101 protein-coding genes, 1 pseudogene and 3 riboswitches (2 of these 105 only partly in view) are annotated in these 113,662 nt (G+C 66.0%); of the genes and pseudogenes, 49 read left to right on the top strand and 53 right to left on the bottom strand.

The features are described 5' to 3' along the window. Positions 1–659, bottom strand: the 5' portion of a protein-coding gene (map, locus tag L1F06_RS24785) for a type I methionyl aminopeptidase (RefSeq protein WP_129483749.1). It extends 121 nt beyond the left edge of the window; only the first 659 of its 780 coding nucleotides appear in the window; it begins with the start codon at positions 657–659; its stop codon lies off the left edge, out of view. Next, positions 656–868, bottom strand: coding sequence for a ParD-like family protein (locus L1F06_RS24780; protein ID WP_129483748.1), 213 nt, complete (start codon positions 866–868; stop codon positions 656–658). The genes map and L1F06_RS24780 overlap by 4 nt, the downstream gene beginning before the upstream one ends. A gap of 160 nt (positions 869–1,028) precedes the next feature. On the opposite strand from L1F06_RS24780, the gene L1F06_RS24775 reads away from it, so the two are divergent. Next, complete coding sequence (locus tag L1F06_RS24775; RefSeq protein ID WP_129483747.1) at positions 1,029–1,259, top strand: hypothetical protein; 231 nt, start codon at positions 1,029–1,031, stop codon at positions 1,257–1,259. A 221-nt stretch (positions 1,260–1,480) separates the two neighbouring features. Here the strand turns inward: L1F06_RS24775 and cobM are convergent, their stop codons facing one another. Beyond that, positions 1,481–2,236 (bottom strand): precorrin-4 C(11)-methyltransferase, encoded by a 756-nt coding sequence (gene cobM, locus L1F06_RS24770; RefSeq protein WP_129483746.1) that lies wholly within the window; start codon positions 2,234–2,236, stop codon positions 1,481–1,483. Then, complete coding sequence (locus L1F06_RS24765) at positions 2,233–2,670, bottom strand: cobalamin biosynthesis protein (RefSeq protein WP_129483745.1); 438 nt, start codon at positions 2,668–2,670, stop codon at positions 2,233–2,235. The genes cobM and L1F06_RS24765 overlap by 4 nt, the downstream gene beginning before the upstream one ends. An 86-nt stretch (positions 2,671–2,756) precedes the next feature. Next, a riboswitch (cobalamin riboswitch) is annotated at positions 2,757–2,952 on the top strand. A gap of 94 nt (positions 2,953–3,046) precedes the next feature. Between L1F06_RS24765 and cobW the strand changes: the two genes are divergently transcribed. The 5 genes from cobW to cobF all read left to right on the top strand — a co-directional run bounded on the left by cobW (position 3,047) and on the right by cobF (position 10,517). Continuing rightward, entirely contained in the window at positions 3,047–4,096 is a 1,050-nt protein-coding gene (cobW, locus tag L1F06_RS24760; protein ID WP_129483744.1) for a cobalamin biosynthesis protein CobW, read from the top strand. 76 nt (positions 4,097–4,172) lie between these two features. Further along, a complete protein-coding gene (gene cobN / locus L1F06_RS24755; RefSeq protein WP_129483743.1) occupies positions 4,173–7,919 on the top strand; it encodes a cobaltochelatase subunit CobN in 3,747 nt (1,248 codons plus the stop codon). A 140-nt stretch (positions 7,920–8,059) separates the two neighbouring features. Next, positions 8,060–9,061 carry a magnesium chelatase ATPase subunit I gene (locus L1F06_RS24750; protein WP_129483742.1) on the top strand — a complete coding sequence of 334 codons (1,002 nt, stop codon included), beginning with the start codon at positions 8,060–8,062 and terminating at the stop codon, positions 9,059–9,061. Beyond that, complete coding sequence (locus L1F06_RS24745; protein WP_129483741.1) at positions 9,043–9,753, top strand: vWA domain-containing protein; 711 nt, start codon at positions 9,043–9,045, stop codon at positions 9,751–9,753. The genes L1F06_RS24750 and L1F06_RS24745 overlap by 19 nt, the downstream gene beginning before the upstream one ends. Further along, positions 9,750–10,517, top strand: coding sequence for a precorrin-6A synthase (deacetylating) (cobF, locus tag L1F06_RS24740; RefSeq protein WP_129483740.1), 768 nt, complete (start codon positions 9,750–9,752; stop codon positions 10,515–10,517). Before L1F06_RS24745 ends, cobF begins: the two co-directional genes overlap by 4 nt. Positions 10,518–10,614: 97 nt before the next feature. Here the strand turns inward: cobF and L1F06_RS24735 are convergent, their stop codons facing one another. From L1F06_RS24735 to L1F06_RS24725, 3 genes are all read right to left on the bottom strand, one after another. After that, positions 10,615–11,232 (bottom strand): FMN-dependent NADH-azoreductase, encoded by a 618-nt coding sequence (locus L1F06_RS24735; RefSeq protein WP_129483739.1) that lies wholly within the window; start codon positions 11,230–11,232, stop codon positions 10,615–10,617. A gap of 21 nt (positions 11,233–11,253) precedes the next feature. Continuing rightward, positions 11,254–11,742: a carboxymuconolactone decarboxylase family protein gene (locus L1F06_RS24730; RefSeq protein WP_129483738.1), complete on the bottom strand. Its 489-nt coding sequence runs from the start codon at positions 11,740–11,742 to the stop codon at positions 11,254–11,256. Positions 11,743–12,139: 397 nt separating this feature from the next. Beyond that, positions 12,140–13,051, bottom strand: coding sequence for a LysR family transcriptional regulator (locus L1F06_RS24725; RefSeq protein WP_129483737.1), 912 nt, complete (start codon positions 13,049–13,051; stop codon positions 12,140–12,142). A 140-nt stretch (positions 13,052–13,191) separates the two neighbouring features. Between L1F06_RS24725 and L1F06_RS24720 the strand changes: the two genes are divergently transcribed. Together L1F06_RS24720 and L1F06_RS24715 are read left to right on the top strand one after the other, a co-directional pair. Beyond that, positions 13,192–13,935, top strand: a complete 744-nt coding sequence (locus L1F06_RS24720) for an SDR family oxidoreductase (RefSeq protein WP_129483736.1) — start codon at positions 13,192–13,194, stop codon at positions 13,933–13,935. An 84-nt stretch (positions 13,936–14,019) separates the two neighbouring features. Next, entirely contained in the window at positions 14,020–14,589 is a 570-nt protein-coding gene (locus L1F06_RS24715) for a flavin reductase family protein (protein WP_129483735.1), read from the top strand. Between the two features lie 12 nt (positions 14,590–14,601). Here the strand turns inward: L1F06_RS24715 and L1F06_RS24710 are convergent, their stop codons facing one another. Continuing rightward, positions 14,602–15,213 carry a LysE family translocator gene (locus L1F06_RS24710; RefSeq protein ID WP_129483734.1) on the bottom strand — a complete coding sequence of 204 codons (612 nt, stop codon included), beginning with the start codon at positions 15,211–15,213 and terminating at the stop codon, positions 14,602–14,604. Between the two features lie 93 nt (positions 15,214–15,306). Here L1F06_RS24710 and L1F06_RS24705 point away from each other — a divergent pair, with 93 nt between their 5' ends. Beyond that, positions 15,307–16,302, top strand: coding sequence for a GlxA family transcriptional regulator (locus tag L1F06_RS24705; protein WP_129483733.1), 996 nt, complete (start codon positions 15,307–15,309; stop codon positions 16,300–16,302). Between the two features lie 71 nt (positions 16,303–16,373). Here the strand turns inward: L1F06_RS24705 and cobJ are convergent, their stop codons facing one another. The 4 genes from cobJ to cobG all read right to left on the bottom strand — a co-directional run bounded on the left by cobJ (position 16,374) and on the right by cobG (position 20,851). Further along, a complete protein-coding gene (cobJ, locus tag L1F06_RS24700; RefSeq protein WP_129483732.1) occupies positions 16,374–18,023 on the bottom strand; it encodes a precorrin-3B C(17)-methyltransferase in 1,650 nt (549 codons plus the stop codon). A 155-nt stretch (positions 18,024–18,178) separates the two neighbouring features. Continuing rightward, positions 18,179–18,919 (bottom strand): precorrin-2 C(20)-methyltransferase, encoded by a 741-nt coding sequence (locus L1F06_RS24695; RefSeq protein WP_129483731.1) that lies wholly within the window; start codon positions 18,917–18,919, stop codon positions 18,179–18,181. Beyond that, positions 18,919–19,545, bottom strand: coding sequence for a precorrin-8X methylmutase (locus L1F06_RS24690; RefSeq protein WP_129483730.1), 627 nt, complete (start codon positions 19,543–19,545; stop codon positions 18,919–18,921). The genes L1F06_RS24695 and L1F06_RS24690 overlap by 1 nt, the downstream gene beginning before the upstream one ends. After that, the gene (cobG, locus tag L1F06_RS24685; RefSeq protein WP_129483729.1) at positions 19,538–20,851 is read right to left on the bottom strand and encodes a precorrin-3B synthase; all 1,314 of its coding nucleotides are present in this window, start codon (positions 20,849–20,851) and stop codon (positions 19,538–19,540) included. Before cobG ends, L1F06_RS24690 begins: the two co-directional genes overlap by 8 nt. Positions 20,852–20,948: 97 nt before the next feature. Then, positions 20,949–21,272: riboswitch (cobalamin riboswitch) on the bottom strand. A 56-nt stretch (positions 21,273–21,328) separates the two neighbouring features. Here cobG and cbiE point away from each other — a divergent pair. The 16 genes from cbiE to L1F06_RS24605 all read left to right on the top strand — a co-directional run bounded on the left by cbiE (position 21,329) and on the right by L1F06_RS24605 (position 42,553). After that, entirely contained in the window at positions 21,329–22,531 is a 1,203-nt protein-coding gene (cbiE, locus tag L1F06_RS24680; RefSeq protein WP_129483728.1) for a precorrin-6y C5,15-methyltransferase (decarboxylating) subunit CbiE, read from the top strand. Beyond that, complete coding sequence (locus tag L1F06_RS24675; protein ID WP_129483727.1) at positions 22,528–23,247, top strand: cobalt-precorrin-6A reductase; 720 nt, start codon at positions 22,528–22,530, stop codon at positions 23,245–23,247. Before cbiE ends, L1F06_RS24675 begins: the two co-directional genes overlap by 4 nt. Positions 23,248–23,417: 170 nt before the next feature. Continuing rightward, entirely contained in the window at positions 23,418–24,143 is a 726-nt protein-coding gene (locus L1F06_RS24670) for a (2Fe-2S) ferredoxin domain-containing protein (RefSeq protein WP_129483726.1), read from the top strand. A gap of 35 nt (positions 24,144–24,178) precedes the next feature. Continuing rightward, a riboswitch (cobalamin riboswitch) is annotated at positions 24,179–24,372 on the top strand. 391 nt (positions 24,373–24,763) lie between these two features. After that, a complete protein-coding gene (locus tag L1F06_RS24665; protein WP_252576801.1) occupies positions 24,764–26,812 on the top strand; it encodes a TonB-dependent receptor in 2,049 nt (682 codons plus the stop codon). Positions 26,813–26,939: 127 nt separating this feature from the next. Next, the gene (locus L1F06_RS24660) at positions 26,940–27,698 is read left to right on the top strand and encodes an ABC transporter ATP-binding protein (protein WP_435301322.1); all 759 of its coding nucleotides are present in this window, start codon (positions 26,940–26,942) and stop codon (positions 27,696–27,698) included. Next, on the top strand, positions 27,698–28,726 hold the full coding sequence (locus tag L1F06_RS24655) for an ABC transporter substrate-binding protein (RefSeq protein WP_129483724.1): 1,029 nt from the start codon (positions 27,698–27,700) through the stop codon (positions 28,724–28,726). Before L1F06_RS24660 ends, L1F06_RS24655 begins: the two co-directional genes overlap by 1 nt. Then, positions 28,723–29,730 (top strand): FecCD family ABC transporter permease, encoded by a 1,008-nt coding sequence (locus tag L1F06_RS24650; RefSeq protein ID WP_129483723.1) that lies wholly within the window; start codon positions 28,723–28,725, stop codon positions 29,728–29,730. The genes L1F06_RS24655 and L1F06_RS24650 overlap by 4 nt, the downstream gene beginning before the upstream one ends. 75 nt (positions 29,731–29,805) lie before the next feature. Then, entirely contained in the window at positions 29,806–30,990 is a 1,185-nt protein-coding gene (gene cfaB, locus L1F06_RS24645) for a C17 cyclopropane fatty acid synthase CfaB (RefSeq protein ID WP_129483722.1), read from the top strand. A 9-nt stretch (positions 30,991–30,999) separates the two neighbouring features. Continuing rightward, positions 31,000–32,775 carry a sensor histidine kinase gene (locus L1F06_RS24640; protein ID WP_129483721.1) on the top strand — a complete coding sequence of 592 codons (1,776 nt, stop codon included), beginning with the start codon at positions 31,000–31,002 and terminating at the stop codon, positions 32,773–32,775. A 161-nt stretch (positions 32,776–32,936) separates the two neighbouring features. Next, entirely contained in the window at positions 32,937–34,277 is a 1,341-nt protein-coding gene (locus L1F06_RS24635; RefSeq protein ID WP_129483720.1) for a sigma-54-dependent transcriptional regulator, read from the top strand. 477 nt (positions 34,278–34,754) lie between these two features. Next, the gene (locus L1F06_RS24630; protein WP_129483719.1) at positions 34,755–35,708 is read left to right on the top strand and encodes a TAXI family TRAP transporter solute-binding subunit; all 954 of its coding nucleotides are present in this window, start codon (positions 34,755–34,757) and stop codon (positions 35,706–35,708) included. Between the two features lie 238 nt (positions 35,709–35,946). Then, on the top strand, positions 35,947–37,974 hold the full coding sequence (locus L1F06_RS24625; protein ID WP_003241304.1) for a TRAP transporter permease: 2,028 nt from the start codon (positions 35,947–35,949) through the stop codon (positions 37,972–37,974). Further along, complete coding sequence (locus L1F06_RS24620; protein WP_129483718.1) at positions 37,971–38,378, top strand: DUF1850 domain-containing protein; 408 nt, start codon at positions 37,971–37,973, stop codon at positions 38,376–38,378. Before L1F06_RS24625 ends, L1F06_RS24620 begins: the two co-directional genes overlap by 4 nt. A gap of 142 nt (positions 38,379–38,520) precedes the next feature. Further along, on the top strand, positions 38,521–39,036 hold the full coding sequence (locus L1F06_RS24615) for a DUF3617 domain-containing protein (protein ID WP_129483717.1): 516 nt from the start codon (positions 38,521–38,523) through the stop codon (positions 39,034–39,036). Positions 39,037–39,200: 164 nt separating this feature from the next. Continuing rightward, positions 39,201–41,291 (top strand): TonB-dependent siderophore receptor, encoded by a 2,091-nt coding sequence (locus tag L1F06_RS24610; RefSeq protein ID WP_129483716.1) that lies wholly within the window; start codon positions 39,201–39,203, stop codon positions 41,289–41,291. Positions 41,292–41,341: 50 nt separating this feature from the next. After that, a complete protein-coding gene (locus L1F06_RS24605) occupies positions 41,342–42,553 on the top strand; it encodes a PepSY-associated TM helix domain-containing protein (protein ID WP_129483715.1) in 1,212 nt (403 codons plus the stop codon). On the opposite strand, the gene L1F06_RS24600 is transcribed toward L1F06_RS24605, so the two are convergent. Further along, entirely contained in the window at positions 42,536–43,267 is a 732-nt protein-coding gene (locus tag L1F06_RS24600) for a substrate-binding periplasmic protein (RefSeq protein ID WP_129483714.1), read from the bottom strand. The genes L1F06_RS24605 and L1F06_RS24600 overlap by 18 nt on opposite strands. A gap of 118 nt (positions 43,268–43,385) precedes the next feature. Continuing rightward, positions 43,386–44,831: a cardiolipin synthase gene (gene cls, locus L1F06_RS24595; RefSeq protein WP_129483713.1), complete on the bottom strand. Its 1,446-nt coding sequence runs from the start codon at positions 44,829–44,831 to the stop codon at positions 43,386–43,388. Positions 44,832–45,113: 282 nt separating this feature from the next. Between cls and L1F06_RS24590 the strand changes: the two genes are divergently transcribed. Together L1F06_RS24590 and L1F06_RS24585 are read left to right on the top strand one after the other, a co-directional pair. After that, positions 45,114–46,781 carry a BCCT family transporter gene (locus L1F06_RS24590; protein ID WP_129483712.1) on the top strand — a complete coding sequence of 556 codons (1,668 nt, stop codon included), beginning with the start codon at positions 45,114–45,116 and terminating at the stop codon, positions 46,779–46,781. 236 nt (positions 46,782–47,017) lie between these two features. Next, entirely contained in the window at positions 47,018–48,673 is a 1,656-nt protein-coding gene (locus L1F06_RS24585; RefSeq protein WP_012020276.1) for a BCCT family transporter, read from the top strand. Between the two features lie 331 nt (positions 48,674–49,004). On the opposite strand, the gene L1F06_RS24580 is transcribed toward L1F06_RS24585, so the two are convergent. Continuing rightward, a complete protein-coding gene (locus tag L1F06_RS24580) occupies positions 49,005–50,393 on the bottom strand; it encodes an L-serine ammonia-lyase (RefSeq protein WP_003241279.1) in 1,389 nt (462 codons plus the stop codon). A 144-nt stretch (positions 50,394–50,537) separates the two neighbouring features. Between L1F06_RS24580 and L1F06_RS24575 the strand changes: the two genes are divergently transcribed. Next, complete coding sequence (locus L1F06_RS24575; protein ID WP_003241276.1) at positions 50,538–51,440, top strand: LysR family transcriptional regulator; 903 nt, start codon at positions 50,538–50,540, stop codon at positions 51,438–51,440. Between the two features lie 133 nt (positions 51,441–51,573). Here L1F06_RS24575 and L1F06_RS24570 read toward each other — a convergent pair whose 3' ends face one another. The 8 genes from L1F06_RS24570 to folE2 all read right to left on the bottom strand — a co-directional run bounded on the left by L1F06_RS24570 (position 51,574) and on the right by folE2 (position 59,529). Continuing rightward, on the bottom strand, positions 51,574–51,813 hold the full coding sequence (locus tag L1F06_RS24570; protein ID WP_012020274.1) for a hypothetical protein: 240 nt from the start codon (positions 51,811–51,813) through the stop codon (positions 51,574–51,576). A 32-nt stretch (positions 51,814–51,845) separates the two neighbouring features. Further along, complete coding sequence (locus tag L1F06_RS24565; RefSeq protein ID WP_129483711.1) at positions 51,846–52,553, bottom strand: 3'-5' exonuclease; 708 nt, start codon at positions 52,551–52,553, stop codon at positions 51,846–51,848. Continuing rightward, positions 52,550–54,469: a DUF294 nucleotidyltransferase-like domain-containing protein gene (locus tag L1F06_RS24560; protein ID WP_003241271.1), complete on the bottom strand. Its 1,920-nt coding sequence runs from the start codon at positions 54,467–54,469 to the stop codon at positions 52,550–52,552. The genes L1F06_RS24565 and L1F06_RS24560 overlap by 4 nt, the downstream gene beginning before the upstream one ends. Before the next feature lie 161 nt (positions 54,470–54,630). After that, on the bottom strand, positions 54,631–56,553 hold the full coding sequence (gene thrS / locus L1F06_RS24555) for a threonine--tRNA ligase (RefSeq protein WP_129483710.1): 1,923 nt from the start codon (positions 56,551–56,553) through the stop codon (positions 54,631–54,633). 87 nt (positions 56,554–56,640) lie between these two features. Then, positions 56,641–57,981, bottom strand: coding sequence for a dihydroorotase (locus L1F06_RS24550; protein ID WP_129483709.1), 1,341 nt, complete (start codon positions 57,979–57,981; stop codon positions 56,641–56,643). Beyond that, positions 57,974–58,219, bottom strand: coding sequence for a membrane protein insertion efficiency factor YidD (gene yidD / locus L1F06_RS24545; protein WP_129483708.1), 246 nt, complete (start codon positions 58,217–58,219; stop codon positions 57,974–57,976). Before yidD ends, L1F06_RS24550 begins: the two co-directional genes overlap by 8 nt. Next, entirely contained in the window at positions 58,216–58,635 is a 420-nt protein-coding gene (gene hisI, locus L1F06_RS24540) for a phosphoribosyl-AMP cyclohydrolase (RefSeq protein WP_129483707.1), read from the bottom strand. Before hisI ends, yidD begins: the two co-directional genes overlap by 4 nt. A 3-nt stretch (positions 58,636–58,638) precedes the next feature. After that, positions 58,639–59,529, bottom strand: a complete 891-nt coding sequence (folE2, locus tag L1F06_RS24535; protein ID WP_012020267.1) for a GTP cyclohydrolase FolE2 — start codon at positions 59,527–59,529, stop codon at positions 58,639–58,641. Positions 59,530–59,600: 71 nt separating this feature from the next. Here folE2 and dksA point away from each other — a divergent pair, with 71 nt between their 5' ends. From dksA to L1F06_RS24520, 3 genes are read left to right on the top strand one after another with little or no spacing between them, the layout of a single operon-like run. Continuing rightward, the gene (gene dksA / locus L1F06_RS24530; RefSeq protein WP_012020266.1) at positions 59,601–60,023 is read left to right on the top strand and encodes an RNA polymerase-binding protein DksA; all 423 of its coding nucleotides are present in this window, start codon (positions 59,601–59,603) and stop codon (positions 60,021–60,023) included. Positions 60,024–60,038: 15 nt separating this feature from the next. Then, the gene (gene zigA / locus L1F06_RS24525; protein WP_003241261.1) at positions 60,039–61,244 is read left to right on the top strand and encodes a zinc metallochaperone GTPase ZigA; all 1,206 of its coding nucleotides are present in this window, start codon (positions 60,039–60,041) and stop codon (positions 61,242–61,244) included. After that, on the top strand, positions 61,244–61,888 hold the full coding sequence (locus L1F06_RS24520; protein ID WP_129483706.1) for a DUF1826 domain-containing protein: 645 nt from the start codon (positions 61,244–61,246) through the stop codon (positions 61,886–61,888). The genes zigA and L1F06_RS24520 overlap by 1 nt, the downstream gene beginning before the upstream one ends. Before the next feature lie 204 nt (positions 61,889–62,092). On the opposite strand, the gene L1F06_RS24515 is transcribed toward L1F06_RS24520, so the two are convergent. Beyond that, positions 62,093–62,443, bottom strand: a complete 351-nt coding sequence (locus L1F06_RS24515; RefSeq protein WP_003241258.1) for a hypothetical protein — start codon at positions 62,441–62,443, stop codon at positions 62,093–62,095. Between the two features lie 95 nt (positions 62,444–62,538). On the opposite strand from L1F06_RS24515, the gene L1F06_RS24510 reads away from it, so the two are divergent. Then, complete coding sequence (locus tag L1F06_RS24510; RefSeq protein ID WP_129483705.1) at positions 62,539–63,504, top strand: CobW family GTP-binding protein; 966 nt, start codon at positions 62,539–62,541, stop codon at positions 63,502–63,504. A 29-nt stretch (positions 63,505–63,533) separates the two neighbouring features. Here the strand turns inward: L1F06_RS24510 and L1F06_RS24505 are convergent, their stop codons facing one another. Further along, complete coding sequence (locus tag L1F06_RS24505) at positions 63,534–64,370, bottom strand: extracellular medium-chain-length polyhydroxyalkanoate depolymerase (RefSeq protein ID WP_129483704.1); 837 nt, start codon at positions 64,368–64,370, stop codon at positions 63,534–63,536. A 233-nt stretch (positions 64,371–64,603) separates the two neighbouring features. On the opposite strand from L1F06_RS24505, the gene L1F06_RS24500 reads away from it, so the two are divergent. Next, positions 64,604–66,364, top strand: coding sequence for a DUF1302 domain-containing protein (locus L1F06_RS24500; RefSeq protein ID WP_177491272.1), 1,761 nt, complete (start codon positions 64,604–64,606; stop codon positions 66,362–66,364). Positions 66,365–66,378: 14 nt separating this feature from the next. After that, a complete protein-coding gene (locus tag L1F06_RS24495) occupies positions 66,379–67,725 on the top strand; it encodes a DUF1329 domain-containing protein (protein ID WP_129483702.1) in 1,347 nt (448 codons plus the stop codon). Here L1F06_RS24495 and L1F06_RS24490 read toward each other — a convergent pair. Next, complete coding sequence (locus L1F06_RS24490; RefSeq protein WP_003241246.1) at positions 67,722–68,342, bottom strand: TetR/AcrR family transcriptional regulator; 621 nt, start codon at positions 68,340–68,342, stop codon at positions 67,722–67,724. The two genes, L1F06_RS24495 and L1F06_RS24490, sit on opposite strands and share 4 nt — an antisense overlap. Positions 68,343–68,521: 179 nt before the next feature. On the opposite strand from L1F06_RS24490, the gene L1F06_RS24485 reads away from it, so the two are divergent. The 3 genes and pseudogenes from L1F06_RS24485 to L1F06_RS25055 all read left to right on the top strand — a co-directional run bounded on the left by L1F06_RS24485 (position 68,522) and on the right by L1F06_RS25055 (position 70,620). Next, a complete protein-coding gene (locus L1F06_RS24485) occupies positions 68,522–69,322 on the top strand; it encodes an alpha/beta fold hydrolase (RefSeq protein WP_129483701.1) in 801 nt (266 codons plus the stop codon). A 56-nt stretch (positions 69,323–69,378) separates the two neighbouring features. Then, a complete protein-coding gene (locus L1F06_RS24480; protein WP_129483700.1) occupies positions 69,379–70,257 on the top strand; it encodes an alpha/beta fold hydrolase in 879 nt (292 codons plus the stop codon). A gap of 3 nt (positions 70,258–70,260) precedes the next feature. Next, positions 70,261–70,620: pseudogene (locus tag L1F06_RS25055) on the top strand (DUF7079 family protein). 4 nt (positions 70,621–70,624) lie between these two features. Here the strand turns inward: L1F06_RS25055 and L1F06_RS24465 are convergent. Then, on the bottom strand, positions 70,625–71,020 hold the full coding sequence (locus L1F06_RS24465; RefSeq protein ID WP_003241240.1) for a DUF3301 domain-containing protein: 396 nt from the start codon (positions 71,018–71,020) through the stop codon (positions 70,625–70,627). A gap of 122 nt (positions 71,021–71,142) precedes the next feature. On the opposite strand from L1F06_RS24465, the gene L1F06_RS24460 reads away from it, so the two are divergent. After that, a complete protein-coding gene (locus tag L1F06_RS24460; protein WP_096825138.1) occupies positions 71,143–71,676 on the top strand; it encodes a TFIIB-type zinc ribbon-containing protein in 534 nt (177 codons plus the stop codon). A gap of 76 nt (positions 71,677–71,752) precedes the next feature. Here the strand turns inward: L1F06_RS24460 and L1F06_RS24455 are convergent, their stop codons facing one another. Continuing rightward, complete coding sequence (locus tag L1F06_RS24455) at positions 71,753–72,238, bottom strand: acyl-CoA thioesterase (protein WP_003241237.1); 486 nt, start codon at positions 72,236–72,238, stop codon at positions 71,753–71,755. A gap of 105 nt (positions 72,239–72,343) precedes the next feature. On the opposite strand from L1F06_RS24455, the gene L1F06_RS24450 reads away from it, so the two are divergent. Then, positions 72,344–73,060 carry a tetratricopeptide repeat protein gene (locus L1F06_RS24450; RefSeq protein ID WP_129483699.1) on the top strand — a complete coding sequence of 239 codons (717 nt, stop codon included), beginning with the start codon at positions 72,344–72,346 and terminating at the stop codon, positions 73,058–73,060. Then, complete coding sequence (locus tag L1F06_RS24445) at positions 73,057–74,313, top strand: hypothetical protein (RefSeq protein ID WP_129483698.1); 1,257 nt, start codon at positions 73,057–73,059, stop codon at positions 74,311–74,313. The genes L1F06_RS24450 and L1F06_RS24445 overlap by 4 nt, the downstream gene beginning before the upstream one ends. 7 nt (positions 74,314–74,320) lie before the next feature. Here the strand turns inward: L1F06_RS24445 and L1F06_RS24440 are convergent, their stop codons facing one another. After that, positions 74,321–75,688 carry a glutamine synthetase family protein gene (locus tag L1F06_RS24440; RefSeq protein WP_129483697.1) on the bottom strand — a complete coding sequence of 456 codons (1,368 nt, stop codon included), beginning with the start codon at positions 75,686–75,688 and terminating at the stop codon, positions 74,321–74,323. A 73-nt stretch (positions 75,689–75,761) separates the two neighbouring features. Further along, entirely contained in the window at positions 75,762–77,153 is a 1,392-nt protein-coding gene (locus L1F06_RS24435; protein ID WP_129483696.1) for an aspartate aminotransferase family protein, read from the bottom strand. 204 nt (positions 77,154–77,357) lie between these two features. Here L1F06_RS24435 and L1F06_RS24430 point away from each other — a divergent pair, with 204 nt between their 5' ends. Then, on the top strand, positions 77,358–78,011 hold the full coding sequence (locus L1F06_RS24430; RefSeq protein WP_003241228.1) for a GntR family transcriptional regulator: 654 nt from the start codon (positions 77,358–77,360) through the stop codon (positions 78,009–78,011). Between the two features lie 184 nt (positions 78,012–78,195). Here L1F06_RS24430 and L1F06_RS24425 read toward each other — a convergent pair whose 3' ends face one another. Then, positions 78,196–78,603 carry an SMI1/KNR4 family protein gene (locus L1F06_RS24425; protein ID WP_003241226.1) on the bottom strand — a complete coding sequence of 136 codons (408 nt, stop codon included), beginning with the start codon at positions 78,601–78,603 and terminating at the stop codon, positions 78,196–78,198. Positions 78,604–78,708: 105 nt separating this feature from the next. Between L1F06_RS24425 and L1F06_RS24420 the strand changes: the two genes are divergently transcribed. Continuing rightward, a complete protein-coding gene (locus tag L1F06_RS24420) occupies positions 78,709–79,164 on the top strand; it encodes a GNAT family N-acetyltransferase (RefSeq protein WP_129483695.1) in 456 nt (151 codons plus the stop codon). Positions 79,165–79,230: 66 nt separating this feature from the next. Here the strand turns inward: L1F06_RS24420 and L1F06_RS24415 are convergent, their stop codons facing one another. From L1F06_RS24415 to uvrD, 5 genes are all read right to left on the bottom strand, one after another. Next, entirely contained in the window at positions 79,231–80,085 is an 855-nt protein-coding gene (locus tag L1F06_RS24415; protein ID WP_129483694.1) for a Tim44 domain-containing protein, read from the bottom strand. Positions 80,086–80,268: 183 nt separating this feature from the next. After that, positions 80,269–80,850, bottom strand: coding sequence for a TetR/AcrR family transcriptional regulator (locus L1F06_RS24410; protein ID WP_129483693.1), 582 nt, complete (start codon positions 80,848–80,850; stop codon positions 80,269–80,271). 145 nt (positions 80,851–80,995) lie between these two features. Further along, complete coding sequence (locus tag L1F06_RS24405; RefSeq protein WP_129483692.1) at positions 80,996–82,078, bottom strand: TRAP transporter substrate-binding protein; 1,083 nt, start codon at positions 82,076–82,078, stop codon at positions 80,996–80,998. Between the two features lie 50 nt (positions 82,079–82,128). Beyond that, positions 82,129–83,223 (bottom strand): TRAP transporter substrate-binding protein, encoded by a 1,095-nt coding sequence (locus L1F06_RS24400; protein WP_012020248.1) that lies wholly within the window; start codon positions 83,221–83,223, stop codon positions 82,129–82,131. Positions 83,224–83,246: 23 nt separating this feature from the next. Next, the gene (uvrD, locus tag L1F06_RS24395) at positions 83,247–85,430 is read right to left on the bottom strand and encodes a DNA helicase II (protein WP_252576705.1); all 2,184 of its coding nucleotides are present in this window, start codon (positions 85,428–85,430) and stop codon (positions 83,247–83,249) included. 304 nt (positions 85,431–85,734) lie between these two features. Between uvrD and L1F06_RS24390 the strand changes: the two genes are divergently transcribed. Next, on the top strand, positions 85,735–88,617 hold the full coding sequence (locus L1F06_RS24390; RefSeq protein ID WP_252576704.1) for an EAL domain-containing protein: 2,883 nt from the start codon (positions 85,735–85,737) through the stop codon (positions 88,615–88,617). A gap of 121 nt (positions 88,618–88,738) precedes the next feature. Beyond that, a complete protein-coding gene (locus L1F06_RS24385; protein ID WP_129483812.1) occupies positions 88,739–89,401 on the top strand; it encodes a hypothetical protein in 663 nt (220 codons plus the stop codon). A 57-nt stretch (positions 89,402–89,458) separates the two neighbouring features. Here the strand turns inward: L1F06_RS24385 and L1F06_RS24380 are convergent, their stop codons facing one another. From L1F06_RS24380 to L1F06_RS24370, 3 genes are all read right to left on the bottom strand, one after another. Then, on the bottom strand, positions 89,459–92,062 hold the full coding sequence (locus tag L1F06_RS24380; protein ID WP_129483811.1) for a TonB-dependent receptor: 2,604 nt from the start codon (positions 92,060–92,062) through the stop codon (positions 89,459–89,461). 105 nt (positions 92,063–92,167) lie between these two features. Next, positions 92,168–93,148 (bottom strand): FecR family protein, encoded by a 981-nt coding sequence (locus tag L1F06_RS24375; protein ID WP_252576703.1) that lies wholly within the window; start codon positions 93,146–93,148, stop codon positions 92,168–92,170. Between the two features lie 32 nt (positions 93,149–93,180). Continuing rightward, complete coding sequence (locus tag L1F06_RS24370) at positions 93,181–93,702, bottom strand: RNA polymerase sigma factor (RefSeq protein WP_129483809.1); 522 nt, start codon at positions 93,700–93,702, stop codon at positions 93,181–93,183. Between the two features lie 238 nt (positions 93,703–93,940). Here L1F06_RS24370 and L1F06_RS24365 point away from each other — a divergent pair, with 238 nt between their 5' ends. Continuing rightward, positions 93,941–94,531 carry a biliverdin-producing heme oxygenase gene (locus L1F06_RS24365; protein WP_129483808.1) on the top strand — a complete coding sequence of 197 codons (591 nt, stop codon included), beginning with the start codon at positions 93,941–93,943 and terminating at the stop codon, positions 94,529–94,531. Next, positions 94,524–94,922: a YbaN family protein gene (locus L1F06_RS24360; RefSeq protein ID WP_129483807.1), complete on the top strand. Its 399-nt coding sequence runs from the start codon at positions 94,524–94,526 to the stop codon at positions 94,920–94,922. Before L1F06_RS24365 ends, L1F06_RS24360 begins: the two co-directional genes overlap by 8 nt. A gap of 336 nt (positions 94,923–95,258) precedes the next feature. Here L1F06_RS24360 and L1F06_RS24355 read toward each other — a convergent pair whose 3' ends face one another. The 7 genes from L1F06_RS24355 to zur all read right to left on the bottom strand — a co-directional run bounded on the left by L1F06_RS24355 (position 95,259) and on the right by zur (position 101,033). Then, positions 95,259–96,029, bottom strand: coding sequence for a MetQ/NlpA family ABC transporter substrate-binding protein (locus tag L1F06_RS24355; RefSeq protein ID WP_129483806.1), 771 nt, complete (start codon positions 96,027–96,029; stop codon positions 95,259–95,261). Positions 96,030–96,086: 57 nt separating this feature from the next. Next, positions 96,087–96,755: a methionine ABC transporter permease gene (locus L1F06_RS24350; RefSeq protein ID WP_003241206.1), complete on the bottom strand. Its 669-nt coding sequence runs from the start codon at positions 96,753–96,755 to the stop codon at positions 96,087–96,089. Next, entirely contained in the window at positions 96,755–97,762 is a 1,008-nt protein-coding gene (locus tag L1F06_RS24345; protein WP_129483805.1) for a methionine ABC transporter ATP-binding protein, read from the bottom strand. The genes L1F06_RS24350 and L1F06_RS24345 overlap by 1 nt, the downstream gene beginning before the upstream one ends. A gap of 182 nt (positions 97,763–97,944) precedes the next feature. Continuing rightward, complete coding sequence (locus L1F06_RS24340) at positions 97,945–98,784, bottom strand: PA5502 family lipoprotein (protein ID WP_129483804.1); 840 nt, start codon at positions 98,782–98,784, stop codon at positions 97,945–97,947. A gap of 190 nt (positions 98,785–98,974) precedes the next feature. Beyond that, positions 98,975–99,763, bottom strand: a complete 789-nt coding sequence (gene znuB, locus L1F06_RS24335; RefSeq protein WP_003241201.1) for a zinc ABC transporter permease subunit ZnuB — start codon at positions 99,761–99,763, stop codon at positions 98,975–98,977. Next, complete coding sequence (gene znuC / locus L1F06_RS24330; RefSeq protein WP_003241199.1) at positions 99,763–100,551, bottom strand: zinc ABC transporter ATP-binding protein ZnuC; 789 nt, start codon at positions 100,549–100,551, stop codon at positions 99,763–99,765. Before znuC ends, znuB begins: the two co-directional genes overlap by 1 nt. Further along, entirely contained in the window at positions 100,548–101,033 is a 486-nt protein-coding gene (gene zur / locus L1F06_RS24325) for a zinc uptake transcriptional repressor Zur (protein WP_003241198.1), read from the bottom strand. The genes znuC and zur overlap by 4 nt, the downstream gene beginning before the upstream one ends. Positions 101,034–101,099: 66 nt before the next feature. Between zur and znuA the strand changes: the two genes are divergently transcribed. The 3 genes from znuA to L1F06_RS24310 all read left to right on the top strand — a co-directional run bounded on the left by znuA (position 101,100) and on the right by L1F06_RS24310 (position 104,587). Further along, positions 101,100–102,080, top strand: a complete 981-nt coding sequence (gene znuA, locus L1F06_RS24320; RefSeq protein ID WP_129483803.1) for a zinc ABC transporter substrate-binding protein ZnuA — start codon at positions 101,100–101,102, stop codon at positions 102,078–102,080. A gap of 146 nt (positions 102,081–102,226) precedes the next feature. Then, positions 102,227–103,474, top strand: coding sequence for an MFS transporter (locus tag L1F06_RS24315; RefSeq protein ID WP_129483802.1), 1,248 nt, complete (start codon positions 102,227–102,229; stop codon positions 103,472–103,474). A 120-nt stretch (positions 103,475–103,594) separates the two neighbouring features. Beyond that, a complete protein-coding gene (locus L1F06_RS24310; protein ID WP_129483801.1) occupies positions 103,595–104,587 on the top strand; it encodes a formylglycine-generating enzyme family protein in 993 nt (330 codons plus the stop codon). Here the strand turns inward: L1F06_RS24310 and L1F06_RS24305 are convergent. From L1F06_RS24305 to L1F06_RS24275, 7 genes are all read right to left on the bottom strand, one after another. Beyond that, entirely contained in the window at positions 104,584–105,288 is a 705-nt protein-coding gene (locus tag L1F06_RS24305; RefSeq protein WP_252576702.1) for a hypothetical protein, read from the bottom strand. The genes L1F06_RS24310 and L1F06_RS24305 overlap by 4 nt on opposite strands. A gap of 67 nt (positions 105,289–105,355) precedes the next feature. Then, entirely contained in the window at positions 105,356–105,646 is a 291-nt protein-coding gene (locus L1F06_RS24300) for a hypothetical protein (RefSeq protein ID WP_129483800.1), read from the bottom strand. Positions 105,647–105,967: 321 nt separating this feature from the next. Then, positions 105,968–106,717: a hypothetical protein gene (locus L1F06_RS24295; RefSeq protein WP_129483799.1), complete on the bottom strand. Its 750-nt coding sequence runs from the start codon at positions 106,715–106,717 to the stop codon at positions 105,968–105,970. A 1-nt stretch (position 106,718) separates the two neighbouring features. Continuing rightward, positions 106,719–110,141: a T6SS effector BTH_I2691 family protein gene (locus L1F06_RS24290; protein ID WP_129483798.1), complete on the bottom strand. Its 3,423-nt coding sequence runs from the start codon at positions 110,139–110,141 to the stop codon at positions 106,719–106,721. Between the two features lie 18 nt (positions 110,142–110,159). Beyond that, the gene (locus tag L1F06_RS24285; RefSeq protein ID WP_129483797.1) at positions 110,160–110,993 is read right to left on the bottom strand and encodes a DUF4123 domain-containing protein; all 834 of its coding nucleotides are present in this window, start codon (positions 110,991–110,993) and stop codon (positions 110,160–110,162) included. Then, complete coding sequence (locus L1F06_RS24280; protein WP_129483796.1) at positions 110,993–113,071, bottom strand: type VI secretion system Vgr family protein; 2,079 nt, start codon at positions 113,069–113,071, stop codon at positions 110,993–110,995. The genes L1F06_RS24285 and L1F06_RS24280 overlap by 1 nt, the downstream gene beginning before the upstream one ends. Positions 113,072–113,259: 188 nt before the next feature. Further along, positions 113,260–113,662, bottom strand: partial view of an Hcp family type VI secretion system effector gene (locus L1F06_RS24275; RefSeq protein ID WP_003241180.1) — the 3' portion only. 116 nt of this gene lie beyond the right edge of the window; the window shows 403 of its 519 coding nt (coding positions 117–519); its start codon lies beyond the right edge, outside the window; the stop codon is at positions 113,260–113,262.

The following is a 113,662-nucleotide window of genomic DNA, read 5'->3' as shown; positions in this document are numbered from 1 at the left end:
ACCGTCCAGCCGTCGCGCAGGGTACGGACATCCGCCTTGCCCTGGTTGAGCATGGGCTCGATGGTGAAGGTCATGCCTTCGCGCAGCGTCAGGCCGGTGCCAGCTTTGCCCCAGTGCAGCACTTCCGGTGGTTCGTGCATTTCCCGGCCAATACCGTGGCCGCAGTAATCGCGAACCACCGAATAGCCGTGGGCGCGAGCGTGCCGTTCGATGGCATGGCCGATATCGCCGAGGCGGGCGCCCGGCCTCACGGCTGCGATGCCCTTGCACATCGCTTCATAGGTCACTCGGGCGAGCTGACGAGCCTGGTCCGTTACCTCGCCGATCAGGTAGGTCTTGCTCGAATCGGCGATGTAGCCGTTCTTTTCCAGGGTGATATCGAAATTCACCAGATCGCCATCGCACAGAATCTCGTTTGCGCTGGGTACGCCATGGCACACCACTTCGTTGCGCGACGTGTTCATGGCGTAGGCGAAACCATACTGCCCCTTGCTCGCCGGACGCGCCTTAAGTTCCTCCACGATGTACTTATCCACAAGGTCGTTGACTTGCAGAGTGGACATGCCGAGCAAATCCAGGCGATCCAGATAGCCGAACACGGACGCGAGCAATCTTCCGGACTCCGCCATCAGGGCGATCTGTTCGGGCGTCTTGCTCATGACGCGTCCGCCATACGCGGCGGTACCACCACACCGGCCGCGCGCATCTCGGCGGCCATCACCTCATTGAAGCTCAGCGTCGGGTTCATCTCGCAGAGCATGCCGATGCGAATCCAGAAGCCTGCCTGGGCATTGATGGAGCGGCCCGAGACGCTACTCGCACGGCGAATCTGGTCATGCAGCTCGTCATCGATATTGACGATACCCATACTGGTTTCCTTTATATGTTTCGTATATGAAGCATATATAAGCATGAATCTGTTCAGTTCACCAGCTGGGCAAGTAGGGCCACCTCATCCCTTACACTGTCCGCCCGCCTGCCAGGCTTTTCGGCAGGCGCACCCCTGACAGGCTGGAACAGGAGAGCGGATGAAGCGCGCGGATGTAAAACGCGGAACGGCCGAGGGCGTTCTGTTCGACACCCAGATCATGGTCAACCCGGCCAATACCACGCAGTGGATCGTGTTGTTCGAGAAGGAAGCGGGCCGCAGCTTCTTTCTGGTGGATGAAGACGAGCAGGTGCAGACCTTTGCCAGCCTGGATGCACTAATGCCGGAACTGCGGGCTCTGGGTATCAAGCGGGTCGAGGTGCAGCTGTGAGCAGTTGCTCACAGTAGGCGTGGATCATCCTGTGGATATCCTTGTGATACCTGGCTAAGGCTTTGATAGTCAGGGCCTTTCAGCGACTTGTACAGAAACTGTTCGCCTGCCTGTTCGCTATCCACAGAGCATCTGGATAACAGGCTTTCTATCCTGTTGATAAGACTCTGCAAGCCATAAATGGCGGGGCCTTCAGCGCTTTGTACGGTTTCTCGCCAGGCTCAATCGTTGCCGGGACGGTAAAGGTGACGATGCCCGGCGTCATATAGCGCCGACTCGGCAAAGGAGCCCGGATCGAGCACCCGCCCTACGAGGATCAATGCCGTGCGGCGGAACTCCTTGGTGGCGACCTTTGCCTCGATATCGGCCAGGGTGCCCAGTACCCAGTCCTGATCCGGCCAACTGGCCCTGTGGATAACGGCAATGGGGCAGTCGGCGCCATAGTGCGGCAGCAGTTCGCTGACGATAGCCGGCAGTTGGCGCACACCAAGGTGGATGGCCATGGTTGCGCGGTGCCTGGCCAGGTCATGCAGCTGTTCGTCCTCGGGCATTGGCGAGGTGGTGCCATAGCGGGTAAGGATCACCGTCTGGGCGATACCCGGCAGGGTCAGCTCGCTTTCCAGTAGCGCCGCGCAGGCGGCGGTGGCGGTGACGCCTGGGACGATCTCGAACGGAATGCCCAGAGCACGCAGTTCGCGAATCTGCTCGCCGATGGCGCCATACAGCGAAGGGTCACCCGAATGCACCCGGGCCACGTCCTGGCCGCGCCTATGGGCCTGATGCAGCAGGGTGACGATTTCCCCAAGATTCAGCTCGGCCGTGTTCACCACCTGTTCGGCGCTATGGCCCTGCAGCACCGCTTCGGGCACCAATGAGCCGGCATAGAGGATCACCGGGCACGCACGGATCAGGCGCTGGCCCTTGACGGTGATCAGCTCGGGGTCGCCGGGGCCGGCGCCGATAAAGTAGACGGTCATTCGGGTTCTCTGTCGAATATGGCTAGCGCGCAGGTGGCGCTGGCGCTGCGGGTTTTCTCGCCGAGCCGGCGCGGCGCTGTGCCCATGTTTGCCGCCAGCGCCAGGGCACAAGGCTCGGCTACGGCGGGGCTGCCGGTGGTGGCTTGGCTAAGGGCGCTGGCGCCTGTCGGCGTCTGATAGCCAGCCAGTTGCTCGGGCGAAAAGAACACCAGCTCCAGGCCCAGATGTTCGGCCAGGTCATGCAGGCCGGCTTCGTCGCGCTTGTGGGCGATGCTGGCCAGGCCGGCCAGATTGTTCACCGTCAGCTCATGCCGAGCCAGGCTGTGGATAAGCAGTTCGAGCAGCTCGTCCCGGCTGCAGCCGCGACGACAACCCAGCCCGGCGACGACCTGTGTCGGTGAGGCGGATGGGGGGGCGGAGGCAGTCGGCAACATGAGTGGCATTCGGGCTGAGCGGTGGCGTAGCTCAACATGGCACCTGCCAGCGGTCAACCGCGATTGACCGGCCGCCGCGGCCTGCGTAGCCTTCTTGCTTTCGAGGTTCTTCGCCGCCGAAGCGCGGCGAAGCTAAGAGGGAACAGGGTCGATGCCCTGGCTGCCCCCGCAACTGTGAACGGTTATGCCCTTCGTTAGACCACTGCCAACCGGCGGGAAGGTGAAGGGACGCGCGCCGCGCAAGCCGTGAGCCAGGAGACCTGCCTCGATTGACCAGCCACTTGCTCGGACGGGGTGATCCGATGCGGCCAGCATGCCTCTGCGTGCCTGTCTGCCCGTACCCGTCCGCCGAATTGACCGACGCCACGGGGCCACCATGAAAACCCTCGCCAAACTGCCTGTCACCATCGTCACCGGTTTTCTCGGTGCCGGCAAAACCACCTTGCTGCGCCACCTGCTGGCCCATGCCGAAGGACGCCGTATCGCGGTGATCGTCAACGAGTTCGGCGAGCTGGGTATCGATGGCGAGATCCTCAAGCAGTGTTCCATCGGCTGCAGTGAGGAAGAGGCCAACGGTCGGGTCTTCGAGCTGGCCAACGGCTGCCTGTGCTGCACCGTGCAGGAAGAGTTCTTCCCGGTGATGCGCGAACTGGTGGCGCGCCGGGGTGACCTCGACCACATCCTGATCGAGACCAGTGGTCTGGCCCTGCCCAAGCCGCTGGTGCAGGCCTTCAACTGGCCGGAAATCCGCAACGCCTGCACGGTCGACGCGGTGATCACCGTGGTCGACAGCCCGGCAGTGCTCGCCGGCACCTTCGCCGCCTTCCCCGATCAGGTGGACGAGCAGCGCAAGCTCGACCCCAACCTCGACCACGAGTCGCCGCTGCATGAACTCTTCGCCGATCAGCTGGCCAGCGCCGACCTGGTGATTCTCAACAAGGCCGACCTGCTCGATGCCGAGGCACTGGCCGCGGTGCGCGCCGAGGTGGCCGAGGAACTGCCGCCAGCGGTGAAGGTGATCGAGGCGCACGGCGGCGAGCTGCCGCTGGACGTGCTGCTGGGCCTGAACAGCGAAACCGAGCTGCATATCGACAGCCGCCGTACCCATCACGACGACGAAGATGAAGACCATGATCACGAGGAATTCGACTCGTTCCACGTGGAACTACCCGAAGCCGAGGAGGCGCGCCTGCTCGCTGCGCTGAAGGCGGCGGTGTCCCAGTACGGCATCCTGCGGGTAAAAGGCTTCGCGGCAATCCCTGGCAAACCTATGCGCCTGCTGGTGCAGGGCGTCGGCCAGCGCTTCGACCGCCATTTCGACCGCGCCTGGCAGGCCGACGAGCCGCGTGTGAGCCGCCTGGTGCTGATCGGCCAGCAGCTCGACCGCGCGGCTATTGAAGCCGAGCTGAAGGCGGCGCTGGCTTGATAATGATCGCCCGCAAGCGGGCTCCTACACACACCCTGTAGGAGCCCGCTTGCGGGCGATGTCCTTGGATTCGTAGATGCACTTACTGCGTACCCAACCCGGTGCTCAACTGCCGGCCGACAGCATCGCCGACCTCGGCCAGACCCCGGCCGAGCTGGTGATCCTGTGCACGGGTGATTCGCACCTGTCGTTGCTGGCCGAAGCGGCGCGGCAACTGCCGGACGACTACCCCAGCCTGCGCCTGGCCAGCCCGGCGCAGCTGAGCAACCACGCCTCGGTGGATTACTACGTCGAGCAGGTGCTGCAGCATGCCAAGGTCATCCTGATCTCGGTGCATGGCGGGGTGAGCTACTGGCACTATGGCGTCGAGCGCCTGGTTGAGCTGGGTGCGCGCGGCGCCACAGTGATCATGGTGCCGGGTGACGACAAGCCCGACCCGGAGCTGAGCGCGCTCGGCAACGTCGGGGAAGAAGACAGCCAGCGCCTGTGGCAATACCTGCGTCAGGGCGGGCTGGACAATGCCCGCCAGCTGTTTCGCTGCATCGGCAGCCGCTGGCTGGGGCGCGACGATGCCTGGCAGGAGCCGCAAGCGCTGCCGCGTGTCGGCCTCTATCACCCGCAGCACAGTCCGGCCACGCTGGCCGACTGGCATGCGCAGTGGCAGCCTGACGCGCCTGTGGTGGCGCTGCTGTTCTACCGCAACCATGTGCAGTCGGCGAACACTGCCTTCGTCGATACCTTCTGCCAGCACCTATTCGGCCAGGGCCTTAACCCGCTGCCGATTGCGGTGGCCAGCCTCAAGGAGCCGGCCTGTCTGGGCCAGGTGCAGGACTGGCTGGACGAAACGAACGCCGCGCTGATCATCAATACCACCGGCTTTGCCCTGTCCAACCCTGAGGCGCCACAGGCGCGGGTGTTCCGCCGCGATATCCCGGTGCTGCAGGCCATCTGCTCGCTGGATAACCAGGCGCAGTGGCAGGCCAGCGCCCAGGGCCTGGGCTCGCGTGACCTGGCCATGCATGTGGTACTGCCCGAGCTGGATGGCCGGCTGATCGGCACCGCCATCAGCTTCAAGGGTCTGGCCTGGCGCAGCGAGCGCAGCCAGAGCGATGTGGTGTGCTACCAGGCACACGAATCGGGTATGGCCTTCGTCGCTGAACTGGCGCGTAACTGGTGTCAGTTGGCGCTTAAAAGCAACGATCAGAAGCGAATCGCGCTGATTCTTGCCAACTACCCGACCCGCGATGGCCGTATCGGCAATGGCGTGGGTCTGGATACGCCGGCCGCCGCGCTGAATATCCTCCACGCGCTGCAGACCCAGGGCTATCCGGTGGATAACCTGCCCGATAGCGGCACCGCACTTGTCCACAGCCTGCTCGGCGGCGTCACCAACGATCTGGATGGCCTGGATACGCGCCCCTGTGCGCAGAGCCTGGCGCTGGACGACTACCTGACGTTTTTCCACAGCCTGCCTGAGCAGAATCAGCAGGCAGTACGCGAGCGTTGGGGCGAGCCGCAGGATGATCCCATGTTCCGCTGCGGGCGGATGATGGTGGCCGGGCTGCGCTTCGGTCTGTGCTTCGTCGGCATCCAGCCGGCGCGCGGCTACCAGCTCGACCCGGCGGCGGTGTACCACGACCCGGATCTGGTGCCGCCGCACGGCTATATCGCCTTCTACGCCTGGCTGCGCAAGGTCTTCGCCGCCGATGCGCTGATCCACGTCGGCAAGCATGGCAATCTGGAATGGCTGCCGGGCAAGAGCGTCGGCCTGTCCGAGGGCTGCTGGCCGCAGGCGCTGATCGGCCCGCTGCCGAATATCTATCCCTTTATCGTCAACGACCCGGGCGAGGGCGCGCAGGCCAAGCGCCGCACCCAGGCGGTGATCATCGACCATCTGATGCCGCCGCTGACTCGCGCCGAAAGCTATGGCCCGCTGCGTGATTTGGAGCGCCTGGCCGACGAGTACTACGACGCCAGCCAGCTCGACCAGCGCCGCGCCGTGGAGCTACGCGGTGAGATCCTGGCCAAGGTGCGCGAGGCCAGCCTCGACCGCGAGCTGGGCCTGCAACTCAACGACGATGCCGACAGCTGGCTGCCGCAGCTCGATGCCTACCTCTGCGACCTCAAGGAATCGCAGATCCGCGATGGCCTGCATGTGTTCGGCGAGTCGCCGACTGGCCAGCTGCGCCGCGACACCCTGCTGGCCTTGCTGCGCATCCCACGTGGCGATGGCCAGGGCGCCAATGCCAGCCTGCTGCGCGCACTGGCGCGCGGCCTGGAGCTGGGCCTAGATCCGCTGGACTGCGATATGGGCCAGGCCTGGGCGGGGCCCCGTCCACAAGTGCTGATGGCTGTGGATAACAGCCTGTGGCGCACCGTCGGCGATACCCGCGAGCGCCTGGAGCTGCTGGCGCTGAGGCTGATCGAACAGCGCCTGGCAGGGGAGTGCAGCGAAGCCTTTGGCGCCGAGGTGGCGCTGATTCTCGACGGCCTGGCCGAGCATATCGCGCCGTTGCTGGATGCCTGCGGCGACGCCGAAATGGGCGGTCTGCTGGCCGCGCTGGAGGGGCGTTTCGTGCCTGCCGGGCCGAGTGGCGCGCCGAGTCGCGGACGCTTGGACGTGCTGCCCACTGGGCGCAACTTCTTCACCGTCGACGTGCGCCACTTGCCCACGCCCACTGCCTGGCGCCTCGGCGTGCAGGCGGCGGATCGCCTGCTGGAGCGCCACCTGCAGGACGAGGGCGACCACCTGCGCCAGCTCGGCCTGTCGGTATGGGGCACGGCGACCATGCGTACCGGCGGCGACGATATCGCCCAGGCGCTGGCGCTGATGGGCGTGCGCCCGGTATGGCAGCCGGGTAGCCAGCGCGTCGAGCGTTTCGATGTGTTGCCGCTGGAGCAGTTGGGCCGCCCCCGGGTGGATGTCACCCTGCGCGTGTCGGGCTTCTTCCGCGATGCCTTCAGCAACCTGATCCGCCTGTTCGACGAGGCCGTGCAGGCGGTGATCGAGCTGGACGAGCCGGAAGACATGAACCCGCTGTCGGCGCGGGTCTGGCGCGAGTCGCTGGCGCTCAAGGATGGTGGCCTGGATGAAGCCGAGGCGCGGCGTCAGGCCGGCTGGCGGGTGTTCGGCGCCAAGCCGGGGGCCTATGGCGCCGGGGTGCAGAACGCCATCGAGGAGCGCCTGTGGCAGAGCCGCGCGGATCTGGCCGAGGTGTATCTGAACTGGGGCGGCTACGCCTACGGCAGCGGCGCCGAGGGCGCACCCGCGCGGCAGCGCTTCGTCGAGCGCCTGGAGCAGATGCAGGCGGTGCTGCACAACCAGGACAACCGCGAGCACGACATCCTCGATTCCAACGACTACTACCAGTTTCAGGGCGGCATGCTGGCGGCGGTGGAAACCCTGCGCGGGCTTAAGGTGGCCAGCTACTTTGGCGACAACAGCCAGCCGGATACGCCGCGCATCCGCAGCCTCAAGGAAGAACTCAACCGTGTGGTGCGTGCCCGTGCTGCCAATCCCAAGTGGATCGAGGGCATGAAGCGCCACGGCTACAAGGGCGCCTTCGAGCTGGCGGCGACCATCGACTACCTGTTCGCCTTCGACGCCACCAGCGAGCTGGTGGACGACCACCAGTACGCGCTGCTCACCGATGCCTACCTGCTCGACAAGGACACCCGCGATTTTATCCAACAGCACAACCCGGGGGCGCTCAACGATATCCTCGAACGCCTGCTGGAAGCCCAGCAGCGCGGCCTGTGGGAGAATCCCGGCGAGTACCGCGAAGCGCTGGAAAACCTGCTGCTCGATAGCGAGGAAAGCTGATGCGAGCGCTTTTCTCGCCTCTCCCGTTGATGGCAGAGGGAATATTTCGTAGCCCGGATGCAATCCGGGGCGGTCTGAGTCATCACTCCCGGATTTCATTCGGGCTACAGTCGCAACGCATTTATCCACAGGCCTGAGCCATGACCGAATACCACTTCCCCCTCGCCGCCGTGGTCGGTGCCGATTCGCTGAAGCTGGCGCTGTGCCTGGCGGCCATCGACTCGGCCATCGGCGGCGTGCTGATCGAAGGCCCGCGCGGCATGGCCAAGTCCACCCTGGCCCGAGGCCTGGCCGATCTGCTGGAGGGCGGGCGCTTCGTCACCCTGCCGCTGGGGGCGAGCGAGGAGCGCATCGTCGGCACCCTGGATCTGGACGCGGCGCTGGGCGAAGGTCGGGCGCAGTTCTCTCCCGGGCTGCTGGCGCGCGCCAACGGCGGCGTGCTCTATGTCGATGAGGTCAACCTGCTGCCGGATCATCTGGTCGATCTGCTGCTCGATGCCGCCGCCAGCGGGGTCAACCATGTCGAGCGTGACGGCATCTCCCATCGGCATGCCGCGCGCTTCGTGCTGATCGGCACCATGAACGCCGAGGAGGGTGAGCTGCGTCCGCAACTGCTCGATCGCTTCGGCCTCAACCTGGCCCTCGATGGCCAGCCGCAACCGGCCGAACGCGCCGAGATCGTCCGTCGCCGGCTGGCCTTCGATGCCGATCCTGCTGCTTTCCTGCAACGCTGGCAGGGCGAGCAGGATGCCCTCGCTGCCCGTTGCCAGAACGCCCGCCAGCGCCTGGTCGATATCCCGCTGGATGACGCCGCCTTGAGCGAGATCAGCCAGCGCTGCTTCGCTGCCGGCGTCGATGGTCTGCGCGCCGATCTGGTCTGGCTGCGCGCCGCTCGCGCCCATGCCGCCTGGCGCGGCGCGGCGGCTATCGAGCCTGTGGATATCGACGCAGTGGAGGACTTCGTCCTGCGCCATCGCCGTCGCCAGCAACAGCCGCCGGCTGCCACGCCGCCCGAGCAGAACCAGGCGCCGCAGCAGGCGCGGCAGCAGAGCCAGGGCGAAGGTCAGTGGGGTGAGCTGCCGGCGCAGCCACAGGCCATGGGCGAGCGGCGCGTACCGCCGCGCTGGGCAAAAAAGCCCTGAGCATCCGCCCGCCCACAGCCACAGGCGCGGATGCCCGTAACCGGCCCGGACGACTCGGCGGCGGCCTGCGTGGCGCCGCACGAGCTGGCGCGGGCGGGCGAATCGACTGGGCGGCGACCCTGCGCCAGGGCCGGCCGCAACGCCGCGAAGAACTGGTGCTGCGCCCGCGCAGCCAGCAGGCCGACGAGTTGTGGCTGGTGCTGGTGGATGCCTCCGCCTCGACCCGCCGACACGGCGCGCTAAGCCTGGCCAAGGGCGTGCTCGCCGAAGTCTTCGACAGCGCCTACCGCCAGCGCGTGCGGCTGGCCGTGTTGCAGGCCGGCGGCCGCGAAGCGCAATGGCTGTGGCAGGGGCGCAAGGCCAGCGCCGAGCTGCACCGCTGGTTGCAGGAGCTGGGCGCCGGTGGCGGCACGCCGCTGCTCGATGCGCTGCAGCAGGCCGGCGGCTGGCTGCTGCGCCGTCAGCGCCTGAAACCGCACGAACGCCAGCGCCTGCTGATTCTCACCGATGGCCGTCTGCGTGACCTGCCAGCGTTGGCGCCGCTGCCATGCCCGACCCTGCTGCTCGATACCGAGCGCGCGCCTATCCGCCTGGGCCGCGCCCGCCAGTTGGCGCAGGCCCTACAGGCCGACTACCACCATATCGACGACCTGTCGCCCGGCGTGCCAGGGCGCACCTGGAGAACCCCATGAAAACCCTGCTGCTGGTCGGCATCGGTGCCGGCGACCCGGACTACATCACCTACCAGGCGATCAAGGCGCTGCGCCGCAGTGACGTGATCTTCCTGATGGACAAGGGCGCGGCCAAGCACAAGCTCAACGCCCTGCGCCGCGAGATCTGCGCGCGCTTTCTCGACGGCCACGCGCCGCGCTTCGCCGAAGGCCTGCAACCGGAGCGCGAGCGTGACGCCGCCGACTACCGCGCCAGCGTCGACGAACTCAACCGCGACAAGCAGGCGGTGTTCGAGCAACTGATCGACGAGCAGATGGCCGATGGCGAGACGGCGGCCTTTATGGTCTGGGGCGACCCCTCGCTGTACGACAGCAGCATCCGCATCATCGAGGCCATCGCCGCGCGCCGTAGCGATTTCGTCTATGACGTGATCCCCGGCATCACCAGCCTGCAGGCGCTGACCGCGCGCCATCGCATCCCGCTCAACAGCATCGGCCGCGCCGTGGAAATCACCACCGGCCGCCTGCTCGCCGAAGGCTGGCCGCAGGGCGTGGACAGCGTGGCGGTGATGCTCGACGCCAAGGACAGCTACCGCCGCTTCGTCGGTCAGGGGCTGCATATCTACTGGGGCGCCTATGTCGGCACTGCCGATGAAATCCTGATCGCCGGCCCGCTGGACGAGGTGGCCGAACGCATCGCCATGACCCGTGCCGAGGCACGGGAGCGTAATGGCTGGATCATGGATAGTTATCTGTTACGCAGGGAGCATGAGGCAGAAGCGTGACTGGTAAACGTTAAACATGCTCCGGCCGTGAATCTTCGCAGTCCACCATTGATGATCGTCGCTCTCGGCTGACGGACTGGATTGCAGCCAGCCGCCCTCAGCCTGGACCAAAGAAGGCCGCTATCCGGGCCTGCGCGACTGCGCGGGCCTGTTCCAGCGCCGAACCACCTCTGGCGGTGCCTTCCACGCAGAAGAAGTGCATGTCCCTCAGGCCAACCGTCGCCAGCGCGGCCTGCAGATAAGGACGCAGGAAGTCCGGTTGGCGCGCCTGCTCGCCACTGATCAGGCCACCCGAGGCGATGGCCACGTAAACCGGTCGATCCCGCAGGAGGCCGACCTTGCCCTGTGCTGTGCCGTTGAAGGTCACGCCGATGCGCATGATATGGTCGACCCAGGCCTTGAGCGCCGAAGGCAGCGTGTAGTTGTGCATCGGCGTGGCGATCAGCAGAACATCGGTGTCGTCGAGCTGGCGGATCAGCGCCGCAGAACGTTGCTGAGTGTCGCCTGGCTCGGCGTGCATGGCGGCAGCCGGCGAGGCCAGTGCCAGGGCGTAGCGGGCGTCCACATGCGGCAGGTCATTGACGTCGAGGTCCTGCACGGCGAGCGGCTGGCTGGCGGCCAGGGCCTCGATTACCCGCTGCGACAGGCGCAGGCTCTCCGAATCGGCGCCGCGCGGGCTGCCGATCAGGCGCAGCACACGGAGGGGAGCGGTCATGGCGATGCCTCCTCGGTGGCTTCAGGCCAGGCCGGCCTTGTCCAGACCGAACTGCGCATCGGCGGAACCCGGCACGGTGCGAAACGCCACGTTGAGGCGGTTCCAGCCGTTGATGGCGACCACCAGGAAGGTCAGATCGGACAGTTCCTGTTCGGAGAACTGCTCGCGCACGCTGGCGTAGATGGCATCGGAGACACCGTGCGGCGCCAGCTGGGTCAGCGCTTCCGTCCATTCCAATGCGGCGCGCTCCTGCTCCGAGAACAGGGGCGATTCGCGCCACACGGCGACATGGTGCAGACGCAGCTCGCGATCACCGTGGATCTTGGCTTCCTTCACATGCATGTCGACGCAGAAGGCGCAGCCGTTGAGTTGCGACGCCCGCAGCATCACCAGATGGGCCAGCGGCGCGAGAAAAGGGCTGCGGGTCAGCAGCATGGAAAATTCGGCGTACTTGCCGGAGGCCTTGGGAGAGAGGGCGAAATAGTCGAGGCGCTGGCTCATGGTTTTCATCCATATGCGAGTTGAGAAGAAACCGATGCCCCTCTGCAACTGGCAGTACCACTGCGGCCCGGTGAGGAAGAATGTACGCACCAGTGGCCTAGCCACATAGATCCATTTCCGCGGATTTTTATTGATCCACTTTGCACAACTGCCCCATTTGCTGTCTGGCCAGCGCCTGCCGAGTGGCGGGAGATAGGCTGCGTCCTACGCGCCGCAGCCTTGCGTTATGTGTGGCGATGCAGCAGGCCGATCACCTGGTGCAAGGTGGCCAGGCTGACCTGCCGGCCTGTGTTGATAGCATTCATGCGACGCTCCTGATCCCTGGTTTAGACGGCTTCAGGCAGGTTGCGGAGCGATAGCCGCGGCGGGCGCTTCGCAGGCGACAACGGCGTTGCCGTGAGCGACCTCAGCCCTGGGGAAACTGCGCCGGATCGGAGAAGCAGGCGCGCAGGTGATCGAACACCAGGCGCACCCTTGGCGGCACCGGGCCCTGCTGTGGGCGGTAGATGAACAGCTGCCAGGGATCGGGCGCCTGCTCCGTCAGCACCGCCTGCAGGTGGCCGCTTTGCAGATAGGGCTGCGCCAGGTAGGCGGGCAACTGGCCGTAGGCCAGGCCGGCGAGTACGGCCTCCAGCTCGGCTTCGGGGTCGTCGCACACCAGCGCTGGTGTGGGCGGATGCAGGCTGGGACCATGGGCGAATGTCCACGGCCAGGGGCGGCCATTCTTGCGGTCGATCAGCACCGACAGCGGCCGCTGCTGCAACTCGTCGAGGTCACGCGGTGCGCCGCTGGCAGCGATCAGTTCCGGCGTGGCCACCACCTGCAACGGCACCGGTGCCATGGCACGGGCGACATAGCGGCTGTCACGCAGGAAGCCGACACGGATGCCGATGTCGATCTGCGCCTCCACCGCGTCGGTGATCTCGTCCTCCAGGCGCAGGTTCAGCACCAGTTGCGGGTGCTGCTTGAGCAAGGGCTGCAGGAACGCAACCAGAAAGCGCTTGCCGATGGCCTGCGGCGCGGTGATGCCGATGCGCCCGGCGATGGCCGATTCGGCCTCGGCGCGGTGGCCGCGAAACAGCGCGTCGAAATCCTCCAGCATCTGCCGGGCGCGCACCGCGTAAGCCTCGCCGAAGGCGGTGATATGCACCTGGCGGGTGTTGCGGTGGAAGAGAATCTCGCCGAGCTCCTCCTCCAGCGCCTTGATCGCGCGGGTCACCGCCTGCGGGGAAACCCCCAGGCGAGTGGCTGCTTCGCGGAAATTGCTGCAGTCGGCCGCGCTGCAGAAGATGCGGATCATCTCCATGCGGTTGAGCATGTCGGGGCGCCTTTGTATTCCAGAATATGGAATAGCCTAATCCAAACTCTTCCATTCATTGAAACGGAAATCGCCCCTAACCTGAGCCCATGTCCGGCGTATGGCACGGACACTCCAACGAATCGAGAGAGGGCTTACCCATGAGCAACAACATTTCCGGCAAGGTCGTGGTCATCACCGGCGCCAGCAGCGGCCTGGGTGAGGCCACCGCGCGTCATCTCAGCCAACTGGGCGCCAAGGTGGTGCTGGCTGCGCGGCGCAAGGAGCGTCTCGAGCAGCTTGTCGGTGAGCTGATCGCCGCTGGCGGCGAGGCCGTGGCCTACCAGACTGACGTGACCCGCGCCGATGAGGTCAAGGCGCTGATCCAGGGCGCACTGGACACCTTCGGCCGCGTCGATGTGCTGGTCAACAACGCCGGGCTGATGGCCATCGCACCGCTGAGCGACGTGCGCGTCGAGGAGTGGGAGCGCATGATCGACATCAACATCAAGGGCGTGCTGTACGGCATCGCCGCGGCGCTGCCGGTGTTCCAGCAGCAGAACGCCGGGCACTTCATCAACATCGCCTCGGTGGCCGGGATCAAGGTGTTCAGCCCGGGCGGTACCGTCTACAGCGGCACCAAGTTCGCCGTGCGCGCCATCTCCGAAGGCCTGCGCCATGAGGTGGGCGGCAGCATCCGTACCACCACCATCGAGCCGGGTGCGGTGGACTCCGAGCTGAAGTTCGGCAGCTCCCACCAGCAGAGCCGCGACTTCGTCGTCGATTTCTACAAGCAGGCGATTCCGGCTGAGTCGGTGGCGCGCGCCATCGCCTACGCCATCGAGCAGCCGGCCGACGTCGACATCAACGAGATCGTCCTGCGCCCGACCGTACAGGAGTTCTGATCCACAGCCGCTACGGCAGGCGCTTGCGATGCAGGCCTTCACGGGCCAGCATGCGAGCGCCTTTTTTTGTTTCGAGGAGTCTGCATGAGCGCGCACATCCGTCCCGTCGACCTGGCCAAGGCCTACCGTCTGCTCAACCACGGCCCCACCGTGCTGGTGTCGGCTCGTCATCAGGCTGTGGATAACGTCATGGCGGCAGCCTGGTGCTGCGCCCTGGATTTCGAGCCGCCGAAGCTCACCGTGGTATTAGACAAGGCCACCCGCACCCGCGCGCTGATCGAGGGCAGCGGCTTGTTCGCCATCCAGGTGCCGACGGTGGCGCAGCTGCAACTGACCCAGGCGGTGGGCAATGCCAGCCTGGCGGATGACCCGGCGAAGCTGGTCCATGCCGGGGTCGAGCTGTTCACGATGGAAGATCACGACCTGCCGCTGGTGGCGGGCTGTTCGGCCTGGCTGGTCTGCCGGCTGATCGACGAGCCGCACAACCAGCAGGCCTACGACCTGTTTATCGGCGAGGTGATCGCAGCCTGGGCCGATGAGCGCGTGTTCCGCGATGGCCGCTGGCATTTCGAAACGGCCGACCCGAGCCTGCGCAGCCTGCATCACGTGGCCGGTGGGCATTACTACGCGATTGGCGAGGCGATCAAGGCCTGATCACGGACTTGCTCAGCGTGCCAGCGGCAACGCCACGCCGATCAGTACGAAGAGCACGCCGCAGCTGCGGTTGAAGGCACGGCCGCCGCGCTGCAGCCAGGGCCGCACGCGGAAGGCCAGCAGCGCCAGCAGCAGCTCGACGAGGAATTCGACCACGGCGAAGGTGGCGGCCATCACCACGAACTGCACGGCCAGGCCGCGCTGCGGGTCGACGAACTGCGGCAGGAAGGCGCCATAGAACAGGATCACCTTGGGATTCGACAGCGCCGACAGCAGGCCCTGGCGAAACAGGATGAAAACCTTCGGGCGTGCGCTGTCCAGTGCCAGACCGGGCAGCAGCGCCGGAGTGCGCCACAGCTGCACGCCGAGCCAGATCAGGTAGGCGCCGCCGATCCACTTCAGCGCCAGCAACGTGTTGGGCGCGGTCTTGAGCAGGGCACTGAGGCCGAACATGGCCAGGGCGATTAGCGTGCTGAAGCCGACCACGCCGCCGAGGATGGTGGCCAGCGCCATGCGTGCGCCGTACAGCCCGCCGTGGGTCAGCGCCAGCAGGCTGTTGGGGCCGGGCGTCAGCGCCAGGCCGAGGGTGGCGACGAAATAGACGAGCCAGAGTTCGAGGGCCATGCAGGTCTCCTGTGAGGGCGCGGCCAGTCTAGTCAGCGACAGTGTCGTGATTGAGGTAGATTCTGGTCATTTAAAGGTTGATTCTGGACTGACATGGCCGAATGCCCCGATCTGCGTTTTCTCCTGCTGCCCCTGCCGGAGTTCGCCTTGCTGCCGTTCGGTGGCTTTCTCGACAAGCTGCGCTTCAGCGCCGACGACGAGGACTACAGCCGCCAGCGCTACTGCGCCTGGACCATCCTCGGCCTGCAGCCGGGGCATGTGCTGTCCAGCAGTGGCGCGGCGCTGCGCATCGAGGCCACGCCAGAGGAACTCGATCTGGCCGACTACGACTACCTGGTGCTGTTCGGTGGGCGCAACGCGCAGGCCACCGCGGCGCTGGCGCCGGCTTACCAGCCGCTGCTGCGCCGCGCCGCGCGCGCCGGGGTCAAGCTGGTGGCGATCGACAATGCCAGCTTCCTGCTGGCCGCCTGCGGCCTGCTCGACGGGCACAGGGTTGCGGTGCACTGGCGGCATGAGGCGGAGTTCCGCGCCAGCTTTGCGCATGTGCGCCTCGCCCGCGAACGCCTGTATTGCCTCGATGGCGAGCGAATCTCCTGCGCCGGCGGCGCGGCGGCCATCGACCTGGCGGTGGAACTGCTGGCCCAGGGCAGTGGTCGGGCCCGCGCGCTCAAGGGCCTGGCCGATATGCTGGTGGACGAGACGCGCAGCGGCCAGCACGCGCTGCGTTCACTGCAGGTGGCGCCGAGCGGCGAACGTCATGTCGATCGCGCCATCGCCCTGATGCGTCATGGCCTGGCCAGCGCCGACGGCATCGAGCAACTGGCGGCCAGCGTCGGCATCAGCCGGCGTCAGCTCGACCGCCTGTTCCATGCCAGCCAGGGCATGAGTGCGCGCGAATACTGGAACGAGCTGCGCCTGCAGCATGTGCGCTGGCGCCTGCTCAATTCCAGCCACAGCCTGGCGCAGCTTGCCGACGAGATCGGCGTCAGTGATGCCAGCCATCTGGGCAAGCTGTTTCGTCAGCGCTTCGGCGTGGCGCCGGGGGCCTTTCGGCGGCAGCGTGGTATGCAGGGGGTCGACGCCGGATAGATCTGGTGCGCACAGCGCACCCTACGGGTCGGCGCAGGGTGTCGCAGGGCCGCCTAGGCCGTGCGCACCCATCAATCCTGTGGATAACTGCGCGGCGTATACACCCACTCGCCACCATCGGCGCGGGGGAAGCGGCGGGTCTGGCTGGAGCCGATGATCACCAGGGTGCGCATATCGACCAGCTCCGGGGTCAGCTCGCCGAGGGTGAGGGTGCGCAGGGCTTCGGCCGGGCGGCCGATATCGCGCCCCAGCACCACCAGGGTCTGCGGTTCGCGATGCTGGCGCAGCAGCTCCAGGGCGCGGCCGAGTTGCCAGGGGCGGGCCTTGGAGATCGGGTTGTAGAAGGCCATGGCCAGATCGGCGATGGCGGCATGCTGCAGGCGTTTTTCGATAACCGCCCAGGGCTTGAGGTTGTCGGACAGGGAGATCAGGCAGAAGTCGTGGCCCAGCGGCGCGCCGGCCTTGGCGGCGGTGGCCAGGGCGGCGGAGACGCCCGGCAGCACCTCCAGTTCGACGCCGTGCCAGGCCTCGCTCTGCGGGCTTTCCAGCGCTTCCATCACGGCAGCAGCCATGGCGAATACGCCGGGGTCGCCGGAGGAGATCATCACCACGCGGCGGCCCGTGGCGGCCAGTTCGAAGGCATGGGCGGCGCGCTGCAGTTCCTCGCGGTTGTCGCTGGGGTGCACGCATTGATCGGCGCGCAGCGGGCCGGCCATCTTCACGTAGGTGTCGTAGCCGAGCAGATCTTCGGCCTCGTCCAGGGCACGGCGCACGGCCGGGGTCATATGCTCGGCTGCGCCGGGGCCGAGGCCGACCACGCTAAGACGGCCGCGGCGCTGACCGAAGCGCTCGATATCCAGTGGTTGTTCGCCCAGCAGCAGGCGCAGGCCGTCGCCCCGGTGGCATTCGGCAGGCAGCTGGGAGGCGCTGTGGATAAAACGCAGCGGTAGCCTGAGCTCCCTTGCGGCCGCGTGCAGCTCGGCATTGGCCATCCAGCCTTTGTCCGCAAGCAGGCAGGCCAGTGCCTGCGGCGCCAGCTTGGCGGCGCTCAGCGCCTGCTGCAGGCGGGTGGCCAGGTCGGCGCCGGGGCGTTCGATCAGCGCGGCAGCGACGCGCGGGTGGATCAGCAGTTCGTCGGCCCTCGGTGGGCGTTGCTCGGCGGTGATATGGATCACCCGCGACGCGGTCTGATCCACCGGCAGCTGCGCCGCCTCCAGCCAGGGCGCCTGGCCCTCGATGCGCACGCTCTCGCCGCCGAGCAGATCGCTGACGAAGCGCTTGCCCTGCTGCAGGTCAGCCAGCGCATAGCCGGCCGGCGGCTCCAGCAGGCAGGTGCCGAAGCGTAGTTCGCCGCTGGTGGTGATGGCCGGCGCCACGCCCAGGTGCGGGGCGATCTCGCGGGCCAGACGATTGACCCCGGCCAGGCCGCCGAGCAGCGGCACCACGGCGCTGCCGTCCTCGGCCAGGGCCAGCACCGGCGGCTCGGTGCCCTTTTCCGCCAGTAGCGCGGCCAGGCTGCGGATGACGATGCCGGCGGCGCATAGCGCCAGCAGCGGCTGGCCGGCGCGATACAGGGCGCGCAGGTGGTCACCGAAGTCGTCGTAATGGCGCTCTGCGACATCGACACGGCCGCGCAGGCCATGGATCACGGCCTGTGGATAAAGCGCCTTGAGGCGTTGTGCAGTGGCCAGCGCGCTGGCGCCGAGGATGACGATGTTCATGCGGTAAATCCTGTAGCCCGGATGCAAGCCGGGGAATGGGTTTCCCGGATTGCATCCGGGCTACGCGCTTCGAGGTATTTTTCGTAGGCGCCCGCTTGCGGGCGATGCGCCTGCAATGGATCGCCGGCAAGCCGGCTCCTACAGCGTTGGCGGTGTTATCCCCGCCACTTCTGCCCGGGCACCAGAATCATCGAGAAGTACGGCGAATCCATCGGCTCCACCTCGTCCAGCGGCACGATCTTCTGACTGGCCATGGTGGCGCGCTCGACGTAATGGGCGCGGCCATCTAGGCCCAGCTTGCGCAGCACGCGGCGTACCTTGTCGAAGTTGCGCCCGAGCTTCATCACCACGGCGGCCTCGGCGTCGCGCAGGCGCTGTTCCAGCTCGTCTTCCGCCAGCACGCCGGAGAGCACGCTCAAGCTCTGGTTGCGGTACACCAGCGGTGTACCGAGCACCGAGGCGCAGCCGAGCATGGAGCACACGCCGGGTACCACCTCCACCTCGTAGCGGTCGGCCAGGCGATCGTGCAGGTACATGTAGGAGCCGTAGAAGAACGGGTCGCCCTCGCAGATCACCGCCACGTCCTGGCCCGCGTCCAGCAGCCGGGCGATCTGCTCGGCGCAGGTGTCGTAGAAGTCGGCGATCACATCCTCGTAGGACAGCGGCGGGGCGAGCTTCTCGGTGGTCACCGGGTAGACCAGCGGCAGGCGCTGTTGGGCGGCGTCCAGGTGCTTTTCGATGATGCCGAAGGCATTCCCGCCGTGGCCGGCATTGTGCTTGGCCTTGGCCACGAAGTAGGCCACCACCGGCGCCGACTGGAGCAGACGCAGGGCCTTGAGGGTAAGCAGCTCGGGGTCGCCGGGGCCGACGCCGAGGCCGAGCAGACGACCAGCCATCATTCCACCTCCGAGGCCAGGGCGTTGACCGCGGCCACCGCCATGGCGCTGCCGCCACGGCGGCCACGGATGATCACGTAGGGCACGCCGCGGCTGTCTGCGGCCAGGGCATCCTTGGATTCCGCCGCGCCGATAAAGCCCACCGGCATGCCGATGATCAGCGCCGGCTTGGGCGCGCCGGCGTCGAGCATTTCCAGCAGGTAGAACAGCGCGGTGGGGGCATTGCCGATCACCACCACGCTGCCCTCCAGGTGCTCGCGCCAGTGCTCCAGGGCCACCGCCGAGCGGGTGTTGCCGACTTCGCGGGCCAGCTCCGGCACACCGGCGTCATGCAGGGTGCAGATCACGTGGTTGTTCGCCGGCAGGCGCGGGCGGGTGATGCCCTCGGCGACCATGCGCGCATCGCAGAGAATCGGCGCGCCAGCTAGCAGCGCCGCACGACCGGCCGCGCCGGCACCGGCGGAGAAGCGCAGATCCTCCACCACGTCGACCATGCCGCAGGCGTGGATCACCCGTACGGCGAGTTTCTCCAGGTCGGCGGGGATGCCGTCGAGGTTGGCCTCGGCGCGGATGGTGGCGAAGGAGCGGCGGTAGATTTCCTGGCCGTCGCGGATGTAATCAAGCATCGGGTTTTCCTGCGGGGTGTTGGCGGGCGAACCAGGCGCCGGCCTCGTCGATGGTCATGGCCGGCGCCAGCAGACGGCCGAAACCGGGTGCCTCGGGCGTGCGTTGGTAGAGCTGGTAGTGATCGGGCGTGCTGGCCAGCAGGGTATAGGGCTGCACGCGGGCGCTGGCGCAACTGCGCGGGCAGGCGCTGAGGTGCACCTGAGGGCGGGCGCGGCTTGCGCGCAGCAGCTCGGCCAGGTGCAGGGCGTGGTGCTTGCTGTCGGCCAAGCCGCGGGCGCAGGCGGCCGAACCGGTGCAGGCGACCAGGCCGAGCAGCGGCTCGTCGGCCTGGGTCAGCAGGCCCAGCTGGTCCAGCTCAGCCAGCAGTTCGCGGGCGCGGGCTTCGGGGACGTTGCCCAGCAGCAGACCCTGCCAGGGCGTCAGGCGCAGCTCGCCATCGCCATGGCGCTCGCTCAGCTCGGCCAGCGTGGTCAGTTGTTCGGCGTGCAACCGGCCCAGCTGGGCGCCAGCGGCGACCATGCACAGGCCGCTCTGCGCCTGTGGATAAATCCCCGCCGGCGCGCGCTCGATGGTGGCGGCGGGCTGCCAGGTGGCCGGGGCCGGCTGCAGGGCAGAATCCAGGCGCGCCTGCAGGCGTTGCAGCAGTTCGTTGGCCGGGATCTGCGTCAGCAACTGGCGCATGCGCGACTGCTCGGGCGTGGCCAGTTCGAGGAACAGCAGCAGCAGCTGGCGAACCAGCTCGAGCGCCTGGCTCGCTTCGACGCGTGCGACGGGCGCATCGCCAGGGCAGCCGGCCAGGCCCAGCAGCAAGTGGTGTTCGTCGTCGGCCGCCAGCCACAGGTCGTGGGGGTGTTCGCGCATGGCCAAGGCTTCGCCGCCATCGAGTTGCAGGGCGAACTTGGGCGACAGGGCATGCAGCGCCGGGGTGTCCTGCAGCAGGTCGAGCAACTGGCCGGCCAGTGGGCGCACGTCCATCCGCATGTGCGGGTCGAGGCCGGCGGCGGGGCTGAGCAGCAGGTTGCGCACATCGTCGGCGGCGGCCACGCGCGGGCCTAGGCCGGCGCTCAGCAGCGCGTCGATCAGCGCGTTTTCCTGGCCGGGCAGCACGCCGCGGATCTGCAGGTTGCTGCGGTTGGTCAGCTCCAGCACGCCGCTTGCGCCATGCCGCGCCGCCTCGGCAATCGCGCGCGCCTGGGCGCTGCGCAGCACGCCGCCGGGCAGCTTGATACGGCAGATGCCACCGTCCAGCGCGGGGACGATGCGCAGCAGGCCGGGACAGGCGGAAGGGCGAATGGAGGTGTGCAAGCGGTCACCTGTGGCTAACGACGCGGCGACCGAACCAGCGAAATCCGCCCACAGGGGGATTCCATGGCATCGGTACACCCCGCCCGATGTTGGCACTCGCGACCAGCGTTCGTCGGCAGGTCTCCTGGCTGACAGGTCATGATCCGCTGCGCCTTCCCGGTTAACAGGCCGTTGAAAAACTACCTACGTTGGCAATACGGCGTTAAAAACGGCCTCAAAATGCTCATTTACAACACGTAAACTGCGCTTTTTCGGCCGTTTTTGCCTTGTCTTGCCTACCTCGCCTACGTTTTTCAACGGCCTTTCACCCAGTGGCCGATTGCATTGGACTCGCTGTTTACAGTTGCGGGGGCAGCCACGGTTTTACCGTGTTCCCTCTTAGGCCCGTTTTATAAGGGGCACCGACGAAGGCTGTATTATGCCCGCTTTGCCCGGCGTCGCGACACGCGCCCTGTCGGCTACTTGCGAGGAAGGTAGATGAAACCCTGGTTGACCCTGGTCGGCATCGGTGAAGACGGCTACCCCGGCCTGGGCAAGGCCGCGCGCCGCGCGCTGCTGGCGGCTACACGCATCGTCGGTGCGCCGCGTCAGCTGGCCTTGCTGCCGCCCTGCATCGGTGGCGAGCGGGAAACCTGGCCCAGCCCCTTCAACCTTGAACCGCTGCTGGCGCGGCGTGGCGAGGCGGTGTGCGTGCTGGCCAGCGGCGACCCGATGTTCTACGGCGTCGGCGCCAGCCTGGCGCGCCAGCTGCCGGCCGATGAGCTGCAGGTACTGCCGTCGCCGTCCTCGGTGTCGCTGGCGGCTGCGCGTCTGGGCTGGCCGCTGCAGGAGATTGATGTGGTCTCCTTGGTCGGCCGGCCGCTCGCCACGCTCAACGCCCGGCTGTTTCCCGGCATGCGCCTGCTGGTGTTGAGCGCCGATGGTGACACGCCCGCGCAGGTCGCCGAAGCCCTGTGCGCACGCGGTTTTGGCGCCAGTCGCCTGACCCTGCTGGAACACCTTGGCGGGCCGGATGAGCGCCGCATCGAGGGCCTGGCCGCGAGCTGGGACTTGCCGCGCGGCGCCGACCTCAACCTGCTGGCCGTGGAATGCCTGGCCGACGCCGGAGCACACCTGCTGCCACCGACCTGTGGTCTGCCTGACGAGGCCTACCGCCACGACGGCCAGCTGACCAAGCGCGACGTGCGCGCGGTGACCCTGGCGCGCCTGGCGCCGCTGCCCGGTGAGCTGCTGTGGGACGTGGGCGCCGGTTGTGGCTCCATCGGCATCGAATGGATGCGCGCGCACCCGGCCTGCCGCGCCATCGCCGTCGAGGCCAACGAAGGGCGTCAGGCCCATATCCGCCACAATCGCGATGCCCTCGGCGTCCCCGGGCTGCAACTGGTCGCCGGGCATGCGCCCGAGGCCCTGATCGGGCTGCCAGCGCCGGATGCCATTTTCATCGGCGGCGGCGTCACCGTGCCCGGTGTGCTGGATGATTGCTGGGCCGCACTCAAGCCCGGCGGGCGCCTGCTGGCCAATGCCGTGACCATTCAGAGCGAGGCGGCGCTGGTGGCCTTTCGCGAACGGCAGGGTGGCGAGCTGCTGCGGCTCACCGTGGCCCAGGCGCAGCCGCTGGGCGGGTTCGACACCTGGCGCGCGGCGCTGCCGATCACCCTGCTGGCGGTGCGCAAGCCGTGAGCGCGCGACTTCTGCTGCTCGGCGGCACTACCGAGGCCCTGCGCCTGGCCCGCCGCCTCGGGCCGGATACCGTCTACAGCCTGGCCGGCCTCGGCCGCGTGCCGGACGACCTGGCCTGCCGCGTGCGCGTCGGCGGCTTTGGCGGTGCCGAAGGCCTGGCGGCCTTTATCGCCGAAGAAGACATCGAGCTGCTGCTGGATCTGACCCACCCCTATGCCGCGCAGATCAGCCATAACGCCGCCCGCGCCGCCGAGACTGCTGGTGTGCCCTGCTGGGCCCTGCGCCGCCCCGGCTGGCAGCCGGGCGCAGGCGACGACTGGCGCGAGGTGGATGGCTGGGATGAACTGACCCGCGCGCTGACGCCGTTCCAGCGGCCGTTCTTCACCTCCGGTCGCGAGCCGCTGGCGCATCTGCACGAGATACCCGAGCACCAGCACTGGACGGTGCGCTGCCTGCAGGCCGAACCGGCGCCGCCGCGTGCCGAGATCATCGGCGCGCGCGGGCCGTTCTCTTTGGACGAGGAACGTGCGCTGTTCGCCCGTATCCGCTGCGATGTGCTGGTAAGCAAGAACAGCGGCAGCGCCTCCACCGAGCCCAAGCTGCAGGTCGCCCGCGAACGGGGCCTGCCGGTGCTGCTATTGCGCCGCCCGCAGTTGCCGGCTGTAACGCGCCAGTTCGAGGAGCTGGACGCTCTCTACGAGGCGCTGTCCTTGTAGGGCGGGTGAAACCCGCCAATGCCGGCCTGGCGGGTTGCACCCGCCCTACGCTTGCTGCGCCTGCGCTGATTCCGTAGGGTGCGCCGCGCGCACCGGGGCTTCTAGCACCTGCCGGATTGCCTCCGGACCACGACGCGCTGCTAGACTGCCGGCCCGTTCTGGAGACCGTCATGAGCCAAGCCCCCTACGCCCGCGTTCTGTTCATCGGCCCCGGCCTTGGTCGTGGTGCCTCGGCCGAGCGTCTGCAGCGGCGCGTCGAAGCACTGCTGGGCGAGGCGCATCTGCATGACAGCGAGCAGGACGGCTGCTGGCAGGCCATCGCTGCGGCGCCGCGACCGCTGCTGGTGGTGGATCTGGAGCCGCGCGCCGATGCTGCGCACCGTGACTGGCTGCGCGAACGCATCGCCGAGCGCGGCGATGGGGCGGGCGTGTTCGTGGTCTGCGCGGCGCTGGAGGATGCCTGGCTCGATGGCCTCGCTGCGCTGCTGGCGCGTCGTGAGGCGCACCTGCCCTGCAGCGACGTGCCGCCGGTGCCGGCGCAGCACGCCTGGTCGCAGATCCCACCACATGCGCAGCGCCTGCTGCTGTGCAACGGCCCGCGCTGCACGCGCAAGGGCGCGCTGGGCCTGTGGAAAACCCTGCGTCAGCGGCTCAAGGCCGCCGGCAAGCTGGAGTGCGACGGCGGTGTGCATATCACCCGCAGCCAGTGCCAGTTCCCCTGCGACCTGGGCCCGACCGCGAGTCTTTATCCACAGGGCGAGTGGTACGGCATCAGGGACGAGGCGGCGGTGATCCGCCTGGTCGATGAGCGTCTGGTGGCGGGCAGGGCGCTGCCGGAGCTGCGCATCGATGAGCCGGGCGGCGCCGGCGAGACAGGCACGAACCCGCGTCCTTGAAGCCTCGCGCCTTGACTTGAGCGGGTGTGGGTGGTCATATCCGCCCCGCTTCAGGTGTCTCACGCCGCCGCGCGTGAGGTGAAACGGGAAGTCGGTTGAAGTCCGACGCTGCCCCCGCAACGGTAAGCGAGCGACCGCATCGATACGCCACTGTGCGCCACGCGCATGGGAAGGCGATGCGTTCATGACCCTCGCAAGCCCGGAGACCGGCCTGGAGTCATTTGTCTGGCAACCCGCGGTGGGCGGGCGTTGACTCCAGTAGGGCGCCGCCGTGCCCCTGTCTGCTGTTGCGCATTTCCATCGGATTGCCGTGCCTTCCCTCTACCGATGGAACCCCTATGGCGCGCCATTTCCGCTACAAGAACCTTTTTGCCTTGCGTCCGAACGAAGGGCACGAGCCTGTCAGCTGCTGCCTGCGTAAAGCGATAATGTTATGTTATAACAATAACATTATCGCCTCAGACCGTGCCGGCGAGGAGTCGAAGCTGAACGCTTGCAACTCGCCCGCACGTGGCCTGGAGCGACTCCACGAACCCCCTCGAAGCCCCGGAATCAATTACGTGCAGCACCTTCTACGTCACTGCCCCCTGCCATTCGCGCTGCTGCTTGGCGGTGTGGCCATGGCCAGCGAATCTCCTGTCGATCTGCCCGCTGTCACGGTCCAGGCGCAAGCCGTGGAGGAGGGCGAGAGCGATCTGCATACGCCCACCACGTCCGGCTCGCGCCTGGAGCTGTCGGCGCTGCAAACCCCGGCCAGCACCAGCAGCCTGAGCGGCGCCGAGGTACGCGGGCGCAACAACCTCACGGTGCAGGACGCGGTGACCCGCACACCGGGCATTAGCAGCATCGGCTCACCCGGCAATGGCGGCACGGCGCTGTCGGCGCGTGGTTTTACCGGCCATGCGGCGACCATGCAGCTGTACGACGGCACCCGTCAGTACGTCGGTGCCGGCACCGTGACCTTCCCGGTGGACACCTGGTCGGTGGCGCGTATCGACGTGCTGCGCGGCCCGGCCTCGGTGCTCTACGGCGAGGGGGCCACCGGCGCGGTGATCAACGTGGTGCCGAAGAAGCCCTTCGCCGGCGAGATCCGCAACCAGCTGCGCCTCGGCTACGGCAGCGACGACCGCCGTCAGGCCGCGCTGGACAGCGGTGGTTCGCTGAGTGACGAATTGAGCTATCGCTTCAATGTCAACCAGCAGGCCAGCAATGGCTGGGTCGACCGGGGCGATTCGGACAGCGTCGCGCTCAGCGCCGCCCTGCGCTGGGACGCCCATGACGACCTGAGCTTCACCCTGTCCCACGACCATGGCGACCAGAGCCCGATGCGTTACCTCGGCACGCCGCTGGTGGCCGGCAAGTACCGCGAGAGCATCCGCGAGCGCAATTACAACGTCGCCGACGCGGATATCCGCTACAACGACCAGATCACCCGCCTGGTGACGGACTGGCGCATCAACGACACGCTCAGCGCCAGCAACCAGCTCTACTACATCAAGACCCAGCGCTACTGGCGCAATGCCGAGGCCTATCGCTGGCAGCCGGGTGATACGGTCGAGCGCAGCGAGTTCTACCGGATCAAGCACACCCAGGAGCAGGTCGGCGACCGCCAGACCTTCACCCTCGATCACGCCCTGTTCGGCCTCGATAGCCGCACGGTGGTCGGGGTGGATTACAACCGCATCCACTTCGCCCGCCAGCACGATTTCGCCAGCAGTTTCAGCGACAGCGTGCCGCTGGCCGGTTCCGGTGGCGGGCAGTACCAGAGCACCGATCCGCTCGGTTACGGCCCGCGCGAGCGCAACCTGGCGCGGCAATTCTCGCTGTTCGCCGAGAACCGTACCCAGCTCACCGAGCGCCTGGCGCTGGTCACCGGCGTGCGCCGCGATCAGGTGCATATCCAGCGCGACAACCTGGTGAATGGCAGCAGCGCCGATCGCAGCCTGAGCGGCGACAACTGGCGCGCTGGGCTGGTCTTTGCCCTGACCCCCGATCTGTCGCTGTACGGCCAGTACGCCACCAGCACCGAGGGCGTAAGCAACCTGCTGACGCTCAATCCGACCCAGCAGCAGTTCGACCTGAGTGAAGCCAAACAGACCGAAATCGGCCTCAAGCAGGTGTTCTGGGGCGGGCAGGGCGAGTGGACGCTGGCGGCTTATCACATCGTCAAGCAGAAGCTGCTCAGCCGCGAAACCCCGACCTCGCCCACCGAGCAGATCGGCCAGCAGTCGTCCGATGGCCTGGAAGCCACCCTGGAACTGGCGCTGGGTCGGGGCTGGCAGGTGTCGGCCAACGCCGCCCTGGTGCGCGCCGAGTACGACGACTTCGTCGAAGGTGGCGGCGACCGCAGCGGCAATCGCCCGACCGACGTGCCCAGGCGCACCGCCAACCTGTGGCTGAACAAGGCGCTCGGTGGCGGCGTGGAGGCCGGCATCGGCGCGCGTTATGTCGATGCGCGCTACGCCGATAGCGCCAATACCGCCAAGGTGCCCGGCTATACCGTGGTCGACGCCAACATCGCCTGGCAGGCGTTGCCGGATGTGCGCCTGGGCCTGGAGCTGAACAACCTGTTCGACCGCCAGTACGCCACCAGCGCCAGCAGCGACGGCGAGCAGTGGTACCTGGGCGCGCCGCGTTCGTTCTTCGTCACGGCGGATTACAGCTTTTGAAGCGAGCGTGCCTGTGCAGGCGTGCCGCGCGTGGAGACTTTGTGTGTCAGTGAATAGTGCCGCAGGCTGGCCTGCCAGTCTGTTCTCGCCGCCCGCGAGCCGCCGTACGGCGGCGCCTGAGCCGCGCCTGCGCATCCGTGACCTGGCCTGGTCGCCGGATGGCCAGCGCGTCTTGCTCGAGGCCATCGATCTGCAGATCGGCGATGGTGAACTGCTCGGTCTGATCGGTCCCAACGGCAGTGGCAAGACCAGCCTGTTGCGCTGCGCCTATCGTTTTCAGCGGCCCAGCGGCGGCAGCGTCGAACTGGACGGTGAGGCGCTGTGGCAGCGCCCGCCGCGCTGGAGCGCACAGCGCGTGGCGGTGGTGCTGCAGGAATTTCCGCAGGACTTCGGCCTGCGCGTGCACGAAGTGGCGGCCATGGGCCGTACGCCGCACAAGGGCCTGTTCGACGGCGACGATGCCGAGGACCAGCGCCTGGTGGCTCAGGCGCTGGTCCGTGTCGGCCTGAGCGGCCTGGCGCAGCAGCCCTTCGCCTGCCTCTCGGGCGGCGAGAAGCAGCGCGCCCTGCTTGCCCGCGCTCTGGTGCAGCAGCCGCAACTGCTGATCCTCGACGAGCCGACCAACCACCTCGACCCGCGCTACCAGCTTGAGTTGCTCGGCCAGATCAAGGCACTGGGTCTGGCAACCCTGGCCAGCTTCCATGATCTGAACCTGGCGGCGGCCTTCTGCGACCGCCTCTGTGTGCTCGACCAGGGCCGCCTGGTGGCCGTCGGCACGCCCGCCGAGGTGCTGACCGCCGAGCTGCTGCAGCAGGTGTTCGGCGTACGGGCGCTGGTCGATACCCATCCACTGGCGGGGCATCCGCGTATTACCTGGATTGTTTGATGAAGCGTTTACGCACGACTGAACCTGTAGGAGCGAGCTCTGCTCGCGAATCCTGGGAAAAGACAAAAGCTTCGCGAGCAAAGCTCGCTCCTACACTCGTTGGCGCAATCCTGCTGGCGCTGATCAGCCCCGCCTGGGCCGTCACCGTGACCAGTTGCGATCGTCAGGTGAGCGTCGCTCAGCCGCCGCAGCGGGCGGTCAGCCATGACGTCAACATGACCGCCATGCTCCTGGCCCTGGGGCTGAAGGAGCGCATGGCCGGCTACACCGGCATCAGCGGCTGGAAGACCCTCGACCCGAGCATGCGCGAGCAACTCGCCGGCCTGCCGGAACTGGCAGCGCGCTACCCCTCGCTGGAGAACCTGCTGGGTGCCGGCACTGACTTCGTCTTCGCCGGATGGAACTACGGCATGCGCATCGGCGGCGAGGTCACCCCGGCCAGCCTGGCACACTTCGGCATCCCGGTGTACGAGCTGAGCGAGTCCTGCGCGCATGTGCTGCCTGGCCGCGTCGCCAGCCTCGAGGATGTCTACGCCGATCTGCGCAACCTCGGCCGCATCTTCGCCGTCGAGCCGCGTGCCGATGCCCTGGTGCAAGGCATGCAGCGACGCGTGGCGGCAGTGCAGGCGCGCCTCGGCGAGCAGCCGACGCGGCCACGGGTGTTCGTCTACGACAGCGGTGAAGACCTGCCTTTCAGCGCCGGCCGCCAGGGCATGCCGCAGCCGCTGATCGAGGCGGCTGGTGGGCGCAACGTGATGGATGGCGTGGCCGGAAGCTGGATCAAGGTGGGTTGGGAGTCGGTGGTCGAGGAAGACCCCGAGGTCATCCTGATCGTCGACTACGGCGAGCGCACGGCGGCGCAGAAGCGCGACTTTCTGCTGCAGCATCCGGCGCTGCAGGGGGTGACCGCGATCCGCGAACAACGCTTCGTGGTGCTGCCCTATCTGGCGGTCACGCCGAGCCTGGATAACGCGGCCGCCATCGAAACCCTGGCCGCCGCGCTGCACCCCGAGGCCTTCGCCCAGTGAATCGCTATCGCCTGCTATTGCTCGGGCTGGCCGTGCTGCTGGCGCTGTCCTGCGCCTGGTCGCTGGCCTTTGGCGCGGCGCAGGTGCCGCTCGAGCGCGTGTGGGCGATCATTGGCCAGCACCTGTTCGGCATCACGCCGCAGGTGCCGGTCAGCAGCGGCCAGGACAGCATCGTCTGGCAATTGCGCGCGCCGCGGGTGCTGCTCGGCGCCTTGGTCGGCGCCGGGCTGGCGCTGGTCGGCAGCGTGCTGCAGGCGGTGACGCGCAACCCGCTGGCCGACCCGCATCTGCTCGGCGTCAGTTCCGGCGCGGCCTTCGGCGCGGTGGTCGTGGTGCTTTACCTGGGCGAGTTCGCCGGGCTGCTCAGCCTGCCGCTGGCGGCCTTCGTCGGCGCGCTGGCGAGCATGCTGCTGGTGCTGGCCATCGCCAGCCGCAGCGGCCGTCTGCACAGTGAGCGTCTGCTGCTGGCCGGGGTGGCGGTGTCCTTCGTGATGATGGCGGCGAGCAACCTGCTGCTGTACCTGGGCAACCCGCATGCAGCCAGCTCGGTGCTGTTCTGGATGCTCGGCGGCCTGGGCCTGGCGCGCTGGGAACTGCTCTGGCTGCCGGCGCTGTGTCTGGCGTTGGCCCTGGCGGTGTTGCTCGGTCTGGGCCGGGCGCTGAACGCGCTGATGGCCGGCGAGCAGAGCGCGGTGAGCCTGGGCCTGGAGCCACGCCGGGTGCGCCTGCTGGTATTCGTGGTGGCGTCGCTGCTGACCGGGGTGCTGGTGTCGCTGTCCGGCGCCATCGGCTTCGTCGGCCTGATGCTGCCGCACGTGGCGCGCTTTCTGGTCGGCGCCGAGCACCGCCGCCTGCTGCCGGTGGCGGCGCTGCTGGGGGCGCTGTTCCTGGTCTGGGTCGATGTCGCCGCGCGCACCTGGCTGGCGCCGCAGGATCTGCCCATCGGCATCGTCACCGCCGCCATTGGCGGGGTGTTCTTCGTGGCGTTGCTGCGGCGCCGCTAGTCGTCCGGATCGAACCTGGCCGCACCGCTCAGGTCATCTGCTCTAGGCTTCATTCACCTGGCCGGAGGAATGACCATGCTCGCGCAACTGCCCACCGCACTTCGTGATCTACGACTACCGCTGCGCCTTAAACTGTGGGACGGCAAGCAGATCGATCTGGGGCCGAAGCCGCGGGTGACGCTGGTGGTCAAGGACCCCAGCCTGGTCACCCAGCTGGCCCACCCCAGTCTGGATGCGCTGGGCGCTGCCTATGTCGAAGGCCGGGTCGATCTGGAAGGCCCCATCGAGGAGGCCATCGAAGTGGGCGATGCGCTGAGCAGTGCACTGCTCGGTGACGAATCCGCACCTGTCGAGCCTTACGCCGCGCACGACAAGCGCAGCGATGCCGAGGCCATCAGCTATCACTACGACCTGTCCAACGAGTTCTACCGCCTGTGGCTGGACCGTGACATGGTCTATTCCTGTGCCTACTTCGAAACCGGCCAGGAGAATCTCGATCAGGCTCAGCAGGCCAAGCTGCGTCACCTGTGTCGCAAGTTGCGCCTGCAACCCGGTGACAGGCTGCTTGACGTCGGTTGCGGCTGGGGCGGCCTGGCGCGTTTCGCCGCGCGTGAATTCGAGGCCGAGGTGTACGGCATCACCCTCAGCCAGGCGCAGCTGGAACTGGGCCTGCAGCGGGTGGCCGAAGAGGGTCTGGAAGATCGCGTGACCCTGGAGTTGCTGGATTACCGCGACCTGCCGCAGGACGGCCGCTTCGACAAGGTGGTCAGCGTCGGCATGTTCGAGCATGTCGGCCACGCCAACCTGCCGCTGTATTGTCAGCGCCTGTTCGCTGCGGTCAGGGCCGGCGGCCTGGTGATGAATCACGGCATCACCTCGCGCTTCACCGATGGTCGCCCGGTCGCCCGTGGTGCCGGCGAGTTCATCGACCGCTACGTGTTCCCGCAAGGCGAGCTGCCGCACCTGGCGACCATGGCCAAGGCGATCAGCGAGGCCGGGCTGGAGATCGTCGATGTGGAGAGCCTGCGCCTGCACTACACGCGTACCCTGCAGCTGTGGAGCCAGGGGCTGGAGCGGCGACTGCAGAAAGCGGCGCAGTGGGTGCCGGAAAAATCCCTGCGCATCTGGCGCCTGTATCTGGCCGGCTGCGCCTACGGCTTCCAGCACGGCTGGATGAACCTGCACCAGATCCTGGCGGTGAAGCCGCGCGAAGACGGCAGCCACGACCTGCCCTGGACGCGTGCCGACCTGTACAGGTGATGGAGTAAGATGCGGCTCGACTCCGTCTTCGAGCCGCCCATGCCCCTGCAGCATCGTTATCGCGTTCTCTTCACCGTTCTGGTCATTCTCGCCGGCCTGCTGGCGAGCCTCTGGCTGGGCGGGCGGTATGCCGAGCAGCGCGCCTGGGCCGAGCGCAGCGTCGAGGCGCGTGGCCAGCTGCTGCTCTATGCCCAGTCGATCCGCACCCTGGTCGAGCGCTTCAGCTCGGTGCCCGAGGTGCTGGCGCTGGACAGCGACATCCGCAGCCTGCTGCGTGCGCCGCAGGATCGCCAGCTGCGTCTGGCCCTCAACCAGCGCCTGGAACGGCTCAACGCCGCTGCCGGCTCCACCGTGCTGTACCTGCTCGATACCCGGGGCGAAACCCTGGTGGCCAGCAATTGGCGCGACTGGAGCAGCTTCGTCGGCAACAACTACGCCTTCCGGCCCTATTTCCAGGATGCCCTGCGCGACGATGGCGCGCGCTACTTCGCGGTGGGCGTGACCACCGGCATTCCCGGCTACTTTCTGTCCCACGTGGTGCGTGACGACGACGGCACCCTGCTCGGGGTGCTGGTGGTCAAGCTGGAACTGGAAGACCTGCAGCGTGAATGGCTCGGTCAGCCCGGCGTGCTGCTGGTCGCCGACAGCTACCAGGTGGTGATCCTCAGCAACAAGCCGGCCTGGCGCTTCCGTGCCCTGCAGCCGCTCGACGAGCAGGCCCGTGCCGAGCTGGTGGAGGTGCGCCGCTATGCCGAGCAGGCGCTGCAGCCGTTGGCCCATCAGGTGCACCGGCACATCGATGGCGACGCCGCCTGGGCGCGGGTCGAGGGCCCCGACGGCAGCCGCGACTACCTCTGGCAGCGCCTGGCCATGCCCGAGGAAGGCTGGACCCTGCACCTGCTCAGCGAACCGTCCGGGCTGGCCGACAGCGTGCGCAGCTACCGCCTGGCCGCCGCCGGGGTGTGGATGACCCTGGCCTTCCTTCTGCTGTTCCTTATCCAGCGGCGCAAGAACCAGCGCCTGCAGGCCGGCATCCGCGAGCGCCTGGAGCGTGAGGTGGAGCTGCGTACCGCCGAGCTGCGCGAAGCCCAGGACGGCCTGGTGCATGCCGCCAAGATGGCCGCGCTGGGACAGATGTCGGCGGCCCTGGCGCACGAGATCAACCAGCCGCTGACCGCTTTGCAGATGCAACTCGGCAGCCTGCGCCTGCTGCTCGATAGCGGCCGGCCCGAGGCGGTGCGCGAGGGCCTGCAGCGCATCGACGGCCTGCTGCAGCGCATGGCCGCACTGACCGGTCACCTCAAGACCTTCGCCCGCAAGACCCCGGCCGGCCTCAGCGAGCGCCTGTGCCTGGCCGACGTGCTGGAGCAGGCGTTGCAACTGCTGGCGCCGCGCATGCGCAGCGAGCAGGTGGAACTGCGCACCCAGGTGGACGCCGGCGCCGAGGTGCTCGGCGATGCGATTCGCATCGAGCAGGTGATCCTCAACCTGCTGCACAACGCCCTCGACGCCATGACCGAGAGCGAGGTGCGCATCCTTCAGGTCGGCATCTCCCGTGAGGGCGAGACCTGCCTGCTCAGCGTCGAGGACAGCGGCGGCGGCATTGCCGAGGAAACCCTGGGCCGGGTGTTCGAGCCCTTCTTCACCACCAAGCCCGTGGGTCAGGGTTTGGGCCTCGGTCTGGCGGTGTCCTACGGCATCGTGCGCGATCTCGGCGGCAGCCTGGAGGCGCACAACGGCGCACTGGGCGCGGTGTTTACCTTGCGTTTGCCGACCGCGCCTTAACGTGGGTGCCTATTAGCGGCGGCATCTACGTTTGGTGCGCACGGCGCACCCTACGATCAGGTAGCGCCGCGCAGCTGGGTAGGGTGCGCGGTGCGCACCGGTCGTTCCCCCGGATCGCATTCGTCGGGCTACACTGCCCGCCGTTCTCAACAGGAGGTGCCATGAGCGCTCAGGTCATAGTGGTCGACGACGAAGCGGCGATTCGCGAGGCGGTGCAGCAGTGGCTGGAGCTGTCCGGTTTTACCGTGCACACCTGCGCCAGCGCGGCCGAAGCCCTGGCGGTGGTGGACCGCGACTTCCCCGGCATCGTCGTCAGCGATGTGCGCATGCCCGGCAGCGATGGCCTGCAACTGCTCGACAAGCTGCTGCAGGTGGACGCCGACCTGCCGGTGATCCTGGTGACCGGCCACGGCGACGTGCCCATGGCGGTGCAGGCGCTGCGCCAGGGCGCCTACGACTTCATCGAGAAACCCTTCACCCCCGAGCGCCTGCTCGACAGCGTGCGCCGTGCGCTGGACAAGCGCCGCCTGGTCTGCGAGAACCGCCTGCTGCGTCAGCAGGTGGCGAACAAGGGGCGTATCGAAAGCCAGCTGATCGGCATTTCGCGGCCGATGGAAAGCCTGCGCCGGCAGATCCTCGAGCTGGCCGGCACCTCGGTCAACGTGCTCATTCGCGGCGAGACCGGCAGCGGCAAGGAGCGCGTGGCGCGCTGCCTGCACGACTTCAGCCCGCGCGCCGGCAAGGCCTTCGCCGCGCTCAACTGCGCGGCGATTCCCGAGACCATCTTCGAGAGCGAGCTGTTCGGTCACGAGAGCGGCGCCTTCACCGGTGCCCAGGCGCGGCGCATCGGCCGTATCGAGCATGCCGACGGCGGTACCCTGTTCCTCGACGAGGTCGAGAGTCTGCCGCTGGCGCAGCAGGTCAAGCTGCTGCGCGTGCTGCAGGAGAAGACTCTGGAGCGCCTCGGTTCGAACAAGAGCATCCAGGTCGATCTGCGGGTGATCAGCGCGGCCAAGCCGGATCTGCTCGACGAGGTCAAGGCCGGGCGCTTCCGCGAGGACCTGGTGTATCGCCTGAACGTCGCCACCCTGCACATTCCGCCGCTGCGCGAGCGCCGCGAGGACATTCCGCTGCTGTTCGAGCACTTTGCTCGTGCCGCCGCCGAGCGTCACGGCCGCGAGGTGCCACCGCTGGCACCCAGCGAGCTGGCGCGCCTGCTCGGTCATGACTGGCCGGGCAACGTACGCGAGCTGATCAATGCCGCCGAGCGCCATGCCCTGGGGCTGTCCAGCCCGCCGCCGGCCGAGCGCTTCGCCGGTCAGGCACTGGCGCAGCAGATGGAAGCCTTCGAAGCGCAGTGCCTGCACAACGCCCTGCTGCAATGCCAGGGCAACATCGCCGCGGTGATGGAGATGCTGCAGCTGCCGCGCCGCACCCTCAACGAGAAGATGCAGCGCCACGGTCTGGCGCGCGGTGACTACCTGCCCGGCGGCGAGGAGTAGGCCGCCCGGGTCGTGCGCAGCCAATTTCGGGCCGCGATGCTCTCGGTGCGCACGGCGCTTCCTACGGGGGATCGACCTTCGTAGCCCAGAGTACTTCGATAAGCGGATTTTTGCCGACCCCGTCACAGGTGTCGGCGGTTTCTCGCTCAGTGACCCTTTAGTCTTGTAACAAGACCGCTCTAAATCGGGCTTTTCAGGCCCTGGCACGGCATCTGCTATGACAGATTCAGCCGCGCAGCAGCCTGCCGACGCGGCGACCATAACAACGACAAGAGGTCTGCCCATGAACTGCCCAGTCTTCCGCGCCATGCCGCCGTGCATGGGCCGCCTCCTGACCGCGCTCGCCGCGGCTCTTGTCCCACGCTGCACCCTGCGCCGCTGATCGCGCACAGCCGACGTCGCCCGCCGCCTAGCCGCAGCGGGCGTCGTCTAGAGTGAAACTCTGCATAAAGCCATAACAACGACGGAGATATTTCCATGCGACTGACCAAGAAACTCAGCCTGTTCGCCGCTGCTGCGGTCATCACTGCCAGCACTGCGGTGCTCGCTGCCCCGACCTTCATCAACGTCCTCACCGGCGGCACCAGCGGGGTGTACTACCCGATCGGCGTGGCCCTGTCGCAGCTGTACAGCAACGGCATCGACGGCGCCAAGACCTCGGTACAGGCGACCAAGGCATCGGTGGAAAACCTCAACCTGCTGCAGGCCGGTCGCGGCGAACTGGCCTTCGCCCTGGGCGACTCGGTGGCCGATGCCTGGAACGGCGTGGAAGACGCCGGCTTCAAGGCGCCGCTGAAGAAGCTGCGCGCCATCGCCGGCACCTACCCGAACTACATCCAGATCGTCGCCAACGCCGAATCCGGCATCAAGACCCTGGAAGACCTCAAGGGCAAGCGCATCTCCGTCGGCGCGCCGAAGTCCGGTACCGAGCTCAACGCCCGCGCCATCTTCGAAGCCGCCGGCCTGAGCTACAAGGACATGGGCAAGGTCGAGTTCCTGCCGTACGCCGAGTCGGTGGAGCTGATCAAGAACCGCCAGCTGGACGCCACCCTGCAGTCCTCCGGTCTGGGCATGGCCGCCATTCGTGACCTGGCCTCGACCATGAAGATCAGCTTCGTCTCCATCCCGGCCGAAGTGACCGCGAAGATCGACAACGCCGCCTACGAGGCCGCCACCATCCCGGCGGGCACCTACGACGGTCAGGACGCCGACGTGCCCACCGTGGCCATCAACAACATCCTGGTTACCCATGAAGGCGTCTCCGACGAGGTGGCCTACCAGATGACCAAGCTGATGTTCGACAACCTCGAGCGTCTGGGCACCGCCCACTCCGCGGCCAAGGACATCAAGCTGGAAAGCGCCACCAAGAACCTGCCTATCCCGCTGCACCCGGGTGCCGAGCGCTTCTACAAGGAAGCCGGCGCGCTCTGATGCCGCTTCAGGCCGTGACATGAGTCGCGGCCTGCTAGGTCTTTTCACGCACAAGCTTCTGTAGGAGCGGCTTCAGCCGCGATTTCCTCGCGAACATCGCGGATAAATCCGCTCCTACAGCGCAAAGACCGGAACGGACAGAGTTCCCAGAATCGCGAATAAAACCGGCGTTCATGGACGGTGGGTTTTGTTGGCGACTCTGTCTCCGCAATCGAAGTAGTCATGAGGTGTGCACTCCATGAGTGAGCAGAATCAGGGCATGGGCGCCAGCCCGTCCGACTGGCCGAAGGCGCTGTTCGCCGTCGCGCTGCTGTTTTCCATCTTCCAGATCGTCACCGCCGCCTTCCACCCGGTGTCCACCCAGGTGCTGCGCGCGGTGCACGTCGGCTTCCTGCTGCTGCTGGTGTTCATCAGCATCCCCGCCTTCGGCGTCAAGCGCCCCTGGCAGCCGCTGGCCTGGCTGCTGGGCCTGGCCGGCATGGCCACGGCCATCTACCAGTGGTACTTCGAGGCGGACCTGATCCAGCGCTCGGGTGACATGACCACTGGCGACATGATCGTCGGCCTGGTCCTCATCGTGCTGGTGTTCGAGGCCGCGCGGCGGGTCATGGGCATCGCCCTGCCGATCATCTGCGCGCTGTTTCTCGCCTACGGCATGCTCGGCCAGTACCTGCCGGGCGATCTGATGCACCGCGGCTACGGCCTCGATCAGATCGTCAACCAGCTGGCCTTCGGTACCGAAGGTCTGTACGGCACGCCGACCTACGTGTCGGCCACCTATATCTTCCTGTTCATCCTGTTCGGCGCCTTCCTCGAGCAGGCCGGGATGATCAAGCTGTTCACCGACTTCGCCATGGGCCTGTTCGGCCACAAGGTCGGCGGCCCGGCCAAGGTGTCGGTGGTGTCCTCGGCGCTGATGGGCACCATCACCGGCTCCGGCGTGGCCAACGTGGTCACCACCGGGCAGTTCACCATCCCGCTGATGAAGCGTTTCGGCTACCGCCCGGCCTTCGCCGGCGGGGTCGAGGCGACCTCGTCGATGGGCAGCCAGATCATGCCGCCGATCATGGGCGCGGTGGCCTTCATCATGGCCGAGACCATCAACGTGCCGTTCTTCGAGGTGGCCAAGGCCGCGCTGATCCCGGCGCTGCTGTACTTCGGCTCGGTGTTCTGGATGGTCCACCTGGAGGCCCGTCGCGCCAACCTGCGCGGCCTGCCCAAGGAGGAATGCCCGAACCCGTGGAAGGCCGTGCGCGAGCGCTGGTTCCTGCTGATCCCGCTGTTCATCCTCATCTACCTGCTGTTCTCCGGGCGTACGCCGCTGTTCTCCGGCACCGTCGGCCTGGCCCTGACCGCCATGGTCATCCTCGGCTCCGCGATCATCCTGCGGGTCTCGTCCAAGGCCATGCGCTTCGCCTTCTGGATCGCCCTGGGCGTGCTCTGCGCCGGCTTCTTCCAGCTCGGCATCGGCGTGGTGTTCGGCGTCATCGCGGCGCTGGTGGCGGTCTGCTGGTTCGTCAAGGGCGGCCGCGACACCCTGATCCTGTGCCTGCACGCGCTGGTCGAAGGTGCGCGTCACGCGGTGCCGGTCGGTATCGCCTGCGCCCTGGTCGGGGTGATCATCGGTGTGGTGTCGCTGACCGGGGTGGCCTCCACCTTCGCCGGCTACATCCTCGCCATCGGCCAGGACAACCTGTTCCTCTCGCTGGTGCTGACCATGCTCACCTGCCTGGTGCTGGGCATGGGCATTCCGACCATTCCCAACTACATCATCACCAGCTCGATTGCCGCGCCGGCACTGCTGGAACTGGGCGTGCCGCTGATCGTCTCGCACATGTTCGTCTTCTACTTCGGCATCATGGCCGACCTTACCCCGCCGGTAGCGTTGGCCTGCTTCGCCGCCGCGCCTATCGCCAAGGAGCGCGGCCTGAAGATCAGCCTGTGGGCGATCCGCATCGCCGTGGCCGGTTTCGTCGTGCCCTACATGGCGGTCTACTCGCCGGCGCTGATGCTGCAGGGCGACAGCCTGCTGGCGACCTTCTACGTGCTGTTCAAGGCGGCATTGGCCATCGGCATCTGGGGCGTGGTGTTCACCGGCTTCCTGCAGGCCAGGCTGGCCTGGTGGGAGCGCATCCTGGGCCTGGCCGCCGGTGCCAGCCTGATTCTGGCCACGCCGATCAGTGACGAAATCGGCTTTGCCCTCAGCGCCATCTTCATCGCTCAGCACCTGTGGCGCGCCCGTCGCGCCGAGGCGGCGACGGCGTGATCGGCCTGTGCCTGGGGTTGGCCGGCGCGGTGTGGGCAGAGTTGCCCACGCCGGCCTTCACCCTGGCCTGGACCCACACCATCGAAAAGATCCGCTGGGAAGAGGATTACCGCGTCACCGCCGACGGCCTGGTGCTCGGCGAGGCGCGGGTCAAGGGTTCCGGCGCCGGAATGGAGATTCCCGACGGCGCCGAACTGCGCAATGGCAGCTGGCACTACCAGCGTCAGCTACCGCCTTTGCAACCCCTGCGAGTCGGGCGTACGCCCGAAGCCGGGGATTACCAACTGTGTATCGACCAGCGTTGTCGCCCGATGAGCGACTGGCTCGGCCCGCCACAAGCGAGCCAGCCGGTGTTGGAACTCTGGAGCTGCGAGCTGAGCTCCCCCGCGGCTGACGCGGGCTAGGTTCGCCAGAGCGGACCCAGGCTTCCGGCGCCACAAGTGCCGGGCGGAAAGGAAGAGAACCCCCATGCGGCGCGAGCCTATGGGGGTTTTGTTCGTCTGCGGCCTGCTAGGCTTGGCTAACCACCTGCCCAGGAGACCTGCCATGCGCCCGATCTTTCGTTTCGCCCTCCCGCTCGCTCTCTGTCTGTCACCGCTGACGGCCAGCGCCCTGGATATCCAGCCCGGCGTCTGGGAAGTCAGCTCGCACAGCATGCAGATGGGCGGTCAAGCCATGCCCGGCATGGAGCAGATGCTGGCGCAGATGCAGAACCTGCCGCCCGAACAGCGGCAGATGATGGAAAACATGATGGCCGAGCAGGGCATCAGGCTCGGTGCTGGTGGCGTGCAGATGTGCCTGACCGCCGAGCAGATCAAGGCGCAGGAAATCCCCCTGCACGATCCCGAATCCGGCTGCAGCAACGAGATCGTTGAGCGCAGCGCGAAGCTGTGGAAGTTCCGTTTCAACTGCCCGGACGCTCAGGGCGAAGGGGAGACGCGCTTCGTCAGCGACAAGGAATTCACCACGCAGGTCAAAGGCACCTACAACGGCCAGCCGAGCAGCATGGAAAGCCGTGCCCGCTGGGTCGGGGCGGACTGTGGTTCGCTCAAACGTAACTGATACTTATACAAAGGTGTAAATATTTCTCATTGACGAGCGGATCTTCTGTTGCGAGAATTTTGTCGCTAATTATTTGCGTTTGCGTCTAGCAAATGCTGCCAGTGAGGCAACCTGCTGCAAAGGGACTGCCAGCAGCTATCGACAGCGCATCAGGAGATCGTCCCTTGTTCAGCAGAAAAACCCACCTGGCCGTGGCGATTGCGGCCGCCTGCAATTTCAGTCAAGCGCTGGCCGCCGAGCAGGAGCAGCTCGAGCTGGATGCTCAGACCGTGGTCGGCAGCAGTGCGGCGGACGAGGTCGATAGCTACAAATCCACCCCCAGCAGTGCTGCGACCAAGCTCGACCTGACCCCGCGGCAGACGCCGCAGGCGATTTCCACCCTGAGCGGCGCCCAGCTGCGCGACTTCAAGCTCACCAGCGTCAACGATGCGCTCAAGGCCGTGCCGGGCGTGCAGGTGCAGGAAGTCGAAACCGATCGCACCTACTACACCGCCCGCGGTTTCGATATCACCAACTTCCAGTACGACGGCATCGCCGTGCCCTTCGTCTACGGCAATGTCGAGGGTGATCTGGACACCTCGATGTACGAGCGCGTGGAGGTGATTCGCGGCGCCAACGGCCTGATGTCGGGCACCGGCAATCCCTCGGCGACCGTCAACTTCGTGCGCAAGCGGCCAACCTTGGCACCGCAGGCGCGCGTGGACCTGACGGCCGGCTCCTGGGACAAGCGCCGTATCGACACCGACGTATCCGGTGCGCTGTCCGATGCCGGCAACATCCGCGGCCGCGTGGTGTACGCCAACGAAAACAAGAACTCCTACCTCGACCGCTACTCGCGCGAGAAGAACGTCTTCCACGGGGTGCTGGAGTTCGATCTGGACGAGCGCACCCTCTTCACCCTCGGCCACACCCTGCAGACCAGTGATGCCAACTCGCCGATGTGGGGTGCGCTGCCGCTGAACTACAGCGACGGTTCGCAGACCGACTATTCCCGCTCCACCAGCACGTCCTCCGATTGGGCCTATTGGGACGTCAAGGAAAACCGCACCTTTGCCGAGCTGGCGCACACCTTCGACAACGGTTGGCAAGCCAAGACCGTACTGACGCGAGTGGAAAAGAAGGGCGATGGCTCGTTGTTCTATATGTACGGTACGCCGGATAGGAATACCGGCCTCGGCCTGTTCAGCTATCCGTCCGAGTACAAGGACGAGAACAAGCAGCTGATCGTCGATGTGCAGGCCAGCGGCCCGTTCAGCCTGGCGGGCCGTCAGCATGAAGCCGCGCTGGGGGCCAGTTGGTCGCGCTCGGAGCTGAACGATATCTCCTATTACGACTCCACCACCGGCACTGCCCTGCCGCCGCTGGAGCAGTGGGATGGCAACATCGGCAAACCGCTGAACGACCGGCCTACCAACGGCAGCGATTTCACCGACCGCATGAAGAGCATGTACGGCGCCGCGCGCTGGAGCTTGACCGACAAGCTGAGCCTGATCACCGGCACACGTGTCGTCGATGTGAAAAGTGACGGTACCAACTACGGTGTCGCGAAGACCTCGAAGAACAGCGGCAAGGTGGTGCCCTATGCGGGGGTGGTCTACGACATCACCGATCAATATTCGGTCTACGCCAGCTATACCGAGATCTTCGATCCGCAGACCAAAACCAATGCTGCGGGCTCGCGCCTGGCGCCGGTAGAGGGCGTGAACTACGAGGCGGGCATCAAGGGCGAGCTGTTCGACGACAAGGTCAACGTGGCGCTGGCGGTGTTTCGCACCGAGCAGGACAACTTCGCCCAACAGGCGGGCAGCATCGGTGGCCGCGCCTATTACCGCGCGGTCGAGGGGCTGACCAGCGAAGGCTACGAGATCGAGATTTCCGGCCAGCCCATTCAGGGACTGGAGCTGAATGCGGGCTACACCTTCGTCGACATCACCAATGCCGATGGCTCGCACGGGGTCACCTACTCGCCCAAGCACATGGTCAAGACCGCCGCGACCTATCGGATTCCGGCGCTGGACAAGCTCAAGGTCGGCGCCGCCGTACGTTGGCAGGACGATATCCACAACGGCATCGCCGAGCAGGACGCCTACGCCGTGGTCGACCTGATGGCCAGCTACGACATCGATCCCAACTGGAGCGTGTCGGCCAACCTCAACAACCTCACCGACGAGAAGTACCTGAACAGCCTGTACTGGACTCAGGCCTATTACGGTGCCCCACGTAACGTCAGCGCCACCCTGACCTGGAAATACTGACGGCCAGGGCCGCCCGCACGGGCGGCCCTGCCGGTCGACGAGAGGATTCGATGCGTCCGATTCTGGTTTTGCTGCACCGCTGGTGCGGCCTGTTCATCGCCCTGTTCCTGTTCACCGCCGGCTTGACCGGCGCTGTCATTTCCTGGGATCACGAACTGGACGAATGGCTCAACCCGCACCTGTTCGATGCGCAAACCGAAGGGCAGGCGCAGGACCCGCTGCAACTGGTGGACGCCCTGGAAGCGCGCGACCCGCGCCTGCAGGTGAGCTTTATGTCGCTGGCGCTGGAACCCGGCCATGCGCTGGGCATCTTCGTCGATCCGCGTATCGATCCGGCCACCGGCAAGGCCTTCAAGCTCGGCTTCAACCAGCTCGGCATCGACCCGGTCACTGGCGAGATCCAGGGCCAGCGCGAATGGGGGGCGATCTCCCTGAGCCGGGAGAACCTGCTGCCATTTCTCTACAAGCTGCATTACAGCCTGCATATCCCGGACGGCTTCGGCATCGAGCTGGGCATGCTGTTCTTCGGCATCGTCGCCATCGTCTGGTGCATCGACTGCCTGGTGGCGCTGTGGTTGTCGTTTCCCAACCTGCGCAGCTGGCGCAAGTCGTTCGCCTTTCGCTGGAGCCAGGTCGGCTACAAGCTGAATTTCGACCTGCATCGTTCCGGCGGGGTATGGATCTGGCTGTTGCTGCTGGTGCTGGCCGTCACCTCGGTGTCGATGAACCTGGAGCGGCAGGTGACCAGGCCGCTGGTCGAGCTGTTTTCGCCGCTGACGCCCAGCCCCTTCGCCAGCCGCACGTCGGTCACCCTGGATGAGCAGATCGTGCCGCTGATCGACCGCCGCCAGGCCATCGCCGTGGCCGATGCCGAGGCGCGGCGGCTGGGCTGGGACGCGCCTCCCGGCGGGCTGTTCCATTCGGCAGAGTTCGGCGTGTATGGCGTCGGCTTCTACGAGCCGGGCGACGATCACGGCGATGCCGGGCTGGGCAACCCCTGGATCTACGTCGACAGCCAGACCGGCGAACTGGCCGGCGCGCACGTGCCGGGCACCGGCAGTGCCGGGGATATCTTCCTGCAGGCGCAGTTCCCGCTGCATTCCGGGCGCATCATCGGTCTGCCGGGGCGCATCCTGGTGTCGTTGCTGGGCCTGGCGGTGGCGGGGCTGTCGCTGACGGGCGTGGTGATCTGGGCGAAGAAGCGCCGTTCGCGCCTGCTCGCCGAGCAGCGCCTGCGCGGCGTTTCACAGGCCATGACGTAAGCGGATCGCCGCGACCAGTTCGGCGCGCCGCTCGAGGAAACGGTCGAAGGCCTCTATCAGCTCGGGGTGGTGGATGCTCGACAGGTAGTAGTGATCCTCGACGTGCGCGAGCTGCGGGTCGAATACCAGGGCGTCCGGCGCCAGGCGCATCTGGCGCAGCTGATGGGTGACCACGCGGGGGTTGAGGTAGACCGCATCGACCCGGTCGCTGGCGGCCATCAGCAGCAGCGATTCGATCTGGTTGGCCTGGATCAGCTTGATCCGCTGGGCGCGGATGTCCTCTAGGTAGGGCCAGGGGGTGAAACCGTTCTGCGTGCCGAGCAGGCGGATGCGTGCCTTGCCCTGGCCAAGGTATTGCGGCTTGACCAGCACGCCATCGACATAGGGCGCCGCCGGCTGGCTGTAGCGTACCGGGTGGCCGGCCTTCTGGTCGGCGTTCCATTGCGGGTGGTCGGGAAACTTCAGATCGACCCGGCCGCCGAGAAAGTCGCCAAGCAGGCGCCTGACCGGCAGCGGCGTATAGACGAAGCGGTAGCCCTGTTCTGCGGCGAAGGCGTCCAGCAGCTCGCGGGCGTAGCCGCGGTATTCGCCGTTCTCCACCTCGGAATAGGGCTGATAGGGCTGCAGCTCGACGCCCACGCGAATGGCCTCCTGCGCCTGGCTGGGCACGAGGTGCAGGCTGAGGCAGAGCAGCAGGGCAAGGCGGATTTTCATGGCGGGTCGGGTCTCGCTGACGGCTAACAGCGCTTGACCCCAGTAACCATAGCTGCGCTTCGGAGCCTGTTCAAAGTCTCGCCAGACGCGGGTGGCAGTGGCGAGTCGAGGCCTCGCGTCAGAGGATCGGCGAGATCAGCCGCGCCACACGCATGCCCAGTTGCTGCAGGCGATGCAAGTTGCGCCGGTCGGCATTGACCAGCTCGCGCGAGCGGCTGAAATCCTCCTCCAGCATGTGGCTCACCTGGGCGTTGAAGGCCTCGTCGAAGATCAGCAGGTTGGCTTCGAAATTCAGGCGGAAGGAGCGGTTGTCCAGGTTGGCGCTGCCCAGCAGGCTGGCGTCATGGTCGATCAGCAGCGCCTTCTGGTGCATGAAGCCCGGCTGGTAGCGGAAGATCCGCACCCCGGCGCGCAGCGCCTCGAAGGCATACAGGCTGGAGGCGGCGTAGACGATATGGTGGTCCGGCCGCGACGGCAGCAGCAGGCGTACGTCCACGCCGCGCATCACCGCCAGGCGCAGGGCGGCGAACAGCGCCTCGTCGGGCACGAAGTAGGGGCTGCTCAGCCAGACCCGTTCGCGCGCCGCGTGAATCGCTTCGACGAACAGCAGCGAGCAGGTTTCCTGCGGGTCCGCCGGGCCGCTGGCGATGACCTGGCAGAGCTGGCCGGGCTCGTCCTGCTTGCTCGGCATCAGCAGCGGCGGCAGCTTCTGGCAGGCCCAGTACCAGTCTTCGGCGAAGGCCTCCTGCAGGCTCGCCACCACCGGCCCGCGCACTTCCACATGGGTGTCGCGCCAGGGCGCCAGCGGCGGTTTCTGGCCGAGGTATTCCACGCCAACGTTGAGCCCGCCGAGAAAGCCGATCTCGCCATCGACCACGACGATCTTGCGGTGGTTGCGGAAATTCAGCTGGAAGCGGTTGAACAGCCCGGCACGGGTGGGGAAGGCGTGCACCAGCGCGCCGCCTCGGCGCAGGCGCTCGATGTAGGCGCGCGGCAGCGCATGGCTGCCGACGCCGTCGTACAGCACATGCACCCGCACGCCGGCGGCGGCGCGCTCCAGCAGCACCTCGAGCAGGCGCCGGCCGAGGGCGTCGTCACGGATGATGAAGAACTGCAGCAGGATCACCTGCTGCGCGCTGGCCAGCGCCGCGAAGATCGCGGCGAAGGTGGCTTCGCCGTCGATCAGCAGCTCCACGCGGTTGCCGGTCAGCCCCGGCAGGTGCGAGAGGCGCGGCAGGGCGCCCAGTCGCTCGTAGACCGGCGACAGATGCGCCGCCTTGGCTTCCTCGACCCAGGGGCGCCAGTCCTGTTCGGCCATGGCATGGCGCATTTCCTTGTCGGCCTGGCGCCGCGCCTTGACGTAGGCATCGAAACGGCTGCGGCCGAACACCAGATACGGCAGCAGCGTCAGATAGGGCATGAAGAACAGCGACAGACCCCAGGCCAGCGCTCCCTGCGCCGTGCGCACGGTCAGCACGGCATGGATCGCCGCCAGTACGCCGAGGGCGTGGACGGTAGCGATCAGGTAGCCGAACAGGTGGGGAATGCCGAAATCCGCAGGCATGCAGGAGCGTCCTTTGCACAGGCTGTGTGCAGCTGACCACGGGGGTTGCAGAGCGTTCGTCAGCCATCCTGCCATGCGCCGCAGGACAATGGCAGAGGGCGGTGGCAGCAGCTACGGGCAAGATGTATTTGGGCGGCTCACGTGCGCGCCGTTTCTGAATGAGCCGAATTCATGTGTTACCCTTTGCGTCCGACCCAAGGGTGGGTCGTCATCAATTGGAGGAGGGCATCCGTCCTGTTCACGCTCGTCTAGCGAGTCAACGCATCAAGGAGCACGCCAACCATGGGAAACGTCCCTTCGCATGAAACGACACCGCCATCCGCAGCGGAAACCCACGACGGCATCCCGGCACCGACCGGTGAAGCCAATCTGATCGATACCGACTACGTCATCGGCCAGGACAACATCAAAGGCCAGTTCATCTTCTCACTGGACATTCACGGCAAGGTCTTCACCATCTCCGCGCTGGTCGCCATCGTCTTCGTGGTGCTGGCGCTGGCCCTGCAGAACCAGGTCGAGCCGCTGTTCAGCGGTCTGCGCGACTGGCTCACCCATCACATGGCCTGGTTCTTCATCGGCGCCGCCAATGTCTTCGTTCTGCTCTGCCTCGGGCTGATCGTCTCGCCGCTGGGGCGGGTACGCATCGGCGGCAAGCAGGCGACTCCCGACTACACCTACGTGGGCTGGTTCTCCATGCTCTTCGCCGCGGGCATGGGCATCGGCCTGATGTTCTATGGCGTGTCCGAGCCGATGTCGCACTACAGTGCGGCGCTGGGCGGGGTCACGCTGGGCGAGGACGGTGTGCGCACCGACTGGGCACCGCTCGGCGGCGCCGCCGGCAACACCGAGGAAGCGGTGCGCCTGGGCATGGCCGCGACCATCTTCCACTGGGGCCTGCACCCCTGGGCGATCTACGCCATCGTCGCCCTGGCCCTGGCGCTGTTCTCCTTCAACAAGGGCCTGCCGCTGTCGATCCGCTCGATCTTCTACCCGATCCTCGGTGAGCGCGTGTGGGGCTGGCCGGGCCACGTGGTGGACATCCTCGCGGTGTTCGCCACCCTGTTCGGCCTGGTCACTTCGCTGGGCCTCGGCGCCGAGCAGGCGGCGGCCGGCATGGAATACCTGTTCGGCATCAGCGCCACCGACACCAGCAAGGTGCTGCTGATCGTGGCCATCACCCTCATCGCCCTGGTGTCGGTGGTCGCCGGGCTGGAGAAGGGGGTCAAGCGCCTGTCGGAAGTGAACATGGCCCTGGCCATGGCGCTGCTGCTGTTCGTCATCATCGCCGGGCCGACCCTGGCCATCTTCACCGGCTTCTTCAAGAACCTGGGCGCCTACCTGCAATACCTGCCGGCGCTGGCCAACCCGGTCGGCCGTGAGGATGCCAACTTCAGCCAGGGCTGGACCGCGTTCTACTGGGCCTGGTGGATCAGCTGGTCGCCGTTCGTAGGCATGTTCATCGCCCGCGTCAGTCGTGGCCGCAGCGTGCGCGAGTTCCTTATCGCCGTGCTGCTGGTGCCGTCGCTGGTCTCGGTGCTGTGGATGACCGCCTTCGGCGGCACCGCGATCAACCAGCTGCTGGTGGACGGTTTCACCGGTGCGCAGGACGCCGGTCTGGAACTGAAGCTGTTCAGCATGCTCGGTGAAATGCCGCTGACCGCCATCACCTCGTTCATCGGCATCGTGCTGGTGGTGGTGTTCTTCATCACCTCGTCGGACTCCGGCTCGCTGGTGATCGACACCATCACCGCCGGCGGCAAGGTCAACGCGCCGGTGCCGCAGCGGGTGTTCTGGGCCAGCATCGAAGGGGTGATTGCCATCGCCCTGCTGCTCGGTGGCGGTCTGGTGGCGCTGCAGGCCATGGCCGTGTCGACAGGCCTGCCGTTCACCCTGGTGCTGCTGGTGGGCTGCGTGTCCATCGTCAAGGGGCTGATGAGCGAGCCGCGCTGAGCGCCGCTGCCGCCACCTCGGAGAGCGCGCCTGCGGGCGCGCTTTTTCGTGCAGGCTTCATGACTGCGAAGCGCCGGGCGGCGGGCATGGGCTCATCGATACGCCCCTGGTCGCTAATGGATAGCCCCACGCCGTTTGCGCCGCTCTTGCCGGTTTTTCCTTCTGTTAGCGTCAGCCACCGCGTGCGGCATGGCGCCGCTCGCTGCGTTCAGCGCCATAACAAGAAGGAGCAGCCCATGAGCCAAGCCCCTGTGCCTCCAGGGCCCAGCAAAGCCAACGACGACGGTATTCCGGCCCCGAGTGGAGCCGTCAGTCTGATAGACACCGACTACGTGGTCGGCCAGGACAACATCCGCGGTCGCTACCTGGTCAACCTCGATATCCACGGCAAGGTATTTCTCGTCTCCGCGCTCAGTGCGCTGATCTTCGTGGTGCTGGCGCTGGCCCTGCACAACGAGGTGGAGCCGCTGTTCAAGGCCGTTCGCGACTGGCTCACGCAGAACCTGGCGTGGTTCTTCCTCGGTTCGGCCAATATCTTCGTGCTGCTGTGCCTGGGCCTGATCGTCTCGCCGCTGGGCCGGGTGCGTCTCGGCGGCACGCTGGCGCGTCCCGACTATTCCTACACCTCCTGGTTCGCCATGCTGTTCGCCGCCGGTATGGGCATCGGCCTGATGTTCTATGGCGTGGCCGAACCCATGTCGCACTACGACTCGTCCCTGGCCGGCGTCGCCGTCGGCGAGAACGGTGTGCGCAGCGACTGGGCGCCGCTGGGCGCGGCGGTTGGCGATTCCGAAGAAGCGGCGCGCCTGAGCATGGCCACCACCATCTTCCACTGGGGCCTGCACCCTTGGGCGATCTACGCCATCGTCGCCCTGGCGTTGGCCCTGTTCGCCTTCAACAAGGGCCTGCCGCTGTCGTTCCGTTCGATCTTCTTCCCGCTGCTGGGCGAGCGGGTCTGGGGCTGGCCGGGTCACGTGATCGATATTCTCGCCGTGTTCGCCACCCTGTTCGGCCTGGTCACCTCGCTGGGTCTGGGCGCCGAGCAGGCCACCGCCGGCCTGCACAGCCTGTTCGGCCTGCCGGCCGATCCCACCACCAAGGTGCTGCTGATCACCGTCATCACCCTGATCGCGCTGTGTTCGGTGCTGGCCGGCGTGGACAAGGGCGTCAAGCGCCTGTCCGAGATCAACCTGGGCCTGGCCCTGGTGCTGCTGCTGTTCGTCCTGATCGCCGGACCCACCGCGCTGCTGCTGAGTGGCGTGCTGGACAACCTTGGCGCCTACCTGCAGTACCTGCCGGCGCTGTCCAACCCCATCGGCCGCGAAGACGCCAACTTCAGCCAGGGCTGGACCGCCTTCTACTGGGCCTGGTGGATCAGCTGGTCGCCGTTCGTGGGCATGTTCATCGCCCGGGTCAGCCGCGGCCGCACCGTGCGCGAGTTCCTTATCGCCGTGCTGCTGGTGCCGTCGCTGGTATCGGTGCTGTGGATGAGCGCTTTCGGCGGCACCGCGCTGCATCAGGCCCTGGGCGGCCTGAGCGAACTGCAGCAGGCGGCGCTGGAGCTGAAGATGTTCGTCATGCTCGAGCAACTGCCGATCAGCGCGATCAGCTCGTTCGTCGCCATCGTGCTGGTGGTGCTGTTCTTCATCACCTCGTCGGACTCCGGCTCGCTGGTGATCGACACCATCACCGCCGGCGGCAAGGTCAATGCGCCGATGCCGCAGCGGGCGTTCTGGGTGCTGCTCGAGGGCGCGCTGGCCGTGGCATTGCTGCTGGGCGGCGGCCTGGTGGCGCTGCAGGCCATGGCGGTATCCACCGGCCTGCCTTTCACCCTGGTGCTGCTGGTGGGTTGCGTGTCCATCATCAAGGGACTGATGAGCGAGCCGCGCTGAGCCTTCCTATGAGCCTTCAGCGCCCGTGAGGCGCTGACGGCTTGCCAGCATGACGCCCCGGTCGATCGACCGGGGCGTCGTCGTTTATGGTCTGGTGCGCCGGCGCCCGTTCCGTAATCGCTGCAAGGCCGCTGCGTCCGGGTCGGGGGGGCGGCCAGCTACCCAGGCACCAGCGCCATATTCTCATGAGGCTAGCGAGCCGTTTGGCTGCGGCTGGCAGGCCATTGCAGGGTGGCGGCCGCGGCTGCGCCCCCTGAGCGCACTGCACGGGCGAGCGCCGAAAACGAAAACGCCCCGGATCAACCGGGGCGTTGGGCGGGCAGGGCGCGCATCAGCACTCGATGATATTCACCGCCAGGCCGCCGCGAGCGGTTTCCTTGTACTTGGTCAGCATGTCGGCGCCGGTCTCGCGCATGGTCTTGATCACCTTGTCCAGGCTCACGTAGTGCGCGCCGTCACCGTACAGCGCCATGCGCGCGGCGTTGATGGCCTTCACCGAGGCGATGGCGTTGCGTTCGATGCAGGGGATCTGCACCAGACCGCCGACCGGGTCGCAGGTCAGGCCCAGGTGATGCTCCATACCGATCTCGGCGGCATTCTCGACCTGCTCCGGGGTGCCGCCGAGTACCGCGCACAGCGCGCCAGCGGCCATCGAACAGGCCACGCCGACCTCGCCCTGGCAGCCCACTTCGGCGCCGCTGATCGAGGCGTTTTCCTTGTACAGAATGCCGATGGCACCGGCGGTGAGCAGGAAGTCGATGATGCCGCGCTCGCTGGCGCCGGAAATGGCGTTGGCGTAGTAGTGCAGCACGGCCGGGATGATGCCGGCGGCGCCGTTGGTCGGCGCGGTGACCACGCGGCCACCGGCGGCATTCTCCTCGTTCACCGCCAGGGCCCAGAGGTTGACCCAGTCGAGCATGCGCAGCGGATCCTCCAGGTAGCTGCGCTGGAAGCCGCCCAGCTTGCGTGCCAGGATCGCGGCGCGGCGACGCACCTTGAAACCGCCCGGGAGGATGCCCTCGGTGCGGCAGCCACGCTCGACGCAGGCCTGCATCACCTTCCAGATTTCCAGCAGGCCGGCGTCGGTCTCTTCGTCGCTGCGCCAGTGACGCTCGTTGCGGCGCATGATTTCGGCGATGCCGATACCGTGTTCGCGGCTCAGGCGCAGCAGGTCGGCACCGCTGCGAAACGGCAGCGGCAGGGCCGTGGCGTCCGGGGCGATGACCTTGTGCTTGGAGCCGTCGGCGAGAATCGCCTCGCTGACCACGAAGCCGCCGCCCACCGAGTAGTAGGTGGCTTCGTGTACCTGAATCCCGGCGGCGTCGAAGGCGGCGAAACGCAGGCCGTTGGCGTGCAGCGGCAGCGCCTTGCGGAACATCTTCAGATCGGTCTTCTCGTCGAAGCGCACGGCATGCTTGCCGGCCAGGACGATGCGCTTGTCGCGACGGATGGTGTCGATGTAGGCCGGCACCTGATCCACGTCCACGGTGTCCGGCTCATGGCCGCTGAGGCCGAGCAGCACCGCCTTGTCACTGCCGTGGCCCTTGCCGGTGGCGCCCAGCGAGCCATACAGCTCGGCGGCGACGCGGGTCACCTGCGGCATATGGCCGTGGTTCTCCAGAGCGTGGGTGAACAGGGCGGCCGCGCGCATCGGGCCGACGGTGTGGGAACTGGACGGGCCTATGCCGACTTTGAACAGGTCGAAAACGCTGATAGCCATGGCGAGGTTCTTCTTGTCGATTAAATGGACACGCGCCCGGTTACGCGCGTGCGGATATCCCTATCTAAGAACGGCCATATCATTATGTATACTGATTTATTTTTAATGTATTCGTTAGCGACCCTTAACTATTTAGATCGCGCCATGGACATCACCCGCCTGCGCACCCTGCGCGAACTGGCTCGCTGCCGCACCATGGCGGCCGCCGCCGAGTCGTTGCACCTGACGCCCTCGGCCGTCTCGCAGCAGGTCGCCCAGCTCGAGCGCGAGGCCGACATGGCGCTGATCGAACGGCGTGGTCGCGGTGTGGTACTGACGCCGGCCGGTGAACGCCTGGTGGCGCATGCCGAGCGCATCCTCATGGTGCTCGACGAGGCGCGCTCCGAGCTGGCGCAGTTGCGCGGGGAAATCGCCGGCGAACTGCGCGTGGCGGCCTTTCCGTCGATTGCCGTGGCGGTGATCGCGGAAACCGTGCGCGCATTGCGCAGCGCCTACCCGCGGCTGAACGTGGTGGTGCTGGACCTTGAGCCGCAGGAAAGCCTCAGCGCCCTGGGCTCCTGGCAGATCGACGTGGCGGTGATCGACGACCTGGCCGTGACCCCGGACGAGAACCGCGAGCACTACGCGCTGATTCCCCTGACCCAGGACCTGCTACATGTGCTGCTGCCCATCGACCATGCCCTGGCCCGGCGCGACAGCCTGACCATCGGCGACCTGCGCGACGAAGCCTGGGCGCTGGATTCCACCGGCAGCTCGTTTGGCGAATTCATCACCAACCTGTGCCGCCGCTCGGGCTTTGCGCCGCGCATCAACGCCCACTGCGCGGGCTTCGAGATGGTCGCGGCCATGGTCGCCTCGGGCAATTCCATCTCCATCGTCTCCGGCCTGCGCCTGGTGCGCCCGCTGCCTGGCGTCACCGCCGTGCCGCTGCTACCCGATATCCAGCGCGGCGTGTTCCTCGCCTACCGCAAGGGCGAGCGCGATCACCCGGCGGTGAACGTGTTTCTCGACGAGGCGGTGTATACGGCTGACAGGGTGCTGGGTTAGCCGAGCGCATGGATTCGCGAAGCAGCAGCGGGAGAAAAGGCTTTGCCGGCTTGTTGCTGCACCAAACCCTGGGATTCACCCTGCCGGTGACTGCGGCGGGCGCGAGGGTTCACCGCCGCCCGTATGGCGGCCACTAGCTGCGTGGCACCAGCACATACCACAGCAGCAGAAACACCAGGGCACAGGCCACCACCAGTACACCCATGACGCCTATCGCCATGGGGCTCAGCTGCTGCGGTCTGCCCATGCGCTGCACGAACGACGTCACCAGCAACGGAGCGGCCGCTATCAGGGTCACCGTGTTGGAAGCTTCCAGTGACAGGGCAATGACAGGCGGGATGGTGAACAGCAGCAACAACAGCAAGCCGCGCATGGCAAATTCGCTCCTCCAGGGTGGGCGGGGACTCAGCTCCAGAGCGCCCCGACCGGCGTATGCGCTGGGTAGTGCTTCGCCACTTGCGCCTGCAGCAGCTCGCCACAGGCCAGGGCATCGGTCAGCGCATGGTGCGCCGAGTATAGCGGCAGGCCGTAGCGCAGGCGGCTGTCGGCCAGGCGGATGGAGAGCGGGCGGCGGCCCCGCAGACGATTCCACCAGTTGACCCTGCGTTTGGGATGCAGGCGGGCTTCCAGCTCCATGGTATCGATGATGGGGAAGATCAGTCCTTCGCCCAGGTGCCGGCGCAGGGCCTGGTCGAGGAAGCTGCGTTCGATGTGGCGGTAGTGCGCCACCACCACCTTGCCGGCCAGTGCTTCGAGCAGTTCGTCCAGTACGCTGGCCAGGCGCGGGGCGTGGCGGATATCGCTGTGGGTGATGTGGTGGAAGGTCACCGATTCGGCGCTCAGTTCGCCAGCGGGTTTGACCACCCAGTAGCGCGCCTCGCTGCAGCGGATGCGTTGCAGGTTGAGCGGCACCAGGCCGAGGCTGACGATGGCGTGCTCACGCGGGTCGAGCCCGGTGGTTTCCACGTCCAGCGCCACCAGCGGCACCTCGGCCAGGGGCGTATCGGCGGCGACGCAGCCGGCGCCGTAGTAGGCGCGCAGGCGTGGATCGCGGCTGCTTTCGGCGAGGCTGGCGAAGAGTTGCGGCCAGTCCTGGGCCGCGTGCTCGCTCATTGCGGGCGGCTCGCCGGCTGGGCCGGGTAGCGAAAGCGCAGGAACTTCTGCGCGTTGCTGATCACCTGGAAGGCTTCCTTGAGGTGCTGGCGTTCGCTGGCGCTGAACTGTTCCGGCTCGATGTAGTTGCTCGGCGCGTTGCCGGCCTCGACTTCGCGGGCCTGGTGGCGCACGCGCACCAGGCTGAGGAATTCGAAGGCATAGCGCAGGTGCTCCAGCGCTTCCCTGGGCAGCAGCTTGGTGGCGGCGATGGCGTCGAGGCGATCCAGCGAATTCTGCGCCTTGGAGCCGCAGGCCAGGGCATGCACGCGGATCAGGTCGGTAAGCGGCGCGGTACCGCGCCCCTTGAGATTGATGATGTTCTTCTGGCGGCCGTCGGTTTCCATCACGAAGGTGCGGAAGAAGCCCAGCGGCGGCGTGCGGTTGAGGGCATTGCGCGCCAGCGCGGCGAGGAAGGCGGGGCTGGCGCTGGCCTTCTGTGCCAGCAGGTCCTTGAGGTTCTCCACCAGCTCGGTTTCGCCGTAGAGGCCGTCGAGGTCGAAGAAGATGCTGGCGTTGAGCAGGGTTTCCGGGTTGGGCCGCTCGATCCACTCGCTGAAGTACTGCCGCCACACCTTCAGCGGCTGCCGCCACCTGGGGTTGGTGGCCATGATGCCGCCCTTGCAGTAGCTGTAACCGCAGGCGGCCAGGCCGTCGCTGACGAACTGCGCCAGTTCGGCGAAGTAGGCGTCGTGCTCGTCGGCATCGAAGCGGTCGTCGAGCACCAGGGCGTTGTCCTGGTCGGTGAGCAGCAACTGTTCGTCGCGGGCCATGGAGCCGGCGACCATGAAGCAGTAGGGCACCGGCGGCGGGCCGAGTTTCTGTTCGGCCAGCTCCAGCAGGCGCTGGCTGAAGGCGCGGCCGATACCGCTCATGGCGCTGCCGACCATGTGTGCGCTGGCGTCGTCGGCGACCATGCGCACGAAGGTGGCGCGCAGGTCCGGCAGCAGGCTCTTGAGCCCTTCCACCGACGTCTTGTTGAAGATGCCGTTGACCAGATACAGGCTGCTGCGCGACTCGTAGCGGACGATGTCGGCCAGCGCCACCACCCCCACCGGGCGCCGCCGATGGAGGATCGGCAGATGGTGGATGTTGTTGCGCAGCATGCACAGCATGGCCTCGAACACCGAGTCGTCGGCCTGCAGGGTGACGGGGTTGGGCGTCATTACCTGGCTCACCGGGGTGCTGCTGGGCAGGCCGGCGGCGACCACGCGGGTACGCAGGTCGCGGTCGGTGAGGATGCCGGCCATCACCTGATTCTGCTGCTCGGCCACGTCCACCTGCTGCGGGTCGGGCCAGCGCGTGCCGGGGTCGACGACGATCACCGAGGACACGCCGTGTTCGGTCATCACCTGTGCCACCTGCTGGATCGGCGTATCCAGCGGCACGCTCACCGCGCCGCGCGAGATCAGCTTGCGTACCTTGATCTTCATCAGCTCGCTGGCCTTGCCGTGGCTGTCTTCCAGGGCGGATTTCAGCCGCGACTGACCTTCGGCCTCGACGAAGTCGGCGAAGTTGTCGAACTGCTCGCAGAGCTGGTGGAACAGCGCGCCGGGGATGAAGTAGATCAGGCAGTCTTCCAGCGCCGTGGCGCCCAGGCGCACCTTGTTGCCGCGCAGCAGGCCGGCCTGGCCGAAGATGTCGCCCTCGGCCAGGCGGTTGTGCAGCTCGCCGCCACGCCGATGGATCTCCACCGCGCCGCTGCGCACGTAGTGCAACTCGTGGATCGGCGCACCGACGGCGAGGATTTCGCTACCTGCCTTGAAGTAGCCCACTTGCACCTGACGGGCGATCTCGTCGAGAGTCTGCTCCGGCAGCGTGTCGAAGGGGGCGAAGCGATTCAGGTGGTCGCGGATCTCGATCAGCTCGATCTGCATGTGGGCCTCGCTGACTGGCTGGCACTACAGGATACGGGCATGCCCGAGGCATGTCCCCCCGCATGTCGCGGCGAGGCAATGGGCTGTCGAACGCCGGTGGCCGTACATCAGCCTGCGCAAGGGCAACCCAGGGGCCACTGCGCAGGCGGCAGCGTCCTGGCTCAGGTGTCGTCGAGGCCGGGCATGCGGGCTTCCAGGCTAAGGCGTGCGACCAGTTCATCCAGGAGCAGACTGCCGAGATTGTCGCCGGCGCGGCTGCGCAGGGTGACGCGGCCTTCGGCTTTTTCCTGCTCGCCGATCACCAGCAGGTAGGGCACCTTCTGCAGCGTGGCTTCGCGGATCTTGTAGCCGATCTTCTCGTTGCGCAGGTCGACAGTGGCACGCAGGCCGGCGCGCTTGAGGCGGGCCAGCACCTGGCGGGCGTAGTCGTTTTGCCCTTCGCTGATGGTCAGCACGGCGGCCTGCTGCGGCGCGAGCCACAGCGGGAACAGGCCGCTGTAGTGCTCGATGAGGATGCCGGTGAAGCGCTCCAGCGAGCCGAACAGGGCGCGGTGCAGCATCACCGGGCGCTCGCGCTCGCCCTGTTCGTTGACGTAGCTGATATCGAAGCGCTCCGGCAGGTTGAGGTCAACCTGCAAGGTGCCGCACTGCCAGTCGCGGCCGATGGCGTCACGCAGGACGAACTCCAGCTTGGGCCCGTAGAAGGCGCCTTCGCCCGGGTTGAGCTGATAGTCGATGTTCATCCGTTGCAGCGCGCCGGACAGTGCGCCTTCGAGCTGGTCCCAGGTGGCGTCGCTGCCGATGCGGTTGGCCGGGCGGGTGGAGAGTTTCACCGCCACCTCGTTGAAGCCGAAGTCGCGGTAGATGGCGAACACCAGGGCGATGGTGTCGGCGCATTCCTGCTCCATCTGTGCGGCGGTGCAGAAGATATGCGCGTCGTCCTGGGTGAAGTGGCGCACGCGCAGCAGGCCGTGCAGTGCACCGGAGGGTTCGTAGCGGTGCACCTTGCCGAACTCGGCCATGCGCAGCGGCAGGTCGCGGTAGCTTTTCAGGCCACGGGCATACAACGCCACGGCGCCGGGGCAGTTCATCGGCTTGAGGGCAAACACGCGTTCGTCCTCAGTGGTAGTGGTGAACATGGCGTCGCGGTAGTTGAACCAGTGCCCGGAGGTTTCCCACAGGCTGCGGTCCATCACGTCCGGGGTGTTGACCTCGACGTAGCCGGCGGCGTCCTGCTGCTGGCGCATGTAGCCGATCAGCTGCTGGAACAGCGTCCAGCCCTTGGGGTGCCAGAACACCGAGCCGGGGGCGCAGTCGTCGAAGTGGAACAGGTCGAGCTGGGCGCCGAGCTTGCGGTGATCGCGTTTGCCCGCTTCCTCCAGGCGGGTGAGATGGGCCTTGAGTTCCTTCGGCGTGGCCCAGCAGGTGCCGTAGATGCGCTGCAGCGCGGCGTTCTTGGCATCGCCACGCCAGTAGGCACCGGCCACCTTGGTCAGCTTGAAGGCCTGCAGATGGCCGGTGCGCGGAATGTGCGGGCCGCGGCAGAGGTCTTCGAAGTCACCCTGGCGATAGAGCGACAGCACTTCGCCCTCGGCAATGTCGCGGATCAGCTCGGCCTTGTAGTGCTCGCCCTGCGCCGCGAAATGGGCGATGGCGGCGTCGCGCGGTAACTCGCGGCGGTTGACCGGCAGATCGGCAGCGGCCAGCTCGCGCATGCGCGCCTCGATGCGTTCGAGGTCGTCGGGGGTGAAGGGGCGCTCGAAGGCAAAGTCGTAATAGAAGCCGTCTTCGATCACCGGGCCAATGGTCACCTGGGCGCTCGGGTACAGCTGCTTGACCGCCATGGCCAGCAGGTGCGCGCAGGAGTGGCGCAGCAGTTCCAGACCCTCCGGATCGCGGGCGGTGATCAGGCTGAGCTGGGCGTCGTTTTCGATCAGCGCGCTGGTGTCCACCAGGCGGCCATCCAGGCGGCCGGCCAGGGCGGCCTTGGCCAGGCCGGGGCCGATGTCGGCGGCCACCTCGGCCACGCTCGGAGGCCGGGCATAGTGACGCTGACTGCCGTCGGGCAGGGTGATATTGGGCATAGGGGTTCTCGGATCAGGGGCGGTTGAGGATGAAGTCTGTGGGGCGCGCGGTGCCCGGATAACCCGGTATCTGCGTCGCTACGGTTGTTATTCGCATCGGTAGCGCAGCGGCAAGCCTTGGCAATCGTCCTGCACCTGGCCGGCGTGCCAGGCCAGTTGGCCGGAGACGATAGTGCTGCGTACTGCGTGGCGGAAGGCGCGGCCCTGGAACGGCGTCCAGCTGCAGTGGGCGAGGATCGGGTCGGCTGCCACCGGGCGTGGTTCGGTCAGGCGTTCGACCAGGGTCAGGTCGGCCCAGTAGCCTTCGCGCAGGTAGCCGCGCTGCTCGATGGCGAAGCGCTCGGCCACGGCGTGGCTGGTCTTTTCCACCAGCAGGGGCAGTGGCAACAGGTCGTCGGCCACCAGCTCCAGCAACGATGGCAGGGCGTGCTGCACCAGCGGCAGGCCGGATGGGGCTTGCAGATAGGGACGCTGCTTTTCTTCCAGGGTATGCGGCGCGTGGTCGGTGCCGATGATGTCCAGCCGTCCGCACAGCAGGGCCTGACGCAGGGCGTGGCGGTCGGCCTGGCTCTTGATCGCCGGGTTGCATTTGATCAGGTGGCCGAGCGCGGCGTAGTCGCGGTCATCGAAGTACAGGTGATGGGCGCAGACCTCGGCGGTGATTTGTTTACCGGCCAGCGGGCCTCGCTGGAACAGGCTCAGTTCGCGCGCGGTGGTCAGATGCAGCACGTGCAGGCGTGTGCCATAACGCTGCGCCAGGCTCACCGCCAGACTGGAGGACTGGTAACAGGCCTCGGCGTCGCGGATCGCAGGGTGCTCGCTGGCGGGAATATCGTCGCCGAAGCGCGCCCGCCACTGCGCCTCACGCTCGCGGATGCGCGGGGTGTGCTCGCAATGTGTCAGCAGCACCGTCGGGCAATCGCGGAACAGCCGCTCCAGCGCCGCCAGGTCGTCGACCAGCATATTGCCGGTGCTGGCGCCCATGAACACCTTCACCGCTGCAACGCGGCTGGGGTCGAGTGCGGCGACGGTGTCGAGGTTGTCGTGGCTGACGCCGAAGTGAAAGCCGTAGTTGACCCGCGAGCAAGCGGCGGCGCGTTGCTCTTTGGCCACTAGCGCTTCCAGGGTCAGGGTCGGCGGGTTGGTGTTGGGCATGTCCATCACGCTGGTGATGCCGCCAGCCACTGCCGCCCGCGACTCGCTGGCGAAGCTGCCCTTGTGTGGCGCGCCGGGGTCGCGGAAGTGCACCTGGTCGTCGATCATCCCGGGCAGCAGGTATTGGCCGGCGGCGTCGATCTCCAGGCTGGCGTTGAGGCCGTCGATGCTGCTGGCGATCTTTTCGATACGGCCATTGTGCACCCGGATATCGGCCTCGAACTCCCGGCCTTCGTTAACCAGGCGGGCATTGCGAATCAGCAGGTCAGTCATGGCGATGTTCCTGGGAGCGGTGAGGGGCGGGTGGCACCGGGTCGTAGCCGCCCGGATGCCAGGGATGACAGCGCAGCAGGCGGCGCAGGCTCAGCCACAGGCCGCGCAGCAGGCCATGTTTTTCCAGTGCCTCGATGGCGTAGTGCGAGCAGCTCGGGTGAAAGCGGCAGCGTGGCCCGAGCAGGGGGCTGATCAGGTACTGGTAGAGGCGCACCAGGGTGATGGCCAGGCGTCTCATGTCGGTCGGCTCACGGCCACGCGCAGGCGCTCTTCGTCCAGCTCGTTGTAGAAACAGCTGGGCCGCCCGGTGTGGCACGCCGGGCCCTGCTGCTCGACCCTGAGCAACAGAGCGTCGCCATCGCAATCGAGATGGGCGCTGAGCAGGCGCTGGCGGTGCCCGCTGGTCTCGCCCTTGCGCCACAGCTGCTGGCGCGAGCGTGACCAGTAGCAGACCTGGCCGCTGTGCAGGGTTTCTTCCAGCGCGCTGCGATTCATCCAGGCCAGCATCAGCACCTCGCCGCTGTCGTAACGCTGGGCAATCACCGGGATCAGTCCGGCCTCGTTCCAGGCAATGGCCTCCAGAGCTGGGCCGAGCGCCACGGAGTGGTCGGCGTCTGCCGATTCCAGCTGCAACCAGAGAGCACTGGCGCTCATGGCTCAGCTCCAGTTCCAGCGGCTTTCCGCCACCGCGTCGTGGGCGTGCAGGCTTTCCGCGTGCACCACCCGCACGCGGAAGGCGCTGGCCTGTGGCAGCTGGCGCAGTGCCCGGTGCAGGCGGCGGGCGGCGTCTTCGCAGAACATCAGGTTCTGCCCGTTGGCCAGGGCGAAGGCCTGCTCGTCAGCGCGCTTCACCGCGGTTTGCACCGGCGTGCCGAGCGCGCGTTCGGCGGCCTCGAGCAGCGCCAGCAGGGGCAGGTCGATGCAGTCGGCAGCCAGGCGCAGTTGCAGCGTGGCCGTGCTGCGCTGGCTGTGCGGCGTGGCGACTATGCCCTGGGTCGAGCCGAGCCAGTCGAGCACATCCAGGTAGTTCAGTGGCTGCTGCGCGAAACTTTCGGCGAAGCGCTGCTGGATCAGCTGGCGGGCCAGGGCTGCCGAGCAGGGGCAGGTCGAGGAGTAGTCCAGTTCGACCTGCAGTTCCATGTGCAGGCCGCGGCCATCCTGGCGGGCGTGAATCTCGAAGGGGTAGTGCTTCCAGCCGCTCAGCTGGCTGACCAGTGCCGGGCGCTGCAGCGGCAGCGCGCCGCGCACCGTCAGCGAGGCGCTGTCGGACAGCTCGTGGTGGCTGCTCAGGCAGTCGTCCAGCAGATGCTGCAGCGCAGCCAGGGTCAGCGGTTTGCCCGCCAGGCCCTGCAGAGCCAAGTACAGGCGCGACATGTGGATGCCGCGCGCACCGGCATCATCGAGGCTGACACCGATGTCCACGCTGGCATTCAGCGCCTGGCCCGCCAGCTGGATGGGCAGGGCGATGCCGGCCATGCCGACCCAGTGCAACGGCAGGTCGTGGTGGGTGGCTTGGGCGGCAATATCCGGCAGAAGCTGTTCGTTCATCGCAAATCCGTGGGTTGCTGTCAGAAATAAATGTTATGTTATAACAATTGAAACAAGCCAGCCGATTTGCCATGACCCTGACCGTGCCTACCGAAGCCGAACTGCTGGCCCAGCCAGCCGACGACTACATGAACGATGCCCAGCAGCGGTTCTTCCGCGAATTGCTGCTGGCTCAGCGTGCCGAGTTGCAGGCGCGCATCGACGACGAATTCACCGAGCTGCGCCAGCCTGAGATCAGCAGCGACGTTGCCGACATCGGCGCCGCCGAGGAGCAGCGTCAGTGGCAGCTGCGCCTGCTGGAGCGGGAGAAGAAGCTGCTGGACAAGATCGACCAGGCGCTCGAACGCCTGGCGCGTGGCGAATACGGCTGGTGCGCCGAGACCGGCGAACCCATCGGCCTGAAACGCCTGCTGCTGCGTCCCACCGCGACCCTGTGCATCGAAGCCAAGGAGCGTCAGGAGCAGCGCGAAAAACATCAGCGTGACCGTGACTGAACGAGGAACACCCCCATGAATCAGCGTCTACCCGTTACCGTGCTGTCCGGCTTTCTCGGTGCCGGCAAGAGCACCCTGCTCAACCACGTGCTGAAGAACCGCGAAGGCCGCAAGGTCGCGGTGATCGTCAACGACATGAGCGAAATCAATATCGACGGCGCCACCGTCCAGCAGGACGTCAGCCTCAACCGCGCCGAAGAGAAGCTTGTGGAGATGAGCAACGGCTGCATCTGCTGCACCCTGCGCGAGGACTTGCTCGAGGAGGTCAGCCGCCTGGCCCGCGACGGCCGCTTCGACTACCTGCTGATCGAGTCCACCGGCATCAGCGAGCCGCTGCCGGTGGCCGAGACCTTCACCTTCCGCGACGAGCAGGGGCGCAGCCTGTCCGACCTGGCGCGGCTGGACACCATGGTCACGGTGGTCGACGGGGTGAACTTCCTGCGCGACTTCCACGCCGCCGACAGCCTGGCCAGCCGTGGCGAAACCCTGGGCGAGGAGGACGAGCGCTCGATCACCGATCTGCTGATCGAACAGGTGGAGTTCGCCGACGTCATCCTCATCAGCAAGATCGACCTGATCAGCCAGGCCGAGCGCGAAGAGCTGATGGCCATCCTCCGTGGCCTCAACACCCACGCCGACATCCAGGCCATGAGCATGGGCCAGATCGCCCTGGACCAGATCCTCGACACCGGCCGCTTCGACTTCGACCGCGCCTCGCAGGCGCCGGGCTGGCTCAAGGAGCTGCGCGGCGAGCACGTGCCGGAAACCGAGGAATACGGCATCGCCTCCAGCGCCTACCGCGCGCGCCGCCCGTTCCATCCACAGCGTTTCTACGACTTCATCGCCCGTGAGTGGACCAATGGACGCCTGCTGCGCTCCAAGGGGTTCTTCTGGCTGGCCAGCAAGTATCAGGAAGCCGGCAGCTGGTCGCAGGCCGGCGGCCTGATGCGCCACGGTCTGGCCGGGCGCTGGTGGCGTTTCGTGGCCAAGCAGCACTGGCCGCAGGACGAGGAAGGTCTGCAGGCGATCATGAAGCACTGGAGTGCCGAGGTCGGTGACTGCCGCCAGGAACTGGTGTTCATCGGCCAGAACATCGACTTTGCCCGCCTGAGCGACGAGCTGGATGCCTGCCTGCTCACCGATGAGGAAATGGCCGGCGGCCCGGAGGCGTGGAGTCTGCTGCCCGACCCGTTCGGCGCCTGGCAGCAGGAGGCAGCCTGATGTTCGCCCTGCAGTTGCCGAAGCTCTCCCGGCAGGTGCTGGGCGAGGATATTCAGGTGCTTGGCGAGGTGCTGCGTGACGGCGTCAACCTGGCCGTCTGGCAGCGCCGCCTGCCGGCGCAGATCGCCGACTTCGCCGACGCGCTGCTGGCCCAGGGCGAGCCCCTGGCGCACTCCATGACCCTGGAGCTGCCGCGTGCCGACAGCGAGCCGAACCTGACCGGCCTGGTCGCGCAGTATGCCGACCTGCCGGGCCAGGCCGCCTTTCTCGCCGACGTGGCCTGGCTGGTGCGCGCCTACGCCTGCCTGCTCGATGCCGAGCGCATCGGTCTGCGCCTGCGCGCGCTGGACAAGGCCATGTGCCCGCGCTTTCACGTCGACCATGTGCCGCTGCGGCTGATCACCAGCTATGCCGGGGTCGGCAGCGAGTGGCTGGAAGAGGGCGCGATGCCGCGCAACAGGCTCGGTCAGCCGGAGGCAGAGCCTACGGACGAGGCGTTGATCCAACGTTTGGACGCCGGCCATGTCGCCCTGGCCAAGGGCGAGAAGTGGCAGGGTAACGAAGGCCGCGGACTGATCCACCGTTCACCGCAGCCGCCGGCCGGCCAGCGGCGTTTGCTGCTGACCCTGGATTGGCTGGCCTGAACGAAACTGTCGGCTGCCGTGGGGTGCGCCGTGCGCACCGCGTATACCGCGGTATTTGGCGGACCCAACGCGGAAATCAAAAAAATAGGCCGGAGCGACTGCCCCAGCCTTAAGCACCAAGAGATCATGTCGACGCGTGACTCGACATGAGGGTTACGTGAGGTACCCGCAGTCATTAGGCGCTTTTTGGGTGACGCTTTGATGTCAGGGTTTGATCCACTGGCCCTGATACTGCGTCTTGCAGGCCGGCTCCAGGTACAGCGCGTCGCTGGCCACGCCGTAGTAGTGGATATCCTGCAGATACAGGCCGCTGCCGGCGCGTGCGCCCTGGCACACACCATAGGCGCCTTTCGGGCACTGCTCGACGAACTCGACTTCCACCGTCTGGCCCTGCAGCTGCGGCTGGCAGAAGCCCTCGCGAAACAGCGTATCGGGGATGTTGCGATTCTCCTGGCAGATCTGCACGTCCAGGCGCTCGCCCTGGCTGTGCACCACGCAGGCCTCGGCCAGCGCCAGGCCGGGTAACAGAGAGAACAGCAAAAACCACGCACGCATCGTATCGGCTCCAGAAAAACTGCCGGCGAATCTAGCACGCTGTCGCGGCATAGTCTGTGCTGGCACTTGCAGCGCAAACCATCGACCATAGGCCCATGCTCAGCCAAATCCCCACCCACCTGATTGCCGGCCCTCTGGGCGCGGGCAAGACCAGCTTGATCCGCCACCTGTTGGCGCAGAAGCCGGCGGCCGAACGCTGGGCGGTACTGATCAACGAGTTCGGCCAGATCGGCCTGGATGCCGCGCTGCTGGAGCGCGGCGAGGACGGTATTGCCCTGGCCGAGGTGGCTGGCGGCTGTGTGTGCTGCGTCAATGGCGCGCCGTTTCAGGTCGGTCTCGGCCGCCTGCTGCGTCAGGCGCGACCGGACCGCCTGCTGATCGAACCGTCCGGTCTGGGCCACCCCGCGCAGCTGCTGGCGCAACTGCGCCAGCCGCCCTGGCGTGGCGTGCTGGCCGTGCAGCCGGCGCTGCTGGTGCTGGATGCCGCCGCCCTGGCGGCCGGTCAGGCGCTGCCGCAGGTGCAGCATCAGGCGCTGGGCGAGGCCGGTCTGCTGCTGCTGAACAAGAGCGAGCATCTGAGCGCAGAGGATCGTGCTCGCATCGCCGCAGCATTGCCGCCGCTGCCGTTGCACTGGACCAGCCAGGGCCGCCTCGACCTGGCTGCGCTGCCAGGTTTCGGCGCGCGCGCAGCTGAAGCCGAAGCGGCCGATCTTCCCGCGGCCGCAGCGCCCCTGCCACAGCTGTGGCGCACGCCGGACGAACCCATCTGCCTGATCCAGGATCAGGCCGAAGGCTGGAGCATCGGTTGGCGCTGGCATCCGAGCCAGTGTTTCGACCTGGCGCAGGTGCAGCGCTGGCTGGCCGGCCTGGATTGGCGCCGGGCCAAGGCGGTGCTGCACGGCGCAGACGGCTGGCGCTCGCTCAATGCCCTGCATGGCCAGACCCTCGAGCCATGGCGCGCCAGCGAATGGCGCAAGGACTCGCGCCTGGAGCTGATCTTCGATGCCGCGCAGAACGCCGAGGCCCTGCGCGCCGGCCTGGCGGCCTGCCGCGCGTCATAGGCCCGCGCGGCCGGCCACCCATTCTCCGGTCAGGGATAACCCTGGAACCAGGCGAGGATCTTGCCCGGCGAGCTGGCGAACCACTCGTGACCGCCCAGCGCTTCGGTATGGCGTGCCGTCGGGATGCCCTGGTAGAGCAGGCGGTCGTAATACAGGTCCATGCTCCACCAGGGTACGGTGAGGTCGACGAAGCCGTGCACGAACAGGGTCGGAGGATGGTCGGCCGGCAGTGCCGGCACGCTGCACAGTGGCCCGGAGCAGGTCGCGTAGGAGCCGGACTGGATCGCCAGTGCCTTGAACCGGCCGGGGAAGGACACCGCCATGCGGCTGCTGTTGTAGCCGCCGCTGGAGATGCCGGTGGCGTACTGGCGGCCAGCGTCGAGCGGCCCGAAGTGTCCGGCGGCGATAGCGTTCAACACATTCCCGAGAAAGTCGTAGTCGGTGCTCAGTTCGTAGTTCTGCGCCAGGCCCGGGATATTGGTCTGCCAGAACAGATCGGCCGGGGCGCTCGGGGCGACCACCGCGAAGCCGTTGTCGAGCAGGCGCTGGATCAGCTTGCCTTCGTAGAAGCCGCCGAACGGCATGTTGCCGTAGTAGGTGAAGTCGTTGAGCGGGAAGAACGAGCCCTGATAGATCAGTACCACCGGCCAGCCGGCGGCCGGTGGCGTACCCAGCGGGGTCTGGTAGATCACCTTGCGCTGACCGACCAGGCCGGAGTCGATCCAGGTGGACTGGTAGCTGCAGCTGACCTTGGCCGGTAGCAGCAGGCTCTTGGCGCGTTCAGTGCAGCGCGAGGCGGCCTGGGCCTCGAGAGTGGACAAGGACAGCAACAGCAGGCAGAGACAGGCGGTGCGAAAAAGGGACATGGCGGAATTCTCCGTTGTTTTTATGGGTATCGCGCATCAAATAGAAACAGGAATTCCGATTCCGTCAAGTGTCGCAGGTCCCGCCAATCCTGGCCTGTAGCCGGATAGGGCGGACTTGAGCGCCGCGCTGAGGAGAAAAAATCGAACTGGGGGCTTGCCAGGATGAGACTGCAGTACTAGCTTATTCGGAACCGATGTTCCGATTCCGATAAAAACAACAGCTGGAGGTCATCGTGGCACATCAAGGAAGGGGCCTGGCGGCAGCCGGCCTGGCTTTGCTCGGGGCGTTGCCGTTCGGCGCGGCGCAGGGGTTTCAAACCCGTCATGGCGACTGGGACGTATCGTTGGACACCACACTGTCCTACGGCGTCAGCTATCGCATGGAGGGCCAGGACAGCAAGCTGATTGCCCGCGCCAACGGCGGCAAGGGCGACAACACGGCGCTGATCAACTCCGACGACGGCAACCTCAACTTCAAGAAGGGCGAGTTGTTCTCCGAGGTCGCCAAGGCGGTTTCCGAACTGGACCTGCGTTACCAGGAGCAATACGGCCTGTTCGTTCGCGGTCGCGCCTTCTACGACTTCGAGCTCGAGGACGACGAGCGCCGCCACCGCCAGATCAGCAACGCCGGCCTGGACGAGGCCGGCTCCAGCGTGGACCTGCTCGATGCCTTCGTCTACGGCAGCTGGACAGTCGGCGAGCGCGCACTGAATGCCCGTCTCGGACGGCAGGTGATCAACTGGGGCGAAGGGCTGTTCTACCAGAACGGCATCGGCGCGACCAACCCGGTGGACATCAACGCGCTGCGCGCCCCGGGTTCGGAGATCAAGGAAGCCTATATGCCGACCTTCATGGCCTATGCCTCCTTCGAGCTGCGTGACAACCTCAGCATCGAAGGCTACTGGCAGCCGGGCAAGGCCTGGGAAGCCTCGCGCATCGACCCCTGCGGCACCTACTACTCCACACTCGACGTCCTCGGTGAGGGCTGCAACTACCTGTCGGTGGCGCCGCTGCAGGAGCAGGCCACTGCCCTCGCCGGCAGCTCGCAGGCATTCGACAGCCCGGCCGCCGCGCGGGCCTGGCTCGCCGGCCTGCCGCCCGGGCTGATCAGCACCCTGCTGAATGCCTACGTGCCCACCACCTTCATGCCGCGCGCCCAGGACATCGACGGCGATGACTCGCCGCAGTACGGCGTGGCCCTGCGCTGGTTCGTGCCGCAGCTGAACGACACCGAGCTGGGCTTCTACTACCTGCGTTACAACATGCAGGTGCCGATGATCGGCCTGACCGTCGGCCAGCCGATCGTGCTGCCGGTGGTCGGCCCGTTGCCCGATGCCAGCAGCTCGCGCTACTACGCCGAGTACCTGGAGAAGCGCGACCTGTTCGGGGTCAGCTTCAACACCTCGATCGGCGGCGACAGCATCTTCAACGGCCTGTCGCTGGCCGGCGAGCTGAGCTACCGGCCGAACACGCCGATCGCCCTGGGCCTGGGCGAATACCTGCCGAACGCCCTGCTCAACCCCGACGGCCTGCCGGTTGGCACGCGGCTGGACGGCTACCGCGAGAAGGACATGGTTCAGGCCTCGCTGTCAGCCATCTACAACTTCACCGGGCTGCTCGGCGCCAACTCCGCCACCCTGTTCGGCGAGGTGGTGGCCAGCCGGGTGCAGGGGCTGGAGTCGGACGTCGATTACTACGAGGCCACCAGCAGCGCCTACGGCGCCCAGGCCAGCCTGCAGCTGACCTACAGCAACGTGTTCAACCTGGTCACCCTGGCACCCAGCGCCAGCTACCAGTACAGCATCAACGGCGTGGCTCCCCAGCTTACCAACGGCCTCGACGAGGAGGCACAGAGCTGGTCGCTGGGCCTCGACGCCATCTACAAGGAATCCCTCACCGTAGGCGCCCGTTACGTCGGCTACAGCGGTGGCGGCTTGTCGAACAAGCGCACCGACCGGGATTTCCTCAGCTTCAACGTCAAGTACAGCTTTTGAAGGGGATGCAACGCATGATTCGATCAGGATTTCTGCTGGCGGCCCTGCTGACCAGTTCGTTGGCCCAGGCCCAGGTCGGCGCCGAGCAGGCCGCGCGGCTCGGCCAGGACCTCACCCCGATGGGCGCCGAGCGTGCCGGCAACGCCAGCGGCAGCATTCCCGCCTGGGACGGCGGCCTGGCCCAGGACAGCGGCGCTTTCGATCCGGCACTCGGCTACAGGGACCCCTTCGCCGCCGATCAGCCGCTGTTCACCGTGACCCACGCCAATGCCCAGCAGTACCGCGAGCAGCTCAGCCCCGGCCAACTGGCCATGCTGCAGCGCTACCATGACAGCTGGAAGCTCAAGGTCTACCCGACGCGGCGCTCGGCGTCCTACCCGGACAAGGTATACGCCGCGGTCAAGGCCAACGCCACGACGGCCAAGCTGATCGAGAACGGCAATGGCATTGCCGACTTCCAGCTGGCCACGCCCTTTCCCATTCCCCAATCGGGCCTGGAAGTGCTGTGGAACCACCTGGTGCGCTACCGCGGCGAGAGCGTCAAGCGCTACTACGCCCAGGCCGTGCCGCATGCCAGCGGCGATTACTTCATGACCCGCATCGCGGATCTGTTCCTGTTCAACCAGGACGCCGGCGACCACAGCAAGAACAACGGCAACGTGCTGTTCTACTTCCGCCAGTCGGTGCTGGCGCCGGCGCGCCTGGCCGGCACTGAGCTGCTGGTTCACGAGACCGTCAACCAGGTCAAGGAGCCGCGTCTGGCCTGGCTCTACGCCGCCGGCCAGCGCCGCGTGCGACGTACGCCGAACGTGGCCTACGACTCCCCCGGCACCGCCTCCGAGGGCATGCGCACCACCGACAACTTCGACATGTTCTCCGGTGCGCCGGACAAGTACGACTGGCAACTGATGGGCAAGCGGGAAATGATCGTGCCCTACAACAGCTACCGCCTCGCCGCCCGGAGCAACAAGTACAGCGACATCGTCCAGCGCGGCCACGTCAATCCCGAGCTGCTGCGTTACGAGCTGCACCGCGTCTGGCATGTGCGCGCCACGCTGAAGGCCGGCCAACGCCACCAGTACAAGCAGCGCGACTTCTATTTCGACGAGGACAGCTACCAGATCCTGCTGGTCGATCACTATGACAACCGCGACAACCTCTGGCGTCTCGGTGAGTCCTACACCATCAACTATTACGACCAGCCGCTGGTATGGACCAAGGGCGACGCGATATACGACCTGATCGGTGGCCGTTATGTCATCGGTATTCTATCCAACGAAGAACCGGCGGATCAGTTCGATATTGCCCTGAAACCCACCGATTTCACACCGGCACAACTTAGAAGGGACAGCGTGCGTTAATTATCGGCAACTTTCAGATAATTGCAGATAAGCCGAGAAAGTTCCTCTGGCACAACTTCTCTGGGCGTCGTGCCGAGGCTGCCGACCATGGTGAAGTAGTTCATCCCGGCCAGCAGCATATGGGCGCAGAGATCGGCCGCCCGGGCCGGTTGTGGGTGGCCGAGTTCGGCCGGGTTGGCCAGGGCGATGCGGCAGAAGGTCTGACCGATATGGGCATTGAGCTGATGGAAGCGCTGGCGGAAATGCAGATCTGCCGAGCTGCGCCGGATCAGTGCGCGGAGCAGGCCCTCGCTGCCTTCGAACTGGCGTACCAGGCCCTGGATAAAGGCCGTGACGCGCGCCTGCAAAGGTGTTTCGGCATGTGCCAGCTGATCGGCGAGGGCATCGATGGCGCTGCCGCTCTGCTCGATGAAGCGTTCGTGCACGGCGTACAGCAGCACGTCCTTGTCGCCCAGCAGGCGATAGAAGGTGCCCACCGAGGATTCGGCCAGTTGGGCGATCTGGGAAATGCCGGTGTCTTCGAAGCTGTCGTTGGCGAGCAGCTCGGCGGCGACGTTGAGGAAGCGTTCCAGAGCCTTTTTGCTGCGTGCCTGGGTAGGGCTGGCGATGCTGTACATGATCAATTCTCGAACCGGCACGGGCCGATTCTAGGGGGTTTGGCAAGTCAAGGCAAATAACCACTCGATAATTAGAAAGTTGTCTGGAAAGTTGATGGATTAACGCCCTGTGGATTGATTCGTTTATTGCGAGTCAGGGCACTTTATTGTTTGTCGTTAATGTAAGGAGTCGACCCGTGATGGACTATCTGCATTTACCCTCTGGCCGTATCGCCTATGTTTGCCGCGGCCAGGGCCCTGCGGTTCTGCTGCTGCACGGGCTGGGCTCCTCGTCGCTCGACTGGCAGCCACAGATCGAGCATCTGGCCCGGCACTTTCGGGTCTACGCCCTGGATCTGCGCGGCCATGGCCAGAGCGCGCCATTGCGCGCACCGGTGAGCATGGCCGAGCTGGCGGGGGATGTGGCCGACTTCATCCGCGCCCTGGATATCGAGCCGTGCGTGCTGGTGGGCATTTCCATGGGCGGCATGCTCACCTTTCAGCTGCTCGCCGATCACCCCGAGCTGCTGCGCGCCGCGGCGGTGGTCAACAGCGCGCCGAGCTTTCCCCTCGATAGCTGGAAGATCCGCGCCCAGGTCTGGCTGCGCCTGGTACTGGTACGCGCACTGGGTCTGCCGACGCTGGCGCGGCTGCTGGCCGGCAAGCTGTTTCCCAAGGCCGAGCAGCAGGCGTTGCGCGAGCAACTGATCGAGCGCATCGCCGGCAATGACCGCACCTCCTACCTGCACGCGATGCGTGCCATTCCCGGTTGGAGCGCGCTGCCGCGGGCAGCGCGGGCGGATATCCCGCTGCTGGTAGTAGCTGGTGACCGCGACTACACGCCGTTGGCCTACAAGCGCGCCTATGTCGGCCAGCTGCGCAACGCCCGTCTGGAGGTGATCGAAGACTCCGGCCACGCCACCCCGCTGGACCAGCCGCAGCGCCTCAACCAGCTGCTGCAGGCCTTTATCGCCGAACATTCGCCGCCCGTACCGGCCTGACGCGGCGTCGTCACGTCGCTACACTGGCCGCCGTCATTGGCTGCGGCTGGTCCTTCATGCAACTGCTTCCCTGGTCCCACTCCTGCTCTGCCGGCTTCACCCTGCGCGGCTGGCACAGCCCGCCCTCGGGCAAGCCGCTGCTGCATTTTCTGCACGGCAATGGCTACTGCGGGCGGGTCTACACGCCGATGCTGGCGCTGCTGGCCGAGGACTTCGACCTCTGGCTGTGCGACGTGCAGGGCCATGGCGACAGCGATCACGGTGGTCGTTTCCACGGCTGGAACCGCAGCGCCGAGCTGGCGGTGGAGGCCTTCGAGGCGTTGCGCGCGCCGTTCGGCGAGGTGCCGCGCTTCGCCCTCGGGCACAGCTTCGGCGGCGTACTGACCAGCCTGATCCTGGCTCGCCATCCCGAGCTGTTCCGGCGCGCCGTGCTGCTCGATCCGGTGCTGTTCAGCCCGGCGATGATCGGCGTCATGGCGTTGTCCGACGTGGTCGGCCTGGCCCAGCGCAACACCCTGGCGAGCAAGGCGCGCAAGCGCCGCCGGCAGTGGCCCGATCGTGCCGCCGCCCACGCTGCGCTGCACGGCCGCGGCATGTTCCGTGGCTGGGACGAGGCGGCCTTCGCCGCCTACATCGAACACGCCTTGAAGGACGTGGAGGGCGGCGTCGAGCTCAAGTGCCGGCCGAGCCGCGAGGCCGAGATCTTCGGGTCCTACCCGCGTCGCCTGTGGCCGTCGCTGGCCAAGGTGAGCACCCCGACCGAAGTGATTCACGGCGTGCACACTTATCCCTTCGTCGCCAGGTCGGTGGCGCGCTGGTGTGCGAGCAACGCCCATGTGCGCAGCCAGGTGGTGCCCGGCGGGCATTGCTTCATGCAGGAGCGGCCGGCCGACAGCGCGGCGCAGGCGGCCGATTTTCTGCTGCAGCGGAGCTAGGCGATGCAGGCAGGCCGGGAGGAGGTCTGGCTGGCGCTGGCCGATCTGTGGCTGGACATCGAGCTGGACGAGCCCTGGCTGCGCAGTATCGCCGCGGTGCTGCGCAACAGCGGCCTGGGCCGCGCCGAACTGGAGCGCATCTTCCACTAAGAGGTGGCGCCGCTGGTCTGGCTCAATCACTGGAGCACGGCCGGGGTGTGGAGCGCCTTCGATCGCGACTGGCTGCTCGAGGGCTGTCGGCGCAACCAGCTGCGTGGCGGCTGGCATCGTCTCGTCTGCCGGCTGCTGCGCCGGCCGATGACCTATGGTTGCCGCGCCGAATGGCGGCAGGTGCTGGCGCTGCTCGATGAGGAGCCGCGCTGAGGCCTCAGTCGGCCTTGCGTCGCCAGTCTTCCAGGCGGATCACCTTGTCGCGGCTCTGTACCGAAACCGGCTCGGGCTGTGGCTCCAGCACCGGGTGGGGCTCCAGCTGGATACGCCCCAGCTGTTGGCCGAACATGCTGATCTGCCCGCGCAGGCGCTGCTCGCCGGTAACGGTGAATTCGAAATCGTAGAGGCGCGCCAGGCGCCGGTGGCCGCGGGCATCGCGCTCGATGGCCAGGCGGCGCAGGGCGACGGCGCCATCGAGCAGCTCCACATCGAGCCGGGCGCAGTGCTGCTTGGCCAGTGTCAGGGCGCGTTCGCGAATGCCGTGACCGCGCCACAGCCAGGCGCAGACGGCAGCGAAGAGCATCAGCAGGAAGACATCGAACAGGTTGATCATGGTGACTCCGACGCGGGGAGACAGAGCTTAGCCTATCTGCCAGGCAGTTCTCAGCACCAGGTCTTGCCGTTGACGCCACTCTGCACTAGCGTGCGCGCACTTCACTGGAAAAGGACGTCACCATGCAGTGCCCCGCCTGCCGTACCCCACGTTTGCAACCCACCCAACTCGACGCCGGCCTGCATGGCTACGGCTGCAGCCAGTGCGCCGGCACCCTGGTCGGCCTGCTGCACTACCGTGACTGGGTCGAGCGTCAGCCGGCGACGGACGTCAGCGGCGAGTTCGCCGCCGAAGAGCAGGCCGACGACACCCGTCACGCCCTGAGCTGCCCCAAGTGCGCCAAGCTGATGAGCAAGTACCAGATCAGCGGTACCCGCGCCAATCGCCTCGACCTCTGCGGCAGCTGTGACGAGGCCTGGCTGGACAACGGCGAATGGCAACTGCTCAAGGCGCTGGAGCTGAGCCACAAGGTGCCGGCGATCTTCACCGACGCCTGGCAGCGTCAGGTGCGCCAGCAGGCCAGCGAAGAGGCGCGTCGCGAGCGCTTCACCCGTATCGCCGGCGCAGATGCCATCGCCCGCGCCGACGAAGTCCGCGCCTGGCTCAAGGATCATCCGCAGCGCCGCGAGCTGCTGTTCTACATCGGTCACGACTGAGCGGGCGCTCCCGGCTTCAGGTAGTGCGGGTGCACGCCGGCAGATATGCCGGCGGGTCGTATCCGCCCTGCGCCCCTCAGGCCTTCTCCTCGCTCAGGGCCTGATAGCGCTGCTGCAGCTCGGCGCGGATCTGCCGGCGCTGCTCGGCCTGGCGCTGACGGCGCAGGCCATCGGGAGTGTCCGGGTGCAGTTCCGGTACCGGCGCCGGGCGGCCGTGTTCGTCCATCGCCACCATGGTGAAGAAGCAGCTGTTGGTGTGGCGCACCGAGCGTTCGCGGATGTTCTCGGTGATCACCTTGATGCCGACCTCCATCGAGGTGCGCCCGCAGTAGTTCACCGAGGCCAGGAAGGTGACCATCTCGCCGACGTGCACCGGCTCGCGGAAGATCACCTGGTCCACCGACAGGGTCACCACGTAGCGCCCGGCATAGCGGCTGGCGCAGGCGTAGGCGACCTCGTCGAGGTATTTGAGCAGGGTGCCGCCGTGGACATTGCCGGAGAAATTGGCCATGTCCGGTGTCATCAGTACGGTCATCGTCAGTTGCGCGGTTCCGGCTTCCATCGCTGCTCCGAAAATCAAGTGAGGTGGCTAAGAGTAGGCCTGCGATGCAAGAAGCCCGCAATCTCGGCGTAAGATCAACACTTCCCTGTTGCAAGGATGCCATCCATGTCCATTCGCTCGAAACTTTCCGCTCTGCTGCTTCTGGTCGCGACCACGGCGCAGGCTGACGCTGACTGCACCAGCGCGGCGCAGTGCAATCAGCTTGGCAGCGCGGCCTATCAGGCCGGCCGTTATGCGCAGGCCATCGAGGCGTTCGAACGTCAGGTACGACGTGTCGAGGAGGGGGATACGGCACAACTGGAGCTGGCCCTGAACAACCTGATCCTCACCCATCTGCGTGCTGGGGACCCTGGCATGGCGCGCGCCTGGCTGGGCGTGGCGCTGGACAACCACCTCAGCGGCCCGTCGACCCGCCTGCACCTGGGCAAGGTGGCGGCCGCGCTGGATTATCCGGCACTGGGCGCCAGCCCGGTCGGGCGCTACCTGCGCTATGGCGGCCAGGCGGTGTGGAGCGAACTGCAGATCAGTGCCCAGCCTGGCGGTGGCTATCGGGCCAGCTTCTCGCCCCTGCGGGCGGGCGCGCGGGTCGAGGAGTACGGCCCGGCGGCCATCGGCGAGCTGGAGGGCAAGCTGGTCGGCGACGGCATACAGATGACGCTGGAGGATGCCGGCCTGGGCGCCGATTGTGCGGTGCAGCTGCTGCGTGAAGGCATCGAGCTGCGCGTGCTCGAGGTGTTTGGCGATGGCTGTCAGGACTATGGCGGCATGGGCATCAGCGTGGCGGGCCGCTACCTCAAGGTCGCCACGCAGGTGCGGCCTTGAAGCTGCGGCGCAGCGTGTGGCTGGCGGGCGCCTTTCTCGGGCTGGCGCTCCTGGCCGCTGCCGGTGCCTGGCTGCGCGACGAGGCGCCGACAGCCGAAGTGCGCAACTGGCTAACGCAGGTGCAGGGCGGGGCCCGGCAAAGCGCCGCCTACCTGTACCTGGCCGGGCTGGATGCGCCTGCCGAGCAGGCGCCGCAGCAGCTGGGAGCGTTGCGTCTGGCCGCCTATCAGGACTGGCTGACGCAGCGGGCCGCGGACCAGCCGCCGCCGGCAACCAGGGACGTGCTGCCCCTGCCGGAGGGGGACCTGCTCTGCCCGATCGAGACGCCGGGCTGCTTCGCCCGCGTGCTCGCCGCCGCCGGGCAGTTGCAGGCATTCGATGATGCCCATGGCCTGCTGCGTCAGCGCTATGAGCAGTTTCTCGCACTGGACGATTACCGCACCCTGCACGGGGCGGACATCAGCGCGCCGACGCTGCCGCTTGCCTATCTGCTCAAGGGGCAGCAGCTGTTCGATCTGCACGTTCTGCACGTCGCGCAGCAGGGCGACGGCCAGGCGGCGGGGCAGCTGCTGGCAACCGAACTGCGCGGGCTGCGCCAGCACCTGCGGCGTGCCGACAACCTGATCGTGAAGATCAGCCTGGCGCGCCTGGTGGAGCGCAACCTGCAGTGGCAGGCGCTGCTCTACCGCCACGGCCTGCTGCCGGCGGTCGGCGAGAGCGCGCCCGTCGAGCTGGCCGAGCGCTCGTTGCTGCAACCCCTGCAGCACGAGTTCGCCGGTGTGGCGCAGATGTTCGCCGGGCTGCGCGACGATCCGCAGGCAGACTGGGGCGAGCGCCTGCAACTCCGGTTGTGGTTCAAGCCGCAGATGACCATCAACGCCGCCTTGCCGCCCTATCTGCGGGTGGCCGAGTTGTCGCAGCTGGAGCCGGACGCCTTCGTCGAGGCGCTGCCGCACGCGGCGCCGATGAAGCCGAGCATCGGCTGGCGCAACCGTGTCGGCGATATCCTGCTGAGCATCGGCGGGCCGGATCTGCGCCTCTATGCCGCGCGCCTGCAGGATCTTGAGGCCCGGCGACGGCTGTTGCTGCTGGTCGGCGCGCTGCCGCCCGGCCCGCTGGAGGCGGCGAAGCTGGAGGCACTGGCGGGCCTGGACAATCCCTACTTCCCCGGGCAGCCGGCCGTGCTCGACGAGCAGGGCCGCCTGTGCTTCGTCGGGCCGCGTCTGCAGGAAGACCCCTGCCTGCTGCTCTGAGCGCGGCTCAGGCGTGGCTCAGGTACCAGCGCCAGTCCTGCTCGCCGACCTCGCCCATGAACTGGCGATACTCGGCCCACTTGATCGCCAGGAACACCTTGAGGAACTCCTCGCCCAGCGCCTCGCGCGCCCAGCTCGAACCTTCCAGGCTGCGCAGGGCGGTCAGCCAGTCGGTGGGCAGGGTTTCGCGGGCCTGCTCGTAGCCGTTGCCGACGATGGCCGTGCCGGGGTCGATCTGCTCGCGGATGCCCTTGTGGATACCGGCCAGGATCGCCGCTGCGGCCAGATAGGGGTTGGCGTCGGCGCCGCAGATGCGATGTTCGACGTGACGGCTCATGGCCGGCCCGCCCGGCACGCGGAAGGACACGGTGCGGTTGTTCACCCCCCAGCTCTTGGCCAGCGGCGCGTAGCTGTTGGCCTGGAAGCGGCGGAAGGAGTTGGCGTTGGGGCAGAAGATCGCCAGGGCGTCGTCGAGGGTGGCCATCATCCCGCCGATCGCATATTTCAACAGCGGCGTGCCCTGCGGGTCTTCCGAGGCCATCAGGTTATTGCCGTCGGCGTCGGCCAGCGACACGTGCATATGCAGGCCGCTGCCGGCCTGGTCGCCGAACGGCTTGGCCATGAAGCAGGCCTGCAGCCCGTGCTTGTTCGCCACGCCCTTGACCAGACGCTTGTAGCGCACGCCTTCGTCCACCGCCTGCAAGGCGTCGAAGCGGTGTTCCAGGGTCAGCTCGAGCTGGCCGGGGGCGTATTCGGAAATCGCCGTGCGCACTGGCAGGCCCTGGGCTTCGCAGGCGGCGTAGAGATCGTCGAGAAACGGCTGCACCTGCTCCAGCTCGTACACGCCGTAGACCTGCGGCGCCTGCGGGCGTACGCCATTCATCTGCACGGCGGGCTGCGGCCAGCCATTGGCGTCGCGCTGTTTGTCCAGCAGGTAGAACTCCAGCTCCACCGCCATCACCGGGTGATAGCCGTCGGCCTTGAGCGCGTCGATGGTGCGCGCCAGCACGTGGCGCGGATCGCCGGGCGTGGCGGGCAGGCCTTGGGTCGGGTGCATGCTCACCTGCACCTGGCCGGTGGGCACTGCGCGCCAGGGTTGCAGGCACAGCGAGCCGGGCAGGGGATAGGTCCAGCAGTCGGCGTCGGCCACTTCCCAGACCAGGCCGCTCTCCTCGACGTCCTCGCCCTGAATGGTCAGCGAGAGGATGGAGCTGGGCAGTGGCCGGCCGTTCTCGTACATGGCCAGCAGCTCGTCGCGATGCAGCAGCTTGCCGCGCGGGATGCCATTGGCGTCGATCAGCATCAGCTCGATGCTGCGCACCTCGGGGTGCTTGGCGAGGAAATCGCGGGCTTCCTGGGGATGGGCGAATTGCATGGTGCGGTCTCTAGTAGGGTGCGCCGTGCGCACCAAAAGGGGAACGGTGCGCACGGCCCAGGATTTTTCGGGACTATTCGCGGGCGCCGGGAATGGCCAGCAGCTCGCTCAGGCCCTGATCCAGGGTGGCGATCAGCTTGTCCACATCTTCGGCCGTGGTGCTTGGGCAGCACAGGGTCATATTGTGGAACGGGGTGATCAGGATGCCGCGGTTGATCAGGTACAGGTGCAGGGCCATCTGCAGCTCGTCATGGAACGCCGCCTCGGCCTCGGCGCCGGTGCGCGGCGGGGTGGCGCAGAACTGGAATTCGCAGCGCGCGCCCAGTTCGGTCACCGACCATTTCAGCTCGTGCTTGCCGATCAGCCGGCGGAAGCCTTCGGCCAGGCGTGCGGCCAGCGGCAGCATATGGTCGTAGGCCGCCTGGGTCATCACCTGCTCCAGGTTGGCGCGCATGCAGTGCATGGCCAGGGCGTTGGCCGACAGGGTGGTGCCCATGCCGCTGTGGCCGTGACCGTGGCTGTCTTCGCTGGCGCGCTGGCGCGCCTTGGTCATGGCGCCTGCCATCTCTGCGCTGCAACCGAAGATGCCGCACGGCACGCCACCGGCGATGGGCTTGCCGACCACGAAGAAGTCCGGGTCGAGGTTCCACAGCCTGGTGCAGCCGCCGATATCGGTGGAGATGGTGTGGGTTTCGTCGATGATCAGCAGGCTGCCGTACTGGCGCGTCAGCTCGCGGCATTTCTGCATGAAGCCCGGATCGGGCAGCACCATGCCGATGTTGGTCATCGCCGGCTCGCAGAGCAGGGCGCAGACGTCGCCTTGGGCCAGCGCCGCTTCCAGCGCTGCGACATCGTTGAAGGGAATGGCGCGGCTGTGCTCGGTCAGGTCGTAGGCCTGGCCGACCAGGCCCGAGCGGTGCACGGTCTCGCCGTCTCTATGGCGCACCATCACGTCGTCGACGGTGCCGTGGTAGCAGCCGTCGAACACCAGCAGGGTCTTGCGCTGTGTGATGGCGCGCGCCCAGCGCAGCACATAGCGATTCGAGTCGGTTGCCGTGGCGGTCACCTGCCAGTACGGCAGACCGAAGCGCCGGGCCAGCAGCTCGCCGCAGACCACGGCGTCCTCGCCGGGCAGCATGGTGGTCAGGCCGTTATTGGCCTGCTCGGCGAGGGCGCGGGCCACCGGGTCCGGCGAGTGGCCGAACATGGTGCCGGTGTCGCCCAGGCAGAAGTCGATGTACTCGTGACCGTCCACGTCGAAGAAGCGTGCGCCCTTGGCGCGTTCGACGAACAGCGGCACCGGCGTCGACCAGTCGGCCATCCAGTGCATCGGTACGCCGCCGTACAGCGAGTGGCGGGCGCGCTCGGCCAGGGCCACGGACTTAGGATTGCGCTCGAGAAAGCGCGCGCGCTCCCGGGCGACGAAAGTTTCCACGGCGCTTGGGCTGATACCGCTGGCAGTCATGTTGAACACCTCGTTCGAATTTCCACACATGGTATTTTGTGATCACAAAAATGGCAAGTTATCCCGTAAGCGTTGATTTGAGGTAGCATCGGCCTGATTATGTGATCACAAATAGCATTGACGCTTATCGATTGGAGAACACCATGCGCAACTGCCTGCTGACCCTGAGCCAGCTTCCTGCTCCGCCACGAGGACGCTGACAGCATGAGCGACAATCTGCAGGAGCAGCTTTATCAACGTATTCGCGAGGGTCTGCTGGCCGGACGCTTTCAACCGGGGCAGGCCCTGAAGATCCGCGACCTCGCCGCGCAGTGGGGCACCAGCCCGATGCCGGTGCGCGCGGCGCTGCAGCGGCTGGTGGCCGAGGGCGCGCTGGAGGGCGAGCAGCAGCGCTCGGTGCGCGTGCCGGCGATGACGCGCGAGCGCTACGAACATATCTTCCAGGTACGCCTGGGCCTGGAAGGCCTGGCGGTGGAGCTGGCCACGCCACGCCTGAGCCGCGACGACCTGGCCCTGCTGCGCGACTGCGTGCAGCGTATGGAAGTGGCCATCGAACAGCGTCAGGTGCAGGACTACCTGAGTGCCAACAGCCAGTTCCATCTGCAGCTGTATGGCGCCTGCGGCAACCCGGTGCTGGTGCGTTCGATCGAGTCGCTGTGGCTGCAGATCGGGCCGTTCTTCAACCGCCTGTTCACCGGCGCCGACCTGTCGCTACGGCTCAACGACTTCCACGAAGAGGCCTTCGCCGCCATCGAGGCTGGCGACGCCAAGGCCGCGCGGCAGGCCATGGAACAGGACCTGATCTACTTCGCGCGCTTTTTGCTCAACCTGCTGGCGCTGGAGCAGGGCGAGGGATGAGGCGGTGCGCCGTAGCCTGGGTACAAGCCGGCGCAGAAGGACGATAGATGACGTACCGGACACCCGCGGCGGGTGCGCCGTGCCCCGGCCCTGCGCAACGCCGTAGGGTGCGCCGCGCGCACCGCGCATGCTGCTGGATTGCGCGAGGCGGGTGCGCATGGCGCCCCCTACGGCGAAGGCGGGCTCAGCTCTCCAGCCAGACGTCGCGGCACCAGTGCCAGACCGAGTCCCAGCTCTCGTCGGTGAGCTCGCCCTCGTCGCCGTCCCACAGCCACACCTGGCCCTCGACGTCCACTGCGTAGTAGTCGCGGCCGTCCTGGCACAGCGGCACCAGGTCGCGCGGCAGGCCCAGGCTCCAGGCTTCGGCGGCGACTTCCGGCAGGTAGGTGTGCGAATGCGGATCGCTGGCGGTCACCGGCTCCAGGCGGCCATAGACCACGTCGCTGACCTTGAGCAGGAACTCGCGCAGCTCGAAGGGCAGGTGGATGAGGATCTGCTCCTGAATCTCCACCAGGGTTTCCTCGTCCGGCAGCTCCAGCGGTACCGGGACGGGCTCGTTGAGTTCGCGCAGCTGTTCGATGACTTCTTCCACGGCGTCGGCTCCTCATCATGGGGGATCGGCTTTATACAGTAGCCGGCTGGCAGAATGAAAACATGTCGCCATCACCCCATAATGGCGCTTTTGCGGAGTTCTCCAATGTCGTCTGTCACCTGGCACTGCCTGCATCACCGCGAACTCGATGCCGCCACGCTCTACGAGCTGCTGGCGCTGCGCACCCAGGTGTTCGTGGTCGAGCAGAAATGCCCCTATCTGGAAACCGATGGGCAGGACTTGGTCGGCGATACCTGCCACCTGCTGGCGCGTGAGGGGAATGCGCTGGTGGGCTATCTGCGCCTGCTCGATCCGCAGCGCATGGGCGGCGAGGTGGTCATCGGCCGGGTGGTGATTGCCGAGCAGGCGCGTGGCACCGGCCTGGGCCACAGGCTGATGGAGCAGGCCCTGGCCGAGTGCAGCCAGCGCTGGCCGGGCGTGGCGGTGTATCTGTCGGCGCAGGCGCACCTGCAGGGCTATTACGGGCGTTATGGCTTCGCGGCGGTGACCGAGGTCTACCTGGAGGACGACATCCCGCATATCGGCATGCGCCGCAGCTGAAACGCTGGCCTCGGCTGCAAATGAAAAAACCCGGGCTAGCCCGGGTTTTTTATGGGTACCGCGCGATCAGTTCTGGCGGATGCCGGCAATCAGCCAGGGCTGGTTGTCGCCCTGGGCGCGCTCCAGGCGCCAGCTTTCGCTGAACGGCTCGCCCTGGTCGAAGCGCGAGGTCTTCGACACGCCGCTGAAGGTCAGGGTGGCGATGGTCTTCTCGGCGTTGTCGTCGACGCCATCGAGCTGGACCTGAAGCTCGTCGATGTAGGTGGACTGGAAGCCGTCACCCAGTTCGGCGCGCTCGCGCTTGAGGAATTCCAGCAGCTGCGGGGTGACGAATTCGGCGATCTTGTCCATCTCGTCGGCGTCCCAGTGCTGCTGCAGGTTCATGAAGTGCTCACGACCGGCGGCGATGAAGTTCTGCTCGTTGAACCAGGCCGGGGCGTTGATCACCGGAGCGGCCGAGGCCAGGCGCGCGCCGAAGATATTGCTACCGGCTGCCGGAGCGTTGCTGGCGTTCGGCATTTCACGCTGGTACGGCGCGCCGGCGGTGGCCGCTTGCGGCTGCTGCTGGGCGCGACGGGCGGCGAGGAAGCGGAAGAGCAGGAAGGCGATCAGGCCGAAGATCAGAAAGTCCATGATCTGCAGGCCTTCGAAGCCGTCACCCATGAACATCGCGGCCAGCAGGCCGCCGGCGGCCAGACCGGCCAGCGGGCCGAGCCAGCGCGAAGCGCCGCTGGCGGCAGCGGCAGGTTGCTGACGGCCAGGGGCCGGGGCTGCCTGTTGAGCTGGCGGAGTGGCCTGACGGGTCTGGTGGCTGGGGGCGGAGCCGAAGGACTTGCCACCGCCGAAACGCTTGGCGTGGGCTTCGAAGCTGAAGGTCAGCGCCAGGCACAGGACCATGGCGATACTGAGGAAACGCTGCATCAGGGTCTTCTCTCTGAAGTAAGTGCGTGGGCGGCATCTTGCCCGCCGTAGCCGGCAATGGCCAGTGACAGAATGTTTCCGGCTTTTGCCCGCCGAGCGTGGAGGGTAAGGGGCGCCGTGCGTACCGCGGGCCGCTGACATGGAAACCTGGTGCGCACGGCGCACCCTATGGCAGCCCGGATTTCACGGGCGCCGCAGCAGCATGGTCAGCGGGCCGCAGCGCAGCTGGCGGCGCAGGAAGGCGCGAAACTCGGCCGCGTCTTCCTCGGGATGGCGCAGCCAGTGCACGAAGCTGCGCAGGTAGGCGCCGGTGAGCAGGCTTTCCTCGGCGATGCGGCACAGGTGCTGGGTTTGTCGCCCGGCCGCTTCGCGCCACCATTGCACGGTGCGGCTGACGCGCATCAGGCCGAGTATCTGCAGGTGGATGTGCCCGGGTTCGAGCTTGTACAGCAGCATCTGCCCGGTGACCGAACGGTGCGCGGCCAGGCTGTCGAGCCAGGCCAGCAGGCAGATTTCCAGGCGCTGCTCGGCGTTCAGTGGCGCCAGATCGGCCTGGCGGGCACGGGCCAGCATGGCCTGGTCGGCGCGGTCGAACCAGGTTTCGACCAGGGCATCCTTGTCGCGGTAATGGCGGGCGATATCGTCCAGGCCAATGTCGAGCGCGGCGGCCACTTCGAACAGGTGCAGACGCTCCCAGCCGCAGACGTCGGCCAGTTGCAGGGCGGTATCGAGGATCTGGGCGGGGTCGGTCGGCTTTTTCTTCATCCCTGAAGTATGGCCGCCGGCGCTTGAGCTGGCGTCTGGAACGACAAACGGAGCCTTCAGCGGCCGGGGCGTGCGGCGCACCCTCCGTGGTGAGGCTGCCACGGGTAGGGTGCGCCATGCGCACCGCCGGCGCCAATCGCCGTGCTCAGCGCCAGTCGTACAGCTCCTTTTCCGACAGCGCATGCATCGAGGTGGCGAGCGCCTGGAAGGCCTGCATCGAGGCCCAGATGCGGCCATTGAGGTCGCTCTGCGCAGCCAGCTCGCCGAGCACCTGTTCGGTCTCGCGTTGCATGGCCTGCAGCACCTCGTCGGGGAAGCGCTTGAGCAGCGTGCCGCTCTTCTTCAGCTCGTCCAGGGCCAGGGCGTTGTGGTAGACGTAGTCGTCCATCATGTCCTGGGTCGAGGCGCGTGCCGCTTCGGTGACGATGGCCTGCAGGTCGGCCGGCAGCGCATCGAAGGCCTTCTGGTTGATCAGCAGTTCGAGCACCGACTGCGGCTCCTGCCAGCCCGGGTAGTAGTAGTACTTGGCCGCCTTCTGCAGGCCGAAGGCCAGGTCGTTGTAGGGGCTGACCCAGTCGGTGGCATCGATGGCGCCGGTCTGCAGCGCGGTGAAGATCTCGCCCCCCGGCATCACCACGGTGGTGGCGCCGAGGCGGTTCCAGACTTCGCCGCCAAGGCCCGGCATGCGGATCTTCAGGCCCCTGATGTCGGCCAGGCTGTTGATTTCCTTGTTGAACCAGCCGCCCATCTGCATGGTGCTGTTGCCGGCGGTCAGTGGCTTGAGGCCGAATGGCGCGTAGGCTTCGTCCCACAGCGCCTGGCCGCCGCCCTTGCTCAGCCAGGCGTTCATTTCCTGGGTGGACAGGCCGAAGGGCACCGCACCGAAGAACTGCGCGGCCGGCACCTTGCCCTTCCAGTAATAGGGCGTGCCGTGGCCGAGTTCGGCGGTGCCGCGCGACACCGCATCGAACACTTCCAGCGCCGGTACCAGCTCGCCGGCGGCGTAGACCTTGATGGTCAGGCGCCCGGCACTCATGGCGTTGACGCGCTCGGCCAGGCGCTCGGCCGCGGTACCGGTGCCAGGCGCGTTCTTCGGCCAGGTGGTGACCATCTTCCAGTGGAAGGTCTGGGCGGGCGCGGCGGTCTGGTCGGCCGGCGCGGAGTCGTCCTTGCAGCCGATCAGGCCGAGGGTGAGCAGGGGCAGTAGAAGCAGCGAACGAAGACGCATCGGCAGTTATCCCTAAGAAAAACGGGGCTTTTCGGCCCCGTTCAGTTGGCTCATCGCCAGTTGTACAGCTCTTTCTCGGTCAGCGACTGCATGGCGCTGGCCTCTTCGAGGAAGGCCTTCTGCGAGGCCCAGATGCGGCCGTTGAGGTCGTTCTCGGCGGCCAGGGACTCGAGCACCACGCCGGACTGCTCGCGCATGGCCTGCAGCACTTCGTCCGGCAGACGCTTGAACTGCACGCCTTCGCTCTTCAGGCTTTGCAGCGCCTTGGCGTTGTTGAACACGTAGTCGTTCATCATGTCCAGGGTGGCGGCGCGCGCGGCCTCGACGACGATGGCCTGCAGATCGGCCGGCAGCGCGTCGAAGGCCTTCTGGTTGACCATGGATTCGACCACGGCCTGCGGCTCCTGCCAGCCCGGGAAGTAGTAGTACTTGGCTGCCTTGTGCAGGCCGAAGGCCAGGTCGTTGTAGGGGCCGACCCAGTCGGTGGCATCGATGGCGCCGGTCTGCAGGGAGGTGAAGATCTCGCCGCCGGGCAGGTTGACGGTGATCGCGCCGAGCTTGCTCCAGACTTCGCCGCCAAGACCCGGCATGCGGATCTTCAGGCCCTTGATGTCGGCCAGGCTGTTGATTTCCTTGTTGAACCAGCCGCCCATCTGCATGGTGGTGTTGCCCGCCGACAGCGGTTTCACGCCGTAGGGGGCATAGGTTTCGTCCCACAGCGCCTGACCGCCGCCGTGGCTGAGCCAGGCGTTCATTTCCAGGGTGGAGAAGCCGAACGGCACGCTGCTGAAGAACTGCGCGGCCGGGACCTTGCCCTTCCAGTAGTACGGGGTGCCGTGGCCCATCTCGGCGGTGCCGCGGGAGACGGCGTCGAACACTTCCAGCGCCGGCACCAGCTCACCGGCGGCGTAGACCTTGACGGTCAGACGTCCGGCGCTCATGGCGTTGATACGCTCGGCCAGGCGCTCGGCAGCGGTGCCCAGGCCGGGGAAGTTCTTCGGCCAGGAAGTGACCATCTTCCAATGGAAGGTTTCTGCGGTTTTGGCGGCGGCTTGCTCGCTACCGGCCTTGTCGTCCTTGCAGCCAACCAGGCCGATGGCGGCGAACAGCGCCAGAGCGGCGCCGAACAGATTGCGGCGATTCATCGATTCTCTCCAGATACGGTGTGCTAACAGGCTTCCAGCTTGGCGTACGCCAACATCAGCCACTTGCTGCCTTCGTTTTCAAAATTCACCTGCACCCGTGCCTGGGCGCCGGCACCCTCGAAGTTGAGAATGGTGCCCTCGCCGAACAGGCTGTGGCGTACCCGTTGACCCAGGTTGAAGGGTGTCTGCGGCACGGCGCTGCCGGCGAACAGGCTGCCACCGCTCATCGAGCTGGTGCTCACCGGACGGCTGACGCTGTTGCTCAGACGCACTTCCTGAATCAGCGGTGCGGGGATTTCGCGGACGAAGCGCGACACCTTGTTGTAGGTCTCGCTACCGTAGAGACGCCGGGTTTCGGCGTAGCTGATCACCAGCTTCTGCATGGCACGGGTAATGCCGACATAGGCCAGGCGGCGTTCTTCTTCCAGTCGGCCCGGTTCTTCCAGGCTCATCTTGTGCGGGAACAGACCCTCTTCCATGCCAACCAGGAATACCAGCGGGAATTCCAGGCCCTTGGCGCTGTGCAGGGTCATCAGTTGAATGCTGTCCTCGTTCTCGGCGGCCTGGGTGTCCCCGGCCTCCAGCGAGGCGTGAGTGAGGAAGGCCTGCAGCGGGGTCAGCTCGTCGTCTTCGTCGTTCTCGAAGGCGCGCGCGGCGCTGACCAGTTCCTCCAGGTTCTCCACCCGTGCCTGGCCCTTCTCGCCCTTTTCCGCCTCGTGGTAGGCGAGCAGGCCGCTCTGCTCGATGACCACCTGGGTCATCTGGTGCAGGGGCATGGCCATGACCTGCTCGGCCAGGCCTTCGATCAGCTCGATGAAGCCGCCCAGCGCGCCGGCGGCACGGCCGGGCAGCGCCTTGACGGCGAGCATGCGGCGGATCGCCTCCCACATGGAGAGGTCCTGGGCGCGGGCGAACTCGCGGATGCTCTCGACCGTCTTCTCGCCGATGCCGCGTGCCGGCACGTTGACGATGCGCTCCAGCGCCGCGTCGTTGCCGCGCCCGTCGAGCAGGCGCAGATAGGCCATGGCGTTCTTGATCTCGGCGCGCTCGAAGAAGCGCTGGCCGCCGTAGATGCGGTAGGGGATGCGCTCGCGCAGCAGCGCCTCTTCCAGCACTCGAGACTGGGCGTTGGAGCGATACAGAATGGCGATCTCGCTGCGCTTGAGGCCGTCCTTGCGCAGGGCGTCCTCGATGCTCTCGACCACGTAGCGCGCTTCGTCGTGTTCGTTGAAGGCGGCGTACAGGGCCAGCGGCTCGCCCTCGCCGCCGTCGGTCCACAGCTCCTTGCCGAGGCGCCCGTTGTTGTTGGCGATCAGCGCGTTGGCAGCTTTCAGGATGCCGGCGGTGGAGCGGTAGTTCTGCTCCAGGCGGATCAGCTGGGTGTCGGGGAAGTCGCTGGAGAACTGCTGGATGTTCTCGATGCGCGCGCCGCGCCAGCCGTAGATCGACTGGTCGTCGTCGCCCACCACCATCAGGCTGTCGCCGCCCTTGGCCAGCAGACGCAGCCAGGCGTACTGCACGGCGTTGGTGTCCTGGAACTCGTCCACCAGGATATGACGGAAACGCCGCTGGTAATGCTCGAGCAGGCCCGGCTTGTCGCGCCACAGGTCGAGGGCGCGCAGCAGCAGCTCGGAGAAGTCGATCACCCCGGTGCGTGCGCAGGCCGCCTCGTAGGCCTCGTAGATGCCGCGCATGGTGGCCAGGAACAGGTCACCGCCGGCCTGGATGTGCTGGGGTCTGAACCCCTCATCTTTCTGCCCGTTGATGAACCACTGCGCCTGCTTGGCCGGCCAGCGCTGTTCGTCCAGGCCCAGTTCGCGGATCACCCGCTTGATCAGGCGCTGCTGATCGTCGGAGTCGAGAATCTGGAAGTTCTCGGCCAGCCCGGCCTCCTGCCAGTGCGCGCGCAGCAGGCGATGGGCCAGGCCGTGGAAGGTGCCGACCCACATGCCGGCCGGGTTGTGGCCGAGCATCTGCTCGATGCGGTGGCGCATCTCGGCGGCGGCCTTGTTAGTAAAGGTCACCGACAGGATCGAGTGAGGCGAGGCGCCCATCGCCTGGATCAGGAAGGCGATGCGGTGCACCAGCACGCGGGTCTTGCCCGAGCCGGCGCCGGCCAGCACCAGCTGGCGGCCGAGCGGGGCGGCCACGGCCTGGACCTGGGCGTCGTTGAGCGAAGCGAGGAGGAGTTCGGGGTCGTTTTGCATCGCGGCATTCTAGGGGGCGCGGCAGGGGAGGGCAAACCGTCGGCCAGGTGAGGGGAAACTGGCTGGTCGCAACCGACGACCGGCAGGTCAGAGCGCCGATCTGCGTGGCCAGGCGGCCAATGGCCAGCATGGCCGGCCGGTACCCGCCGAAAGTTGGGCGTCAATCTGTGAAATTGCCCACATCTTGGTTGGGCAGCGCGTCTGTCTCGGGTATTCTCCGGCGACGTCAGGGCTTTGGCCACGCTCCGTGGCCCGCGACCGCAGCGCCGCAGACCCTTAGGCAACCATTACAAGAAAAGCGCCTATGACCGCCACCACCAGCGCCGTAGTACACGAGGTGACGCCGGACCCGCATCAGGCCGAACGCCAGTTCGCCGCGGACATCGCCGTCGAGCGCACCCGTCTGCTCTATCAGGGCTCGCGCCTGCCCACCCTGTTGATGTTGCTGGTCGGCCTGGCCTGCAGCCTGCTGCTGTGGCGCGAGGGCAGCGCGCCGCTGCTCGCCGGCTGGCTGGCCTGGGTGCTGTTGCTGGTGCTGCTGCGCCTGACTCAGGTGAATGCCTTCAATGCGGCGCTGCCCAGTCGCCAGGTCGAATCCTATTGGCGGCGCAACTTTCTCTTCGGCGCCGGCGCTTCGGGGCTGACCCTGGCCTTCGCGGTGATCGTGCTGGTGCCGCCGGACGTGTTCTATCAGCAGGCCCTGGTCTATGGCCTGATCGCCGCGGCGATCCTCTCGGCCAGCGTCGCCTATGCCGTCAGCCTGTCGGCCTTTCTCACCTTCGCCCTGCCCTGTCTGTTGCCCTCGGCAGCCTTTCTGCTGCTCAGTGACAACAGCCTGCAGCGCGGCTGGGGGCTGCTCAGCGTCATCCTCTTTCTCGCCCTGCTGGTGGTGGCCTGGCAGGTCAACCGTCTGGTGCAGCGCAGCCTGCTGCAGCGCTTTCACAACCAGGCGCTGATCGCCAACCTGGAACATGCCAAGCAGCGTGCCGAAGGCCTCAACGAGGAGCTGGCGCGCGAGGTGGAGCAGCGCCGCCGGGCCGAGCGCGAGTTGCGCGGCGCCCATGGCGAACTGGAGATGCGCGTGGCCGAGCGCACCCTGGAGCTGGACGAGGCGACCCACGCCCTGGGCAAGAGCCAGGCGCGTCTGGCGCTGGCGCTGGAGGCCAGCGAGCTGGGGCTGTGGGACTGGGACCTGGAGAGCGACCAGGTGCACCATTCGCACCTGCGCGAGCTGTTCGGCCTGGAGCCGGAGCAGGTTCAGGTGATGTTGCGCGACCTGACCCCGCGCCTGCATCCGGATGACCTGCCGCGCCTGCGCCGGGCGCTGGTGGAGCACATGAAGGGGCGCAGCGAGGACTATCAGATCGAATACCGCGTGCGCCACGTCGACGGCCACTGGGTCTGGGTCGAGGACCGTGGCCGTGCGGTCGAGCGCGATGCCGCCGGCCGCGTGCGACGCATGCTCGGCACCCGCCGCGACGTCAGCGCGCGGCGCCAGCAGGAGCAGGAACAGCGCCTGGCGGCGACGGTGTTCGAGGCCGCCAGCGAGGGCATCTTCATTCTCGACCCCGATTACCGCGTGCTGGCGGTCAACCGTGCGTTCAGTGCAGTGACCGGCTACAGCCGCGAGGAAGTGGTGGGGCGCACGGTGACCAGCCTGATCGGCAGCCGCGAGATACGCAGGCAGTACCAGATGATCCGCCAGGAGCTGGACGGCAGCGGCAGCTGGCAGGGCGAGCTGATCGAGACGCGCAAGAGCGGCGAACTCTACCCGCAGTGGCTGCAGCTGAATCTGGTGCGCGATGCCAGCGGGCGGCCCAGCCATATCGTCGGCTTCTTCGCCGACCTGACCGCGCGGCGCGAGGCCGAAGAGCGCCTGCGCTACCTGTCGCATTACGACGAACTCACCGGCCTGGCCAACCGCAGCCTGTTCAAGGAGCGCCTGCACGAGGCCAGCCAGCGCGCCCGGCAGAGCGGGCGCAGCATCGCCCTGGTGCATATCGACCTGGACCGCTTCAAGCTGCTCAACGACAGCCTCGGCCATGAGGTGGCCGACCAGCTGCTGCGCCAGATGAGCCGCCGCCTGACCCAGGCCGTGCCGGAAGCCGACTGCATCGCGCGGCTGTCGGGCGACGAATTCGCCATCCTTCTCGATGCCTACGGCAGCCTCTCCAGCCTGGCGCGGGTGGCCAGCCGGCTGCTGGCCAAGCTGCGACTACCGATGGACGTCGGCGGTCACGAGCTGGTGGTCAGCGCCTCGCTGGGCATCAGCCTGCTGCCGGACTATGCGCGCGAGATCGGCGCGCTGATCAGCCAGGCCAACATGGCCGTGCAGCATGCCAAGCACCTGGGCGGCAACACCTTCCAGTTCTTCACCGACAACCTGCAGGCCTGCACCCTGGAGCGCCTGCAACTGGAAAACCAGTTGCGCAAGGCTATCGAGGAGGGCCAGCTGGAGGTGTTCTACCAGCCCAAGCTGAACCTCGCCGACGACCAGCTCAATGCCGCCGAAGCCCTGGTGCGCTGGCGCCATCCGCAGCAGGGGCTGGTGGCGCCGGGCGAGTTCATCGGCCTGGCCGAGGAAACCGGGCTGATCGCGCCGATCGGCGAGTTCGTCCTGCGCCAGGCCTGTCGCCAGGCGCGCCAGTGGCAGCAGCAGGGGCTGGCGGAGATCCGCGTATCGGTGAACATCTCGGTGTATCAGCTGCGCCAGGGCAACCTCACCAGCCTGGTGCGCCAGGTGCTGGAAGAAACCGGCCTGGCCCCGCAGTACCTGGAGCTGGAGCTGACCGAGAGCCAGCTGCTGGACAACGTCGACAGCGTCGTCGTCACCTTCCGCCAGCTGCGCGAACTGGGAGTGAAGCTGGCCATCGACGATTTCGGCACCGGCTACAGCTCGCTCAGCTACCTCAAGCGTTTCCCGGTGCACTACGTGAAGATCGACCAGACCTTCATCCGCGACCTGTCGCCGGGCGGCGAGGATGCGGCGATCACCCGCGCCATCATCGCCATGGCGCACAGCCTGGAGTTGAAGGTGGTGGCCGAGGGCGTGGAAACCCAGGCGCAGATGGATTTTCTCAAGAGTCAGAACTGCGACGAGATCCAGGGCTACCTGATCAGCCGGCCGGTGGAGGCCTGGGCCTTCGCCGAGCTGTTGCGTGCGCAGCGCGACGATCCGCTGGACTGAGCGGCGTTTCCTCTCTACCCAGGGCGATCCGCGATGCGCCGGCGTGACCGGCGCAAAGATGGCTGTGCCATCACGGGCACTACGGGATGCTGCAGGCCTCGGTCACGACAAGGAGTATCCGATGGCCAAAGCCCCATCCCTGAGCATGGCCCAGCGCCTGTTGCTGGCCTCGCAAAGCATGGCGCCCGTGGCGGTGAAGGCGGCGCTGGTGCAGCGGCTCGGCGCCGAGCAGGCGGCGCAGCTGTCGCCGCACATGGCGCCGGCGCAACTGCGCGAGCTGATTCTCGAGCTGCCCATCGCGTTCCTTGCCCAGGTCACCACCCATCTCGACCCACGCCTGATCCTCGACACCTACCTGGCCCTGCCGGATGAGCTGCATCTGCAGGTGGCGCGCCGGCTGTGCGTGATCGGCGCCTTCGCCACCGCCGCGCGCTACGCCGAATGCCTGTCGCCCAGGCAGGTGAAGGTGCTGATCTATGGCATCAACGATGCCGACCACGTGCTGCAGATCGCCCGGCATATCGTCGATATCGAGCTGATCGTGCAGAGCCTGCGCAGCTTTTCTACCGGTTACCTGTGCAGGCTCACCGAGGCCGCCGCCGCCGACCGCAACGTCGCCATTGCCGCCCGTGTGCTGGCCGGCCTGGCGCTGCCGCGCCAGGCGGACGTCTGCGCCCATCTCGCGCCGGCGGTGCTGCGTGAACTGCTGCCGCTGCTGCTGGAGGCCAACCAGGCGCTGCGCGAGTTGCTGCCAGAGCGTCTGCAGGACGCCCTGGCGCTGTAGGACCGCGCAACGACCTCGCCCCGGAAGCGGCCGTTGCGGCCGCTGCCAGCGACAGGCTCAGATGTCCCAGACCAGGTTGATCGAGACGTTGCGCCCCGGTTGGGTCAGGCGGTCGAGGTTGGCTGGGCTGGTCACGCCCGCTTCGCCAACGTCGTCGTAGCCGCGCACGTCATCCCACAGCCAGTATTTCTTGTCGGTCAGGTTGTACAGGCCGGCGTTGACGGTCAGGTCGTCGCTCAGTCGGTAATGGCCGGTCAGATCGAGGATGCCGTAGCCAGGGCTGGCGAACTGGCTGCCGCTGCCGTCGGGGCTGTTGAAGCTGCTGTCGTCGATACGCGTCTTGCGCTTGACCAGGGTCCAGCTCAGCAGGGCGCCGAACCGTTCCTGCTCGTAGCCCAGGCCGAACACGCCGGTCAGCGGGTTGATGCTGTTGAGCGCTTCGCCGGTTTCCTCGTTGCGACCGCGGGCGTAGGCGATGGAGCCCTGGGTGTACAGGCCGTCCATGGCGCCGAAGCTGTCCAGATCGAGACGGCCTTTCAGTTCGACGCCGCGGATGCTGGCACGGCTGACGTTCCGGCTCTGGAACACGGGGATGGCGCCGCGGCTGCCAGCGGCATCTTCGTCGAGGAAGTCGCGGTAGCGGTTGTAGAACAGCGCCAGGTCGAAGCTGCCACTGGCGAAGTTGCCGCGCAGGCCGGTCTCCAGGCCGCGGCTCTTCTCCGGGTCGAGATCCGGGTTGGGCTCGACGATGTAGGACGGGTTCGAGTTCTGGAAACGCCCGTACATTTCCTTGGCCGTCGGCGTGCGGAAGCCCTCGGCGTACTGGCCGAACCAGGTGTAGTGATCATCGAAGGCATAGGTGACGCCGAGCTTGGGCGAGACGCGCTGCCAGGTTCGGCTGGCGCCGCTGGGTTCGCTGCCGCCGCCGATGGCGGTGGCCTGGTAGCGCTCGGTGATCGTCGGATCGAGGTGGGTGCGGTCGTAGCGCAGGCCCGGCAGGAAGGTCCACTGCGCCCAGCGGATCTCGTCCTGCAGGAACAGGGCGTAGGTGGTGACGGTCGGGTCGGGGAAATCGCTCTGCGGCGTCAGGTTGTCGCTGGCGTTGCTGCTCGGCGAGCCGACGCCGCCGCTGCAGGCGGCGCCAATGGCGGCGTTGCAGATGCCGTAGCCGGTGCGCAGGCCGCGCACCTCCTGATGCTTGAGGGTCAGACCATAGGTCAGCAGGTGGTCGGTGGCGCCCAGGGCAAAGGCCTTGTCCAGCTGCGCGTCGAATAGCCACTGACGATCCTTGTAGTAGGTGTCCCGATAGCGCATGACGTCGCGGGTCACCGCGCCGGTGAAGAAGTTGGTGGGAACGTAGTTTTCCACCGTGCTCTGGTCGGTCTTGGCCAGCTGGTAGTTCAGGCTCCATTTCAGCGTGTCGGCCACCGGGTTGTGCAGCGCCAGGCGATGTTCCAGGCCGAAACGCTCGCGGGTGATGGTGTCGTTGGCGTTGCGCGAGCGGTAGTAGCCGAAGCCGCTGCCGGCATTGAACGGCCCGCCGACGGCGCTCAGCTGGTTGCTGTCGCGGTCGTCCTTGTATTTCTCGTAGGTCAGTTGCAGGCGGTCGCTGTCGTTGTAGTTCCAGCCCAGCTTGGCCAGCAGGTTGGTGGTGCGCACGTCTTCGGGGTTGGCCCGTGTGCGATTCAGGCCGCTGCCGCCGGTGTCGCCGTAGGATTCGGTCTCATGGCCGTCGCGCCGGGACAGGTGCAGCAGGGCGTCGAACTGTTCGTGACGGCCGGCCAGCGTCGCCGACTTGAGCCAGCTGTCGTCGGCCGAGCTGTAGCCGGTCTTCAGGCGCGCGCCGACCTCCCTGCCGCTCTTGATGATGTCGTCGGCATCCAGGGTGAAGTAGCTCACCGCACCGCCGATGGCGCTGCTGCCATATAGGGCCGAGGCCGGGCCGCGGAGGATTTCCACGCGCTTGACGATTTCCGGGTCGACATAGTTGCGATGGGTCTGGGCGTAGGGGCCATAGAAGAAGCTGGCCGGTATTTCCACGCCGTCGATCTGCGTCAGCACGCGGTTACCGTCGATGCCGCGGATGTTGTAGCCGGTGAGGCCGGCGCGCTGGCCGCTGCCGCCGACGGAGACGCCGGGTTCGTAGCGCACCAGGTCCTGGATGTTCTCCACGTTCTGCCGGTCGAGCTGCTCGCGGCCGAACACGCTGACCGAGCTGGGCACCTCGCTGACGCTCTGTTCGCGGCGCGTGGCGGTGACCGTCATCGGCTGCAGGGCGATGGACTGGGTGGGGTTGCGTACCAGAATCACGCTGCGCTCGCCGACGCTGCGGTAGCTCAGGCCGGTGCCTTCGAGCAGACGTGCCAGGGCCAGCTCGGCGGAAAGGCGCCCGCTGGTACCGGGCGAAGAGACTCCATCGGCCAGTTGCGCCGGCAGGCCCACCTGCCAGCCGGTGATGTCGCTGAAGCTGTTCAGCGCCGAGACCAGTGGCTGGCGCTCGATTGCGAAGTGGTAGCCGCCCTGGTTGTGCTGCTGCGTCGCCGGCGTCGGCTCGGTGGCATGGGCCAGCGGCAGGCCGGCGCAGGCGATAGAGAGTGCCAGCAGCGACAGGCTGGCGGTGGACAGTCGCGGGAAATGCGGGCGCCTGGTGTGAAGGGGCATCGGTGTGCTCTCTGCGGTGTCGTCGGAAGGTCAGTTAATGCGAATTATTTGCATTGTTCTGACGGGACGAACGAGGCCCTGCGAGAGCGTAAAAATTCTGTTTTCTCAGTTGAGGATCAGCAGCGCCGGGTACTCGTGCAGTTGCGCCGAGGTCACCTGGGCCAGCGAGCGCATGATGCTGGCCGGCTCGCTCAGGCGGTAGTTGCCGGTAATGCGCAGGTCGTTCAGGCGGGCATTGCCGTTGATGATCCAGCCCGGGTAGTAGCGGCGCAGTTCATCCAGCACTTCGTGCAGCGGCCGGTCGTCGAACACCAGCCGCCCCTGCACCCAGGCCAGCTGACTGGCGCTGTTGGCGCGGGTGCGCTGGCCGACCCCGTCCGGGCCGACGCGGATGCTGTCGCCGCCGCGCAGATGGATGCGCGTGTCGTTGCCGCGCGCATGCACTTCGATCTCGCCGTGTTCGACGCTGACTTCGGCGGCGTCGCCCAGGTAGCGCACGGCGAAGGCGGTGCCGCGCACCGACACCCGCACCGGGCCGGCGCTGACTTCGAAAGGCCGGCTGCTGTCCTTGGCGACGTCGAAGTAGGCTTCGCCGCGCAGCAGCTGGGTGACCCGCTGGCGCTCGTCGATGCGGCTGGTGAAGGCGCTGTCGGTGTTGAGCAGCACGCGCGAGCCGTCGGCCAGCTGCAGGCTCTGGCGCTGGCCGACCGCGGTGACGTGGTCGGCACGCAGGCGCAGCAGCAGGTCGCTGTGCAGGGTGATACCGACCACCAGCAGCAACGAAGCGGCAATGGCCAGGCCTGGGCCGAGGCGTCGGGCGCGCTTCGGCGCCGGCTGCCGGCGCTGCTCCAGGCGCGCTGCGGCGCTCACCAGGGCAGGCGATTGCCAGCAGCGCTGGGCGCGCGCAAAGGCTTCGGCGTTGGCCGGCGAGGCGGCCAGCCACTGGGCGAAGCGCGCCTGGCAGGCCTCGTCGGCATCCTCCAGCAGGATCAGCCAGTCCAGCGCCTGCTCGAGCGGCGTATCGCTGTCCGGAGTGGGGGCCGGCTGCTGCTGCATGGGGCTGGTCTCGAGGCGTGGGACGCTCATTCTGGCCGAACGCGCCGGTAGGCGATAGTCGCTCATGTCGGCGGGGTGAGGCGGTCGAGCAGGGTCATGCACAAGGCCATGATCAGCTTGAGTTCCTTCTGCACCGTGCTGGGCGACACGCCCAGTTCCGCGGCGATCTGTGCATAGCCCTGACCATGCAGGCGGCTGAGAATGAAGATGCGCTGCTGGCGCTCGCTCAGCTGTTGCAGGGCACTGCCCAGGCGCTGCAGCAGACGCTCGGCGTGCAGGCTGTCCTCGCTGGAGGAGCCGGGCGCCGGGACGGCCTGCATGACGTCCTCCGGCACGTCGTCGAGCATGGTGCGCGACTGCATGCGCTCGCGGCGCAGGTGGTCGAGCGCGAGATTGCGGCCGGTCTGGAAGAGAAAGGGTTCGAGGTGGTCGACGGGTTTTTCCCGCAGGCTGCGGGCGACCCGCAGGTAGGTCTCCTGCACCAGCTCCTCGGCGATGCTGGTGTTCTTCACGATTTTCACCAGCGTGCGCAGCAGCGGGGTGCGCTGGCTGATGAACACACTGTCTAGATGGGAGAGGGTCACTGGCAATTCCGCTTCGCCGACTACGCCGCAAATGATAATCAGTTTTAATTGAGGTGGCTAGCGCACGGCCTTGTTCCTGCCATGCGTCATGGCCGGTCGCTTGGGGGCGCGGCTATTTTTACGGCGTCTGGCGGGTTCGTTCGTCTGTATAAGGCAGTGGTGGTCGATCGCTCTGCCTTCGTCTCGGGGTGTCAGGTGCAGGCTGCCTCAATCCATGTCAGTCACAAGCGAGCCCTTCATGAGCGCCTCTTCCCAGCTTTCCCATCCGCTGCGCTCGCAGCGTCTGAACCAGATCACCCACGAGCCGCACAGCCGCCTCGACAATCTGGTGAAAAGCCACGACCCCTTCGCCAGCCCGGAGCGCTTCGCCCATTTCGTCGCGGCCCAGTACCTGTTTCAGCGCGACCTGCAGAACCTCTACAACGATCCCGCGCTGATCGAGCTGGTGCCGGACCTGCCGCAGCGCTGCCGCGTGCAGCACACCGTGCTGGACCTGGCCGACCTGAAGCGCGGGCTGCCCGAGGGCGACGAGCGTATTCGCAATCGTCAGATGGGGCTTGGCGAGGCACTGGCCTGGCTGTTCGTCTCCGAGGGCTCCAAGCTCGGCGCCGCCTTCCTGCTCAAGCGCATGCCGGCGCTGGGGCTGAGCGAGACCTTCGGCGCACGTCACTTGGGCGAGCCGGAGGGCGGCCGGGCTCAGGGCTGGAAAGCCTTTACCGCGGTACTCGACAGCGTCGAACTGGATGCCGAGCAGGAGCGCCTGGCCGAAGCGGCGGCCATCGCTGCCTTCGAGCGCTTCACCGAGCATCTGGAGCGCTGTTTTGCCTGAAACCCGGCTGGCGCGCGCGGCCTGGCAGCGCTGGCTGTGGTTGCTGCTGGCCTACCTGTGTATCGGCATTGCCATGCTCGGTGTGGTGCTGCCGGGGCTACCTACCACCGAGTTCGTTCTGCTGGCGGCCTGGGCGGCCTCGCGCAGTTCGCCGCGCCTGGCCGCCTGGCTGGAGAACCATCGCCTGTTCGGCCCGCTGCTGCGTGACTGGCGGCTGCACGGCGTGGTGCTGCGGCGCACCAAGTGGGCGGCCAGCCTGAGCATGCTGCTGGCCTTGAGCATTCTGCTGCTGACCGTCGATCACCTGCCTTCGGTGCTGTTCGCCGCCGCCGGCATGAGCTGCGGTGCGCTCTTTATCTGGACGCGGCCGGAGAAGCCCAGAGTCAGGTAGGGCGCGCCGTGCGCACCGACGAGTTCGGATGAGCGTAGCCCGGATGCAATCCGGGGCTGTGGCGAGGTTGGGCCTGGTGCGCACGGCGCACCCTACGGAAAGAGCATGCTCACTCCGGGCAATCCAAGGTCAGGGCCGCCCTAAGCGGCGTCAAAGATTGTTCCCGGCGATTACGGCTGCGTAGGGTGCGCTGTGCGCACCGCCAAATGCCGAGGTAGTCGCGGTGCGCATGGCGCACCCTACGACCGCGAACTAGCCGACGCATTCCACGCATAAAAATGCCGCGCGGCTTTGCAGCGGCGCGGCATCGGGTGCAGCTCGGGGTGTCAGCGGCGATCAGAACGCCGGGACGACGGCGCCTTTGTACTTCTCTTCGATGAACTGCTTCACCTCGGCGCTGTTCAGCGCCTTGGCCAGCTTCTGCATGGCGTCGCTGTCCTTGTTGTCCGGACGGGCGACCAGCAGGTTGACGTACGGCGAGTCGCTGCCCTCGATGGCCAGGGCGTCCTGGGTCGGGTTCAGCTTGGCCTCGAGGGCATAGTTGGTGTTGATCAGGGCAGCGTCGACCTGGCTCAGCACGCGCGGCAGGGTGGCCGCTTCCAGTTCACGCACCTTGATCGCCTTGGGGTTCTCGGCGATGTCCTTGGGCGTGGCGAGGATGCCGGCTTCCGGCTTGAGCTTGATCACCCCGGCCTGCTGCAGCAGCAGCAGGGCACGGCCGCCGTTGGTGGCGTCGTTGGGGATGGCCACGGTGGCGCCCTGCGGCAGCTCGCTCAGGTTCTTGTGCTTGCTGGAGTAGGCGCCGAAGGGCTCGACGTGCACACCGATCACGCTGACCAGCTCGGTCTTGCGGCTGGCGTTGAACTCGTCCAGGTACGGCTGGTGCTGGAAGAAGTTGGCGTCGAGGTTCTTCTGCTGCACCTGCAGGTTGGGCTGCACGTAGTCGGTGAACACGCGCACCTTCAGCTCCACGCCTTCTTTGGCCAGCAGCGGCTTGACCACTTCCAGGATCTCCGCGTGCGGTACCGGAGTAGCGGCGATGTTGAGGGTTTCGGCCTGGGCCGAGAAGGCCGCGAAGGCGGCCAGGGCAGTCAGCAGTTTCTTCATTTCAAGGTTCCTTTTGGGAAGGTTGGCGCGGGTCCCGCGGGTGGCGGGTCGCCGCTTTCATTTACGGGAAAAATGCACCACCAGCCGATCACCGACCATCTGCAGCACCTGCACCAGGATCAGCAGCAGGATCACGGTCACGGCCATCACGTCTGGCTGGTAGCGCTGGTAGCCGTAGCGCACCGCCAGGTCGCCGAGGCCGCCGCCGCCGATCAGGCCGCTCATGGCGGTGTAGGAGACCAGGGTGATGGCGGTGACGGTGGCCGCCGCCAGCAGGCCGGGCAGGGCCTCGGGCAGCAGCGCGCGGGTGATGATCTGCCAGGTGCTGGCGCCCATGGCCTGGGTCGCCTCGATGATGCCGCGCTCCACTTCGCGCAGGGCGGTTTCCACCAGGCGCGCGAAGAACGGCGTGGCGCCCACCACCAGCGGCGGGATGGCCCCGGCGACGCCCAGCGAGGTGCCGACCAGCAGCTCGGTGAGCGGGATCATCAGGATCAAGAGGATGACGAAGGGCACCGAGCGCAGGATGTTCACCACCAGCGACAGCGCGCCGTACAGCGCCCTCTGTTCGAACAGCTGACGCGGGCCGGTGAGGAACAGCAGCACGCCGAGCGGCAGGCCAAGCAGCACGGTGAACAGCATCGAGCCGAGCAGCATGTTCAGGGTGTCGAGGCTGGCCTGCCAGATTTCCGGCCAGAACACGTTGGGCAGCAGTTGTTCGAGCATCAGCGCAGTACCTCCAGATGCACGTCGGCGGCGCCGAAGCGCGCCAGCGCGGCGTCGATGTCGCCACCGGTCAGGGCCAGGGTGAGCTGGCCGTAGGGGGTGTCCTTGATGCGGTCGATGCGCCCGGCGAGGATGCTGTAGTCCACTCCGGTCTCACGGGCCACGGTGCCCAGCAGCGGGGCGTAGGTGGCCTCGCCCTGGAAGGTCAGGCGCAGGATGCGCCCCGAGACGTGGGCGAAGTCGTCGCGCTGCTCGTCCTCGTCGACGTGCTCGGACTCCAGCACGAAGCGCCGTGTGGTCGGGTGCTGCGGATGCAGGAAGACGTCGGCCACCTGGCCTTCCTCGACGATGACGCCGGCATCCATTACCGCCACGCGGTCGCAGACGCGGCGGATCACATCCATCTCGTGGGTGATCAGCACGATGGTCAGGCCCAGTTCGCGGTTGATCTCGGCCAGCAGCTGCAGCACCTGGCCGGTGGTCTGCGGGTCGAGGGCGCTGGTGGCCTCGTCGCACAGCAGGATCTTCGGCCGCGTGCTCAGCGCCCGGGCGATGCCGACGCGCTGCTTCTGCCCGCCGGAGAGCTGCGCGGGGTACTTCTTCGCATGATCCTGCAGGCCGACGCGGACCAGCAGCTCGGCGACGCGGGCCTCGATCTCGGCGCGGCTCAACTCACCGGCCAGGCGCAGCGGCATGGCGATGTTGTCGGCGACGGTTTTCGACGACAGCAGGTTGAAGTGCTGGAAGATCATCCCGACCTGCTGGCGGAAGCGGCGCAGGCCCGTGGCGTCGAGGGCGGTGACGTCGATGCCGTCGATCTCGATGCGTCCGCCGGAGGGCTCCTCCAGGCGGTTGATCAGGCGCAGCAGGGTACTCTTGCCGGCACCGGAGTGGCCGATGATGCCGAACACCTGACCGCTGCCGATCTGCAGCGTGGTGGGCTGCAGCGCCGGAATCTCGCGGCCGGCGACGCGGTAGGCCTTGTGGACGGATTGAAACTGGATCACGCGAACGACCTTTTGGGTATGTTCAGGGGCGAGCTTCACGGTAGTCGAGCTCGCCGTTGGGCGCCGGATGGGCGCAAAGGGGCGCTAGTCTACCCGGCGTTGTTTAGGCCGAGAAAATCTTTGTTGGCCTATGGTTATTACAAAATCGCATTACGGATAAGCGCCCGGCGCGCAGCGCTGACTCAGCTGCGCTGCGGGCTCAGCAGCAGGCGCGGCGTCTGCTGGGGTGCGATCTTCTGGCTCAGTTGCGGGCGGAAGCTCGGGTCGAGCTTCTTGATCCGCGCCGACAGCAACGCGGCGACCCAGGGATAGTCCTTGGCCTCGCGCACTTCGATGCGCACGGCGCAGCGAAAGGTCACGACATCCGCGGCCACGCTGTCGAGCAGGCGGCGCAGATTCTCGTTGTCCTGATTGTCCAGCATCGGCATGGCCACCGCGCTGCTCGCCGCGTTGGGGTCGATCACCCGGGCCTTGGGCGTGCTCTGCACGGCGGGCGCCGGTTGGCTGACGACCGGGCTGGCAACGCTGGCACTGGCCTGACGCTCGCTGGCCGCGCGCTGCTGGCGCAATTGCGCCTCGCGTTCGGCATCCGCTCTGGCTGCGGCCTCGCGCACCTGCTGTGCGGCGGCGGCCTGGCGGGCGGCGCGGGCGCTGTCGATGGCCTGATTGAGATCGTGGCTCAGGGCGGGCGCCTGCGGCATCAGGCTGCGGGCGTGGCCCAGCGCCTGCGCGGCGCGATCCAGATCGCCCTGCTGCAGCGCCTCGCGGCCCTGCTCCATATAGGCCTCGGCCAGCTGGCGCTGATACTGCTCCAGGCGCGTATCGCCGCGGGCCTGCTGTTGCAGGACGCCGAGCTGGCGGCTGGCTTCGTCCAGGCGCTCCTCGGCCAGGCTCAGGTCGAGCTGGCGGAAGGCGACGACCAGCTCGTCCACCGGCGGAAGGCTTTGCTGCTGGCTGCTCTGGCAGCCGGCCAGAAGCAGAACCAGAAAAAGCGGAAGACCACGAAAAACGAACGACTTCATTACAGTGCGTCTCGAGTTGTGCAAAAAACGCGCAATCATACAGGGTTGCGGCAGCGATTTCACGCTGCTCGGGGCTCTCGCCACTAACCGGAAAGGGCTGGGGAGAAAGATGAGCCGTAGCCCGGATGCCATCCGGGAACAACGTGGCGCAGCTTTCCCGGATTGCATCCGGACTACGCGCGACGCGCCGTCAGCCGCTGCGTTTGGGCAGGGCAAAGCTGGCCAGAAATAGCGCTGCGGCGCTGACCACGATGGACGGCCCGGCCGGCGTGTCCTGGTACCAGGACATGGCGAGGCCCGCGCACACCGCCACCAGGCCGAGCAGGCTGGCGCCCACGGCCATCTGCTCCGGCGTGCGCGCGTGGCGCTGGGCGGCGGCGGCAGGGATGATCAGCAGCGAGGTGATCAGCAGCACGCCGACGATCTTCATCGCCACCGCGATCACCACCGCGATCAGCAGCATCAGGGCCAGGCGAATCGCCGCCACCGGCAGGCCTTCGACCCGCGCCAGCTCCTCGTGTACGGTGATCGCCAGCAGCGGTCGCCACAGCCAGGTCAGCAGGGCCAGCACCAGCGCGCTGCCGCCGATGATCCAGGCCAGGTCGCTGGGGCTGACGGCGAGCAGGTCGCCAAACAGGTAGCCCATCAGGTCGATGCGCACTTCCTGCATGAAGCTCAGCACCACCAGGCCAAGCGACAGGGTGCTGTGCGCGAGTATGCCCAGCAGCGTGTCGGAGGCCAGCGGCTGGCGCTGCTGCAGGGTCACCAGCAGCACGGCGAGCAGCACGCAGCCGACGGTCACCGCCAGCGTCGGGTTGACGTCCAGCATCAGGCCCAGCGCCACGCCGAGCAGGGCGGCGTGGGACAGGGTGTCGCCGAAGTAGGCCATGCGCCGCCACACCACGAAGGAGCCGAGCGGGCCGGCCACCAGGGCCAGCGCCAGGCCGGCGAGCAGGGCGTTGATCAAAAAGTCGGGCATCAGTGCTTGCAACCGGGTCCGTGAACGTGGGCCGGGCCGTGAATGGTCAGGCCGGCCTTGACCACGCCGCCATGCAGGTCGTGAGCGTGGTCATGATGGTGGTGATAGACGGCCAGGCTCTTGGCGTCCTGGCCGAACAGCTCGATGAAGGCCGGATCGCCGCTGACCTGTTCCGGATGCCCGGAGCAGCACACGTGGCGGTTGAGACAGACCACCTGATCGGTGGCACTCATCACCAGGTGCAGGTCGTGCGACACCATCAGCACGCCGCAGCCGTGACGCTCGCGCAGGCGCGAGATCAGCCGGTACAGCTCGGCCTGGCCGGCGACGTCGACGCCCTGCACCGGTTCGTCGAGCACCAGCAGCTGCGGCTCGCGCAACAGCGCGCGGGCCAGCAGCACGCGCTGCATCTCGCCGCCGGAAATGCTCTGCAGCGGGCTGTCGATCACCTGCTCGGCGCCCACTTCGGCCAGCGCCGCCAATGCGCGGTTGCGATCCACCCCCGGTACCAGGCGCAGAAAGCGCAGCACCGATAGCGGCAGGGTGGCGTCGACATGCAGTTTCTGCGGCATGTAGCCGATACGCAGGCGTGGCGCGCGGCGCACGTTGCCACGCTCGGGCTGGAGCAGGCCGAGTACCACGCGCACCAGGGTGGTCTTGCCGGCGCCATTGGGGCCGATCAGGGTGACGATCTCGCCGGGCCGCACGCTGAGCTGCACGTCGTCCAGCACGGCCTGGCCGTTGAAGCTAACCGCGACCCCGTCGAGACGGATCAGGGCGTCGTTCATGCCTTGCCCTTGCAGCCTGCGCACAGGCCGACCACTTCCACGGTCTGGCTTTCCACGGCGAAACCAACGCCGGCCGCCCCGTCGACGATGGCCTGGCTGATGGCCGGCTGTTCCAGTTCGGTGGCGGCGTGGCAGCTCCGGCAGATCAGGAACTGGCCCTGGTGCGCGTGCTCCGGATGGCTGCAGCCGACGAAGGCGTTGAGCGAGGCGATGCGGTGCACCAGGCCGTTTTCCAGAAGGAAATCCAGCGCGCGATAGACGGTCGGCGGCGCCGCACGGCGGCCGTCTGCCTCGCTCAGCACGCCGAGGATGTCGTAGGCGCCGAGCGGCTTGTGGCTGGCCCAGACCAGCTCCAGCACCCGCTTGCGCAGGGCGGTCAGGCGCAGGCCCTGACGGGCGCAGATGGCTTCGGCCTCGGCCAGGGCATGGCTGACGCAGCGGGAATGGTCGTGGGGGCGCGAGGCCAGGGGCGTGTCGGTCATGGGCAAGGACGGCGCAGGTGAGAGACGTTATTATATTACCCGTTCAATCCCGCCCGAGTATGCCCCGTGTCGCGTCTTTTCTGCCTCATTACCTTGCTGTTCGTCGCCAATGCCCAGGCCGAGGTGCGCCTGCTTACCAGCATCAAGCCGCTGCAACTGATCGCCGCGGCGGTGCAGGACGGCGTCGGTTCCCCCGATGTGCTGCTGCCCCCGGGCGCCTCGCCGCACCATTACGCGCTGCGTCCGTCGGACGTGCGCCGGGTACGCAATGCCGACCTGCTGTACTGGATCGGCCCGGACATGGAAGCCTTCCTGCCACGGGTGCTGGAGGGGCGCAGCAAACCGAACGTGGCGGTGCAGGAGCTGCCCGGCATGACTCTGCGGCGTTTCGGCGACAGCCATGCCGAGGCTCATCATGATGACCATGACCATGACCATGACCATGACCATGACCATGACCATGACCATGACCACGAGTACGAGCACGCGGACGACGGTCTGGGGCACGATCATGACCATCGCCCCGGCAGCCTGGATGCCCATCTCTGGCTGCTGCCGGCCAATGCCAAGCTGATCGCTGCGCGCATGGCCGCCGACCTGGCCAAGCTCGACGCTGCCAACGCCGCGCGCTACGCCGCCAACCTGCAAGCCTTCGAGGCGCGCCTGGATGCCCTGGACGGCCGCATTCGTCCAACTCTGGTGGCGCTGCAGGGCAAACCCTACTTCGTCTTCCACGAGGCCTACGACTACTTCGAGGCCGCCTATGGCCTCAAGCATGCCGGCGTGTTCAGCGTGCTCACCGAAGTGCAACCCGGCGCCCGCCACGTCGCTGCCATGCGCAAGCGCCTGCAGCAGGCCGGGCCCAGCTGCGTGTTCAGCGAGCCGCCTCTGCGCCCGCGTCTGGCCGAAACCCTTACCGCTGGCCTGCCGGTCAAGCTGGCCGAGCTCGATGCCCTGGGAGGCGACCTGCCGGTCACTGCCACCGCTTACGAACAACTGCTGGAAAACCTGGCGGGTGGCCTGGCCGAGTGTCTGGGCAGTTTGTAGGGCGTCGCGGCACCGCCTAGGTTGTGCGCACCATGGATGGTGCGAAAGCCGGTGCGCACGGCGCACCCTACGAACCGTAACCGTCCCCGCATTGCCGCTGACCGGCGCAAACCACTAGGCTTGCGCTTTTGCCGCGAGCGCCTGCCATGTCGCCAACCGCACCTCGCCCATCCAACGCCACGCTGGTGCTGCTGGCCTCGCTCTATTGCGCGCAAGGCCTGCCGTCCGGGCTGATCGCCCACTCGTTTCCGGTGCTTCTGCGTCAGCATGGCGTCGATCTGGCATTGATCGGCCTGCTCAAACTGCTGGCGCTGCCCTGGCTGCTCAAGGTGCTCTGGGCGCCCTGGGTCGACCGCCTGGCCTCGCCGCGACTGGGTCACCACCGTGGCTGGATCCTGCCGCTGCAGACGAGCGTGATCGTCTGCGTGGCCGTGCTGGCGATGCTGGCGCCGCAGACCCTGTTCGGCTCTGGCCTGTGGCTGCTGCTTGGCCTGCTGCTGCTGATCAATCTGCTGGCATCGACCCAGGACATCGCCACTGATGGCCTTACCGTGCGCCTGCTGCCCGAGCGCTGGCGCGGCCTCGGCAACAGTCTGCAGGTCGGCGGCTACAAGGTCGGTATGATCGTCAGCGGCAGCGGCCTGCTGCTGGTGATCGACCCGCTGGGCTGGAACCTGGCGCTTGGCCTGCTGGCCGGCCTGATCCTGCTGATGACCGTGCCGATCTGGCTATTTCCCGAACGCCGCGTTATGCCCTTCCAGCCCGCCCTGGCCGAAACCGCCCTCGGCCCGCGCCTGCTGCTGAACCACTATCGCGGCCTGTTGGCGCAGCCCGGCATGCTCCTGTGGCTGGCGGTGGTGCTGACCTTCAAGCTGGGCGATTCGCTGGGCTCGCCGATGATCAAGCCGATGCTGGTGGACCAGGGCTGGAGCAGTGCAGCGCTCGGCCAACTGACTCTGATCAGCAGCCTGGCCGGCATCGCTGGCGCGGTGCTCGGCGGCCTGCTCTACGCCCGCATCGGCGTACTGCGCGCACTGATCCTGTTCGGCGCCCTGCAGGCCATCGGCATCGCCGCAATGGCGCTGCTGGTGGGGCAGGGCGGCAATGTCGGGCTGGTCTATGCCGTGGCCCTGTTCGAGCAGGTGGCCGACGGCATGTCCACCGTCGCCCTGTTCGCCGCGATGATGCGCATGTGCCGCCCCGAACATGAAGGCGCCGACTTCACCCTGCAGGCCTCGGCACAGGTGTTGCTGTCCGGCTTCGTCGGAGCCAGCAGCGGGGTGCTGGCCAAGGTGTTGGGCTATGAGGGGTTGTTCGTCGGGGCGGGGGTGTTGGGGATGCTGGTGTTGGGCCTCGTGCTGATGCACACGCGCGTGGTGGCTCAGCTTGCATAGAACTAGCTGTCGAAGACGCAGTCAGTCACTCACCAGAGTTTTGCCATGACAGGACGCAGATTTTTCTCTGGCAAGCCTCTGAGCCAGAGCCGCCAAGCGGATTGAATAGGGACGTTGCCGATGAATAACCGATTGTTATCTTTTTTTCTCACGCCGCTGCTGGTGGCCGGCTGTCAGGCACAGTCGCAGCCTTTGCCGAAAAGCGAAAGGCTTGGCCCGGAAAAGGTTGCGGCTATCGCCGAACGTATCGACTCACAGTATCCCAAGCTCTTGTCTGAATTGCGTAGCCAGATGCTCGATACGGTGGTGCGTTCGCTGGATGAGATGGTGTTTATCGAGGGTGGTGAGTTCGAAATGGGGGATTTTGGCGCGCCCTGCGATTTCGACCAGACCAATATGGGCACCTGGCCCTATGGCTACGAGCCGGATGAGCTGTGCCCCATCACCGGCAGTTACGACGATGATCACCTGCACAAGGTACGTTTGAGTAGCTACTACCTGGCGAGTTATCAGACTCGGTTGGGGGCTTTCGATTTGTTCCGTACTAGCCAGGGATTGCCGTTATTTGATGCGGAGTACCGAAAAAGAAAAGACTTAGCTGGTGAATTTGATTCGAACAAGCCCGCTCCACCCAAAGAATGGCAGGAGGCCAAAGACTATTGTCTGTGGCTAGGTCAGCTCAGTGGCTATCCAATTGACTTGCCGACCGAGGCACAATGGGAATATGCCGCCCGCAATCGTGGGCAGTACGTGCAGTTCCCTACGGATACGGGAAGCCTGGACTATGGGCGTAATATCCCTCGTGATGAAGATACTGAAATACATCCCGTTGGGCAGTTCGCCCCGAATCCATTGGGCCTATATGATATGGCAGGTAACGCCACCGACTGGGTCAATGACTGGTATGGCCCTGATTATTACAGGGATTCGCCTGTTGATAATCCACAAGGGCCAACTGCAGGTACCCAGAAGATTCGTCGAGGATCAAACTACTTTGAGTCAGGTTGGCAGTCCGCCAATACAGTTCGACGCTGGGCAGATAAGCCAGAACAGGATGGATATTATCCTGGAACCAGTTTCCGCTGCGCTATTCAGCTCGACCAGAAACTTTAAGAGATAAGGGTTCCCTGTTGGGAACCCTTGCTTTTTTTGGCTAGCCCGTCGAACTGCCCACTGGATCTCGCCGCGATCAGAACGTCGCGCTTGCGCCATGCTTCCGTCGGTGTCCAGGCCAGCACCACACTCGAGCTGGCATCCACGGCATCCACGGCATCCACGGCGTCCGGTAGGCCGCGTACGGCCAGTTGCTCGATAAATCGATTGAACTCCTGCTGTCTATCGAGCAGGCGGTTAAGGCGATTAAGGCTTTCCATCGCATTAACCTTGGCGCCATTCGGCGAACAGTGTTCCAAGGCTTCAATAAAGTGACGCCAGCGGCGATAAAGGTGGCTAAGTAGCAGAACGATTGCCTTTTCCTGATGCTCATGAAAGCTTTCTACATAATGCTCACTAAGTACATACAACATCGGACCGACGGTTTGCGGTGGCAGTTTGTCCCGAGGTAAGCGCTTGCCATTTATCAGTACGGCGCGATTAGTTAGAAGGTAGCGGGCTGGGTTTTCTGCCTCGACCATGGAGGCGCTACGCCTTCTACACCAAAGGGAGATCTTCTGAGCACCATTTTCAAACGCTTGGATTGCAGCAGTACCGGGTGCGCTTGCCACTTGGTACAAACCCAATCGAGCCGAGCTGAAAATCATAGCATCGCTCTGGATACCGTGTTCTTCGAGCACTTGGGCGATGATCTTTTCCACCGTCAGATGCTGGAAGATACGCTTTAAATCGTGGTCTGTCCCCGATTCGCTCCTATATTCCTCTTAACTAGTTACCAGAGATATCCTTGCTCATTAGCAACCTGTAAAGACCCAAGGCTTGGCGAAGCCCTATCCCGGCCAGCATGGCAGCACCTATACCGATAAGGACATATCCCCAGGCAGCATCATCTCCCCAGGCAAATTCTTCATGAGCTTTGTATGCGCTAAAAACAAAACCCGCCAAGCCGCCGACTAACAATACGGCGGCACGAAAACCGATATCGAACTTTTCATCCAATTGGCTCATATATTTGTTGAATCTCTCTTTATTTGTGAAATTAGGCCATGTGGCACGCATGGTATTTCACTGAATTTAGTAATGGAGCCCGGCAGGCACGCCCGCGTTGCTGAATGCCTTCACATCATCCTGGCTCCAATGACCATCTGCTCGTGCCTGATCCATGGTGTTCTTGAAGTTCTACATATTCAGAGCGGCAGCCAGGCCGGCCAAGCCCGTGCCCAGGCCGATCGGCGGTGCCGGGAATAGCCAGACGAGTGCGCCAGGGAGGCAGTCTTTTTCGCCGGTATCCAGTGCCAGGCGCAATGGTGCGCGCACTCGCCATTCATGATTGATCAGAAACGATCAAGAGGCCCGCTCATTTCAGTGGTTTCCTAAGCTCTAATCAATTGTCCTGTAATGTATACGTCCTTCTTTTATTGGGATGTTTGGACCTAATTTTTCTTTAAATATCTGGAGGATTTGTTCGGCCATTTTGGGGTGAAAGTATATACGGCAGCTGTAGAAGTTCTCATTTTCTTCCTTGAAGCGAGCTATGTAAGGTTTTGACTCGATTACATTAAAGCCTATTGCGTGGCTTTTGCGGTCATATATGGCTTCATATATTTCATTCCACTCAAAGTCCCACTGTTGAAAGCGAAGCTGAGACTCCTTATATCCTTTGGATGTAGCAATTAAAGCATATACGATACCAAGCCCAGCGCCGCTGGCTAGAGCTCCTAAAGCCATTTCCGGTGATTGTGATAATCCCCAAATAATAAATAAAATATATAATAGCATAAGCCATGGCATGCTAGAAAATAAAAAATCGGGTAAAGCTTTCCAATGACATATTTCTCCTCCAGTATCAGTTAAGCGTATTGCATAAAATTGCTTTAGGAGGAATGTATTAATAAATATAAATAAAGCAAATATGGTGAGCATCAGATTTACCACCCACCCCATAGTTAATGCAAAGTAAGCAAATAGTAGGCAAGGTATTGCGCCTAATCCGCCTAGGCATGCTAACAGAAGCCTTCCGTCAAAGGCCTTAATAGTCCATTCTTTGAGTGCAGGTCTTTTTGGGTGCTTCCAGTCCATTTTTAGGTGATAACTGGGTACCCAGAGTGTCGAAATTCTGAAGATATTCATATTAAGTTATTCTTAAATAATAATAATTACGCTGATTCTCCGGAACTTTCTCCACTAGCATCAAGCTGTCGCTGTCGATAGGCTCGCAAATATGGCTTTTCTCCAGACCGTTTTCCTGCAAGTTACCGACAGTGATATCATCCAACTCGATACTGAATCGGTAGCCGCGTCCGTCCCGGCGTGACACTAAGTCATTTGGGTAGTGAATCTCCAGTTCTAAGCGATCCATACCCTTGGAGTGGGGAAGGCTGACTTCCCAGACTCGAGCCTCACCGGCCTGATAGGGCGCAAAGGCGGTAGTTTTGCGCTCGAAGTCTCCAAGTGCAGCCGTGGGGATCCATTGGCCTCCAGCGATATAACTGCCGTACATGCCAGCGCGGTATCCACTCTGCTTATCGGGCATCCAGAGCAGGCCGTTCTCGATCATGATTGGGTGCAGGCGTATTTGTTTGCCCGCCAGCTCTGCGGGCAGGGCGATCTGCAGCTGAACGCTGCTAGTGCCGTAGGAGCTTTTGGCCGTTTTGGCGCAGATAGTTGGGCGCAGTAGTATTTCGTGTAGTGCCTTTAGCTCGTCGCTGCGGCCTTGAGAAGTATCTGGCCAGTACGGCGCCTTGTCCTTAGTCCAGCAGCAACGCCAGAGCCAGAGCTTCAAGCCTTCTCGTTTGAGATTGTTGGCAATAAAGGTTGCGACCAGATAGGTAACTCCGGCGATAAAGAGAGCCAAAAGCAGCCAGGGAGCGAAAACAAGACCTACGGCACCAAACCCAAATGCGCTAAATAGTCCAGCCCCCAACTGGTAAACCGACAAAAGCCCCATGGAAAAAGCTGCGAATTGTTTTGTTCTCAGTGCAAGCCTTTCATCGCTTCCGCTTGCTTTTTCAGCAGAGCTTTGTAATAGCCATACATCAACACCGTTGGCAATGACGCCCAGCGTTGCCATGCCAGCGGCGCGCAGTGCAAAGGCACGTACCATTGCAGAGAGTTCGGCGTTGGCGCTGACCCAGCTCTGGATGGAGACTTCGGCTAGCTTGGCTGTAACGGGGGTTCTATTGACAATGGCTTCCACGCTCAGCTTGCTGATGTCAGCCCAGCGTGGCATCAAGGCCAGTGCCATTATAGCGTTGCCAAGCTGGGCGCCAGCGCCACTTAGGGCTTTAAGGTCATCTTGGCTCCAGTGTCCATCGGACCGTGCCTGATCCATGGTGTTCTTGAAGTTCCACATATTCAGAGCGGCCACCAAGCTGGCCAAACCAGTGCCCAGGCCGTTGGCCATCCACTTCTTCACGCGCTCCAGGTAGGCGGCATAGTTGCGCCCCTTGAGTTCCATCTGTGCGATGGCTTCGGATTTGCCGAGGGTGTGCAGAAACTCCACTCGTTGCTCGATCAAGGTGGTGCGTTGCTGTACACGGACTTCGCCTCTGGCCAGGATGGCGTCGGGCTCTGCAGCTTTCAGTAGCTGTTGCTCTTCATAGAGTAGGCTCAACTGGCGGTTCGCGGCCGCTTGTTCATGGCGGGCGCCGAAGGTGGCCGTACGGGTCTGTGCGCGAATCTTTTTCTGCAGTTGGGCGAACTTCATGTCCCAGGCCTGCTTCTTGGCACGGTAACCGTGGTCATAGACTACGTAGGGTCTGATCACTTCGGTGTCTATGTGGGTGACCACGATTACTAGCGAATAGGCGATGGGCTTCCAGGTGGGGGCGAACTTCGGGCTGAGTGAAGGCAGCAGTTGGTAGGCCAGGAGCTGCCAGGCTTCGCTAGCGATGGTGCGGGCAACCTTCTGTAGCGTGTCATACGCCTGGCGCGCCGGTTGGCTCATAGCCTGGAACAGCTTGCTGTTACGTACACTATTGTCGTCCAGCACGCTGAAAGTTTCATTGCCGCGGGTGACTACGCTGGTAGCCAAGCCTGGGTCGAGGTTGCCGCTTTCGGCAAAGTTCGTCGCGATCCCTTCGAGCGCGCTTGCCAGTTCGCTGTTGAAGTTGTACATGGCCAGGCCCAGCAGAGTCTTGGGCTTGGCGTAATCCTGGCATAGCCAGTTCTTGCCGGCCTCGGTCTGGCCGAGCACGTCGAACAATCCCTGAGCGGTATGTATGAGCAATGACGATTGTTGTTCAGAACAGGGGTCGAGGAAGACTTTGCCGGGGTCGGTGTGGATGTACTCCAGCCAAGGGATCAGGTCATTGCGGGCTCTGTCGATATGGCGCATTAGCGCAACCAGTTCGACGTGACGATCACGGCGATAGTCGAGTGCTTCCTGATATTTGACCTGCTTACGCAGTGGTGCGCGATCCATCCATAACCGGGCTTTTTTTTCCAGCTTGGCGGCGGTGCCTTTGCCGTACTGGGCGTCGAGCGCTTCTCCCTCCATGCTCAGGGCTTTGGAGCGCCCGAAGCTGCCGCTGGCGTCCAGCACCGGGAGGCTGGGTCTGACCAGTTCCTGGTAACGTTCCAGGTACTTCTGGGCGTCTCGGATGAACACCTGTCTTTTGGCTTCATCCTTGAGCACGCCGGTCGGCCAGTCGCTTTCGTTGAACGGGTCGAGCGGAAGACCGGCGAACATCTCGATATGGCCGGCAACATCAAGACGGTGATGGTGCTTCTCCTCGAACAGGTGTTGCTCGATGTGACGCCCGGTGAGCTGCATGGCCAGATCGTCGACTACGGCCAGCGGATCTTGTAGGGCCAGGAGTAAGGCCGCGTCCTTGTCGGGTACGCTGCCGATAATCTGGTCGCTGCCTATGGCTGGTTTGCATGACTGCTCTGCAGTTTTTGCCTGGGTCGGTAGGGTCGAGGACATGAAGCGGCTATCGTTGCAGGCTGCGCCAGCGTCGACGTCGGCAACCAGCTCGGCGAGACGTGGCAAACGAGCAGCGTGAGGGGCGGCCAGACTCTTGCAGTATCGAGACAGATCGATCTCGCGCATCCACTGGCGCTGCAGCTTGGGGTTGGAACGCATACGTTCACAGGTGCGCCATGTCCATTGCGCGGGTGAGTAGGCAATGAGCAGTGAGCTGGCCTTGGGGTACAGCAAATAAGGCTTGCTGTCGCCCGAGCCGGTGCGCGTGTCTTGGTTGAGTTGTTGGTCACCCCATGCAATACGGATGAATTGGTGGCCCTTGAGTCGGTATTCGTGGAAGGTATTTGCCGTGCGGTCGAATACGTATACCCAGCCGTCGCGGAGCTGGCGAAGGGTATAGGTGCGAGTTTGCAGCCGTGGCATCTCGTCGAGACCTAACCAGTCCTTCGGCAAAGGGTTCGGACCTGGCTGTCCAGCTTTCTTGGGTGACTCATCGATTGCGTAGCGTACGGGGAAGATAGCCACCTGTCCTTGCTTCATCGGGCAATGGCCAGTACTTGTCGCTGAACTATTAGGAAATGTGGCGCGCAGGCTGTCTTTGGCCGCTTGCCTGTTTGAGTCAGTCATGGCGAATCCTTCGCGTCGTCAGGCATGTTCATTGAAAAAGGTCTGTAGATTCACTTCAGCAGGTAGGCCTTGAGCTGCTGGCGTGCTGGCTAGCCATTGGCTGTAGGCGCTGGTCGTGACACTGAAGAAGTCGTCGCCTTGCTCAAGACTGAGCAAAGCCCAGATGGCAATGCTGCGCTCACTGTCCAGTCCGGCTTGCTCCGCACTTTGCAAGCGGTTGTATAGCCAGGAATCAACCGCAGCTTGTTGCTGCAAAAGATCTGGCACGTACGTCTGTAGCCAGTCATACAGGCGCGTTTTCAACTGCCGGTGATAAGCCTCTTGCAGAGCCTGCTCTTGATGCTCATCCAGTAATGCACGGTCAAAAGCGATGGGAGGATGACTGACCGCTGTATAAGCCATCCTCTGGAGTTCTGTGCGGGATTCCCATTTGGTCGGCGTGAGGGCCACTTCCCAACTCGTAATGGGGCCAAGCAAATGTGGATATTGCGAGGGGGCATAACTGGCCAGCCAGTACCAAGCTACTAGCGGGTCGGCAAAACGCAGCAGGCTTTGGCTGCCGCTTGGGCTGCGCACGCAAATGAACTCGCGAAGATGATCGGCAACCTCCTTCAGGTTGGCATTGCTCGACAGGCGACTGCTGCTTCTTAGCCAGTCCAAATCCGACTGAGCATCTGATAGCAGCTTGGAGTGTGGTGAGGCGGCAACAAGAATTGGGCCTAGATCGTGTGCTTCTTGCCAGCGTGTACCCACGTACAGTGGTTCGATTTCCATTTCTTCACCACACCCATACAGCTCGGTAATCACACCCTGGCGAAGTACACCATCAATAAGTAGGTAGTGATTGGTCATCAGGGTTTCTCGCCGTTTTGCAATTTCATTTGCTCGCAGATTTCACAGCGTGGTGTCGCTCGCATTAGTGCTTGCCGCTGTGCCTGAATCAGCAACTCTCCCGCCTTATCCGCATCCGCCGGCTTCGCCGCGCCCGGCAACACTGGCGCCGCCCCCGAACCACTGCCCGGCGCGCCGCCGGAGTTGATCTTGATCACCGGGCCGACCAGGGTGATGCCGCCGCCGTCGAGTTTGATAAAGCTGCCGCCGCCCTTGAGGGTCAGTTCGCTGCCGGCTTCAAGCACGACTTTCAGGCCGCTGGAGAGGTGGATTTCCTGGCCGGCCTGGATGAACTGGCCGTTGCCCAGCTTGATGTGCTGGCTGTCGCCGACGGTAAGGTGGTCGTTGGCCTTGATCTCGGTCTTGCGGTCGGCGTGGGTGGTGCGGTGTTCTTCGGCCTTGAAGTGGCTGTAGGCGTTGGCCTCGACGGTGTCATGGCGCTCGTTGCCGACGCGGATCTTCTGGTTGTGCTCGATGTTCTCGTCCCAGTCGCGCTGGGCGTGGATGTAGATCTGCTCGGCGCCCTTGCGGTCTTCGATGCGCAGTTCGTTGTAGCCGCCACCGCCGGGGCTGCTCAGGGTCTTGAACACGCTGCGAGTCTTGTTCGCAGGCAGGTCGTAGGGCACGACGTGTTCGGCGTGGTACAGGCAGCCGGTGACCAAGGGCTGGTCGGGGTCGCCTTCGAGGAAGGTGACCAGCACTTCCATGCCGATGCGCGGGATGGTGATGGCGCCGTAGCGATCGCCAGCCCAGCTGGAGCTGACGCGCAGCCAGCAGCTGGTCTTCTCGTCGGCCTGGCCCTCACGATCCCAGAAGAACTGCACCTTGACCCGGCCGTATTCGTCGCAGTGGATTTCCTCGCCGGCAGGTCCCGTGACCACGGCGCTCTGGCTGCCGAGTATGCGCGGCTTGGGATGGGCCAAATGGGGACGGTAGGGCACGTTCCAGGGCGTGGCGGTGAAGCGGTTGCGGTAGCCTTGGTGGAAGTCGGTGTCGCCTGAGCTGCCCTCACCCCCGGCCCCTCTCCCGGGGGGAGAGGGGAGGTTCAACACCGACTCCTCCAGCACCTGAGGCTGCTTGCCTTCGTGCAGCACTTCGGTCAGCAGCCAGAGCTGGTTCCATGCCTCGCGCGGGTGCTCGGTCAGGTCGAGGAAGTGGCCGCTGACCAGGGTCGGCGAGTCGCCGTCGCCCTGGGCCAGTTCGAAGTCGTGGCGGTGGCGCTCCAGGGCGCGCTTGGCCAGGTGCTTGCCGCGCTCGCGGTCGGTGTAGCGGCCCGGATAGTCGTAGTCTTCCAGCTTGGGCTGGGCATCGCCGTCGGCCTTGGCTTCCAGCTGCAGCCGCGGTTTCTCGAAGTCGTAGTCGCGGCGGGTGACCTGGCTGGTGCGGGTTTCCACGCGCACGCCGAAATGCTTGATCACCGGGTCGCCGGCCACCAGGCCGGTGTCCTGCTGGTAGGCCAGCGGTGCCAGACGCGGGAACACGGTCTGGTCGTCGCCGAAGGTCAGTACATGGCCTTCGCTGCTGTGCTGGAAGTGGTAGTGAATGCCTTCCTCCTCGCACAGGCGCTGGACGAAGTGCAGGTCGCTCTCGTCGTACTGCACGCAGTATTCGCGCTCGGGGTAGAGCGAGCCGAGCTGGAACTGGTAGGCGTCGGCCTGGATGCCGTGTTCCTCGAGCACCTGAGTGATGATCTTCTCCACCGTCAGGTGCTGGAAGATGCGCTGGTTGGTGCGGTGCGCCAGGTAGGCCAGTTGCGGCACCAGGGTCAGGCGGTAGCGCGTCATGCGCTTGCCGGATTCGCCTTGGGCGATGCGGTGGATCAGGCCGTGGATGCCGGCGCCGTTCTGGTCGAAGGCGAGGAAGGCGCGCTGGTGCAGCAGGCTCTCCAGATCGAGGTCGGGGCGTTCGCTGATCAGTTCCACGTCGAAGGCGTAAGGCTGGCTGATCGCCTCGCGCCCTTTGAACTCGAGCACCTGCAGGTCGTGTTCGACCCCTTCGATGCTGAGGCTGAAATGGGTCTGGTTGGCCTGGGCGAACATTCGTTGTTCCTCTCGATCATTCCATGATGGGCGCGTGGCGCGCTCCAGGTTGTAACCGAATCGGCCGCCGCGCGCTGGCAACGGTCGAGGTTTTCGGCGATTGGCTAGCGCCTTTTGCGCGGCCTGCCGAAACGCAACGGCCAGGACGATGCCTGGCCGCTGCGGTGACGCGCGAACTCAGCCAGTAATTAGGCGGAGATCGGGGTACGCCAGTCGTCGGAGCCGGAAGTGCCGGAGACTTCGTGGGTCCAGACGATCTTGCGGTAGGTGAAGTAGACGTCTTCCAGGTGGGTGAAGTGCGCCATGTTCGGGTCCTGGCAGTTCGGCATGCGCGACTGTACGTCGACGATCACGGCGTCTTCCAGTTCGATGGTGAAGTAGTGCTCCTGGGTACCGGTGGAGGAGGTGCGGTACCACTCCAGACGGCACTTGTTCAGACGCTCGCCGGAGGTCAGGGCGTTGAAGATCAGCGGCGAGGATTTGTCGAAGACCTTGGTGATCATCAGCGGCTTGTGCACGCGCTGGCCGGTCGGTTGGCCGGACTGCGGGTCGCGCGGGATGATGACCTGGTGGTTGTAGGCTTGCACCAGA

Source organism: Pseudomonas hydrolytica (assembly GCF_021495345.1).
Taxonomy (GTDB): domain Bacteria; phylum Pseudomonadota; class Gammaproteobacteria; order Pseudomonadales; family Pseudomonadaceae; genus Aquipseudomonas; species Aquipseudomonas hydrolytica.
This window is presented reverse-complemented; position numbering and strand designations above follow the sequence as displayed.

Excerpts from the sequence above, each read along its gene's own strand:
- cls (WP_129483713.1), bottom strand. The coding sequence starts at position 44,831 with ATGCCTGCGGATTTCGGCATTCCCCACCTGTTCGGCTACCTGATCGCT.
- L1F06_RS24640 (WP_129483721.1), top strand. The coding sequence starts at position 31,000 with ATGCGGCTCGACTCCGTCTTCGAGCCGCCCATGCCCCTGCAGCATCGT.
- L1F06_RS24635 (WP_129483720.1), top strand. The coding sequence starts at position 32,937 with ATGAGCGCTCAGGTCATAGTGGTCGACGACGAAGCGGCGATTCGCGAG.
- L1F06_RS24375 (WP_252576703.1), bottom strand. The coding sequence starts at position 93,148 with ATGAGCGTCCCACGCCTCGAGACCAGCCCCATGCAGCAGCAGCCGGCC.
- L1F06_RS24705 (WP_129483733.1), top strand. The coding sequence starts at position 15,307 with ATGGCCGAATGCCCCGATCTGCGTTTTCTCCTGCTGCCCCTGCCGGAG.
- L1F06_RS24780 (WP_129483748.1), bottom strand. The coding sequence starts at position 868 with ATGGGTATCGTCAATATCGATGACGAGCTGCATGACCAGATTCGCCGT.
- L1F06_RS24390 (WP_252576704.1), top strand. The coding sequence starts at position 85,735 with ATGACCGCCACCACCAGCGCCGTAGTACACGAGGTGACGCCGGACCCG.
- L1F06_RS24420 (WP_129483695.1), top strand. The coding sequence starts at position 78,709 with ATGTCGTCTGTCACCTGGCACTGCCTGCATCACCGCGAACTCGATGCC.
- L1F06_RS24585 (WP_012020276.1), top strand. The coding sequence starts at position 47,018 with ATGAGCCAAGCCCCTGTGCCTCCAGGGCCCAGCAAAGCCAACGACGAC.
- znuC (WP_003241199.1), bottom strand. The coding sequence starts at position 100,551 with ATGAACGACGCCCTGATCCGTCTCGACGGGGTCGCGGTTAGCTTCAAC.
- L1F06_RS24570 (WP_012020274.1), bottom strand. The coding sequence starts at position 51,813 with ATGCGCGGCTTGCTGTTGTTGCTGCTGTTCACCATCCCGCCTGTCATT.
- L1F06_RS24365 (WP_129483808.1), top strand. The coding sequence starts at position 93,941 with ATGAGCGCCTCTTCCCAGCTTTCCCATCCGCTGCGCTCGCAGCGTCTG.
- folE2 (WP_012020267.1), bottom strand. The coding sequence starts at position 59,529 with ATGAACGAACAGCTTCTGCCGGATATTGCCGCCCAAGCCACCCACCAC.
- L1F06_RS24405 (WP_129483692.1), bottom strand. The coding sequence starts at position 82,078 with ATGCGTCTTCGTTCGCTGCTTCTACTGCCCCTGCTCACCCTCGGCCTG.
- L1F06_RS24625 (WP_003241304.1), top strand. The coding sequence starts at position 35,947 with ATGAGTGAGCAGAATCAGGGCATGGGCGCCAGCCCGTCCGACTGGCCG.
- L1F06_RS24415 (WP_129483694.1), bottom strand. The coding sequence starts at position 80,085 with ATGCAGCGTTTCCTCAGTATCGCCATGGTCCTGTGCCTGGCGCTGACC.
- L1F06_RS24765 (WP_129483745.1), bottom strand. The coding sequence starts at position 2,670 with ATGTTGCCGACTGCCTCCGCCCCCCCATCCGCCTCACCGACACAGGTC.
- L1F06_RS24695 (WP_129483731.1), bottom strand. The coding sequence starts at position 18,919 with ATGGCTGGTCGTCTGCTCGGCCTCGGCGTCGGCCCCGGCGACCCCGAG.
- L1F06_RS24410 (WP_129483693.1), bottom strand. The coding sequence starts at position 80,850 with ATGAAGAAAAAGCCGACCGACCCCGCCCAGATCCTCGATACCGCCCTG.
- L1F06_RS24385 (WP_129483812.1), top strand. The coding sequence starts at position 88,739 with ATGGCCAAAGCCCCATCCCTGAGCATGGCCCAGCGCCTGTTGCTGGCC.
- L1F06_RS24615 (WP_129483717.1), top strand. The coding sequence starts at position 38,521 with ATGCGCCCGATCTTTCGTTTCGCCCTCCCGCTCGCTCTCTGTCTGTCA.
- L1F06_RS24465 (WP_003241240.1), bottom strand. The coding sequence starts at position 71,020 with ATGATCAACCTGTTCGATGTCTTCCTGCTGATGCTCTTCGCTGCCGTC.
- L1F06_RS24355 (WP_129483806.1), bottom strand. The coding sequence starts at position 96,029 with ATGAAGAAACTGCTGACTGCCCTGGCCGCCTTCGCGGCCTTCTCGGCC.
- L1F06_RS24450 (WP_129483699.1), top strand. The coding sequence starts at position 72,344 with ATGTCCATTCGCTCGAAACTTTCCGCTCTGCTGCTTCTGGTCGCGACC.
- zigA (WP_003241261.1), top strand. The coding sequence starts at position 60,039 with ATGAATCAGCGTCTACCCGTTACCGTGCTGTCCGGCTTTCTCGGTGCC.
- L1F06_RS24495 (WP_129483702.1), top strand. The coding sequence starts at position 66,379 with ATGATTCGATCAGGATTTCTGCTGGCGGCCCTGCTGACCAGTTCGTTG.
- L1F06_RS24290 (WP_129483798.1), bottom strand. The coding sequence starts at position 110,141 with ATGACTGACTCAAACAGGCAAGCGGCCAAAGACAGCCTGCGCGCCACA.
- L1F06_RS24520 (WP_129483706.1), top strand. The coding sequence starts at position 61,244 with ATGTTCGCCCTGCAGTTGCCGAAGCTCTCCCGGCAGGTGCTGGGCGAG.
- L1F06_RS24690 (WP_129483730.1), bottom strand. The coding sequence starts at position 19,545 with ATGCTTGATTACATCCGCGACGGCCAGGAAATCTACCGCCGCTCCTTC.
- dksA (WP_012020266.1), top strand. The coding sequence starts at position 59,601 with ATGACCCTGACCGTGCCTACCGAAGCCGAACTGCTGGCCCAGCCAGCC.
- znuB (WP_003241201.1), bottom strand. The coding sequence starts at position 99,763 with ATGCCCGACTTTTTGATCAACGCCCTGCTCGCCGGCCTGGCGCTGGCC.
- L1F06_RS24505 (WP_129483704.1), bottom strand. The coding sequence starts at position 64,370 with ATGTCCCTTTTTCGCACCGCCTGTCTCTGCCTGCTGTTGCTGTCCTTG.
- cbiE (WP_129483728.1), top strand. The coding sequence starts at position 21,329 with ATGAAACCCTGGTTGACCCTGGTCGGCATCGGTGAAGACGGCTACCCC.
- L1F06_RS24480 (WP_129483700.1), top strand. The coding sequence starts at position 69,379 with ATGCAACTGCTTCCCTGGTCCCACTCCTGCTCTGCCGGCTTCACCCTG.
- L1F06_RS24590 (WP_129483712.1), top strand. The coding sequence starts at position 45,114 with ATGGGAAACGTCCCTTCGCATGAAACGACACCGCCATCCGCAGCGGAA.
- L1F06_RS24380 (WP_129483811.1), bottom strand. The coding sequence starts at position 92,062 with ATGCCCCTTCACACCAGGCGCCCGCATTTCCCGCGACTGTCCACCGCC.
- L1F06_RS24730 (WP_129483738.1), bottom strand. The coding sequence starts at position 11,742 with ATGAAAACCATGAGCCAGCGCCTCGACTATTTCGCCCTCTCTCCCAAG.
- L1F06_RS24310 (WP_129483801.1), top strand. The coding sequence starts at position 103,595 with ATGAATAACCGATTGTTATCTTTTTTTCTCACGCCGCTGCTGGTGGCC.
- L1F06_RS24735 (WP_129483739.1), bottom strand. The coding sequence starts at position 11,232 with ATGACCGCTCCCCTCCGTGTGCTGCGCCTGATCGGCAGCCCGCGCGGC.
- L1F06_RS24460 (WP_096825138.1), top strand. The coding sequence starts at position 71,143 with ATGCAGTGCCCCGCCTGCCGTACCCCACGTTTGCAACCCACCCAACTC.
- L1F06_RS24515 (WP_003241258.1), bottom strand. The coding sequence starts at position 62,443 with ATGCGTGCGTGGTTTTTGCTGTTCTCTCTGTTACCCGGCCTGGCGCTG.
- L1F06_RS24665 (WP_252576801.1), top strand. The coding sequence starts at position 24,764 with ATGGCCAGCGAATCTCCTGTCGATCTGCCCGCTGTCACGGTCCAGGCG.
- L1F06_RS24775 (WP_129483747.1), top strand. The coding sequence starts at position 1,029 with ATGAAGCGCGCGGATGTAAAACGCGGAACGGCCGAGGGCGTTCTGTTC.
- L1F06_RS24455 (WP_003241237.1), bottom strand. The coding sequence starts at position 72,238 with ATGGAAGCCGGAACCGCGCAACTGACGATGACCGTACTGATGACACCG.
- cobJ (WP_129483732.1), bottom strand. The coding sequence starts at position 18,023 with ATGAACATCGTCATCCTCGGCGCCAGCGCGCTGGCCACTGCACAACGC.
- L1F06_RS24300 (WP_129483800.1), bottom strand. The coding sequence starts at position 105,646 with ATGCGTGCCACATGGCCTAATTTCACAAATAAAGAGAGATTCAACAAA.
- cobW (WP_129483744.1), top strand. The coding sequence starts at position 3,047 with ATGAAAACCCTCGCCAAACTGCCTGTCACCATCGTCACCGGTTTTCTC.
- L1F06_RS24630 (WP_129483719.1), top strand. The coding sequence starts at position 34,755 with ATGCGACTGACCAAGAAACTCAGCCTGTTCGCCGCTGCTGCGGTCATC.
- L1F06_RS24750 (WP_129483742.1), top strand. The coding sequence starts at position 8,060 with ATGACCGAATACCACTTCCCCCTCGCCGCCGTGGTCGGTGCCGATTCG.
- L1F06_RS24400 (WP_012020248.1), bottom strand. The coding sequence starts at position 83,223 with ATGAATCGCCGCAATCTGTTCGGCGCCGCTCTGGCGCTGTTCGCCGCC.
- L1F06_RS24510 (WP_129483705.1), top strand. The coding sequence starts at position 62,539 with ATGCTCAGCCAAATCCCCACCCACCTGATTGCCGGCCCTCTGGGCGCG.
- L1F06_RS24280 (WP_129483796.1), bottom strand. The coding sequence starts at position 113,071 with ATGTTCGCCCAGGCCAACCAGACCCATTTCAGCCTCAGCATCGAAGGG.
- L1F06_RS24720 (WP_129483736.1), top strand. The coding sequence starts at position 13,192 with ATGAGCAACAACATTTCCGGCAAGGTCGTGGTCATCACCGGCGCCAGC.
- cobF (WP_129483740.1), top strand. The coding sequence starts at position 9,750 with ATGAAAACCCTGCTGCTGGTCGGCATCGGTGCCGGCGACCCGGACTAC.
- L1F06_RS24575 (WP_003241276.1), top strand. The coding sequence starts at position 50,538 with ATGGACATCACCCGCCTGCGCACCCTGCGCGAACTGGCTCGCTGCCGC.
- L1F06_RS24710 (WP_129483734.1), bottom strand. The coding sequence starts at position 15,213 with ATGGCCCTCGAACTCTGGCTCGTCTATTTCGTCGCCACCCTCGGCCTG.
- L1F06_RS24340 (WP_129483804.1), bottom strand. The coding sequence starts at position 98,784 with ATGAAGTCGTTCGTTTTTCGTGGTCTTCCGCTTTTTCTGGTTCTGCTT.
- L1F06_RS24725 (WP_129483737.1), bottom strand. The coding sequence starts at position 13,051 with ATGCTCAACCGCATGGAGATGATCCGCATCTTCTGCAGCGCGGCCGAC.
- yidD (WP_129483708.1), bottom strand. The coding sequence starts at position 58,219 with ATGAGACGCCTGGCCATCACCCTGGTGCGCCTCTACCAGTACCTGATC.
- zur (WP_003241198.1), bottom strand. The coding sequence starts at position 101,033 with ATGACCGACACGCCCCTGGCCTCGCGCCCCCACGACCATTCCCGCTGC.
- L1F06_RS24655 (WP_129483724.1), top strand. The coding sequence starts at position 27,698 with ATGAAGCGTTTACGCACGACTGAACCTGTAGGAGCGAGCTCTGCTCGC.
- L1F06_RS24295 (WP_129483799.1), bottom strand. The coding sequence starts at position 106,717 with ATGAATATCTTCAGAATTTCGACACTCTGGGTACCCAGTTATCACCTA.
- cfaB (WP_129483722.1), top strand. The coding sequence starts at position 29,806 with ATGCTCGCGCAACTGCCCACCGCACTTCGTGATCTACGACTACCGCTG.
- cobN (WP_129483743.1), top strand. The coding sequence starts at position 4,173 with ATGCACTTACTGCGTACCCAACCCGGTGCTCAACTGCCGGCCGACAGC.
- L1F06_RS24350 (WP_003241206.1), bottom strand. The coding sequence starts at position 96,755 with ATGCTCGAACAACTGCTGCCCAACGTGTTCTGGCCGGAAATCTGGCAG.
- L1F06_RS24435 (WP_129483696.1), bottom strand. The coding sequence starts at position 77,153 with ATGACTGCCAGCGGTATCAGCCCAAGCGCCGTGGAAACTTTCGTCGCC.
- L1F06_RS24315 (WP_129483802.1), top strand. The coding sequence starts at position 102,227 with ATGTCGCCAACCGCACCTCGCCCATCCAACGCCACGCTGGTGCTGCTG.
- L1F06_RS24550 (WP_129483709.1), bottom strand. The coding sequence starts at position 57,981 with ATGACTGACCTGCTGATTCGCAATGCCCGCCTGGTTAACGAAGGCCGG.
- L1F06_RS24485 (WP_129483701.1), top strand. The coding sequence starts at position 68,522 with ATGGACTATCTGCATTTACCCTCTGGCCGTATCGCCTATGTTTGCCGC.
- L1F06_RS24430 (WP_003241228.1), top strand. The coding sequence starts at position 77,358 with ATGAGCGACAATCTGCAGGAGCAGCTTTATCAACGTATTCGCGAGGGT.
- L1F06_RS24440 (WP_129483697.1), bottom strand. The coding sequence starts at position 75,688 with ATGCAATTCGCCCATCCCCAGGAAGCCCGCGATTTCCTCGCCAAGCAC.
- L1F06_RS24605 (WP_129483715.1), top strand. The coding sequence starts at position 41,342 with ATGCGTCCGATTCTGGTTTTGCTGCACCGCTGGTGCGGCCTGTTCATC.
- thrS (WP_129483710.1), bottom strand. The coding sequence starts at position 56,553 with ATGCCCAATATCACCCTGCCCGACGGCAGTCAGCGTCACTATGCCCGG.
- L1F06_RS24580 (WP_003241279.1), bottom strand. The coding sequence starts at position 50,393 with ATGGCTATCAGCGTTTTCGACCTGTTCAAAGTCGGCATAGGCCCGTCC.
- L1F06_RS24560 (WP_003241271.1), bottom strand. The coding sequence starts at position 54,469 with ATGCAGATCGAGCTGATCGAGATCCGCGACCACCTGAATCGCTTCGCC.
- L1F06_RS24285 (WP_129483797.1), bottom strand. The coding sequence starts at position 110,993 with ATGACCAATCACTACCTACTTATTGATGGTGTACTTCGCCAGGGTGTG.
- hisI (WP_129483707.1), bottom strand. The coding sequence starts at position 58,635 with ATGAGCGCCAGTGCTCTCTGGTTGCAGCTGGAATCGGCAGACGCCGAC.
- L1F06_RS24490 (WP_003241246.1), bottom strand. The coding sequence starts at position 68,342 with ATGTACAGCATCGCCAGCCCTACCCAGGCACGCAGCAAAAAGGCTCTG.
- uvrD (WP_252576705.1), bottom strand. The coding sequence starts at position 85,430 with ATGCAAAACGACCCCGAACTCCTCCTCGCTTCGCTCAACGACGCCCAG.
- cobM (WP_129483746.1), bottom strand. The coding sequence starts at position 2,236 with ATGACCGTCTACTTTATCGGCGCCGGCCCCGGCGACCCCGAGCTGATC.
- L1F06_RS24600 (WP_129483714.1), bottom strand. The coding sequence starts at position 43,267 with ATGAAAATCCGCCTTGCCCTGCTGCTCTGCCTCAGCCTGCACCTCGTG.
- L1F06_RS24565 (WP_129483711.1), bottom strand. The coding sequence starts at position 52,553 with ATGAGCGAGCACGCGGCCCAGGACTGGCCGCAACTCTTCGCCAGCCTC.
- L1F06_RS24670 (WP_129483726.1), top strand. The coding sequence starts at position 23,418 with ATGAGCCAAGCCCCCTACGCCCGCGTTCTGTTCATCGGCCCCGGCCTT.
- L1F06_RS24715 (WP_129483735.1), top strand. The coding sequence starts at position 14,020 with ATGAGCGCGCACATCCGTCCCGTCGACCTGGCCAAGGCCTACCGTCTG.